The organism is Streptomyces sp. NPDC041784 (assembly GCF_055591025.1).
Genome location: NZ_JBVJAB010000016.1, coordinates 1 through 107,902, shown reverse-complemented (window position 1 = coordinate 107,902; position 107,902 = coordinate 1). Strand labels below are relative to the sequence as shown.

The following is a 107,902-nucleotide window of genomic DNA, read 5'->3' as shown; positions in this document are numbered from 1 at the left end:
CCCCGCCGAACCGCATCCTCATGTACGCGGCGGTGTGGTGCAGGGTGCCGTACAGCGGGTCGGCGACCTCCGGCTCCTCGTGCGCGAGCGCGGTGACGCCCCACAGCGTGCGCCCGGCCATCGTGGCGTGGAAGTCGAGGCCGGGGGTGCGCAGCCAGCCCGACCAGTGGTCGAGATAGCGCTTGGTGGGCGCGGACACCGAGTACCAGTACAGCGGCGACGCGATCACCAGGTCCGTCGCCGCGAGCGTGGCGTCGAGCAGCAGTCCCGCGTTGCCGCCCGTCGGCCGCACATGGTCACTGTCGTGCCGCTGGTCCTCGAACTCGGGCAGCGGATGCTCCGCGAGGCTGATCCACTCCTGCTCCACCCCCTCGGGCAGCTGCTCGGCGGCCCGACGCGCCAGCAGCTCGGTGTTGCCCTCACTGCGGCTGCTGCCGAGCAGGAACAGGAAACGGCGGGTCGGCATGGGTCCCCCAGGCGGTCGGCGTGCGACGACAGTAACCTTCAAACGTGCATCTGCATTATATGCGTGCGCAACAATCTGGGAAGAGGAAAAGGAAGGGAAGGAGAAGAGGGAGGGGAAGAGGGAGGGGACTCACCCCGCCCTCGCCACCGCCAGCAGCAGCGCTTCCCGCCCGTGCGCCGCGACCATCTGGAGCCCCACCGGACACCCGTCCGCCCCGAACCCCGCCGGCAGGCTCACCGCCGGATGCCCGCTCAGATTGAACGCCCAGGTCAGCGCCGTCGAGTACCGGTCACCGGGCCCGTCATGGCCGTGCGCGGCATGCGGGGTGGTGGGCGTCAGCAGCAGGTCGGCCCGGCCGAAGAGCGCCGCCAGCCGCAGATCGTTCACCTCCCGGATCCGCCCGGCCTCCCGGAGATCCGCCCCCGGCGTCCGCACCGCGATCCAGGCGGGCCCGGGGTCCTCCAGCCGCAACGGAGCGTCGAACGACACCAGCCGTACGACCCCGGCCTCGGCGAGCCGTACGGCGGCGGCCCGCGCCAGGGCCAAGGGCTCGGGGTCGGGCCGGGCGAACCCGAGATCGGGGGAGAAGACGGCGAGCGGCGGCGGGAGGGGACCCTCGCCACGCGACTCCGGGACGACCTCCTCGTACGCCTGCCCGCTCATCACACGCCAGTAGGCCTCCGCGTCCCCGGCGCACCGCGCGAGCACGCCCGGCGCCGCCAGTCCTGTCCGGTCAGGGGAGGGCAGCAGGCCGTTCGTCGTCTTCAGGCCGAGGACGCCGCACCAGGCCGCCGGGATCCGGACCGAGCCGGCGCCGTCGCTGCCGGTCGCGAGGGGTACCAGGCCGGCCGCGACGGCCGCCGCGGCGCCGGCCGAGGAGCCGCCCGGGGTGCGGTCGGCGCGCCAGGGGTTGACGGTGCGTCCGTGGGCGCCGAGTCCCCAGGTCTGCCAGGCCGGGCCGGGGCCGGGTACGGCCGTCGCGCCCACGGGGACGCATCCTGCCGCGATCAGTGGCCCCGCCGTACGCGCTCCGTGCCGCCCCTTCACCCCGAGCGGCACACCGGCCAGCGGCAGCGTGTCGCCCGCCGCGACGCGCGCGTCGACCTCGCGGGCCCGCGCCGTCGCCGCCGCCTCCCACACCTCGGAGAAGGCGCACAGGACGGGGTCCACCCGGGCGATCCGTTCGAGCGCCGCACGCACCACGTCCACGGCGCGCAGCTCCCGGCCCCGCACGGCGGCGGCGACAGCCGTCGCTGAGACCGCCCCTGCCCCGATCTCGCTCACCGGCCCCCCAACCCCAACCCCAACCCCAACCCCCGCCCCCGCCCCGGCTTCGCTCACCGCCCCCGTCCGGTCAGGCGGGACAGGGCCGTCGTCTCGCGGGGTGGGGTGCCGGCCAGGTCGCCCAGGCGCCAGTCCGGTACCCAGGGGACGCGGTACACGTCGATCACCGACTCGATGAGCCGGATCCGCTGGGCGAGCGGGCGCGGCAGCCGGCCCGGCGCGTCGGCGACCAGGACCACCGCGTCCAGGTCGAGCCCGTGCGGAGCCTCCCCGCGCCGGAAGACCTCCAGGGCCCGCAGCACCGATTCCAGGCCGGTCGCATGGGTCCGGGCGACCAGCAGGACGGACGGCGGGTCACCCGGGGCGGGCCAGTCACGTCCGCAGTCCTGGCCGCCGTAGACCGCGGCGAGCGTGGAGGCGCCGGCGCCGCCGTGCGTGGCGAGCCAGGAGAAGCGGCGCGGGGTGGCGAGGGGCGCGAGCGGACCGGGCTCCGGCTCCGGCTCCGGCACGGCCACCGGCCCGCGGATCCAGATCTCCGGCCCCCGCGGCCCGTCCGTCGTCGCCATGGCTCGTCCCCCTCCTCGCCGTCGCCGCCCCTACGGGACGTCCCTGAACCCGCCGCCCCCGGAAGTGCCGCCCGGAAGCCGGGCGTGGATCCTTGGAACGAGGCTGTGACGTCGTGGTGACGTGCGCACCGGGGGCAAGCGGAGAGACTCAACATTACGTGTACGCGTACACGCACCTGGACGACGTGAGGAACCGATGTACGGACTCAGCCGCGAGAAGAAGCGGGACCAGCGGGACCAGCGGGACCAGCGGGAACAGCGGGAACAGCGGGAAGTGCGGGAACAGAAGGCCGCCGGACGGCCGCCCGCAGTGGCCGTACCGCTCGACGTCCATGTCCGCGCGGACGGCCCGGCGACGATCGGCGGCGTACCGGTCGTGGCGGCCGACGGCGAGGAGATCCAGCACGCCGTCCTGAGCCATCTGCACCGCATCGCCCTCGCCACCGGGCATCCGGTCCTCGTCACGGTCCACGACGAACGCATCGGGTACGTCGTCCCCCTGCGGGTGGACCCGGACGGCGCCAGCCACTTCACGGCCGAGCCCCTGCGCACCGCGGCCCCGTCGGCGCTCCGCGCGACCTGGCCCGCACCGCCGGCGACACCGGGCACCGAGCCCTCCATGTCCCCGGCGGCCCCGCCGCCCACCGCCGAACTGCCCTCCGAGCCCCGCCGGGACCGGCCCACGCACCAACTGCGCCAGGTGTCCCCGGCCCCCGGCACGGTCGCGGCCCCGACGGGCGTCTTCGGCCCGCCCCCGACGGGTGTCTTCGGTCCGCCCCCGGCGATGGACGCCGAGCCGGCGCCCGAGACCGCCCGGCCGATCCCGGCCCCCGAGGCCGCCCGGCCCGTCCCGGCCCCCAAGGCCGCCCCGCTCGTCCCGGTGGACACCGACCCCCAGGACGACCCCGACCCCGACCCCAAGCCCACCCCGGCGCGCGGCTTCGACGCCGTGGCCGAGGCCGTGCTCGGGGAGGACCCCCGCACCCTCCCGGGCAGCGGCGCGCCCGCGCTCCTGGGCGAGCCGATCGCGCAGATCAACGCGGCCGTACGGGCGGGCCGCACGGACACGGCGGCCGCGCTCGCGGAACGGACGGTGACCGAGGCCTCGGGCACACTGGGGCCGGAGCACCCCGAGGTGCTCCGGCTCCGTGAACTCACCGCCTACATCGCCTATCTGGCGGGCGATCCGCTGCGCTCCTTCCACCTCTCCCTCGACCTGGCCCGGATCCGCCGCGGCGCCCGGGACGGCGAGGCCGCGTACGGCAACGTCCAGAGCGCGGCGACGGCCTGGCGCGCCGTACGCGACCCCTTCCAGGGCCTGAACCTGGGCACCGAACTCATCGGCCTGTGGACGGAGCTGACCACCGAGGACGGCCCGGCCGCCGACGACCTCGAGGAACTGGAGACGGCCCGCGCCCGCATGCTCCGCCTGGCCGAACGGGCCCGGAAGGCGGGCGCGTAGCTGCCCTCGCCCACCCTCCCGGTCAGGACGACAGCGTCCACACCGCGTACGCCAGCGCGTCCCCGTTGCGGTCCAGGGCCGTGTCGTTGATGTTGGACGTGGTGTCGCACGACGAGTGGTAGCAGCGGTCGAAGGCCGTGGCCGTACCGCCCCACTTGGTGACCTGGGCCGCGGTCTTGACCCGGCTGGCGCCGGTGAACAGGCCGCCGACCGGGACGCCCGCGCTCTTGAACGGAGCGTGGTCGGAACGGCCGTCGCCCTCGGTCTCGATCTCGGTGGGGACGCCGATCCCCGCGAAGTAGTCCTTGAAGGTCTTCTCGATCGCCGGGTTGTCGTCGTACACGAAGTAGCCGGGGTTCGGGGAGCCGATCATGTCGAAGTTGAGGTAGCCGCTGATGCGCGCGCGGTTCGCCGACGACAGGTTGTTGACGTAGTACCGGGATCCGACCAGACCCAGTTCCTCCGCGCCCCACCAGGCGAACCGCAGATGCTTGGTGGGCTGGTAGTTGGTCCGCGCGACCGTGAGCGCCGCCTCCAGGACGGCCGACGAGCCGGAGCCGTTGTCGTTGATGCCGGCGCCCGAGGTGACGCTGTCGAGATGGGACCCGGCCATGATCACCTGGTTGGTGTCGCCGCCGGGCCAGTCGGCGATCAGGTTGTAGCCGGTACGGCCGCCCGAGGTGAACGACTGCACGGTGGTGGTGAAGCCTACGGCGTCCAGCTTGCCCTTCACGTAGTTGAGCGAGGCCGTGTAGCCGGCCCGGCCGTGCGCTCTGTTGCCGCCGTTGGCCGTGGCGATGGACTGGAGCTGGGCCAGATGCGCCTTGACGTTGGCGACGGGCAGATCGGGCGCGGCGGCGACCGCCGCACGCTCGGGGCCGGCCGCGCCGGCTATGGATCCGGTGGCCAGCAGCGTGACGGTGGCGACGGCGACGGACGCCATCGCCCGCCCGGAGACGGAGAGCTTCATGGTGGGGGGCTCCGAATTCCAGCGGGACGCCTGAGGGCGGGGTGGCCCACAGGCAGTCCACAGTGAATGGGGTGTCTGGATGGTGAAGCCGTGGCCAACACTCCGTCAAGAGCGCCATCCGGACAGGGAGTTCACATTCCGGAGCCCTTACACAGCGCTTGCGCACCTCAGTGCACGCAGAACTCGTTCCCCTCGGGGTCCGCCATCACCACCCACTCCCCGGAGGGCTCCTTCACCTCGCGCAGCACGCTCGCCCCGAGCGCCGTCAGCCGCTCCACCTCACCGGCCCGCCGCCCCTCACCCGGATGCAGATCCAGATGCAGCCGGTTCTTCCCGGTCTTCGCCTCCGGCACCCGCTGGAACAACACCCGCCGCCCCAGCCCGGTCCCGCTGTCGGTGTCGTACGGATCCTCCGGATGGCGTACGGCGATCAGGTCCCGGAAGGCCGGGCGGCCGTGGAACTCCAGCGTCGCCGCGCCCGGCAGCGCGCCGAGTTCCAGCAGCCGCTCGATGAGCGCGCTGTTGTCCTCGACCTCGTAGTGCAGCGCGGCACCCCAGAAATCGGCCTGCGTGTGCGGGTCGGCGGCGTCGATCACGAGCTTCCAGTGCACGGGCGCGGGGGTGGGGCCGGGGGTGGGTGTGGATGCGGGTGTCTGTGTCATGCGGCCCACTCAACCAGCCCGTCCGGCTTTCAGGCGTCTACCGGAACGTCAGAACGTCAGAACGTCAGGCGTCCACCGGAGCGGGCGCCGCCTTGGACGCGCCCGGCACCTCGAGGGACTGCTTCGCCCTCCGCGCGGAGCGCCACGCGTCCCCCGTGAGCAGCACCAGCGCCAGCCACACCAGCCCGAACCCGGCCCACCGCTCCGCCGGCATCTCCTCGCCGAAGTAGACGACACCGAGAAGGAACTGGAACACCGGCGCGAGGTACTGGAGCAGCCCCAGCGTGGACAGCGGCACGCGGATCGCGGCGGCGCCGAAGCAGACCAGGGGCAGCGCGGTGACCAGGCCGGTGGAGGCGAGCAGGGCCGCGTGACCGGCACCCTCGGTCGCGAAGGTGGAGTCGCCCTGCCCGGACAGCCACACCAGATAGGCGAGCGCGGGCAGGAACTGGACCGCGGTCTCGGCGGTCAGCGACTCGACCCCGCCGAGGTTGACCTTCTTCTTCACCAGCCCGTACACCGCGAAGGAGAAGGCGAGACAGAGGGAGATCCACGGCGGCCGCCCGTAGCCGATGGTCAGCACCAGCACCGCGGCGAGGCCGACGCCGACCGCCGCCCACTGCACCGGCCGCAGCCGTTCCTTCAGCAGCAGCACGCCCATCGCGATGGTGACCAGCGGGTTGATGAAGTACCCGAGCGAGGCCTCGACGACATGCCCGCTGTTCACGGCCCAGATGTAGACGCCCCAGTTCACGGTGATCACGGCCGCGGCGATCACGACCAGACCGAGCCGGCGCGGCTGGCGCAGCAGCTCCCCGGCCCAGGCCCAGCGCCGTACGAGGAGCAGCGCGGCGGCGACGAAGGCGAGGGACCACACCATGCGGTGGGCGAGGATCTCCACCGAGCCGGCGGGCTTGAGCAGCGGCCAGAACAGCGGGACGAGCCCCCACATCCCGTATGCCGCGAAGCCGTTCAGCAGACCTGTGCGGCCCTCACTCGTCGACGACCCGGCCACGGGCTCCTCCTTCTCGTGTCCCTGTGCGCGTGCGGGTGTCACCGTGCCCACCGTGTTCACCGCGTCCATCGCGTCCATCGCGTCCATCGCGTCCACGAAGGTAACGCCGAGCGCCCCCGCCTGTCATGCCCGTATCGCTATACGGTCATGACAGGCGGGGGTCGGTCGCCCAAGGGCCTCTGGGGGAGAGGTCAGCCCTTGAGTGCCGCCGTGATCGCCTCGGCCAGCGGGGTGGTCGGGCGGCCCGCCAGCCGGGACAGGTCGCCGCCGGGGACGACCAGCTCGCCCTTCTCGATCGACGCGTCCACGCCGGCGAAGACCGCGGCGAGCGGCTCGGGCAGCCCGGCGCCGGTCAGGATGCCGACGAGCACCTCGGTGGGCACGGCGTTGTAGGCGATCTCCTTGCCGGTCTGCCGGCTCAGCTCGGCCGCGTACTCCGCGAAGCTCCACGCCTCGTCGCCGCCCAGCTCGTACGTCTTGTTCTCGTGGCCCTCGCCCGTCAGCACGGCGACGGCGGCGGCCGCGTAGTCGGCGCGGGAGGCGGACGAGACCCGGCCCTCACCGGCGGCGGCGACCACCGCGTTGTGCTCCAGCACCGGGGCGAGCTGCTCGGTGTAGTTCTCGTGGTACCAGCCGTTGCGCAGCAGGGCGTACGGCACGCCGGAGGCGGTCAGCGCCCGCTCGGTGGCGCGGTGGTCGTCGGCCAGGGCGGCGGTCAGCGAGCCCGGCGCGCTGGTGTACGCCAGCAGCGCCACACCGGCCGCCTTCGCCGCGTCTATGACGACCTGGTGCTGCTGCGGGCGGCCCTTGTCGAACTCGTTGCCCGAGATCAGCAGCACCTTGTCGCCGGCCGCGAACAGGCTGTCGAAGGTCTCGGGGGTGTTGTAGTCGGCGACCGCGAGGGTGACGCCGCGGGCGGCGAGGTCGGCGGCCTTGGCCTCGTCGCGTACGACGGCCGTGATCTGGTCCGCCGGGATCTTCTCCAGCAGCTGCTCCACGACGTGGCGGCCGAGGTGTCCGGTGGCTCCGGTGACGACGATGCTCATGGTTCAGAACTCCAGGTGGGGGTGTGCGGGACTGGCGCTAACCCTAGGAGGAGCGCTAACTGAACGAAAGTACCCACTTTGAAGTAAGGTACGGACATGGCAGTAAGTACCCCCGTGCCCTTCGTCCGCGCGGCCGAGGCCATGTGCCCCTACCGCCTGGTCCTGGAGCACGTCACCAGCCGCTGGGGCGTCCTCGTCCTGATCCACCTGCTCGACCGGCCGCACCGCTTCGGCGAACTGCGCCGGGCGATCGGCCAGGTCAGCGAGAAGATGCTGACCCAGACCCTCCAGACCCTGGAGCGCGACGGCCTGGTCCACCGCGACGCCCAGCCGGTCATCCCGCCCCGCGTCGACTACTCCCTCACCGACCTCGGCCGCGAGGCGGCGGAGCAGGTGCGGAGCCTGGCTTCCTGGACGCGCGACCGCATGGACGCCGTCGAGAAGGCCCGCACGGCCTACGACGAGGCCCGGGAGTCGTCGTCCCGGGCCTCGTAGGTCTTCCTGGCTCGTCGCTTGGGATGTTGCTCGGCTCGTCGCTTCGGTTGTCGCTCGGGCTGTCGCTCGGCTCGTCGCTCGGGCTGTGGCTCCGGTTGTCCCTCTCCCGGGGTCAGCCGACGACCGTCCAGGTGTCTCCGCCGGCCAGCAGCGCCGCCAGGTCGCCCTTGCCGTGCTGCTCGATCGCCGTGTCGAGCTGGTCGGCCATCTGCGTGTCGTAGACCGGCCGCTCGACGGAGCGGAACACCCCGATCGGCGTGTTGTGCAGGGTGTCCGGGTCGGCCAGCCGGGAGAGCGCGAAGGCGGTGGTCGGGGACGCCGAGCGCGCGTCGTGGACCAGGATCGCCCCCTCGTTCTCCGGGGTCACCGCGACGACCCTGAGATCCCCGGTGGCCGCATCCCGCACCACACCCTTGGACCCCTCGGAGCCGAACCGGATCGGCTGCCCGTGCTCCAGCCGGATCACCGCCTCCTCGGCCGTCTCCCGGTCCTTGAGGGCCTCGAAGGCGCCGTCGTTGAAGATGTTGCAGTTCTGGTAGATCTCCACCAGCGCCGTACCCGGATGGGCCGAGGCCTGCCGCAGCACCTCCGTCAGATGCCTGCGGTCGGAGTCGACGGTCCGCGCGACGAAGGACGCCTCCGCGCCCAGCGCCAGGGACACCGGGTTGAAGGGCGCGTCCAGCGACCCCATCGGCGTCGACTTGGTGATCTTCCCGACCTCGGAGGTGGGGGAGTACTGCCCCTTGGTCAGCCCGTAGATCCGGTTGTTGAACAGCAGGATCTTCAGGTTCACATTGCGCCGCAGGGCGTGGATCAGATGGTTCCCGCCGATGGACAGCGCGTCACCGTCACCCGTGACCACCCACACGCTCAGGTCCCGCCGGGAGGTAGCGAGACCCGTCGCGATCGCGGGCGCCCGCCCGTGGATGGAGTGCATCCCGTACGTGTTCATGTAGTACGGGAAGCGTGAGGAGCAGCCGATGCCCGAGACGAACACGATGTTCTCCCGGGCCAGCCCCAGCTCCGGCATGAAGCCCTGGACGGCCGCCAGGATCGCGTAGTCACCGCAGCCGGGGCACCAGCGCACCTCCTGGTCGGACTTGAACTCCTTCATGGACTGCTTGCCCTCGGCCTTGGGAACCAGCTGGAGCAGCGCGTTCGCATCAGTCATCGATGGCCTCCTTCAGCGCCGCGGCGAGCTGCTCCGCCTTGAACGGCATGCCGTTGACCTGGTTGTACGAGTGCGCGTCGACCAGGTACTTCGCCCGGACGAGGGTGGCGAGCTGGCCGAGGTTCATCTCCGGGACGACGACCTTGTCGTACGCCTTCAGCACCGCGCCCAGATTGCCGGGGAACGGGTTCAGGTGCCGCAGATGCGCCTGCGCGACGGCCTCCCCGGCCGCCCGCAGCCGCCGTACGGCCGCCGTGATGGGCCCGTAGGTGGAACCCCAGCCCAGAACCAGGGTCCGGGCCCCGTCCGGGTCGTCGACCGTCAGGTCCGGGACGTCGATGCCGTCGATCTTGGCCTGGCGGATGCGGACCATGAAGTCGTGGTTGGCCGGGGCATAGGAGATGTTGCCCGTCCCGTCCTCCTTCTCGATCCCGCCGATCCGGTGTTCGAGCCCGGGTGTGCCCGGCACCGCCCACGGCCGGGCGAGGGTCTGCGGGTCGCGCTGGTACGGCCAGAAGACCTCGGTGCCGTCGTCCAGGGTGTGGTTGGGCCCCTGCGCGAACTGCACGGTCAGGTCCGGCAGCTCCTCCAGCTCCGGGATCCGCCACGGCTCGGAGCCGTTGGCCAGGTAGCCGTCGGACAGCAGCATCACCGGCGTGCGGTAGGTGAGCGCGATCCGGGCCGCCTCCAGCGCCGCGTCGAAACAGTCCCCCGGCGTGCACGGCGCCACGATCGGCACCGGGGCCTCGCCGTTGCGGCCGAACATCGCCTGGAGCAGATCCGCCTGCTCGGTCTTGGTCGGCAGCCCGGTGGACGGCCCGCCGCGCTGGATGTCCACGACCAGCAGCGGCAGCTCCAGCGAGACGGCGAGCCCGATGGTCTCCGACTTCAGCGCCACCCCGGGACCGGAGGTCGTGGTGACGGCCAGCGACCCTCCGAAAGCGGCCCCCAGCGCGGCGCCGATCCCCGCGATCTCGTCCTCCGCCTGGAAGGTCCGCACACCGAAATTCTTGTGTCTGCTCAGCTCGTGCAGGATGTCCGAGGCCGGGGTGATCGGGTACGAGCCCAGGAACAGCGGCAGATCCGCCTGGCGGGAGGCGGTGATCAGCCCGTAGGCGAGGGCCAGGTTCCCGGAGATGTTCCGGTAGGTCCCGACCGGGAAGGCCTTGGCGGCCGGGGCGACCTCGTAGCTGACGGCGAAGTCCTCGGTGGTCTCGCCGAAGTTCCACCCGGCGCGGAAGGCGGCCAGGTTCGCCTCGGCGATCTCCGGTTTCTTCGCGAACTTCGACCGCAGGAACTTCTCCGTGCCCTCGGTGGGCCGGTGGTACATCCATGACAAGAGGCCGAGCGCGAACATGTTCTTGCTGCGCTCGGCCTCCTTACGGGTGAGGTCGAATTCCTTGAGAGCCTCGACGGTCAGGGTGGTCAGGGGGACCGGGTGGAGCTGGTAACCGTCGAGGGACCCGTCCTCCAGCGGCGAGGCCGCGTACCCCACTTTCTGCATCGCCCGTTTGGTGAACTCGTCCGTGTTGACGATGATCTCCGCACCGCGCGGCACATCCCCGATGTTCGCCTTCAGGGCGGCCGGGTTCATCGCGACCAGCACATTGGGCGCATCACCCGGAGTGAGGATGTCGTGGTCGGCGAAGTGCAGCTGGAACGAGGAGACGCCGGGCAGGGTGCCGGCGGGCGCACGGATCTCGGCGGGGAAGTTCGGCAGAGTGGACAGATCGTTGCCGAACGACGCCGTCTCCGAGGTGAAACGGTCACCGGTGAGCTGCATACCGTCACCCGAGTCGCCCGCGAACCTGATGATCACCCGGTCGAGACGGCGTACGTCCTTCGTCCCGGCCGGTTTGCGCTGTTCTCCCACGACGGTCCCGTCGGCCTGATCGGCCTGTTCCGCTGCGCTGCTGACCTGACTGGTCACTGAACTGGACCTCCCTCGAGGTGGCTGTCCCGGAGGGGTCTTGCGAAGACCCTCCCTGGATCAACCCTACGTCTGTCAGGGTCGCCTTCCCTTGGCCATTCGCATGACAAATCACTGCCCCGGCACGGCCCGGCACCCCGACTTGTCATGATTTACCGCCCTGAGGTGTTGCCCTGGTAGACGCACCGCCGCGACCCCCCGGTTCTCCCGGCCCGGCCGCCGCGGTGCACACCCGTCAAGAATTCAGGTAGGTGAGGACCGCGAGGACACGACGGTGATCCCCGTCGCTCGGCGACAGCCCGAGCTTCAGGAAAATGTTGCTCACATGCTTCTCGACGGCCCCGTCGCTCACGACCAGCTGCTTCGCGATCGCGGAGTTGGTCCGCCCCTCGGCCATCAGCCCCAGCACCTCCCGCTCCCGCGGGGTGAGCCCGGCGAGCACGTCCTGTTTCCGGCTGCGCCCGAGCAACTGCGCGACGACCTCCGGATCGAGCGCGGTGCCCCCGGACGCCACCCGCACCACGGCGTCCACGAACTCCCGCACCTCGGCCACCCGGTCCTTCAGCAGATACCCCACCCCGCGACTGGAACCGGCCAGAAGTTCGGTGGCGTACCTTTCCTCCACGTACTGCGACAGCACCAGCACCCCGAGCCCCGGATGCGCCCTGCGCAGCTGTACGGCGGCCCGCACCCCCTCGTCGGTGTGCGTGGGCGGCATCCGCACATCGGCGACGACGACGTCCGGCAGCGCGTCTTCCTCATGCAACTCGGTAATGGTCTTGACCAACGCCTCGGCGTCCCCCACCCCCGCGACGACGTCATGCCCCCGGTCGGTCAGCAACCGGGTCAGCCCCTCCCGCAACAACACCGAATCCTCGGCGATGACCACCCGCACCCTGTCCTCCACGATCCTCGGCCCCCCAGCCGCCGTCCACCCGTTCATCGATCCAGTCCAGCATTCCAGCATCCACCCCATCTGCACCTGGGAACAGCGACAGGAACGGCGACAGGAAGCCCACGAGGAGGGGAGAAGGGGGCGGTACCCGGCCAGGTGGGGGGTGTTTCCGGCCGTTGCGGTGGGGACTGGGACCGGGGTACGGCTGGGGCGGGACCGGGGCCAGGGCTGCGGCTGGGGCGGGGCCAGGGCTGCGGCTGGGGCGGGGCCAGGGCTGCGGCTCGGGCGGGAGAGGGGGCGGGGAGGAGACCTGCGGCGACGGCAGGGGTGACTCCGCCCCTCTCCCACCCCACCCCAGCCGGGTTCAGGGGCGCAGCCCCTGGTGGGGTCGAAGGGGCGGAGCCCCTGGGGGATGGGACGGGTAGGGGCGGCGGGGGCGAGAAACACCCCCCGGCCCCCTCACGCCCGCGACCCCCGCCAAGGCAGCTCCGCCGTCACCCTCGTAGGCCCCCCGACCGGCGAATCCACCACCAGAATCCCGTCCACCGCGTCCAACCGCCCCGCAAGCCCGGCCAACCCCGACCCGCCGGAGGCATCCGCACCGCCCACCCCGTCGTCCACCACCTGCAACATCAACCGTTCCTCCACCCGCCACACGTCCACCGACGCCGACCGCGCCCCACTGTGCTTGCTCACGTTCTGCAGCAACTCCGACACCGTGAAATACGCGATCCCCTCGATCGCCGGCGCCGGCCGATCCACCAGGTCCACCTCCACCTGCACCGGCACGGTGCACCGCGAGGCCACCGACGACAGCGCCGCGTCCAGCCCCCGATCCGTCAGCACCGCCGGATGGATCCCTCGCGCCAGATCCCGCAGCTCCTGGAGCGCCGTCTTCACCTCACCGTGCGCCGAGTCCACCATCCGCGCCGCTTCCCGCGGATCCTCCCGCAGCTTCTCCTTCGCCAGCCCCAGATCCATCGCCAGTGCCACCAGCCGCGCCTGCGCCCCGTCGTGCAGATCGCGCTCGATCCGCCGCAGATCGGCCGCGGCCGTGTCGACGACCACCCCCCGGTCCGACTCCAGCTCCACCACCCGCGACGCCAGCCGCGACGGCCCCAGCAGCCCGTGCACCAGCAGCCGGTCCACCGTCGTCAGCGCCCGCACGATCCACGGCGTCGCCATCGTCACCAGCAGCCCCACCAACGCCGTCACGGTGATCTCGAACGGGTTGTCCAGATACACCTGGTGCTGCTCGTCCCCGTACAGCTGCAACCCGCCCTGCCCGCCGTACATCGGGAACAGCCAGAACCACAGCGGATACGTCAGCATCGTCCAGCCGAGCGCCCACACCGTCAGGGTGACGCAGAACGAGAACACCGCCCACGGAAACTGCACCAGCACGAACAACGCGTGCCGCCACGACGTCCCGCTCTTGAGCATGGCGCCCATCCACGCCATCGCCCCGCCCCGGTTCCCGGGCACCCGCACCGGCTCGGGGTCGGCCACCTCCAGACCCAGCAGCCCCCGGGCCCGTGCCCGCTCCAGCGCCCCGAACCCCCGGCACATCGCCAGCCCCGCCGCCAGCACCGGAATCCCGAGGAAGGTCATGGTGAGACCGACCCCCGTCGACAGCGTGCTGACCGTGAGGACGAACAGCACGACACTGACCGGAAAGCCGATCAGCACATACAGAAGCTCACGCCAGTGCCGCCCCGTGAACGGCTCCCGCAACGCGGTCGGCACCCGGTGCGGCCGCTCCCCGGCGTCCGTTCCCGGGTGCCCGTACCCCGGCCCGTAATTCCCGTACTGCGTGGCCATCCGCGTCGTCCGTTCTACTCGTCCGCTCATCGCGCAGCTCTTGGCTCGTACCTCCCACCCTCCTCGCCCCCGCCCTCCCGCACCATGAAGGCCGTCGGCGTCTCGAACGGGGGGTTTTCCCTACCCCCACCGCACCGCCCACCGCACCGCACGGTGCACCGCCCACCGCACCGCACGGTGCACCGCCCACCGCACCGCACGGTGCACCCCACCCCGCTCCGGTCCGCTCACACGCCTCCGTCGCCGCCCCCGCTCACCGTCACCGCCGCTCCCGCCAGGGCAACTCCGCCGTCACCGTCGTAGGCCCCCCGACCGGCGAGTCCACGACGAACAGCCCGTCGACGGCGCCCAGCCGCTCCGCCAGCCCCCGCATCCCCGAGCCGCCGTCCAGCCGCGCCCCGCCCCGGCCGTCGTCTCGGACCTGGATCAGCAGCCGGTCCTCCGTCCGCCACACGTCCACCGACGCCGACCGCGCCCCACTGTGCTTGCTGATGTTCTGCAGCAGCTCGGAGACGGTGAAGTAGGCGATGCCCTCGATCGCCGCCGCCGGTCTGGACTCCAGGTCCGCGGTCACCTGCACGGGCACCGTGCACCGCGAGGCCACCGACGACAGCGCCGCGTCCAGCCCCCGGTCCGTCAGCACCGCCGGATGGATCCCGCGGGCCAGATCCCGCAGCTCCTGAAGCGCCAGCTTCACCTCGCCGTGCGCCTCCTCCACCATCGCCGAGGCCGCGTCCGGATCCTCCAGCAGCTTCTCCTTCGCCAGCCCCAGCCCCATCGCCAGATTCACCAGCCGGGCCTGCGCCCCGTCGTGCAGATCCCGCTCGATCCGCCGCAGATCGGCCGCGGCCGTGTCGACGACCACCCCCCGGTCCGACTCCAGCTCCGCGATCCGCCGCTCCAGTTCGTCCGACGGCGACAGCAGCGCCCGCACCATCGCCCGGTCCGCGTTGGTCAGCCCCCGCGCCAGATACGGCAGCACCGGCCACAGCACGAACAACGAGGTCAGGGCCACCGTGAAGGTGACGATGCCCCAGGGCAGCCGAATGACGTCGTACAGCACGGTCCGCCAGGCCACCGGATCCTTCAGCGCCAGCCACATCCGCGCCACGAGTCCGCCCGCCCGGCGGCCCGGCAGCGGGCTCGGCTCGTCGATCCGCAGCCCGAGCAGCCGCCGCGCCCGCCCCCGCTCGAACCGCCCGATCAGCCGCGTCCCCGCCAGCCCGAGCGCGAGCAGCGGCAACCCGACGACGGTGAAGCTCATCGCGACCCCGCTGACCACCACCGTCATCACGTACGTGAAGCCGACCAGCGCCACCGGCAGGTTCGCCAGCAGATGCGCGATCTCCTTCCACGTCCACGCGTCGTAGGCGAAACGGGCCGGCGGCGGACGGTCGTCGTCGTACGCCGCGCCACGGCGGCGGGCCACGGCCTCACGGGCGACGGCCTCACGGGAGTCGGCTCCAGGGGAGTCGGCTCCATGGGGGTCAGGGCCGCCGGCCGGGCGGGAGGCGCGGGAAGCAGAGGAGGCAGAGGAGGTACGGGAGGCAGGGGAGGCAGGGGAGACGGAGGTGCCGACCCGGCTGGAGGCGGCGGGCTGAGATGCGGTCATACGAGCTAGCCTGCCGCGCCGCGGACCACCGCGCCATGAGGTTCCCCGCCTCCGTAGCCTGGGGAAAACCCCCCTCGGCAGATCCAGGCGTGACGGGCTGCTTACCGTCCCTTTATCAGGGCCTAGACTCCGTGCGTACAGATCGTCGAAGACGCCGAAGATGTCGAAGTGGCCGAAGAGGCCGGAGCGGCCACGGCCGCGGGGGCCGAGGTCAGGGAGCGAGGGACGGACGTGCGGGAACCGACCGTCGAAGTCGCGGCGGACTACTTCGAGTCCTATTCGGTCGTCGGACTGCTCGCCGTCGTCGGCGTGCTCTTCGTCGCCGTGGCCTTCGGCGCGGGACGCCTCCTGCGCCCGGTGGTCCCCACCCCCGAGAAGCTCCTGACGTACGAGTGCGGCGTCGACCCCGTCGGCGAGGGCTGGGCCCACACCCAGGTCCGCTACTACGTCTACGCCTTCCTCTACGTCATCTTCGCCGTCGACTCGATCTTCCTGTTCCCCTGGGCGACGGTCTTCGCCGCCCCTGGCTACGGCGCCACCACCCTCGTGGAGATGTTCATCTTCCTGGGCTTCCTCGCCGTCGGCCTGCTGTACGCGTACAAGAAGGGGGTCCTGGAATGGACGTGACCCCGCCCACCCCCGAGCCGGTGCTGCTGCCCGAGCCGATGCGGCTCGGTGCCCTCGCCCGCCTCGCGCCCGAGCCCATGAAGGTGGTCCTGAACTGGGGCCGCCGCTACTCGCTCTGGGTCTTCAACTTCGGCCTCGCCTGCTGCGCGATCGAGTTCATCGCCGCGTCGATGGCCCGCCACGACTTCATCCGCCTCGGCGTCATCCCCTTCGCGCCCGGCCCCCGCCAGGCCGACCTGATGGTCGTCTCCGGCACGGTCACGGACAAGATGGCCCCGGCCGTGAAGCGCCTCTACGAGCAGATGCCCGAGCCGAAGTACGTCATCTCGTTCGGCGCGTGCAGCAACTGCGGTGGCCCGTACTGGGACTCCTACTCGGTGACCAAGGGCGTCGACCAGATCATCCCCGTCGACGTCTACGTCCCCGGCTGCCCGCCCCGCCCCGAGGCCCTGCTCCAGGGCATCCTCAAGCTCCAGGAGAAGATCGCCCGCGAGTCCCTCGGCGAGCGCTACGGCACCTCCCGCCCCTCGCCCGCGGCCCTCCAGAGCGACCTGGTGAAGCCCCCCGCGGTGTCTCCCTCGCCTTCGACCTCCTCATCCTCATCCTCGTCCTCGTCCTCGTCCTCGTCCTCGGAGGAGGGCCGATGACCACGATCGGCTGGCTCCCCGCCCCCGCCGACGAACTCTTCGGCCCGGATGCCACGGCCGAGGAGTCCTACGACGTCCTCACCGTCGACGTCCCCCCGGCGTCCTGGACCACCGCCCTCCGCGTCGCCCGCGACGACCTGTCCTGCACCTACTTCGACTGGCTGAGCGCGGTCGACGAACCCGGCACCGGCTTCCGCGTCTCCGCGCACGTCGTCGCCCTCGCCCCGGTCCGCCGCCTCCTCGTCCGTACGACCGTCCCGCACGAGGCGCCGGTCCTCGCCTCCGCCGTCGACGTCTACGCCGGCGCCGCCTGGCACGAACGCGAGACGCACGAGATGTTCGGCGTCAGCTTCGAGGGCCACCCCGCCCTGGACCACCTCCTCCTCCCCGAGAACTTCGAGGGCCACCCCCTCCGCAAGGACTTCGTCCTCGCGGCCCGCGTCGCCAAGGCCTGGCCCGGCGCGAAGGAACCGGGAGAGTCCGAGCACGGCGGCCCCAAGCGACGCCAGATGCTTCCCCCCGGCGTCCCCGACCCCAACGAATGGGGCCCCCTGAAGGGCCAGCTCCCCCCGGCCCCCGCCCGACCCACCCGCGCCGCGACCGCCCGCACCCCGGGCGACCGCCCCGCCCGCGCCACAGGCGACCGCCCGCCCCGCCGCACCCGCACGGCCGCCGAGGGCTCAGCAAGCCAGGCAGCCCCGACACCGGCACCGGGGTCGGAAACACAAGCAACGACACCGGCACCGGGCCCGGAAGCAGCCGCACCGCAGGCTCCCGCAGGCCCGCGCCGCGCCCGCACCGCGAGCGGCGGCTCGGCCTCCCAGCGGACGTCCGAGGTGACGGCGGAGGGGGCGGCGTCCGGGGAGACGGCGGAAGGGACGGCGAAGGGGACGGCCGAGGGCCCGGAGGCTCCCGAGGCGACCCCGCAGCCCCCGGTCGGCCCGCGCCGCGCCCGCACCGCCTCCCAGGGCTCGGCCTCGCAACGCGCCCAGCCGGCCACCCCCGCCCGCCCCTCCACGGCCCCCCGCAGCTCGGACGCCCCCTGGCACCACGCCCGCCCTGCCTTCGACGAACCGAACCGTCGGCCCAAGACCGACCAGGACCCCAGCCCCGACCAGACACCAGAGCCCGAACAGCCGGAAGCGAAGCGGCTCCCGCAGCCGCAGCCGCAGCCGCAGTCGGAGACGGAGCTTCAGCCGGAGGCGAAGCGGCAGCCCGAACCGGAGGCGGAGCCGCGGCCGGACCCCCAGTCGACGCCGGAGCCGAAGCGGCAACCGGAGCCGGAGCCGAAGCGGCCCCCGCACCCGGAGTCGCAGCCGCAGCCACACCCGGAGTCGCAGTCGCACCCGGAGTCCGAGCCGGAGCCGCAGCAGAGCCCGCCCACGCCGAACGCGGACAACGAGCCGTCACCCACCAACGACGCCTCCACCTCCGCGTCCGCCCCCGCTCCAGCGTCGGCCCCAGCCCCGGCCCCCGCGCCCGACACCGACCCCCCGACCGAACCGCCCACCCCTGAACCCCCCACCCCCGAAACCCCTCCAGGAGGCCCGCGATGAACGACGCGCTCGACGTCGTGCTGCGTCTCCTCGTCGTCTTCGTCGTCTTCCTCACCTTCCCCCTGATCGTCGGTCAGACCGAGCACAAGGTGATGGCCCACATGCAGGGCCGCCTCGGCCCGATGTACGCCGGCGGCTTCCACGGCTGGGCCCAGCTCATCGCGGACGGCGTGAAGTTCGCGCAGAAGGAGGACATCGTCCCCGCCGGCGCGGACCGGCGTATCTTCCAGCTCGCCCCCGCCGTCGCCCTCCTGCCGTACCTCCTCGTTCTCCTCGCCATCCCCATCGGCCCGGGCGAGGGCGCGGTCGGCCAGGTCCTGGACGCGGGTGTGTTCTTCGTGCTCGCCGTGATGGGCGTGGGCGTCCTCGGCTCCCTCATGGCCGGCTGGGCCAGTGCCAACAAGTTCTCCCTCCTCGGCGGCCTGCGCACCGCCGCCCAGCTCCTCGCCTACGAACTCCCGATGCTGCTCACCGCCGCCTCCGTGGCGATGGCGGCCGGCACGGTCTCCCTCCCCGGCATCGTGGACGCCTTCGAGTGGTGGTGGCTGCCCTGGCAGATCGTCGGCGCGATCGTCTTCTTCGTCGCCGGCCTCGCCGAACTCCAGCGCCCCCCGTTCGACATGCCCGTCGCCGACTCGGAGATCATCTTCGGCGCGTACACCGAGTACACCGGTCTGCGCTTCGCTCTGTTCCTCCTCGCCGAGTACGCCGGAATCGTCGTCCTGTGCGGCCTGACCACCATCCTCTTCCTGGGCGGCTGGCACGGCCCCTGGGGCGCGGACGGGCTGGGCTGGGTCTGGACCCTGCTCAAGACCGCCGTGCTCGCCTTCGTCGTGATCTGGCTCCGTGTGACCTACCCCCGGCTGCGCGAGGACCAGCTCCAGAAGCTCTCCTGGACGCTCCTCGTCCCCCTTTCTCTCGCTCAGATCGCCCTCACCGGCGTCGTCAAGGTGGTGATCCCGTAGCTATGGCCCCCTTTCCCGGCAGCGGCCTCGCCAAGGGCCTGGCCGTCACCCTGCGCACGATGACGAGGAAGACCGTCACCGAGCAGTACCCGGACACGCAGCCCGAACTCCCGCCCCGTACCCGCGGCGTGATCGGCCTGTTCGAGGAGAACTGCACGGTCTGCATGCTCTGCGCCCGCGAGTGCCCCGACTGGTGCATCTACATCGACTCCCACAAGGAGACGGTCCCGCCCGCCGCCCCGGGCGGCCGCGAGCGCAGCCGCAACGTCCTCGACCGCTTCGCCATCGACTTCTCCCTGTGCATGTACTGCGGTATCTGCATCGAGGTCTGTCCTTTCGACGCCCTGTTCTGGTCCCCGGAGTTCGAGTACGCCGAGACCGACATCCGTGACCTCACCCACGAGCGGGACAAGCTCCGCGAGTGGATGTGGACCGTGCCGGCCCCGCCCGCCCTCGACCCCGCCGCCGAGGAGCCGAAGGAGATCGCGGCCGCCCGCAAGACGGCGGAGAAGCTGGCCGCGGCCCAGGCCGAGCCCACCCCGGCCGAGCCCACCGACCCCCGGGGAGGAGATTCGTGACCCTCGCCTCCGCAGCCGCGACGGTACCCCTGGCCGCCGACCCGCACGGCTTCCTCTCCCCGACCGGCGTCGAGGTCGCCTTCCTCCTCGTCGGCCTCGCCACCCTCGGCGCCGCCCTGGTCACCGTCACCACCCGGCAGCTGGTGCACGCCGCCCTGTGGCTGGTGGTCACCCTCGGCGGCCTCGCCGTCGAGTACCTCCTGCTCACCGCCGAGTTCATCGCCTGGGTGCAGGTCCTCATCTATGTGGGTTCCGTAGTCGTCCTCCTTCTCTTCGGTCTGATGCTCACCAAGGCCCCCATCGGCCGCTCCCCGGACGCGGACTCCGGGAACCGCTGGGCCGCCCTCACGGTCGCCGTCGCCGCGGCCGCCGCCCTGGTCTGGGTGGTCGTCGACGCCTTCCGCGCCACCTGGATCGACCTGGACGGGCCGGCCGCCGGCTCCACCGAGGTCACCGGCGCGAGCCTCTTCCAGAACTGGGTCCTCCCCTTCGAGGCCCTCTCCGTCCTTCTCCTCGCCGCACTGGTCGGCGCGATCGTCCTGTCCCGCAAGGCGAAGGCGGAGTGGAGCTCTCCCCCTGTGAACTCCCGAGATGTCACCGAGGGTTCCCGACCGGTGACAGAAAGTTCGGTGGGTTCCGGGCCCGGTCCGGACGTCCGCCAGCAGCCGGACGAGCAGGAAGGCGCCCGCTGATGCACCTCGCCTACCCCGCCGTCCTCGCCGCCCTCCTCTTCTGCGTCGGTCTGTACGGCGTCCTCGCCCGCCGCAACGCGATCCTGGTCCTGATGTCGGTCGAGCTGATGCTCAACGCCGTCAACCTCAACCTGGTCGCCTTCGACGTCTGGCTCAGCCGGGCCGCCGAGGAGACCCTGCACTCCGGCCAGGCCCTCACCCTCTTCACCATCGCCATCGCCGCTGCCGAGATCGGCATCGGCCTGGCGATCGTCCTCGCCGTGTACCGCAACCGCGGCACCTCGGACATCGACAGGCTCCGCGACACCGCCGAGGGCCACGAGAGCCCCACGGCCGACGGCCACGACAGCGACGCCCCCACCGCCGACGGGACCGAGAAGGCTGAGGCCACCGCGTGACCACGACCACCCTCGCCGTCCTCGTCCCTCTCCTTCCGTTCCTGGGAGCTGCCGCCGGACTGCTCCTCGGCCGCACCGCCCCCGGCTTCGTCCGCCCGCTCGCCGTCCTGCCGATCCTCACCTCCCTCGTCCTGGCCGCCGTCGTCGCCGTACGCCAGGGCGGTGACGCGGCCGTCGACGCGGCCACCGAACTCACCCCCACCGGCTCGGTCCCGATCGAACTGGCCCTGCACATCGACGGCTTCGCCGCCCTGGTCTCTGTGCTGGTCTGCCTGGTCGCCGCCTGTGTGCAGATCTACTCGACCGGCTACCTCCGCGAGGACCCCCGCTACCCCTCCTACGCCGCGCTCGTCTCCCTCTTCACCTCCGCGATGCTCCTCGTCGTCTACACCGGCGACCTGATCGTGCTGCTGGTCGGCTGGGAAGTCATGGGCATCTGCTCCTACTTCCTCGTCGGTCACTACTGGGAGACCCCGGAGGCCCGCGCCGCCTCCATCAAGGCCTTCCTCGTCACCAAGCTCGGCGACGTCCCCTTCCTCCTCGGCCTGTTCGCGCTCGCCACCGACGCCGGCTCCTTCCGCATCACGAAGGTCCTCGACACCGTCGTGCACGGCGGACTCGACCACCCGACGACCGTCGCCCTGCTGCTCCTGGCGGGCGTGGCCGGCAAGTCGGCGCAGTTCCCGCTGCACACCTGGCTCCCCGACGCGATGGCAGGCCCGACGCCCGTCTCCGCGCTGATCCACGCCGCGACGATGGTCGCCGCCGGTGTCTACTTCGTCGCCCGTCTCCTCCCGGTGTTCGAGGCCTCCCAGGCCGCGATGGTCGTCCTCGCCGTGATGGCCGCCGTCACGATGGTCGGTTCCGGCATCGCCGCGCTCGCCCAGGACGACATCAAGCGTGTCCTCGCCTACTCGACGATCGGCCAGCTCGGCTACATGACCGGCGCCCTCGCCGTCGGCGACCGCGGTGCCGCCGTCTTCCACCTCCTCTCGCACGGTGCCTTCAAGGGCCTGCTGTTCCTCGCGGCCGGCGTGATCATCCACGCCGTCGGCACCAACTCGCTGGCCGCCATGTCCCGCATGAGCCATCTGCGCGAGCGCGTCCCCGACGCCTTCTGGACGATGACCGTGGCACTCCTCGCGCTCGCCGCGATCCCGCCGTTCAGCGGCTTCTTCTCCAAGGAGTCCGTCCTCGGCGCCGCCGAGCACGTGACCGCAGGCCACACCGAGCACGCCCCCGGCGCAGCGGGCTGGCTGATCCTCGTCGCGGGCCTGATCACCGCCCCCCTCACGGCCGCCTACGCGACCCGTCTGTGGCTGTTGGCCTTCCGCGGCCGGGGCGCCGAGGCCCCCGACCACGGCCGCCAGCCGCTGTCCATGACCGTCGTGCTGTGGGTGCTCGCCGTCCCGTCCCTCGCGCTCGGCGGGCTCGCCTACCGCACGCTCCCCGACTGGTTCGACGGCAACGACCTCGCACCCACCCTCACCACCTCCGTGATCGGCACCGGCGTGGCCCTGGCCGGCGGACTCGTCACCTACGCCGCCTGGCGCCACCTCACCGCGCTCGCCGCCGTCGCCCCGATCGGCGCGGTCGCCGCCCACCCTGAGGGCGACGCTGCCCAGGTCGAGGCCGACGCGATCGCCAGCCACGCGCCCGCCTACGGAGACGTGGCCTCCGCCCCCGACCCGGCCGACCCCGGACGGCTGCTGCTCGGCCCGCTGCACCGCCACGCGGCCGTCGGCTTCCACGTCGACGCCGTGTACCGGGCGCTGTTCGTCCGCCCGGTCCAGGCCGGAGCGAGCCTCGTGCGGTTCCTCGACCGGGAGGTCGTCGACACCTACGTACGCGGCGCGGGCACCCTGCCCCGCTGGCTCGGCATCGCCGTACGGCGGGCCCAGACCGGCAACGTCCAGACCTATGTGAGCGCGCTGCTCGCCGGCACCGTCGTCCTGGCGGTCGCCGCCCTTCTCGTCGCCTCGGGAGCGTGAGCAGGCGTGATCGATATCAACGAATCCGTGATGCAGTTCCTTCTGGCGTTCGTCGTCGTCGGCCCGCTCCTGGGCGCCGCCGCCGCTCTGCTGCCCGCCCCGCCCGGACTGAAGGGGAAGTCACCCGAGCAGGCCGTACTCCGCCACGGCGTCACGGTGACCGGCGTGATCCTCATGGCCGCGATCGTCCTCGCGCTCGGCTTCGACCACGACCAGCCGTCGAAGATGCAGGCCAGCACGGACATCAGCTGGATCCCCGCACTCGACGTGCGCATCCACCTCGGCATCGACGGCATCTCCCTCCCCCTGGTGCTCCTGACCGCGCTGCTGACCTTCCTGTGCGCGCTCTACTCGTACTTCAAAATGCCCGCGGGCCCGACCCCGAAGGCCTTCGTCGCTCTGCTGCTCGTCCTCGAGTCCGGCACCCTCGCGACCTTCGCCGTCCTCGACCTGCTGCTGTTCTTCCTCGCCTTCGAGATGGTCCTCATCCCGATGTACTTCCTCATCGCCCGCTGGGGCGGCGAGGGCCGGACCCAGGCGGCGATGAAGTTCATCCTGTTCACGCTGCTCGGGTCCGTGGTCATGCTGCTCGGCCTGCTCCTGATCGGAATCAAGGCGGGCACGTTCGACATGGTGGCACTCGCCACTGACAACGGCCGGTCGCTGACCACATCCGTGCAGGTCATCGCCGTTCTGACGATCGGGCTGGGGCTCGCCGTCAAGACCCCGATGTGGCCTCTGCACAGCTGGCTCCCGGACGCCCACACCGCCGCCCCGACCGTCGGCTCGGTCCTGCTGGCCGGCGTCCTCCTCAAGATGGGTACGTACGGGTTCGTCCGGATTCTTCTTCCGATCGCCCCCGAGGGCTTCCACACCTTCGCGCCCTACCTCGCCGCCTTCGCCGTCGTCGGGATCATCTACGGATCCCTGGCCTGCCTGGCCCTGGCCAAGCAGGGCGCGAAGGGCGACCTCAAGCGCCTGATCGCCTACTCCTCCGTCGGGCACATGGGCTTCGTCCTGCTCGGCATCGCCTCCACCACCCCGACCGGCGTCAACGGCGCCCTGTTCGCCAACATCGCCCACGGCCTCATCACCGGCCTCCTCTTCTTCCTGGTCGGAGCCCTGAAGGACCGCACGGGCACCACCGACCTCGACGCCCTCGCCGAACAGACCGGCGCCGCCCTGTACGGCAAGGCGCCCCGCCTCGGCGGCCTGCTCGCCTTCGCCGCCGTCGCCTCGCTCGGGCTGCCGGGCCTGGCCGGCTTCTGGGGCGAGATGCTCGCGATGTTCGGCGCGTTCGACCCCGCCGACGACCTCAGCCGCCCCGCCTTCCTCACCTTCACGGCGATCGCCGCGTTCGGCACGCTCCTCACGGCCGCCTACCTGCTCGTCGTGGTCCGCCGCGTCTGCATGGGCAGCCTCCCGCAGGACGCCCCGAGGCTCACCGACGTCCAGACGTACGAGTTCGCGGCCTGGACCCCGCTCGTCGCCCTCACCGTCTTCGCCGGCCTGTGGCCCAAGGCCCTTCTCGGCCTGACCGACCCGGCCGTGCAGCAGCTCCTCGCAGGAGGCACCCGATGAGCTCCCTGGCCCAGCCCCTCGCCGAGTCGCTGGTCCAGTCCGTCGACTGGCTCGCGATCGCCCCGCCGACCCTCGCGGCCGTCGTCGCCCTGGTCGTCCTCGTCGCCGACCTGTTCGTGAGCGAGGCGAGGAAGCCGCTCCTCGGCTGGCTCTCGGTCACGGGCCTCGCCGCCTCCACGGCCCTCCTGCTGCCCCTCCTGGACGGCGACCGCTCCACGTTCTGCCTGACCGGCGACCCGAGCGCGTGCAGCTACACCGCCGACCGCTTCACCCTCGTCATCCAGTTCCTCGTCCTCGGGGGAGCGCTCCTGGCGGCCCTCCTGTCGGTCACCGCGCTGAAGGACGCCCGCGGCAGACTCCCCGAAGGGGAGTTCTGGTTCCTGCTGCTCTCGTCCGCCGCCGGCGCCGCCCTGCTGCCCGCCTCGCGCGACCTCGCCACCCTGGTCGTCGCCCTGGAGGTCGCCTCCCTGCCCGCGTTCGCCCTCGTCGGCATCCGGCACGGCGACCGCAGGTCCTCCGAAGCGGCCCTGAAGTTCTTCCTGTCCTCCGTCACCGCGACCGCCGTCAGCCTGATGGGCATCAGCTTCGTCTACGCGACCACGGGCACCCTCTACCTCACCCAGATCGCCGACCGCATCCAGCACGTCGACGGCCGACTGGACACCCTTGCCCAGACCGGCGTGGTCCTCACCCTGGTCGGCTTCGCCTTCAAGACCGCCGCCGTGCCCTTCCACTTCTGGGTCCCGGACACCTACATCGGTGCCCCACTGCCCGTCGCCGCCTACCTGTCGGTCGTCGGCAAGGCGGTCGGCTTCACCGGCCTCATCCTCGTCACGGTCGTGGGCCTCCCGTCCTACGCCGACGTCTGGGGCCCCGCCCTGGCCGCCCTGGCCGCCCTCACCATGACCGTCGGCAACGTCGGCGCCCTCCGCCAGCAGGCCACACGCGCGTACAGCGCCGTCCGCCTGCTCGCCTGGTCCTCGGTCGGACAGGCCGGCTACCTCCTCGTCCCGATCGCCGCCGCCGCGTACTCCGACGACGCCGAACACGCCGTCGGCTCCACCGTCGCGTACGCCCTCATGTACGGCGCCGTGAACCTGGGCGCCTTCGCGGTGGCCGCCCTGGTGGGCCGTACGAGCCCGCAGAACCGCCTCACGGACTACCGGGGCCTCTACGCCAGGAACCCCCTCTCCGCGCTGCTCCTGGCGTTCTTCCTGCTCTGCCTCGCCGGACTGCCGCCGGGCATCATCGGCCTCTTCGCCAAGGTCACCGTCTTCTCGGCGGCCGTCGACGCGGGCCTGGGCTGGCTCGCGGTCGTCATGGCCGTCAACGTGGTGATCGCGCTCTACTACTACCTCCAGTGGACGGCCCTGCTCTTCCGTGCCCCCGAGGGCGAACCCGTGGAGCACCGCGTCCCCGCGCCCCTCACCGCCGCGATCACCCTCACCGCGGTCCTCGGCATCGTCCTCTCCGGAGCACCCCAGCTGGTCCTGCGCTTCACCGACGCCGGCCTCTTCTGAGCCCGCACGTCGCCCGCCGGTTCGCCCGAACGTTCGCCTGCACACCGCCCACACGCGCGCGTACGCCCTCGCCGTCACCCGGACGGCCCATACCCCGGCCCGCCTGCACAAGGGAACTAGTCACCTCCGCCTGGCGTTGACCAGTACGGGAGGGTCCACTGGCGTGACACCACGACACCAGGGCCACCGGAGAACAGCACAAGATCCGCAAGCAAAGGGTTCCCCTGCTGCACGACTTGGAGGGCGTACCGTGCACCGCCGGCACAACGGGCTCAGGACCGCAGTACTCCTCGGGGGACTGTCGGCACTCATCATCGTCATCGGCAGCTTCTTCGGCCGTACGGGGCTCGTGGTCGCGGTAGTGATCGCCCTCGGCACGAACGCGTACGCGTACTGGAACAGCGACAAGCTGGCACTGCGCGCGATGCGGGCCCGTCCGGTCAGCGAGTTCGAAGCCCCGGCCCTCTACCGGATGGTCCGCGACCTCTCCAACCAGGCCCGCCAGCCCATGCCCCGCCTCTACATCTCCCCGACCGAGGCACCCAACGCCTTCGCCACCGGCCGCAACCCGCGCAACGCCGCCGTGTGCTGCACCGAGGGCATCCTGCGCATCCTCGACGAGCGCGAACTGCGCGGTGTCATCGGCCACGAACTCAGTCACGTCTACAACCGGGACATCCTCATCTCCTCGGTCGCGGGCGCCCTCGCCTCCGTGATCATGTTCCTGGTCAACTTCGCCTGGCTGATCCCGATCGGCCGCTCCGACGACGATGACGGCCCCGGCATCCTGGGCTTCCTCCTGATCATGATCCTGGGCCCCCTCGCGGCCTCCCTCATCCAGCTCGCCATCAGCCGCTCCCGCGAGTACGAGGCGGACGCCTCCGGCGCCCAGCTCACCGGCGATCCGCTCGCCCTCGCCAGCGCGCTGCGCAAGCTGGAGGCGGGCACCAAGCAGCTCCCGCTGCCCCCCGAGCCCCGCATCGAGACCGCGAGCCACATGATGATCGCGAACCCCTTCCGCCCCGGTCAGGGATTCTCCAGGATGTTCTCCACACATCCGCCGATGGCGGAACGCATCGCCCGGCTAGAGAAATTGGCAGGTCGCCCCCAGTGAAGACCATCCTGAACGTCATCTGGCTCGTCCTGAGCGGTTTCTGGCTGTTCCTCGGCTACCTCCTCGCGGGCGTCATCCTCTGCATCACGATCATCGGCATCCCCTTCGGCATCGATCTTCTGCGTTCAGCATCGCGCTCGGGTCGACTCGCCCTTCGATGACCATCGAGGGCAGTAGCCGGATCTCGGGGAGGGGGACCTGTTCCATGTCCGCCAGGGCAGCGTTCACGCGGCTCCAGGTGCCGTCGGACGTCCAGGCGTTGAAGTGCTTCGAGGCTTGAATCGTGGCACCGGTTTCCTTGAGCACGTTGGGCCATGACTTGCCGGTGCGCGCCTTGTAGAAGATCGCGTCTACGGAACGGCGGACAGTGCCCCCGCGCCCCTTCGGGAGTAGGGGAGCGATCATTGCCCACTCCTCGTCGGAGAGCGCAGCAGCGCGGACGGCGAGGCCAGCGGTGGCGTACCAGGCCCGCACAGTGCAGGGGACACCGCCGCGCCGGTCGTCGGGCACCGGGCCGGTGATGGTGACCTTCAGTTCCAGCATGGACAAGATGGCCGCTTGCTGCTCAGGAGCCATGTCCGGGAACGACTTCTTCGCCATGCTCGCCAGGGCGATGAGGTCGCGAGCGCGCTGATCGGACTCCTCCATCTCCGCCAGCCATTCGGCCGCTTCGTCGCGAAGATTCTGGAGCTGTTGAAGTTCGTCGTTCAGCACTGTCGTAGCCGCCTCGATGGCGTCCGAAGACTTGCTCTGCTTTGCGGCCGCGACGATGACGGCCGCCATCGACGCATTCATGCCCTCGATCTGCTGGTCAAGGTCGGCGATTCGGTCGACCAGGGCAGTCGTGTCCCCTTCCGCCATGCCGATCCACTCGGCAGCCAGTTCTTGGAGCTTTTCGCTGTTGCTCGCGATCTCGGTGACGCGCTTCCAGACGTGCTTCTCAAGTGCGTCTGCGTCGATGCGGGAGCAGCCGCAAGACTCTTGGCTGGGATCGTCGGGCGCATTGCCCGCGCACCTGTAGAACCGAGCCACCTCCCGGTCTGCCGTATAGCCGAAGCCCGAGTGCGTTTTGCCGCAGACGCTGACGACCCGACCGCTGAGCGGGTAGATCCAGCGTTGGCCGCTGCTGAGCTTCGCTGTTTCGGCGACCTTCCGTCGTAGCTCTGCGCTCTGTTCCTCGGTCAGGATCCGAGGCAATTCGATCCTGACGGAGTCGCCCCAGATGGGGGCGCCGTTTTCGTCCCTGTTGGCATGCTTGCCACGGAAGACGAGTACGGCATCGAGTACGGGCGCTGACATGATGCGATCTCGGAGGTTGTCGCGCGTCCATGTCTTGCCGGAACGTGCTGTGATCCCTTCACTGATCAGGCGAATGGTGACCTTGCGGAGGTTGAGCCCCTCGCCGACCACCAGGCCATAGACACGCTTGATGACCTTCGCCTCTTCCGCATCGATCACCAGGTACGAGCCAGGAGTCCCCTTGTTGGCGATGCGGTAGCCGTACGGAGCACGCCCACCGACGTGTGCGGCCGGCGTCAGCTCCGCCTTTTCCTGCAAGCCGCCCTGAGTACGGTCGCGGATCGTCTCCCATTCGGTCTCGGCGTAGTCGGCGTCCCGGCGCATCTTCTTGCGCCCCTCGGTGGTGGTGTTGTCGTAGTCGTCCGCGACGACGGCGACGAAGACGCCGATGTCTTCCAGGGCCCAGACCCAGCGCCAGAACGCACGGCCCTTGCGTCCGATCACACGGCCGTCCGGCACGACCACGATGTCGAAGGGGCGTGGAGTCTGCTGGGCGTCGTCCATGAGCCGCTTCAGATCGCCACGGTCAGCAGCTTCCAGGGAGCCCGAGACGCCCTCGTCCTTGTACGTGCCGACGTGAGTCCACTGCTTGAGTGCGATGTGTCGAGTGGTCTTGCGGCTTTGCCGAGCTACGCCGTAGCCCTTCTTCTGCTCTTCGGTCGAGACACGGAGGTAGTCGACCGCACGCAGAGTACGTGTGCCGACTGCGCGAGCAGCGGTCTCGATGGATGAAGACAGGGGTGTGCTTACATTGGACACGTCGACTCCTAGTCAGTCGGCTAGCCCCGGGGCGGTGCCAGCCGCTGCCGGGGCGTTTGTCTGAACTTCCAAGGTGGCGCGGGTGTCTGACAGCCCGTCGGGTTTCGGGACCTTCCTTCGTCGACGTGCTTGCGGCCCGAACAGAATGCGCAGGAGTAACGCACGTTCGGCAGGAGACAGCGTCTTGTCCGGGAGCCATACGGCCTGGGTGTCAGCCATCAGATCCACCCCCGTTGCTGTGCTGCCTCCCGGCTCAACTCTCGGTTGATGGCGAGGTCTTCGAAGACCCCAGCGGCAATCAGTGCGCCGCCGGGGGAGTGGCCGGAGCCGGCAATAGCGCCAGCGGGAATCCGTGGTCGAGCCTGATGGCTTGGAGCGGCCGACGTGATCGGCGCGTTCGGCCCGCAGCGCTGCATAGGTGGTGGAGTAGGCGCGGGATTTGGTGAGGATGTGGCCTCGGTGACCGAGGGTGTGAGTCCAACTCCGGAGACGGAGCGTGCCGTACTCAGGTAGGTCACCGAGGAGCCAACAGGTCCGCATGAGAGTGCGCACGTGCTCACTGACGGATGCCGCCTCGATTTCCTCCCAGGTAGTGATTTGGTGATCTGTCCCGGCGCCCGTGTCACTTGCCCCCTTGGTCACGTACTTGGCCACGTACGCGGCAACGGCGTCGTCATCAGGACTGTCGCCGTGGGCAAGTAGAGGGCGGATGTCGATCTGGCCGCCCCACCTGAGAGCACTCTCGCCGACGGCGGGACTGTGGGGGGTGCGGACCAGGACCCGCCCGGCGGAGGCCCGGACAGCATCGGTCAGCCGCTCAGTGGTGCCCCAGGTCGGAGGTTCGTCGGCCGGTCCATTCGAGCCGTCGAGGCGGACAACGGCGTGGACGTGCACGGCCGCCCGTCTCTGATACTCGGCGACACGGGCGAAGGGCAGTCGCGCGTGCTTCGCGAAGTGGGACGCACGAGGCCGGCGGAGGAGGCGAGGCGTCGGCGGACGTCGATGACGAACCGGTCCCATAGCTTGCTGGCGTGCGCGTGCCACAGGACATGGCCCGTGTAGTCGTAGCAGTCCAGGCACAGGGGTTGGCCGATCGGGGGAGCGTCCGGGGCGTGGATTGCGCCGCAGCCGAGGGGACGCCCGTGTTCGCACGTGACGCCGTCCCGGCGGGGTCGACAACGTTCCCCGGCACGGTGGACCGGGCCGAAGGAGGAGGCGGTGAGGGCGAAATGACGACCGCTCGGCTGATTTCGCCCTCTCCATCGCCTGTGCGGCATTAGCTGCCGCTGGTAACCACGCCGACGCAATGGGGAAAGCGCGCTCGATTACCAATGCGAGCATGCGAGACTATTGCCTAGACTTGATGGCCGTATGTCACGCTAAGCCTAGTGACTATGAACTCGCCATAACGGTTATGGATTTGATTGAGGATTCACGGCAAAGGGGTTATGCCACAGAAAACGTGGCGGGAATAATGGCCCGTTCGGGCGATTATTAGCAGGCGATATTGTTGATGAGCGCATTGCCGGTTCCCGCCGGAGGGGCTAGTCGGCACAGTGAAACTCTCTGCGCGATTGCTGTGGCGCTTCTCCAGGCTGGTGATCACGATCGGGCTTTGGAGATGGCTCAGAGGGCCACTTCTATTGCGCATGCGGGAACTGATAGAGAGACGCAAGTTTCCCAACTGTGCGTTTTGGCGGATGCCTTGAGTGACGCCGATGAGCTTCGTGCCGCCAGGGAGCTGGTGAACGAGGTGCTGGCTGGGGGTGACAACGAGAACGGCTCTTTGCCCTTTCATGTCGCTGCTAGCGTTTCCCGTGTTCTCGCCAGAGCAGGCGATTTTGAGCGTGCCGTCGACCTGGCGCGTAACGTAGGGCAGTTTTGGGACAGGTCGAGTGCTTTGATTTCGGTCGCCGACGCGCTGGCGTCACAGGGGCATTACCGGCGCGCATGGGACATCTTGGAAGAGATGATTGCCCTGTGTGATGGGCACAACAACTACAGGCTGCGAATGAGCATTATTGCGGCGATTGCTGAGGTCGCAGCTAAGATGGGCGATCCGAAGCGTGCTACGAGTCTGGTTGAAGATGTTACCGCTACTGCTCGAGCAGGAGAGTTGAGGGAGGAGGAAGCTTTCGGCCTCGCGTGTGCGGCTGAAAGCTTCTTGCAGCTGAATGATAGAGGTACAGCCGCCGATCTGGCTCCTGGAGGCGAGCAACCTAGCGTCCAACTTTTCGCAGGTGGAAGCGAAAGAAGAGATCTGGGATTTCGCTGCTCGTTCCCTCGCTCGCGCCGAAAAATATGAAGATGCGTTTCGCCTGTCTCTTAGCATTGAAGATCTTGAGGTCCGGGCCGAACTAATGCTTTTCGTTATCGGGCACGCTGCTCAGGGTGGTGAAATTGATACCGCCATCAGTCTGACTGGCGAAATGATTCATCCTCACCTGAAGTCGCTTGCGTGGGTGGCTGTTTGTGCAGCCCAAAAAGATCTTCCGGGTGCCCGCTTGAATCTTATGCAGGCGTTGCGTACCGGTACTTGGCGAGAAGCGGTCTCACTCATGGGGGACGCGGGATCACGGTATCTCGTGATTCTCGCCAATCTGCTGCTGTGTGACATTAGGCAAACCTAGATCAATGTCGCACCCGCTGGTGTCTCGCACTCACTAGCGGCCAAACGCTTGCTCTGTGGGAACCACGTCGCGGCCAAGTGGCATGAGTGAAATCGGGATGAGCTTGAGATTGGCCCAGCCGAACGGGATCCCGATGATCGACAGGAAGAGCGGGACGCTCGTGACCAAGTGGGCCAGAGCCAGCCACCACCCCGCGAAGATCACCCAGATCACGTTCCCGATGACCGACCCGGCTCCGGCGCCCGACCGCTCCACGGTGGTGCGGCCGAACGGCCAGAGGACGAAGCCGGCGATGCGCAGCGACGCGATGCCGAACGGGATGGTGATGATCAAGACGAAGCAGATCAGCGCGGCGATGAAGTAGCCGATCGCCATCCAGATGCCGCAGAAGATGAGCCAGATGATGTTCAGCAGCAGGTTGAACAGCTTCATGATCGACACCTCTCCAGGTGGGTCCGCCCGTACTGTCCTGCTACTACCAGTATCAGCAGGTCACGCGTTAAGGCGGAACCGGAGCGCCCTTGTAGCGTGATCGGGAACGTACGGAGACGATCCCGTTCGGCATCGCGGCATTCCGGATCGGCCTCTACGCCCTCTGGCCGTTCGGCTACACGACCGTCGAGCGCCGTGACGCGGGTGCCCCCTCCTGCCTCGGCAACGTGCTCTGGCTGGTGCTGGCCGGCTGGTGGCTGGCCATCGGCCACAACGTCACCGGCCTCGCCCTGTGCATCACGATCATCGGCATTCCGTTCGGCATCGCGAACTTCAAGCTGATCCCGGTCTCGCTGTTCCCGCTGGGCCGCGAGATCGTGCCCACGGACCAGCCGTTCGCCGGGCGCTGACGAGCCGCTGACGAGCCACTGCGGACCGCGGGCCCGCCTCGCAGGGGTTCCCCGGATTTCCACAATCGGCCGGTTGTCCACAGGACGCCCCGATTGTCAGTGGCGGCGTGCACCATGAACGCATGACCGAGAACGAGCAGTTGCTGGCAAGGGTGGCGGCCAAGGCGGCCACCACCCGGCCATGGGGGTGGACTTCACTCCCCGACCCCATGGACGCGGCCACCCTGGCCCGCGCCGAGGCAGCCCTCGGCTTCCGCCTGCCCCCGCTCCTCGCCGACCTCTACCTGCGGACAGGGGACGGCGGATTCGGCCCGGAGTACGGCCTGCTGCCCCTGCTCGACAGCCCGCCCGCCGGTGAACCCTCCGCCGTCACCCAATACCTCGCCCAGCGCAAGAGCGGCCTGGAGGACCCCGAGTGGCCCTGGCCCGAGGGCGTCCTGCCGATATCCCACTGGGGCTGCGGGATGTACGCGTGCGTGGACTGCCGCTCCCCGCAGGCGCCGGTCCTGCTCTTCGAACCCAACCCCGGCGACCCCGACCAGGCCTGGTTCGTCGACGCCCCCAGCCTCACGGACTGGCTGCACGCCTGGCTCGACGGCACGGGCTGGTATGACGTCCCGGACGAAGGGCTGGACATGCCCCCGTGGACGGAGTTCCGGATACGTGCGACGGCGGAAGGGACGACGGCTTAGCCGGGGAGGAGCGCGCCCCGAACGCCCCCTGCCCGCCGAGCATCCAGGGCACCGCCGCAGTCACGGACGCGTGCACGGGCCAGTGGCTACAGGCCACCGCCACGGGCCACCGCCACGGTGAGCCCGCCGTCGGCCGCCCGCCCACCGCCCGACGCCCGACGTACACCCACACAGCGCACCGCACGCGCAGCCGCACCCCGCCCGTGCGTTACAGGCGTCACCGGCGTCACGCGCTTCCGCGCTGTCCCCCCGCCCACCGTCGCACCCCGTACGCGAGCACCCCCACCGCCAGCACACCCGCCCCCACGACCACCGACGTCACCGGCAGTGCGAACGCCAGCACCATGCACCCCACCAGGCCCACCGCCGGCAGCACGCGTGCCGTCGGGGCCGGATGCAGGGTCCAGGCCGAGGCGTTGGCCACCGCGTAGTACGCCAGCACACCGAAGGAGGAGAAGCCGATCGCGCCCCGTACGTCCACTGTGGCGGCGAGGACCGCGACCACCGCGCCCACGACCAGTTCGGCCCGGTGCGGTACCTGGAAACGCGGATGCACGGCCGCCAGGGCGCCGGGCAGATGGTGGTCCCGGGCCATGGCCAGTGTCGTGCGCGAGACGCCCAGGATGAGGGCGAGCAGCGAGCCCAGCGCGGCCACGGCGGCCCCGGCCCGTACCACCGGAACCAGCCCCGGCACCCCCGCCGCCCGCACCGCGTCCGCCAGCGGCGCGGTGGCCCGCCCCAGGGTGTCCGCCCCCAGCACGGAAAGGACGGCGACCGCCACACACGCGTACACGGCCAGCGTGATGCCCAGAGCCAGGGGGATCGCGCGCGGGATGGTGCGCGCGGGATCGCGTACCTCCTCGCCGAGGGTCGCGATGCGCGCGTATCCGGCGAACGCGAAGAACAGCAGACCGGCCGCCTGGAGCACCCCGCCGACACCCCCGGAGGCCCCGATGTCCAGCCGCCCGGCGTCGGACGCCCCGGACCCCAGGCACACCACGACCACGGAAGCGAGGACCGCCAGGACCACCGCCACGATCCCCCGCGTCAGCCAGGCCGACTTCTGGACGCCGCCGTAGTTCACCGCGGTCAGCGCCACCACGGCCGCGACCGCCACCGCGTGCGCCTGTGCGGGCCAGACGTACGCCCCCACCGTCAGCGCCATCGCCGCACAGGAGGCCGTCTTGCCGACCACGAACGACCAGCCGGCCAGGTAGCCCCAGAACGCCCCCAGGCGCTCGCGTCCGTACACATAGGTGCCGCCCGAGGCCGGATAGCGGGCGGCGAGGCGCGCCGACGACATGGCGTTGCAATAGGCGACCAACGCGGCGAGGGCGAGTCCGAGCAGCAGCCCGGAACCGGCCGCGGCCGCGGCGGGAGCCAGGGCGGCGAAGACGCCTGCCCCGATCATCGAGCCGAGCCCGATGACCACGGCGTCACCGACGCCCAGGGTCCGTCGGAGCTGGGTGGAGGATACGGGCGGTGTCATGTGCCGCACCCTACTGACCGGGGGAACCGCGGGGTGCCGTCGTGACGTCGTGCACATCAACTCGGCACGAACCCGCGTGCGAGGCAGGACGGGGGGCGTGGGGCCGGGAAGTGAGCACTGCCCGTCCGGAGCGAGCAAGATCACAGTTCTCGGACAGTGAGGGCACAGCACGGAAGGGCAGGTTCAGGACATGGGCATCATCAGCTGGATCATCCTGGGGCTGTTGGCCGGAGTCATCGCCAAGGTCCTGCTGCCGGGGCGTGACCCGGGCGGCTTCATCGGAACGACCGTCATCGGCATCGCGGGCGCGTTCATCGGCGGCTGGATCTCGGCCCGCTGGCTGGACCACCCCATCGCCAAGGACTTCTACGACGGCGCCACCTGGGCCGCCGCGATCGGCGGCTCGCTGGTGCTGCTGATCGCCTACCGGATCCTGTTCGGCAACTCACGCGACTAGCGCGAAGGGCTCCGCCACTCGGGCGACTCGCGCGCCCCTGACGCGGCCCACGTACGAGAAGGGTGGGCACCGCCGGGTTCCGGCCCGGGTACCCACCCTTCCTCGCCACCGGGAGTGCGTGGCCAGTGGCCGACTACCGGTAGTTCACGAACTGGAGCGCGAAGTCGAAGTCCTGGCCCTTCAGCAGGGCGATGACGGCCTGGAGGTCGTCACGGCTCTTGGAGCTGACGCGCAGTTCGTCCCCCTGCACCTGGGCCTTCACGCCCTTGGGGCCCTCGTCGCGGATGAGCTTCGCGACCTTCTTCGCGTTGTCCTGGGAGATGCCTTCCTTGATCTCCGCGAAGAGCTTGTACTCCTTGCCGGAGAGCTGGGGCTCGCCCGCGTCCAGGGCCTTCAGCGAGATCCCGCGCTTGATCAGCTTCGACTGGAAGACGTCGAGGACGGCGTTCACCCGGTCCTCGGAGTTCGCCTCCATCAGGATCTTTTCACCGGACCACGAGATCGAGGCGCCCACGCCCTTGAAGTCGTAGCGCTGCGAGATCTCCTTGGCGGCCTGGTTGAGGGCGTTGTCGACCTCCTGCCGCTCGACCTTCGAGACGATGTCGAAACTGGAGTCGGCCATGTCCTGTGGCTCCTTGTATCGGGGTGTCGGGGTGCGTGTCGGCGTACGTGGGGTTGCCGCCGAGCCCGGCGTGGTCCCGGGTCGCATCCGGACAAGCCTAGCCACCCGCGGTCCTCCCGGTGCAGATCAATCAGGTGGCGAAGCACCCCTCGGTATCGGGTATTGTTTACGTCGTTGCCAGAGAGCACCGCCGAAAAGCGGTTCGAACGGCGGCAAACCCCGGCGGTGTGCCCGAGCGGCCAAAGGGAGCAGACTGTAAATCTGCCGGCTCAGCCTTCCCAGGTTCGAATCCTGGCGCCGCCACGCTGAGAGCGAAGGGCCCGTGACCTGCTAACGCAGCAGGTCACGGGCCCTTCGTCGTATGTCCTCCCGTTTCCCTTTCACTGCTCCGCTGGAGGCTCCTCCGCGGCTTCCGCGGCTTCTTCGGCCTCTGGGGACTTCGCCTCGCGCTTCACGTCGGCCTCCACTTCGTTGCGTGCCTTGCCCTCCGCCTTGGAGTAGTCCGTCACCGCGGCCTGGACGTCGCGGGCGAGATCGCGCCACGCGCGCCAGGCGGTCTCGTACGTGTCGGTCTGGGTCTCCGACCAAGGGGTGTCGGTGGGCGCGCCGTAGTCGTCCCGCAGTTGAAGCACCCTCACGTGTGCCTCGTCGGCCGCGCGCTGCTTCTGCACGAGTTCGTCGAAGGTATGTGCCACATTTCGGATGCTAGGGAGGCGGGGGCGGTTCCGCGCGGCGAGCGGGGCGTGCGTCGCGCGAGGGTACCCGGGTGGCCCACTGGGGCACACTGGCCCCATGTCCAGCCGTCGCAGAACCTGTCCCGAGTGCCGTCGAGAGATCGCCGTCGTCGCCGGACGGTTCGCCCGGCACGACCCGCCCGGGGCGCGGGAGAGCGGAGAGCTGATCTCCTGTCCCGGCTCGCGCCGCACGGCGCAACTGGGCGCCGCCCAGCCCTCGTTGGACGGTTATGTGATGCCGGAGTTCCCGGGCCAGTTGCCCCTGTTCTAGGTACCTGCGCCCGCCCGTGCTCAGTTGCCCGCCACCGACTTCACCGCCACCGACACCGGCACCGGGCCGCCGATGAGTTCGAGGGTCAGGCCGGCCGTCGCCGGGGAGTCCAGGAGTTCCACCAGGACCGCGGCCACGTCCGCGCGGGAGACGGGCCCACGGCCCGTGTGGGCCTCCAGGCGGACCAGGCCGGTGCCGGGTTCGTCGGTGAGCGCGCCGGGGCGCAGGATCGTCCAGTCGAGGGACTTCTGCCGCGTGACGTGGGCGTCCGCCTCGCCCTTGGCGCGCAGATAGACGTCGAAGACCTCGCGCCCCTCGTGCTTCGCGTTCGCGCCCATCGACGACACCACCAGGAACCGCCGTACGCCGGCCAGGACCGCCGCGTCCGCGAACAGCACCGCCGCGCCCTTGTCGACGGTGTTCTTGCGGGCCGTACCGCTGCCCGGGCCCGCGCCCGCCGCGAACACCGCGGCGTCCGCGCCGCGCAGCCGCTCGGCGATCGCCTCGACCGACGCCGACTCCAGGTCCAGGACGACCGGTTCGGCCCCCGCCGCCCGCAGGTCGTCGGCCTGTTCGGCCTTGCGGATGATTCCCGCCACCTCGTCCCCGCGCGCGGCGAGCCTACGCTCCAGCAGCAGCGCGATCTGACCATGACCACCAGCGATGACAATGCGCATGCTTCCGACCGTACGCCCGGGCGGCCCCGTCCGCCCCGCAACTCCGCCCCACGCCGCCGCACCACTTCTCCAAGGCCACCCCTCCAAGGCCACCCCTCCAAGGCCACCCCTCCAAGGCCACCCCTACGAGGCCACCCCTACGACAGCTCCCCCCGCCCCTGCCGGGGCAGTCCCAACTCCGCGGTCGCCGCCGAGGTGGAGTACTCGCGCACCGCGCTCGTCCGTGCCACCACGCGCCCCCGGTGGATCACGATGCGGCTGTACGCCAGCGAGAGCGCGGCGGAGAGCCGGTCGCCGCGGACCGCCAGCAGGTCGGCAGGGAAGCCCGCCTCAACCCGGACCTCGGGCAGCGCCAGCACCGCCCGCGCGGACGCGCTCACGGCGTCGTAGGCGTCCTCGGGGCGCAGGCCGTGGCGGGAGGCGAGCAGGTAGGCGGCCTCGAGCGGGTCGCCCCGGCCGACGGGGTTGGAGATGTCCCGCAGCGTGCCGCTGCCGGCCGCCACTCTGACGCCGGCCGCGCGCAGCAGTCGTACGGGCGCTGTGCCGCGCTCCTCCACGCCCCCGCAGCCGCCCTGGGGCAGGCACACCACGCTGACACCGGCGGCGGCCAGCTGGTCGGCGGTGCGGCCGGCGGCCTCGGCGGGGAGGCGGTCGAGGCCGCCGCAGGGGCTCAGGGTGACGCCGGGGCGCAGGCCGCCCGCCATGGCGGCGAGCCGGGCGAGCCGGGCCGGCTCGGCGGCGTCGGTGTGCAGGTCGACGGGGCAGCCGTGTTCGGAGGCGACTTCGAGGACGGCCTCCACGTACCCCGTGGGATCCGGGTCCAGGTCCGGGCAGCCGCCCACCACGGAGGCGCCCATCTTCACCGCGTCGCGCAGTATCGCGAGGCCGTCCGCCCCGGCCACCCCGGTCAGCATCCGGGGCACCGCCACCGCGGACAGCTCCGCGAGCCCGTGCAGCGAGCGCCTGGCCCGCAGGACGGCGGTGAGCGCGCCGAGGCCCTGGACGTCGCCCACCCGCACATGGGCGCGCAACGCGGTCGCGCCGTGGCCGAGTTGCAGCAGCGCGGCCTCGGTGGCACGGCGCTGGACGTCCTGCGGGGCGTACGAGACGGGGCCGTCGGAGTCGGCCGACAGGGCGGTGTCGGCGTGGGCGTGCGGCTCGGCGGGGGCGGGGAGCAGCAGATAGCCGCTGAGATCGACGCGGGTGCCGGGGGAGCGGGCCGGGCCGGGGGCCAGGCTGCCGACCGTGCCGACCGCCTCGATACGACCGCGGCTCAGCCGTACGTCCACGGTCCGGCCGTCCGTCAGTCGCGCCCCGCACAGCAGCAGGGCGGCCGGGTCCGGCGTACCTCCCGGGGCACCGGACGAGGACGACCAGGGGGACGGCTGCGGCTGGCTGTCGGGCATCGCGCTCCAGGAGGATCGGGCACTGCGCGGGGGGACGCAAGATCACACAGAGTGAGTCGAGCCTAGGGCGGGGGCCCGGCGCTGTTGGGGAGGAGCGCAATAGTCGTACCGGTGTGGTCCGGCGGGCGGGAGGGGCTCGCGGGAGCGGCGGGAGACCGGGGAAACGGCCGCCCGGGCGGCCGCGGAGGGCCCCCGGAAACGGATTTGGGTGAACGGCTGCGGACCGTGTAATGTCTTCATCGCTCGCCCCAATAGCTCAGTCGGCAGAGCGTCTCCATGGTAAGGAGAAGGTCTACGGTTCGATTCCGTATTGGGGCTCTGGTGGGTGAGGTTCCCGTCGTGAGGCGGGACCTGATCCCATCAAAGCGGTGTAGCTCAGTCGGTAGAGCAAGCGGCTCATAATCGCTGTGTCACCGGTTCAAGTCCGGTCACCGCTACTGACAGTAGCCGATTGTGGGGTCGGTCCTTCGATCGGCTACTCTTTCTTGCGTTATATGTCCCATCCGTTCGTCAAGGAGCACTCACGTGGCTGCCACCGACGTCCGCCCGAAGATCACGCTGGCCTGCGTGGAGTGCAAGGAGCGGAACTACATCACCAAGAAGAACCGGCGTAACAACCCGGACCGACTGGAGATGAAGAAGCACTGCCCGCGTTGCAACGCGCACACCGCGCACCGCGAAACGCGATAAATCAGGCTCGTATGCGAGGCCGTCCCCGAGTGATCGGGGGCGGCCTCGCGTCGTTGAGCGACCCGTACCGGTCAGTAGAGCAAGCAGGAGGTGCCGAGCCCATGGCGCTCGACCAGTCCTTCGTGGGGCGGAGCTACCCGCCCACCGACCCCTATGAGGTAGGTCGGGAGAAGATCCGCGAGTTCGCGGAGGCCGTGGGGGAGACCAACCCGGTGTACACCGACCCGGAGGCCGCCAAGGCGCTCGGGTACGCCGATGTGATCGCGCCGCCGACCTTTGTGTTCTCGATCACCTTCAAGGCCGCGGGGCAGGTCGTCCAGGACCCGCAGCTGGGCCTCGACTACAGCCGGGTGGTGCACGGCGACCAGAAGTTCGCCTACCGGCGTCCGGTGCGCGCCGGTGACCGGCTCACGGTCACCTCGACCATCGAGGGGATCAAGTCCCTGGCGGGCAACGACGTCCTGGACATCCGTGGCGAGGTGCACGACGAGGCCGGCGAGCACGTCGTGACCGCCTGGACCAAGCTCGTGGCCCGCGCGGCCGAGGAGGCGTGAGAAACCGATGACGGCCAGGATCGCTTACGCCGATGTCGAGGTCGGCACCGAGCTGCCGGCGCAGACCTTCCCGGTGACCCGCGCCACTCTCGTGCAGTACGCGGGCGCCTCCGGGGACTTCAACCCCATCCACTGGAACGAGCGGTTCGCCAAGGAGGTGGGCCTGCCGGACGTCATCGCGCACGGCATGTTCACCATGGCCGAGGCGATCCGTGTGGTCACCGACTGGACGGGCGACCCGGGCGCGGTCGTCGACTACGGCGTCCGCTTCACCAAGCCCGTCGTGGTCCCGAACGACGACCAGGGTGCCGTGATCGAGGTCACCGCCAAGGTGGGCGCCAAGCTCGAGGACAACACCGTGCGGGTCGACCTGACGGTGACCTGCGGCGGGCTGAAGGTGCTCGGGATGTCCCGGGCGGTCGTGCGGCTGGCCTGAGACGGCGGGAGTGCGCCGCGGGATCATGACGCGGTGCGGTGCTGTTGAGTGCAGTGCGGTAAGGGGCGTGCTCCATGGTGGGGCGCCCCTTACGCGTGTCCGGCCCCCTGCCTGCGACAACGGGTGAGGGGGAGGGGGCGTTCCCGAGGAGCCCCGATGAAGCCTTGACCTAGTTAGTGATTGAGTACTAACTTAGTCGCATGGCCAGGATGAGCGCAGAAGAGCGGCGCGAGAGCGTCATCCGCGCGGCGACGAGCGAGTTCGCGCGGGGCGGCTATCACGGTACGTCCACCGAGGCGATCGCCAAGCGGGTGGGCGTTTCGCAGCCGTATCTCTTCCGGCTCTTCCCGGGCAAGAAGGCGATCTTCCTCGCTGCTTCCACGCGCTGCATGGACGACACGGTCCGTACGTTCGAGGAGGCCGGCAAGGGGCTGACCGGCGAAGAGGCCCTGCACGCCATGGCGAACGCGTACACCCAGATGATCGCGGAACAGCCCGAGCGGCTGATGATGCAGATGCAGACGTACGTCGCGGTGGCCGCGGCGGAGGCGGAGGGCGACCACGCCTTCGGCGAGGCCGTGCGGGCCGGGTGGATGCGGCTGTGGGACACCGTCCATCTGCCGCTCGGCGCCGACGCGAACGGGACGACTCAGTTCCTGGCGTACGGCATGCTCATCAACTGCCTGGTGGCCATGGGGTTCGCGCCCGAACACCGAGTGTGGGAAGGGATGTATCCGTCGGCTCGGCTGAAGGGCCGACTGGAGAAGTAGGCGGTCGGGAAGCGCGGGGTTTCGGCGCATTTCCATGACCGCGGAAGTTAGTAATCGATTACTAATCGAAGAAGCCGAAGATCGACCAACCGCTGGGGGAGCGATGTCACAGCAGAAAGCACGTCCGACCGAACGCCGCGGGGGAGCCGTCTGGGCTCTCGTCATCACCGGCGCCGCCGGGTTCATGGCGTCCCTCGACAACCTGGTCGTCACCACCGCCCTGCCCTCGATCCGCGAGGATCTCGGCGGGGCGCTGGACGACCTCGAATGGACGGTGAGCGCGTACACCCTCACCTTCGCCGTCCTGCTGATGTTCGGCGCGGCGCTCGGTGACCGCTTCGGCCGGCGGCGGATGTTCCTCGCCGGGCTCACCGTCTTCACCGGTGCCTCCGCCGCCGCGGCCATGGCGCCCGGCATCGACTCCCTCATCGCCGCCCGCGCGGTCCAGGGCGTCGGCGCGGCGATCATGATGCCGCTGACGCTCACCCTCCTCACGGCCGCCGTGCCCGCCGCCAAGCGCGGGATGGCGTACGGGATCTGGGGGGCCGTCAACGGGCTCGCGGTGGCCTCCGGGCCGCTCATCGGCGGCAGCCTCACCGAACATGTGTCCTGGCACTGGATCTTCTGGCTGAACGTTCCGCTGGGCCTCGCCCTGCTGCCGCTCGCCCGGCTGCGGCTCGCCGAGTCGCACGGCACCGGCGCGCCCCTCGACATCCCCGGCACACTGCTCGCCAGCGGCGGTCTCTTCGGGATCGTCTACGGCCTGGTGCGCGGGCCGGCCGACGGCTGGACCAGCCCCCTCGTGCTGACCGGGCTGTTCGCGGGCAGCGCGCTGCTCGTCGCCTTCGTGCTGCACGGCGTCCGCGCGGCCAACCCCATGCTGCCGATGCGGCTGTTCCGCTCACGGGCCTTCGCCGGGATCAACGCGGCCAGCCTGCTCATGTTCCTCGGCATGTTCGGGTCGATCTTCCTGCTCAGCCAGTACATGCAGGGCGTCCTCGGCTACTCGCCCACCGAGGCGGGGCTGCGGATGCTGCCGTGGACCGGCATGCCGATGCTCGTCGCACCGATCGCCGGGATCCTCTCCGACCGGATCGGCGGGCGGCCGGTCGTCGCCACCGGGCTCTTCCTCCAGGCCGCCGGACTCGCCTGGATGGCCGCCGTCGCGACCGTCGACGTCTCCTACGCCGTCCAGCTTCCCGGGCTGATCGTCAGCGGAATCGGCATGGCCCTGTTCTTCGCCCCCGCGTCCAACCTGGTGATGTCCAGCGTCCGCGCCCAGGAACAGGGGATCGCCTCCGGGGCGAACAACGCGCTGCGCGAGGTCGGCGGCGCCCTCGGCATCGCCGTCATGGCGTCGATCTTCTCCGCGCAGGGCGGCTACGAGTCCGGGCAGGCGTTCGTGGACGGGCTGCGGCCCGCCCTGGTCACCGGTGCGGCCGTCGTGACCCTGGCCGCCATCGCGGCGCTGCTGATCCCCACGGCACGGCGCGAGGGTCGGGACGGGGCCTCCGAGGAGACCGGCGCGCGGGCCGAGGCCGGGGCCGACCGGGTCCTGGCGGGCGCCGACCGCTGAGCACGGCAGGAGATCGAGAGAAGGGCACACGCGTGTGGGGCCCCGCCGACGCCGGCGGGGCCCCACACGCGTGGAGGGCCGCGCGGGCCGCGCCGGACGGGGCTGTCGGTGGGGTCTCGTAGGCTTGGGCGCGTGCTGGAACTTCACGACGCCCCGCTCGCCCCGCTGACCACCTTCCGGCTGGGCGGCCCCGCCACCCGGCTGGTGACCGCGACCACCGACGCCGAGGTGATCGCCGCCGTGCGCGAGGCCGACGCCGCCGGTACGCCGCTGCTGCTGATCGGCGGCGGCTCGAACCTCGTCATCGGCGACAAGGGCTTCGACGGCACCGCCCTGCGCATCGCCACCCGCGGCTTCGAACTGACCGGCAACCGGCTGGAGCTGGCCGCCGGCGAGGTGTGGACCGACGCCGTCGCCCGCACCGTCGAGGCCGGGCTGGCCGGTGTCGAGTGCCTCGCCGGCATCCCCGGCTCGGCCGGCGCGACCCCGATCCAGAACGTGGGGGCGTACGGCCAGGAGGTCTCCTCGACCATCACCGAGGTGATCGCCTACGACCGCCGCGCGGGCGAGACGGTCACGCTCACCAACGCCGAGTGCGCCTTCTCCTACCGCCACAGCCGCTTCAAGGCCGACCCCGAGCGGTACGTCGTCCTGCGCGTCCGCTTCGAGCTGGAGGACGCGGACGGGCTGTCGGCGCCGCTGAAGTACGCCGAGACGGCCCGCGCGCTGGGCGTGACGGCAGGCGACCGCGTGCCGCTCACCGCCGCCCGCCAGACCGTGCTGAAGCTGCGCGCCGGGAAGGGCATGGTGCTGGACGCCGAGGACCACGACACCTGGTCGGCCGGCTCGTTCTTCACCAACCCGATCCTCACCGACGCCGGCTTCGCGGTGTTCCACGCGCGCGTGCGGGAGCGGCTGGGCGACGGCGTGGAGCCGCCCTCCTACCCGGCGGGCGACGGGCACACCAAGACCTCCGCGGCCTGGCTGATCGACAAGGCGGGCTTCACCAAGGGCTACGGCAGCGGGCCCGCGCGGATCTCCACCAAGCACACCCTCGCCCTCACCAACCGGGGCGAGGCCACGACCGAGGACCTGCTCGCGCTGGCCCGGGAGGTCGTGGCCGGGGTCCACGAGGCGTTCGGGATCACGCTGGTCAACGAGCCCGTGATGGTGGGCGCCGGGCTGTAGGGCGGGCGGCGCGGCCCGGCTACGCCGCCAGCCAGTCGTCCACGCCCGCCAGCAGCTTCGCCTTCATGTCCGGCGGCGCCGCCGACCCCCGGATCGACTGGCGGGCCAGTTCGGCCAGTTCCGCGTCCGTGAAGCCGTGGTGCCGGCGGGCGATCTCGTACTGTGCCGCCAGCCGGGAGCCGAACAGCAGCGGGTCGTCGGCGCCCAGCGCCATCGGGACCGCGGCCTCGAACAGAGTGCGCAGGGGTACGTCACCGGGCTTCTCGTAGACGCCGAGGGCCACGTTCGACGCCGGGCACACCTCGCAGGTCACGCCCCGCTCGGCCAGCCGCTTCAGCAGCCGGGGATCCTCCGCCGCCCGCACGCCGTGCCCCACCCGGGTCGCGTGCAGGTCGTCCAGGCAGTCGCGCACGGAGAACGGGCCGGTCAGCTCACCGCCGTGCGGCGCGGCCAGCAGCCCGCCGTCCCGGGCGATGGCGAAGGCCCGGTCGAAGTCCCGCGCCATGCCCCGCCGTTCGTCGTTCGACAGCCCGAAACCGACCACACCCCGGTCCGCGTACCGCACCGCCAGCCGGGCCAGCGTCCGGGCGTCCAGCGGATGCTTCATGCGGTTCGCCGCCACCAGCACACGGATCCCGAGCCCGGTATCCCGCGAGGCCGTCTCCACGGCGTCCAGGATGATCTCCAGCGCCGGGATCAGCCCGCCCAGCAGGGGCGCGTACGACGTCGGGTCGACCTGGATCTCCAGCCACCCGGAGCCGTCCCTGATGTCCTCCTCCGCGGCCTCCCGCACCAGCCGCTGTATGTCCTCGGGCTGCCGCAGACAGGACCGCGCCGCGTCGTACAGCCGCTGGAAGCGGAACCAGCCGCGCTCGTCCGTGGCCCGCAGTCTCGGCGGCTCCCCGCTGGTCAGCGCGTCGGTCAGCGCCTCGGGCAGGCGCACCCCGTACTTGTCGGCCAGCTCCAGCACGGTCGCGGGCCGCATCGACCCGGTGAAGTGCAGGTGCAGATGGGCCTTCGGCAGCTCAGAGACATCACGTACACGCTCCATTCAGCGATCCTGCCGTACCCGGGTGTCGTCCCGGTAGCCGATTCCCCGAACGTGGTCTTGCTCGCACAAAGCAGCGGGGACCTGATCCCGCATTCGGGATCAGGTCCCCGTAAGGGAGACGGACGTCAGTCCCTGGCCTCCGCCAGCAGCTTCTGGATCCGGCTCACGCCCTCGACGAGATCCTCGTCACCCAGGGCGTACGACAGCCGCAGGTAGCCCGGCGTACCGAAGGCCTCGCCCGGGACGACCGCGACCTCGGCCTCGTCCAGGATCAGCTCGGCCAGCTCGGTGCTGTTCTGCGGGCGCCTGCCGCGGATCTCCTTGCCGAGCAGCCCCTTCACCGACGGGTACGCGTAGAACGCGCCCTCGGGCTCCGGGCAGAGCACGCCGTCGATCTCGTTGAGCATCCGCACGATCGTCCGGCGGCGGCGGTCGAAGGCCTCGCGCATCTTCTCCACGGCCGCCAGGTCACCGGAGACGGCGGCCAGCGCGGCGACCTGGGCCACGTTGGAGACGTTGGAGGTGGCGTGCGACTGGAGGTTCGTCGCGGCCTTCACGACGTCCTTCGGGCCGATGATCCACCCGACCCGCCAGCCGGTCATCGCGTACGTCTTGGCGACCCCGTTGACGACCACGCACTTGTCGCGCAGCTCGGGCAGGATCGCCGGCAGCGAGGTGAACGTCGCGTCGCCGTAGACGAGGTGCTCGTAGATCTCGTCCGTCATCACCCACAGGCCGTGCTCCACGGCCCAGCGGCCGATCGCCTCGGCCTCCGCGGCGCTGTAGACCGCGCCGGTCGGGTTGGACGGGGAGACGAACAGCACGACCTTCGTGTTCTCGGTGCGCGCCGCCTCCAGCTGCTCGACCGAGACCCGGTAGCCGGTGGTCTCGTCGGCCACGACCTCCACCGGCACACCGCCGGCGAGACGGATCGACTCCGGGTACGTCGTCCAGTACGGCGCCGGGACGATGACCTCGTCGCCCGGGTCGAGGATCGCGGCGAAGGCGTTGTAGATCGCCTGCTTGCCGCCGTTGGTGACCAGGATCTGCGCCGGGTCGACCTCGTAGCCGGAGTCGCGCAGCGTCTTCGCGGCGATCGCGACCTTCAGCTCGGGCAGACCGCCGGCCGGCGTGTACCGGTGGTACTTCGGGTTCTTGCAGGCCTCGACGGCCGCCTCGACGATGTAGTCCGGGGTCGGGAAGTCGGGCTCGCCGGCGCCGAAGCCGATCACCGGACGCCCGGCGGCCTTCAGGGCCTTGGCCTTGGCGTCCACGGCGAGGGTGGCGGACTCGGAGATCGCGCCGACTCGGGCGGAGACCCGGCGCTCGGTGGGAGGGGTTGCAGCGCTCATGCGCCCCATGTTTTCAGACAGGAAACGGGCCCGGCACACGGGTTTCACCCACTGGGCAACCGACAGAACACCAGACGGAATCCGATCAAGACCATTTTCCGTTCGACGGGGCGCCCCGGACCACGTACACTCATCCGTCGTTGGCCTTCAACAACCGTGCCACCGCCGGTGCACACCGAGCACCCGGTCGGATGCGGTAAGTTGGGGAACGCACAAAGGGTCGTAGCTCAATTGGTAGAGCACTGGTCTCCAAAACCAGCGGTTGGGGGTTCAAGTCCCTCCGGCCCTGCTACACACACCTTCGCCAGGATGTGTACGCATGTACGTACAGCAATGCACCGCCGTGCGGCTCAGACCGGGCGCGGCACGGCCACGACCCGGGAACAGGTGAGGACGAATGGCGGATGCCGTGGGCTCCATCGACACGCCTGATGCCCAGGACGAGTTGCCTGAGGCCAGGAAGAAGGGCCGCAAGGGCGGCAAGCGCGCCAAGAAGGGCCCGCTGAAGCGTCTGGCCCTCTTCTACCGCCAGATCGTCGCGGAGCTCCGCAAGGTCGTCTGGCCCACGCGAGGCCAGTTGACCACGTACACGACCGTGGTGATCGTCTTCGTGGTCATCATGATCGGCCTGGTGACCGTGATTGACTATGGACTCAGCCACGCCGCCAAGTACGTCTTCGGCTGAGCCAAGAGCGAAGGGCGCCGGGTGATCGGCGCCCCTTTCGCGTGTTCCACCCCCATGTATCCAGGAAGAAGCAGCCACCGTGTCTGACCAGAACCTGAACGACGCCATCGAGCCCGACGACGTCGAAGACGAGCTCGACATCGTCGAGGGCGCTGACGAGGACCTGGACGAGTTCGAGGCTGCCGACGCCGAGGCGGGCGAGCCCGCGGAGGAAGCCGCTCTCCACGTCGAGGACGACGAGGACGAGGACACCGAGGACGCGGACGACACCGAGGCCGTCGAGGCCGAGGACGACACCGAGGCCGAGGAAGAAGAGCCGGCCGAGCCCGTCGACCCCGTCGCCGCCCTGCGCGAGGAACTGCGCACCCTCCCCGGCGAGTGGTACGTGATCCACACCTACGCCGGCTACGAGAACCGCGTGAAGACCAACCTGGAGCAGCGCGCCGTCTCGCTGAACGTCGAGGACTACATCTTCCAGGCCGAGGTGCCGCAGGAAGAGGTCGTCCAGATCAAGAACGGCGACCGCAAGACGATCCGCCAGAACAAGCTCCCCGGCTACGTTCTCGTCCGTATGGACCTGACGAACGAGTCCTGGGGCGTCGTCCGCAACACCCCCGGCGTCACCGGCTTCGTGGGCAACGCCTACGACCCGTACCCGCTGACCCTGGACGAGATCGTCAAGATGCTCGCCCCGGAGGCCGAGGAGAAGGCCGCCCGCGAGGCCGCCGAGGCCGAGGGCAAGCCCGCTCCGCAGCGCAAGGTCGAGGTCCAGGTGCTGGACTTCGAGGTCGGCGACTCGGTCACCGTCACCGACGGCCCGTTCGCCACGCTCCAGGCCACGATCAACGAGATCAACGCCGACTCGAAGAAGGTCAAGGGCCTCGTCGAGATCTTCGGCCGCGAGACCCCGGTCGAGCTGAGCTTCGACCAGATCCAGAAGAACTAGCTCCTTCTGGAACACCCGCCTCCGACCAGGTCAGACAGGCTGCTGGAAGCCGGTCTGACCTGCTCGGTTTTTGGCCGCACACCTATACCCGTTATCGTTGTGCGGTATGCCTGCGTCCGGGTTGCCCCCGAACGCGGGCAGGACCCGAACCGAAAGGACCCGGAGAGCTATGCCTCCCAAGAAGAAGAAGGTCACGGGGCTCATCAAGCTCCAGATCAACGCCGGTGCGGCGAACCCGGCCCCGCCGGTCGGCCCCGCGCTCGGCCAGCACGGCGTCAACATCATGGAGTTCTGCAAGGCCTACAACGCCGCGACCGAGTCGCAGCGTGGCTGGGTCATCCCGGTGGAGATCACGGTCTACGAGGACCGCTCCTTCACCTTCGTGACCAAGACGCCGCCGGCCGCGAAGATGATCCTCAAGGCCGCGGGTGTGGAGAAGGGCTCCGGCGAGCCGCACAAGACCAAGGTCGCCAAGATCACCCAGGCGCAGGTCCGCGAGATCGCCACGACCAAGCTGCCCGACCTCAACGCCAACGACCTGGACGCCGCGTCGAAGATCATCGCCGGCACCGCCCGTTCCATGGGCATCACGGTCGAGGGCTGACCTCCACCCCCCGTACCAAGCAGAAGTGTGGAAGGGCCTGCTCGGCCCGGACCACGACTCCTCAGAATCACCAGGAGCAGTAGTGAGCAAGCGCAGCAAGTCCCTCCGCGCTGCGGACGCCAAGATCGACCGGGAGAAGCTCTACGCCCCGCTCGAGGCCGTCCGTCTCGCCAAGGAGACCTCCACGAGCAAGTTCGACGGCACCGTCGAGATCGCCTTCCGCCTGGGTGTCGACCCGCGCAAGGCCGACCAGATGGTCCGTGGCACCGTGAACCTGCCGCACGGCACCGGCAAGACCGCCCGGGTCCTGGTCTTCGCGACCGGTGACCGTGCTGCTGCCGCGGAGGCCGCTGGCGCCGACATCGTCGGCTCCGACGAACTGATCGACGAGGTCGCGAAGGGCCGTCTGGACTTCGACGCCGTCGTCGCCACCCCGGACCTCATGGGCAAGGTCGGCCGCCTCGGCCGCGTGCTCGGTCCCCGTGGCCTGATGCCGAACCCGAAGACCGGCACCGTCACCCCCGACGTGGCCAAGGCCGTCACCGAGATCAAGGGTGGCAAGATCGAGTTCCGTGTCGACAAGCACGCGAACCTGCACTTCATCATCGGCAAGACGTCCTTCGAGGACGACAAGCTGGTGGAGAACTACGGCGCGGCCCTGGACGAGATCCTCCGTCTGAAGCCGTCCGCCGCCAAGGGGCGCTACATCAAGAAGGCCGCGATCAGCACCACGATCGGCCCCGGCATCCTGATCGACCCGAACCGCACCCGCAACCTCCTCGTCGAGGAGGACCCGGCCGCGGTCTGAGCCTGACAGCTCACAGCAGTCGACGACGAGCCCCGCAACCTTTCGAGGTGCGGGGCTCGTCCCTGTTTGTCGTACGGCCTCTTTTGCCGCACGGGTGTCAGTGCCGTGCGTTAGCGTGCGAACACAGGATTCCTTGGGGGTGGAGCGAATGCAGAGCACGACCATGCGCCGTGCGGGCCTCTCGATCGCGGCGGTGACCCTGCTGACCGCGGTGGCGGCCTGTAGCTCGGGTGGCGGCGGTTCGGAAGGATCGGGGGACTCCGGCGGTTCCGGCAAGGACGGAACCCCACGGTTCTCACCCGTCGCCGCCCTGCTCAGTGCGGAGAAGTCCACGGACGACGCGGACTCCGCGAAGGTCGAGTCCACCACGACCATGGGCTCGGTGATGTCCATGACCGCCGACGGCGCGCTCGGCTGGGGCGACGGCCTCACCGGCAGACTCACCATCACCTACACCGGCGGCACCATGGCCGAGACGATGCGGCAGACCGGCAGCACCTCGATGGAGGCCCGCTACCTGCCCGACGCCTACTACGCCAAGATGGGCGACGCCTTCGCCGCGCAGGCGGGCGGCAAGCACTGGATCAAGTACGCGTACGACGACCTGGAGACCCTCGGAGGCGGCTCCGGCGCGTATCTGAAGGACCAGATGCAGAACACCACCCCGAACCAGTCGGTGAAGCTCCTGCTGGCCTCCGGGGACGTGCGCAAGGTCGGCGAGGAGAGGGTCCGCGGCCAGCAGACCACGCACTACTCGGGCACGGTGGACGTGGCCGACCTCGCCTCGCAGAACTCCAACCTCAGCCAGCGCCAGCTCGACGACCTGAAGAAGCAGCTGGAGCAGGCCGGCGTCAGCACCGAGACCGTCGACATCTGGGTCAACGACCAGGATCTGCTGGTCAAGAAGGTCGAGAAGGGCGAGACCACGGCCGGCGACTTCACCCAGACCGCGTACTACAGCGACTACGGCACCGAGGTGAGCGTCGACGAACCCCCGGCGAGCGACACCGCGGACTTCGCGGAGCTGGTGAAGCAGCAGGGCCTCGGCACCTCGTAGAGCGTCACGGAGCGGGCTTCGCGGGGCGGGCTGCACGCGGGCTTCACGGAGCAATATTCACGGGACCTCACCAGCCTCACTGGGATACCTTCACGGTCTTGCTGTGTATCGACCGTGTGTTCTCTGTATGTGTGTTCTGGGGGAAGTTGGATGAGGTCTTCCGTGGGTGTCCTCGGGCTGTCCGCACTGCTCGTCGCCGGCTGTGGCGCGGCGGGCGGTTCGGACGGCGGGAGCGACTCGGCCGCCGGGGCCGCGGCCGCGGTCGCCCGGGCTGCGGAGCAGGCGGAGCGGACCGTGTCGCTGCGCTACACCATGACCGGCCGGACACCGGAGGAGGGGCGGGTCGAGGCCGAGGCCGCGATGAGCACCGAGCCGGCGGCCATGAGCCTGAAGTCGACCGTGCTCAGCGGGCCCGACCAGGGTTCGGGCGAGTTCCGCCTGGTCGACGGAGTGCTGTACATGGGCTCCGACGAGGCCAACGAGGACGGCAAGCACTGGATCAAGATGGGGGCGCCGGGCACCTCCGACACCCCGAGCGGTGTCAAGGTCGACAGCAGCGCGGCCGGGGACCGGCTCCGCGACAACCCCTCCCACGAGAGCGGCTTCCTCACGGCGGCCGACGATCTGAAGAAGGCCGGCACCGAGACCGTCGACGGCGTGCGCACCACCCACTACACGGGCACCGCCACCCTCGACGAGATCCGCGCCTCCTACGAGGACGAGACGAAGAAGGCCCGCCAGCGGACCGAGAAGAGCCTCGCCCAGTACGAGAAGCTGGGCGTCGACGAGCTGACCCTGGACCTGTGGACCGACACCGAGGACCACACCCGCAAGATGCGCGTCCAGGGCTTCGGCCGCCACGGCGAGCTGGACCTCACCTTCCACTTCACCGACTTCGGCAAGCCGGTCACCGTCAAGGCGCCGCCCGCCTCGGACACCTTCGACATGGGCGAGGCGATGCGCAAGGCCCGGGAGGACTGAGCCCCGTACGGGCGGATTTGCTTGACGCCGTACACCTCCCGTACTCTCCTAAAGAAGCCAAAGACCGCTGGTCGTTGCCGTGCTCTCGCAAGAGAGTGCGGTGGCCGAAGGATCCGCTGATATGCGGACGACCCGCGCAGGTGACTGTGGAAGTGCTCCCGGACCGGAATCCGCACCGGATCCCGTTCGGTCGAGCTACGCCCCGTGCGCCTGCGCCGGGGCGTTTCGTTTGTCCCAGCCCCTTCTGAGCGGTCCTCATCACCCGGAAGGAGGCCGACGCTCTATGGCAAGGCCCGACAAGGCTGCCGCGGTAGCCGAGCTGACGGAGCAGTTCCGCAGCTCGAACGCCGCCGTGCTGACCGAGTACCGGGGTCTCACCGTGGCGCAGCTCAAGACGCTGCGTCGTTCGCTCGGTGAGAACGCCCAGTACGCCGTGGTGAAGAACACGCTGACCAAGATTGCGGCCAACGAGGCCGGGATCACCTCGCTCGACGACCTGTTCAACGGTCCGACGGCGGTCGCCTTCGTCACCGGTGACCCGGTGGAGTCGGCGAAGGGTCTTCGTGACTTCGCCAAGGACAACCCCAACCTCGTCATCAAGGGCGGTGTCCTTGACGGCAAGGCGCTGTCCGCCGACGAGATCAAGAAGCTTGCGGACCTCGAGTCCCGCGAGGTTCTGCTCTCCAAGCTGGCGGGTGCTTTCAAGGGCAAGCAGACTCAGGCTGCGCAGCTCTTCCAGGCGCTCCCGTCGAAGGTCGTCCGCACTGTGGACGCCCTTCGCGCCAAGCTGGACGAGCAGGGCGGTGCCGAGTAACTCGGCTCGCGAAATGACCGCCGCCTGAGGCAGCCCGCCTGAGGCGAGGGTCACAGCGGGCCGAACGTACGCCCGCCAGACATGTACATCCGGCACCAGCCGAATTAGTGGAAGGATCGCCCACCATGGCGAAGCTCAGCCAGGAAGACCTGCTCGCGCAGTTCGACGAGATGACCCTCATCGAGCTCTCCGAGTTCGTGAAGGCGTTCGAGGAGCGTTTCGACGTCACCGCCGCCGCTGCCGTCGCCGTCGCGGGCCCGGCCGGTCCGGCCGCCGCTGCCCCGGCCGAGGAGGAGAAGGACGAGTTCGACGTCATCCTCACCGGTGCCGGCGACAAGAAGATCCAGGTCATCAAGGTCGTGCGTGAGCTGACCTCCCTGGGTCTGAAGGAGGCCAAGGACCTCGTGGACGGCGCCCCGAAGCCCGTTCTCGAGAAGGTCGCCAAGGAGGCCGCGGAGAAGGCCGCCGAGTCCCTCAAGGGCGCCGGCGCCTCCGTCGAGGTCAAGTAACACCTGGCGGTCGGCGACGACCGCACGCAAAGGCTGAAACAGTCCCCTCGGGGCTGTAACGCCGGAGCACCGAAGAGCGATCATCCATCCGGGTGGTCGCTCTTCGTCGTTCCCGGGAGCGCGGCCACGGTTGCCTTGAACCCGTGTGAGCGGGGGGTATGGTGATCTTCGTCGTGTCTCCCGAGCACCCCGGTTCGGCAAGGGGGGCCTTGACGAACCGCACGCAGCGCGCAATTCTCAGGACGCGTCGTCACAAGGATCCGAATCCGAGGCATGGATCGACGACGAAGAGGGCAGTATCACCGTGCGTTGAGGGCAATCAGACCGAGGGCGTTGAGAACAACGAGGGTCTCGAAAAACCCGCACTGGACATCAGTGTGCCAAGTGGCTACACTGACCCTTTGCGCTGCCTGTTAGCTGTCCCCTGCCCGTCACCAGGGGCATGCCCTCACTTGAGCACTGACGATCAGAGTGTCCCTCACCTGGGATTTCTGTCTCTGTGCGCCGGAGAGGGACCGGTACGCGCGTAGTGAGTCCGAGCCCTCGGAAGGACCCCCTCTTGGCCGCCTCGCGCAACGCCTCGACCGCGAATACGAACAACGGCGCCAGCACCGCCCCGCTGCGCATCTCTTTTGCAAAGATCAAGGAGCCTCTCGAGGTTCCGAACCTGCTCGCGCTGCAGACCGAGAGCTTTGACTGGCTGCTCGGCAACACGGCCTGGCAGAGTCGGGTCGAGGAGGCTCTCGAGAACGGTCAGGACGTCCCCACCAAGTCCGGCCTCGAGGAGATCTTCGAGGAGATCTCCCCGATCGAGGACTTCTCCGGGTCGATGTCGCTGACCTTCCGCGACCACCGTTTCGAGCCGCCGAAGAACAGCATCGACGAGTGCAAGGACCGCGACTTCACGTACGCGGCCCCGCTCTTCGTGACGGCCGAGTTCACCAACAACGAGACCGGCGAGATCAAGTCCCAGACGGTCTTCATGGGCGACTTCCCGCTCATGACCAACAAGGGCACGTTCGTCATCAACGGCACCGAGCGTGTCGTGGTGTCGCAGCTGGTCCGTTCGCCGGGCGTCTACTTCGACTCCTCGATCGACAAGACGTCCGACAAGGACATCTTCTCGGCCAAGATCATCCCGTCCCGGGGTGCCTGGCTGGAGATGGAGATCGACAAGCGCGACATGGTCGGTGTCCGCATCGACCGCAAGCGCAAGCAGTCGGTGACCGTCCTCCTGAAGGCGCTCGGCTGGACGACCGAGCAGATCCTCGAGGAGTTCGGCGAGTACGAGTCCATGCGCGCCACCCTGGAGAAGGACCACACCCAGGGCCAGGACGACGCGCTGCTCGACATCTACCGCAAGCTCCGTCCGGGCGAGCCCCCCACGCGTGAGGCCGCGCAGACGCTGCTCGAGAACCTCTACTTCAACCCGAAGCGCTACGACCTCGCCAAGGTCGGCCGCTACAAGGTCAACAAGAAGCTGGCCGCGGACGCGCCGCTGGACGCCGGTGTCCTGACCGTCGAGGACGTCATCGCGACGATCAAGTACCTCGTCAAGCTGCACGCCGGCGAGACCGAGACGGTCGGCGACAGCGGTCAGACGATCGTCGTCGAGACCGACGACATCGACCACTTCGGCAACCGTCGTCTGCGCAGCGTCGGCGAGCTCATCCAGAACCAGGTCCGTACGGGTCTGGCTCGTATGGAGCGCGTCGTCCGTGAGCGCATGACGACCCAGGACGTCGAGGCGATCACGCCGCAGACCCTGATCAACATCCGGCCGGTCGTCGCCTCCATCAAGGAGTTCTTCGGCACCAGCCAGCTGTCGCAGTTCATGGACCAGAACAACCCGCTGTCGGGTCTCACCCACAAGCGCCGTCTGTCGGCTCTTGGCCCGGGTGGTCTCTCCCGTGAGCGGGCCGGCTTCGAGGTCCGCGACGTGCACCCCTCGCACTACGGCCGCATGTGCCCGATCGAGACGCCCGAAGGCCCGAACATCGGTCTGATCGGCTCGCTCGCCTCCTACGGCCGCGTCAACGCGTTCGGTTTCGTCGAGACCCCGTACCGCAAGGTCGTCGACGGCCAGGTCACCGACGAGGTCGACTACCTGACGGCCGACGAGGAGGACCGCTACGTCATCGCGCAGGCCAACGCCACGCTGAACGACGAGATGCAGTTCACCGAGGCCCGCGTCCTGGTCCGCCGTCGTGGCGGCGAGGTCGACTACGTCGCCGGTGACGACGTGGACTACATGGACGTCTCGCCGCGCCAGATGGTGTCGGTCGCGACCGCCATGATCCCGTTCCTCGAGCACGACGACGCCAACCGTGCCCTCATGGGCGCGAACATGATGCGTCAGGCGGTGCCGCTCATCAAGAGCGAGTCCCCGCTCGTCGGCACCGGCATGGAGTACCGCTCCGCCGTCGACGCCGGCGACGTGGTCAAGGCCGAGAAGGCGGGTGTCGTCCAGGAGGTCTCCGCGGACTACATCACCACCGCCAACGACGACGGCACGTACATCACGTACCGCCTGGCCAAGTTCGCCCGCTCCAACCAGGGCACCTCGGTCAACCAGAAGGTCATCGTCAACGAGGGCGACCGGATCATCGACGGCCAGGTCCTGGCCGACGGTCCGGCCACCGAGAACGGCGAGATGGCGCTGGGCAAGAACCTGCTCGTGGCGTTCATGCCGTGGGAGGGTCACAACTACGAGGACGCGATCATCCTGTCGCAGCGCCTCGTGCAGGACGACGTCCTCTCCTCGATCCACATCGAGGAGCACGAGGTCGACGCCCGTGACACCAAGCTCGGCCCCGAGGAGATCACCCGGGACATCCCGAACGTCTCCGAGGAGGTCCTCGCCGACCTCGACGAGCGCGGCATCATCCGGATCGGTGCCGAGGTCGTCGCCGGTGACATCCTCGTCGGCAAGGTCACGCCCAAGGGTGAGACCGAGCTGACGCCGGAGGAGCGCCTGCTGCGCGCCATCTTCGGTGAGAAGGCCCGTGAGGTCCGTGACACCTCGCTGAAGGTCCCGCACGGCGAGATCGGCAAGGTCATCGGCGTCCGCGTCTTCGACCGCGAAGAGGGCGACGAGCTGCCGCCGGGCGTGAACCAGCTGGTCCGCGTCTACGTCGCGCAGAAGCGCAAGATCACCGACGGTGACAAGCTCGCCGGCCGGCACGGCAACAAGGGTGTCATCTCCAAGATCCTGCCCATCGAGGACATGCCGTTCCTCGAGGACGGGACCCCGGTCGACATCATCCTCAACCCGCTCGGTGTGCCGTCCCGAATGAACCCGGGACAGGTTCTGGAGATCCACCTCGGCTGGCTCGCCAGCCGCGGCTGGGACGTCTCCGGTCTCGCCGAGGAGTGGGCGCAGCGTCTGCAGGTCATTGGTGCCGACCAGGTCGCCCCGGGTACCAACGTCGCCACCCCGGTCTTCGACGGCGCCCGTGAGGACGAGCTGGCGGGTCTGCTCCAGCACACCATCCCCAACCGCGACGGCGAGCGCATGGTGCTCCCGTCCGGCAAGGCGCGGCTGTTCGACGGCCGTAGCGGTGAGCCGTTCCCGGACCCGATCTCGGTCGGCTACATGTACATCCTGAAGCTGCACCACCTGGTCGACGACAAGCTGCACGCCCGCTCGACCGGTCCGTACTCGATGATCACCCAGCAGCCGCTGGGTGGTAAGGCGCAGTTCGGTGGCCAGCGCTTCGGTGAGATGGAGGTGTGGGCGCTGGAGGCGTACGGCGCCGCGTACGCCCTCCAGGAACTGCTGACCATCAAGTCCGACGACGTCACCGGCCGCGTGAAGGTCTACGAGGCCATCGTCAAGGGCGAGAACATCCCCGAGCCCGGCATCCCCGAGTCCTTCAAGGTGCTCATCAAGGAGATGCAGTCTCTCTGCCTGAACGTGGAGGTGCTGTCCAGCGACGGTATGTCCATCGAGATGCGTGACACCGACGAGGACGTCTTCCGCGCTGCGGAGGAGCTCGGCATCGACCTGTCCCGGCGCGAGCCGAGCAGCGTCGAAGAGGTCTGACGGGAGTTCGGCAGGCCTTGAGCGATCAAGGCCTGCCGGCCCCGGGACCCCCGTTTCAGACCCCAAGACTTACAACCCTGAGAGGGATTGACGCATAGTGCTCGACGTCAACTTCTTCGACGAGCTCCGGATCGGTCTGGCTACCGCTGACGACATCCGTCAGTGGAGCCACGGCGAGGTCAAGAAGCCCGAGACCATCAACTACCGCACGCTCAAGCCCGAAAAGGACGGACTCTTCTGCGAGAAGATCTTCGGTCCGACCCGGGACTGGGAGTGCTACTGCGGCAAGTACAAGCGTGTCCGCTTCAAGGGCATCATCTGTGAGCGCTGTGGCGTCGAGGTGACCCGCGCCAAGGTGCGCCGTGAGCGGATGGGCCACATCGAACTGGCCGCCCCCGTCACGCACATCTGGTACTTCAAGGGCGTCCCCAGCCGGCTGGGCTACCTGCTCGACCTGGCTCCCAAGGACCTCGAGAAGGTCATCTACTTCGCGGCGTACATGATCACGTACGTCGACGAGGAGCGCCGTACGCGTGACCTGCCCTCCCTGGAGGCGCATGTCTCCGTCGAGCGGCAGCAGGTGGAGAACCGCCGGGACGCCGACCTGGAGGCCCGCGCCAAGAAGCTCGAGACCGACCTGGCCGAGCTGGAGGCCGAGGGCGCCAAGGCCGACGTGCGCCGCAAGGTGCGCGAAGGCGCCGAGCGCGAGATGAAGCAGCTGCGCGACCGCTCGCAGCGCGAGATCGACCGGCTCGACGAGGTGTGGACCCGCTTCAAGAACCTCAAGGTCCAGGACCTCGAGGGCGACGAGCTGCTCTACCGCGAGCTGCGCGACCGCTTCGGCACGTACTTCGACGGTTCGATGGGTGCCGCGGCGCTGCAGAAGCGCCTGGAGTCCTTCGACCTCGACGAGGAGGCCGAGAAGCTCCGCGAGATCATCCGTACCGGCAAGGGCCAGAAGAAGACCCGTGCGCTCAAGCGCCTGAAGGTCGTCTCCGCGTTCCTGCAGACCAGCAACAGCCCCAAGGGCATGGTGCTGGACTGCGTGCCGGTCATCCCGCCGGACCTTCGCCCGATGGTGCAGCTGGACGGTGGCCGCTTCGCGACCTCCGACCTGAACGACCTGTACCGCCGTGTGATCAACCGCAACAACCGCCTGAAGCGGCTTCTCGACCTCGGCGCGCCCGAGATCATCGTGAACAACGAGAAGCGCATGCTCCAGGAGGCCGTGGACGCGCTGTTCGACAACGGCCGTCGTGGCCGTCCGGTCACCGGTCCCGGTAACCGCCCGCTGAAGTCCCTCAGCGACATGCTGAAGGGCAAGCAGGGTCGATTCCGTCAGAACCTGCTCGGCAAGCGTGTGGACTACTCCGCGCGTTCCGTGATCGTCGTCGGTCCGCAGCTGAAGCTGCACCAGTGCGGTCTGCCGAAGGCGATGGCGCTGGAGCTGTTCAAGCCGTTCGTCATGAAGCGGCTCGTGGACCTCAACCACGCGCAGAACATCAAGAGCGCCAAGCGCATGGTGGAGCGCGGCCGCACCGTCGTGTACGACGTCCTCGAAGAGGTCATCGCCGAGCACCCGGTGCTGCTGAACCGTGCGCCCACCCTGCACCGCCTCGGCATCCAGGCCTTCGAGCCGCAGCTGGTCGAGGGCAAGGCCATCCAGATCCACCCGCTCGTCTGCACCGCGTTCAACGCGGACTTCGACGGTGACCAGATGGCCGTGCACCTGCCGCTGTCCGCGGAGGCGCAGGCCGAGGCCCGCATCCTGATGCTGTCCTCGAACAACATCCTCAAGCCCGCCGACGGCCGTCCGGTGACGATGCCGACCCAGGACATGGTCCTCGGTCTGTTCTTCCTCACCACCGACGGCGAGCTGCGTGACACCAAGGGCGAGGGCCGTGCGTTCGGCTCCACGGCCGAGGCGATCATGGCGTTCGACGCCGGTGAGCTGGCGCTGCAGTCGGCGATCGACATCCGCTTCCCGGTGGGCACCATCCCGCCGCGCGGCTGGACCCCGCCGGCGCGCGAGGAGGGCGAGCCCGAGTGGCAGCAGGGTGACAGCTTCCGGCTGAAGACCACGCTGGGCCGTGCGCTCTTCAACGAGCTGCTGCCCGAGGACTACCCGTTCGTCGACTACTCGGTGGGCAAGAAGCAGCTCGGCGAGATCGTCAACGACCTGGCGGAGCGCTACCCCAAGGTCATCGTGGCGGCGACGCTCGACAACCTGAAGTCGGCGGGCTTCTACTGGGGCACCCGTTCCGGTGTCACCGTGGCCATCTCCGACGTCGTCGTTCCCGAGGCGAAGAAGCAGATCGTCGCGGGCTACGAGGCGCAGGACGAGAAGGTCCAGAAGCAGTACGAGCGCGGTCTGATCACCAAGGAAGAGCGCACTCAGGAGCTCATCGCGATCTGGACCAAGGCGACCAACGAGGTCGCCGAGGCGATGAACGAGAACTTCCCCAAGACGAACCCCATCTTCATGATGGTTGACTCGGGTGCCCGAGGAAACATGATGCAGATGCGGCAGATCGCCGGTATGCGTGGTCTGGTGTCGAACGCGAAGAACGAGACCATCCCGCGTCCGATCAAGGCGTCCTTCCGTGAGGGCCTGTCCGTGCTGGAGTACTTCATCTCCACGCACGGTGCCCGTAAGGGTCTGGCGGACACCGCCCTGCGTACCGCCGACTCGGGTTACCTGACCCGTCGTCTGGTGGACGTCTCGCAGGACGTCATCATCCGCGAGGAGGACTGCGGCACCGAGCGAGGCCTCAAGCTGGCCATCGCCGAGCGCGACGAGGCCGGTGTGCTGCGCAAGGCCGGCAACGCCGAGACGTCCGTGTACGCGCGCTGCCTCGCCGAGGACATCGTGGTGGACGGCAAGGTGCTCGCCCCGGCGGGCGTCGACCTCGGTGACGTCCTCATCGACGTGCTGGTCGGCGCCGGTGTCGAGGAGGTCAAGACCCGCTCGGTCCTGACCTGCGAGTCCCAGGTCGGCACCTGCGCCATGTGCTACGGCCGTTCGCTGGCCACCGGCAAGCTGGTCGACATCGGTGAGGCGGTCGGCATCATCGCCGCCCAGTCCATCGGTGAGCCCGGTACCCAGCTGACGATGCGTACCTTCCACACCGGTGGTGTGGCCGGTGACGACATCACCCAGGGTCTGCCCCGTGTCGTCGAGCTCTTCGAGGCTCGTACGCCCAAGGGTGTCGCCCCGATCTCCGAGGCCCAGGGCCGCGTGCGGATCGAGGAGACCGAGAAGACCAAGAAGATCGTCATCACGCCGGACGACGGCAGCGACGAGACGGCGTTCCCGATCTCGAAGCGCGCCCGACTCCTGGTCAGCGAGGGCGAGCACGTCGAGGTGGGCCAGAAGCTCACCGTGGGTGCCACCAACCCGCACGACGTGCTGCGCATCCTGGGCCAGCGTGCCGTCCAGGTCCACCTGGTCGGCGAGGTCCAGAGGGTCTACAACTCGCAGGGTGTGTCGATCCACGACAAGCACATCGAGATCATCATCCGGCAGATGCTGCGCCGTGTGACGATCATCGAGTCCGGCGACGCCGAGCTGCTGCCCGGCGAGCTGGTCGAGCGCTCGAAGTTCGAGGTCGAGAACCGTCGTGTGGTCCAGGAGGGCGGTCACCCGGCCTCCGGTCGTCCGCAGCTCATGGGTATCACCAAGGCCTCGCTGGCCACGGAGTCCTGGCTGTCGGCGGCGTCCTTCCAGGAGACGACCAGGGTCCTCACGGACGCGGCGATCAACGCCAAGTCCGACTCCCTGATCGGCCTCAAGGAGAACGTCATCATCGGTAAGCTCATCCCGGCCGGTACGGGTCTGTCCCGCTACCGCAACATCCGGGTCGAGCCGACCGAGGAGGCCAAGGCCGCGATGTACTCGGCCGTCGGCTACGACGACATCGACTACTCGCCGTTCGGCACGGGCTCCGGCCAGGCCGTTCCGCTGGAGGACTACGACTACGGTCCGTACAACCAGTGAGTAGCTGAAACACGTTGAAGGGCGGGTCACCCACTCGGGTGACCCGCCCTTCGGCGTTCCTAGCGGCCCGTCAGCTCCCACACCGTGACGGCCATGGTCGCCACCGCGGCGAGGGCGCCGATGCTGGCGATGGGCCAGCGCGAGCGCTCCAGGGCGTCCAGGCGCTGTTCGTGGTCGGCGAGCTGCCGGTCGGTCTGGTCACTGCGCTGGACCAGCAGCGCGAGCGAGCCGTCGACCCGGGCGAACCCGGCCTCGACGGTGCCGCGCAGCCGTTCCAGCTCCACGGCGACGGCGGTCGGGTCGGAGAGCGGGTGGGGTTCGTTCACGTATCCCTCCCGTCCGTGCCCCGGTCGACGAGGGAGAGCAGGGCGGCGTCACCGTTCGCCGGCGCGTCCGTGCGCAGCCAGCCGGGCAGCAGTGCCTGTACGGCGGGCAGGGCCATCACCCGGGTGACGGCGGCGGCGACGGCCAGTGCCCCGGCGGCCCAGGGCAGGGTGTCCGGGATGCCGGCGGCGTCGACGACCGTCGGCAGCAGGACGCACAGGCCGACAGCGGTCTGGAGAACGGTGCGGAGGGTCCGCTTGGCGGCCTCTGACATGGGGAGCCTCGATTCTGGGGAGCGGCCTCAGGAGCTGTACGGGACCTTCAGGGCCGCCCAGGACGTGGCGCCGGGCCAGCCGTCGGCGGCGGCGCCGGTGTAGCCGAGCTTGCGCTGCCACTTGGCGTAGGAGAGCCGGTCGGCCTCGGTCCACTGCGGGCCGGGGCCGGAGGTGTAGGCGGAGCAGCCGACGGCGGCCAGGCGCTTGCCCATCGCGGTGACGATCGCCGACTTCGGCTTCTTCCGGAACCACTCGGCGCCGGGGAAGGGCTGGTGGGCCGGCTTGGCCGAGCCGGAGCCGGAGGAGCCCGAGCCCGACCCGGAGCCGGTGGCCTTGCCGAGCCGGGACGTGACCCGGGCCCGGAAGTCGGCCATCGCGAAGCCGCGCGGGTCGATCTTGGTGTTCGTCCACTCCTTGTGGCCGATGACGGAGTGGGCGCTCCAGCCGTGCGCCCGGCACAGCGCGGCGGAGGCCCGGACCATGGCCTCCAGCTGGACCTCGGGCCAGGGGTCTTTGCCGTTTCCGAGGTTGACGCACTCGAAGCCGTAGAAGTGGACGTTGCCGTCCGTGTCGTTCTCGTTCGGGGCGGGCAGCGGCTTCTCGGCGACGACGGCCTTCAGGACGTCGCCGTCGCCGCGGCCGGCGTGGTTGGTGCGGCCGTTGCCGACGAGGTGGACCGTGCCGTCCTTGGCGATCACGCCGTGGCAGAGCGGGCCGGGGAGGGCGGAGTGGCCGTTGAAGCAGAGGTTCACGCTGGTGCTGGTGCCCGAGGTGACGGTGTGGTGGATGATCACGCCGTTGACCGGGCCCCAACTGCCCTTGTGGTTGCGGTTGTTGGAGCGCCAGCCGGCGTGTTCGACGACGGTGACGCCTTCGGCCTTCAGAGCGGCCACGAGGGCGTCGGCGGAGAGGGGGTTGGCCATGGGCGGTGCCTCCCTGGGTGGTTCCGGGCATGAGAAAACCCCGGCCGTGAGGGCGCGGGGCGTGGTGTGTGCGGGTGAGGAGCGGGGGTCAGGCGGCGCTCTCACCGGTGTCCGCGGCGCTGTCCGTGCCGGTGTCCGTACCGCTGCCGGTGCCGCCGTCCGACGTCCATCGGGCGCAGAGGGCCGCGTACGCCGCCGTGTTGGCCTCGAAGTCGGCCAGGGCCGCGGCGACGGCCCGCTGGACGGCCGTCCGGTCGGGGGCGACCGGGTCGGTGCCGACGGGCTGCACGGTGACGCGGCCGTAGCCGCGCAGGGTGGCGCCCTCGTCGCCGGCCTCGGTGAACTGGGCGGTGACGCTGACCGGCGGGTACTGGCCGGTGAGCGGGTCGGGGGCGATGATCGTGCTGAGGCTGGTGTCGGAGACGTTGACGTGGACCGTGTGGCCGTTCTCGGCGACGGTGGCGCGGCCGGCGAAGTCGATCGCGACGCCCCAGGGCTGGGTGATGTCGATGTCCATGAGGGGTGTGCCTCTTCCGTGGGGGCTTACGAGGTCTGCAGGCCGTGCACGATCCGCGGTACGGCGTAGACCGTGCCGGAGGCGCTGGTCACCCGGGCCTGGATCTCGATCTTGAACAGCTGGCTGAAGTGGGCGTTGAAGTCGCTGACCACGGCCCCGGTGAAGTCGAACGCGGTGGGGGCGGTGACGGTGGTGCCCCACTTCACGTCGTTGACCAGGACCTGGATCTCGCCGGTGGCGCCGGAGCTGACCGCGGTCGAGAGGTACATGCGCATCCGTGGCTGCCACAGCGGGTTCCAGCAGCGGGCGATCGTCGACCAGTCGGTGGAGGTGGTCTGCGGCCAGCGCTCCTTGGCGGTGTCGGCCGGCGGCACCAGGGGCAGCCACGGGCGGGCCAGGCCACCGGTGTCGATGTCGTCGGAGAAGATCTCCCGGCCGTTGGGGTCGTAGATCCGCAGGGGCTGCTGGGACGTGCTGGTGCCGTCCCCGTTGTACATGCTCAGGGCGAACTTGCCGGTCTGGCGGCGGATCGCGAGGCCGAACTCCGACCCGCTCCACTTGCCGACCCGGAACACCTCGACGCCTCCGGCGCCCGTCGCCTCGTCCTTCGGTGACCGGACGGAGACGTAACCCCCGCCGCCCGAGCCCTTGTTGAGCGGGGGCAGGCTGTTGACGGCGGTGGAGAGCTGCTGGATGCGGCGTTCCATCTGGGTCAGCCGGTCGATGATGTCTTCGGGGAGCTGGGGCATCAGACCTCCTCCAGGTAGAGCTCGGCGGTGTCCGGGCGGCCGCGCTGGGCGGGGCTGGCCTTGACGCCGATGATCCGGTAGCGGGCGTCGAGACCCTCGGTCCACCATTCGTCGGTGATCCGGAGGCGGACGGTCCGGCCGAGCAGGGCGGGTGGGACCAGGTCGTCCAGGCGGATGGTGATCTCGGGGATCACCACCGCCGCGGTGGCCGAGGCCAGTTCGGCCCTGGCCAGCGAGTCGAGGGTCGCCTTGACGGCGACCTCGGTGTGGTCGGAGGACAGATCGATCCGGGGGTATCCGGCGTCGATCAGCGGCTGGGCGGTCTGGATGTCGGAGCACTGCGGCAGGGACTCCGCCGCCTGGTTGTCGTTGACCGACGCCCCGCGGGCCCGTGCGGTGGTGCCGCCGCGGGTCGCGTCGCGCGGGAAGGAGTACGACAGGATCTTGCCCGGCCGGTCCAGCATCAGATCGGTCGTCCCGATCTTGATCGTCGGGCTGCCCAGGCGCAGCCGGCGCACGCGCGCCCCGGTGCTGGGGTCGCGGTAGACGGAGATGTGGTGCTCGAAGCCCTTGTCGACGGCGGCCAGGGCGTCCAGGGCCTCCAGGTAGACGGTCTCGTCCGTGTCGCGGTAGGTGAGGTCGCGGATCTGCCCGGAACTCTCGGTCCCGTAGGTGACGCCGATGTCGCCGCCGTCCACCGGCGGCGGGACATTCTCGGCGAGCGGGGTGACCGTCCCGGTCTGGAGGTGGCGCCACAGCTTGCGCGCCACCTCCAGCTGGTCCTCGTCGTCGAACGACAGGTTCTGGCGGATCCGGCGCCGGCCCGCGTACGACTCGAAGGTGGCCGCCTGGATGCCCAGGCTGAGCACGCCCCGGTCGTCGCTCTGGAGGGTGGCGGTCCAGACGATGCCGCCCCACCACAGGTCGTTGCCGCGCTGGAGGTAGACCGAGGTGCGGCCCTCCTCGATACGGCGGACCCGGGCGGCCATCGCGGCGTCGGGCACCGGGACGGTGCCGGAGAGGGAGCCGGCCTTGCCGATGTAGTCGTCGACGGTGACGTCCCGCAGGGGCAGGATGTCGATGGTGGCGTCGGTGCGCAGGTCGCAGAAGATCGCGCGGTAGGGAGTGTTCGTGGTCATGCGGCGGTCAGCTCCTTTGCCGGGTCGTGGTCACAGCACGAAGCACGCGGAGATCTTCAGGGTGTTGCCGACCTGGATCACACCGCTGGTCGCCCAGGTGAGCAGGTGGACCGAGCCGTCGGCGCCGAGCAGTGCCGAACCGTCGGCGTATCCGTCGGTCGCGACCGCGTAGGTGCTGACGGCGGGCCGCCAGCCGGCGGGCAGGGTGGCGATCGGCTCGTCGCCGACATTGCCCGGGTTGGTGGTGCCGGCGGCGGCCGAGGTGAGGGCGCTGGTGGTCCGGGCGAGCGTGACGGTGAACGAGCAGACCCCGCGCGTGCGACGGGCGCTGTACGACGACAGCGACCAGTTGCCCGTGGCGGCGGCCCCCGTGGTGGTGGTCTCCACGACGAGCGGCGGCTGGTAGTCCGCCCACGCGGAGCCGGTCCAGCGCTGGAGGGTGCCGTTGAGGTCGCGGTACTGGCCGGGGTAGGCGCCGATCGAGGTGTCGGTGGTCACCGGGAGGATCCCGCCGACGCCGACCGTGGCGGTACGGCGGCCGGTGAGCGCCGTGCTCCAGGGGATGGCGTTGGTGCTGCTCGCGTTCTTCGGCACGGCGACCTCGTACAGCGGGATCGACAGGGCCGGTGTGGCGGGCACGGTCGGGGTGGCCGCCGGGGTGCCCTCGACGATCTCGACGACGGCCTCGGTGCGGCCCGAGCCGTCGTAGGGGTGGTCGTAGACGCGCAGGACGACCAGGTCGATCCGGTTGTACAGGGCGTCGCCGTCGGCGAAGGTGAGCGTCTGGGCCTGGGCGAGGGCGACCGGGTACGCGCCCTGGACGTCGGTGCCCTGGACGACGGCCCGGCCCGGGTGGACGGTGGCGGACATGGTGCCGGCGACGCCCTCGACGGTGAATCCGGAGATCCGCCACTGGCCGTCGGCGGAGCCCGGCAGGACGCCGGAGCGGGTGGCGACCGGCGAGGTCGGGGTGAGCGCGCCGAGCGAGACGAGCCGCGTGTCCTCGCGGGACTGGCCGTCCGGGGAGAGCCATCCGGAACGTACGGGCATGGTCGACTCCTTTCGGGAGGGGGGCGGGTCAGGAACTCGGGTCGACGCGGATGAAGAGGTTGTCGAACTCGCAGGTGACCGCGGCGTTGCTGGAGCGGTGGAGCGCGGTCACCGTGTACTCGGCGCCGGCGACCAGCCCGTAGATCCGGAACAGGGTGGAGACGGAACTGGCGACCGCTCCGCCGTGGACCGCGGCGTACTCGTCGCTCGCGGCGATGATCACGGTGCCGCTCCGGGTGAGCTGCGCGGTCATGAACGCGGTGGCGGTGGTGCTCTCCTTGGTCACCATCCTGGCGCCGAAGCTGAGCAGGACGGCGCCCGTCGGCGGGGCGGTGAAGGTGAGCGTCAGCGCCGAGACGGCCGTGTCGGTGAGGGCGGCCGTGTAGGTCGTCGACGCGGTGGTGCCCGCGTCGAGGGAGCCGGTGTACGCCGGCGGTGCCACCGCCGACTGCCACGCGGAGCCGTTCCAGCGCTGGAGGACACCGCTCGCGGAGTCGCGGTACTGGCCGGTGTAGCTGCCGGTGGTCAGGGTGCCGGCGGGGGCGATGCCGCCGAGGCCCTTCGGGTACGGCACCCAGGCCGTGCCGTCCCAGCGCTGCAGCGTGCCGTTGATGTCCCGGTAGTGGCCGGGGTAGCCGCCGGGGGCGGTGTCGTCGGAGCGGGTCGGCAGGATGCCGCCGATCGCGACGGTGGTCGGGCGCAGGTCGACGCGCGCGGTGTCCCAGGCGATGCCGTTCGCGCCGGCGTTGGTGTTCGCGGCGACGGTGACGGAGAACAGGACCAGGGAGGTGTCCGGGGCGGTGGGCGCGACCGGGACGGCGGCCGCGGTGCCCTTGACGATCTCGACGACGGCCTCGGAGCGGCCGGAGCTGTCGTAGGCGTGGTCGTAGACGCGTACGACGACCAGGTCGATCCGGGTGTACTGCGGGTCGCCGTCGGCGAAGGTGAGCGGCACCGGTTCGGTGACGGCCACCGGGTAGACGCCACGGGCGACCGTCGACTGGATCACCGCCCGGCCCACGCCGACGGTGGCGGTCATGCCGCCGACGGTGCCGTTCAGCCACAGGCCGGTGACCCGGTAGAGGCCGTTGTCGGAGCCGGGCAGGACGCCGGAGCGGCCCTTGATGTCGGTGACCGGGGTGAGCGCCCCGATCTGGGTGACCCGGGTGTCCTCCCGGGTCTGGCCGTCCGGGGACAGCCAGGCGGAACGTGCGTTCATGGCGGGTCCTTCGGGAGGCGCGGATCAGAGGGTGGCGGCTTCGTAGGTGCCGTGGACGGAGAGGATGTCCCCCACGGCCCAGGTGAACGGCAGCGCCTTGTCCCAGGCGCCGGTGCTGGTCTTGAGGGTGTCGCGCAGGGAGCGGACGACGCCTCCGTTGGCCGTCGCGAGCAGCCCGGTGCCCTGGTAGTGGAGGACGGCGGAGGCGTCGTAGGCCTCGGCGCTCAGGACCCGGCCGTCCAGCTTCCAGTCGGGGGTGGAGACCGGTGCGACCGGCAGCGAGAAGGTCCAGTCGGGGTCGGTGGCCGTCGCCGACAGGTTGGTCGTCGAACCGATCCTGAGATAGATCCGGACGTGCACGAGCGTGCCCGTCTTCACGTACGAACCGGCCAGCAGGCCGTTGCCGATCGTCGGCGCGGTGCCGTTCTCGACGCGCCACACCGGTGTGTAGTCGGTCCAGGTGGGGGCCGGCTGGTACGACACCCAGCCCGAACCGTTCCAGCGCTGGAGCCGGCCGTCGGAGGAGTCGCGGTACTGGCCGGTGTAGCTGGCCGTGGTGACCGCGCCGGCCGGGGCGATCCCGCCCAGCGCGCTCGGGTACGACACCCAGGCCGAGCCGTCCCAGCGCTGGAGGGCGCCGCCGGAGTCCCGGTACTGGCCCGGGTAGGCGCCGCCGCCGGTGTCGCCGTACACCGGGAGGATGCCGCCGAGCGCGACGACGGGCGTGCGCAGGTCGGTCACGTCGGTGTTCCAGCTGATCCCGCCGTTGCCGGAGCTGCGGCCGCGCGGGACCAGCACCCGGTAGACCGGCAGCGCGATGGCCGGGAGGACGGGCGGGACCGGGGTGGCGGCCGGTTCGCCCTTGACGATCTCGACGGCGGCCTTGGTGAAGCCGGTGTTGTCGTACAGGCGGTCGTAGATCCGCAGGACGACCACGTCGATCCGGTCGTACGAGGCGTCGCCGTCGGCGAAGGTGAGGGCCAGCTGCTCGGCCAGCGCGACCGGGTAGGCGCCCTGGTTGCTGTCGGCCTGGATGACGGCCCGGCCCTCGTGGACGGTGGCGGTCATGGTGCCGGCGCCGCCCTCCATCCAGAAGCCGGACATCCGGTACTGCCCGTCGTAGGAGCCGGGCAGGATGCCGGAGCGGACCTCCAGGGGGTTGGCGGGGGTGGTCGCGCCGATCTGGGTGAGTCGGGTGTCCTCGCGGGTCTGGCCGGTCTCGGCCACCCATGAGCTGCGCAGGTTCATCTGCTGGTCTCCTGTGATCTCCGGAGGGGGAACGGAAGGTGAGGGGGCGTCAGGACCTGAGCCACTCGGCGGTGAGGTTCGAGGAGTAGCCGGAGCCGCCGAGGGCGGTGACTGTGGTGCCCGAGTTCTGCAGTCCGAACAGCGCGAGCTTGTCGCCGGCCGCCAGCTTGAGCAGGCAGCTGCCGCCGACACTGGTGGCCAGCGGACCGGCCCCGATCAGCCAGGTGGCCCGCGAGACCCCGGCGCCGTTGAGATGCAGGCGCGCGCCGCGCGAGCCGGTGGTGGACTCCGAGAACCAGCTCACGCCGAGGGACACCCGCCACCAGCCGGACCGGGGCACGCTGTAGGTGTTCGACCCGGTCCAGCCGGCCGCGTCGTCCACATCGGTGGAGTTCAGGGTGATCTGCGTCCAGGTGCCGCTGGCCACGGACTGCGGGGTGGTCTGTGAGACGCTGAGCAGGAGGGTGGTGCGTCCCTCCGCGTACTGCCAGGCGCTGCCGTTCCAGCGCTGGAGCAGCCCGGCGGCGTCCTCCCGGTACTGGCCGGCGTAGCTGCCGGTGACGAGCAGGGGAGCGGACGGGGCGATCCCGCCGACGGACCTCGGGTACGGCAGCCAGGCGGCGCCGTCCCAGCGCTGGAGCACACCGGACTCCTCGCGGTACTGGCCGGCGTACGCGCCGCTGAAGCCGCCGGCGGGGACGATCCCGCCGAGGGCGACCGTCGGATAGCGCAGGTTCGTGACCGCCGAGGCCCAGTCCACGCCGCCGGTGCCGGCCGACACCCCCTTGGGCACCAGGATCCGGTAGAGCGGCAGCGCGCTGCCGTCGGGCGTGTTCGGCACCACCGGCGTGGCCGCGGGGGTGCCCTGGACCAGACGGACCTTGGCCGCGGCCTGCGCGGTGCCGTCGTAGACACCGTCCTGGACGGCCAGTTCGACGAGGTCGATCCGGTCGTACTGGGCGTCGCCGTCGGGCACGGTCAGGGTCTCCGGCTCGGTCACCGCGACCGGGTAGGCGCCCTGGTTGTTCCGGCCGCCCTGGACGAAGGCGCGGCCGGTGCCGATCGTGAAGGTCATGCCCCCGGTGGCCCCGGAGAGCGCGAAGCCGCCGGGGACGATGCCGCCGCGGGCCTTGAGCGGGACGTTCTCGGCGGCGTTGGCGTTGACGGTGAGCAGACCGGACAGGGTGAGGCGGGTGTCCTCGCGGGTCTGGCCGTTCTCGGTGAGCCAGGCGGTTCGTACGGTCATGTGATCACCACTCCGCCGCGCGCCAGCGGACCGACATCCGGGCGCCGGTGTCGTAGGTGTCGGGCCGGAAGGCCAGTTGGGCGCGGCCGGGGGCGAAGGCGAACAGTTCCTCGGGGCTGCTGTCCGCGGCCGCGGCGTGGCGGCGGGAGGCGGTGCCGTTGAGGGTGACCGTGCCGGCCGCCGTGTCCACCACCAGCTCGTCGCCGGTCGCGAGACCGATCTCGTAGCGCAGCCGCTGGGCCGAGGTCCGGTCGGTCACCGTCGGGTTGGTGCACGGGCCGGTGAAGGTGATCACCGGGTGGGTGGGCGCGGAGCCGTCGTTGTCGGCGTTGACGTCACCCGTGGAGGCCGCCTGGCCCCAGTACAGCGGCCAGGTCAGCGGCCAGGTCAGACCGCTCTCCGGCTGCGGTGCGCCGGTGACCGCGGTCTGCTCGGTGACCGCGTAGCGGCGCGGGTCGGTGGCGTACCACTGCACGGACGCCCGGGAGACGCCCTGGGTGGTGTACGTGCGGTCGGCGGCCAGCACGCGCTGGCTGACCCGGGCCCGCACGGCCAGCGTCTCGCCGTGCAGCCGCACCGCCAGCCAGCGCTCCTGGTCGCCGAGGAGCAGGGCCTGGCGCAGGGCACGCGTGGTGGCGAGGGAGGAGGCCGTGGCGCCCTGCGGCGGTACGGTCCACACCGTGCCGCCGACCTTGCGGGGCTTGGCGTAGCGGGCGCCCGGCCAGGCGCCGTGCGCGGTGGGGTGGTCGGCGTCGGAGGAGTCGTACTCCGGCAGGTCCTCCCAGCCGCTGAGGCCCCCGCGGTCGATCTCGTACGGGGTGCCGGGGCCCATCAGCAGTCCGGCCCACTGCATCTGCCCGTCGCGGGTGATGAGTGAGCCGGGTGGCACGTCGTCGGTGTATGCGGTTGCGGTCGTCTCGGCCATGTCGGCCGTCACCTCGCTCTCGGGATCAGGTGCAGGCATGGGCGGCGGCGAGGAAGAGCAGGTCCTCGGCGGTGCCCCGGGCGCCGGCGCCGCGGTTCTCGTGGAACTCCTTGATGTGGTGGCGCTGCTGGGGCGCGGACCGTCGCCGTTGCCGGGCGCGGACGCGCCGGCGCTCCAGCTCGGTCAGCGGCAGCACGCGGCCCGCGCGGGGAGAGGCGCCGGGGACCGCGACACCGCCCTCGGCGAGCATCGGGATGCGGTCCAGGTCCACGCCGAACTTCTTGCCGAGGAGGCTGAAGCTGAGGCCGTTGAGCTTGTCGATGACCCAGTTGGCGAAGGCGATGAGCCCCTGGATCGGGCCCTTCACCACCCCGGCGAAGGTCTGCGCGCCGGTGGTGACGAACTGGCCCAGCGCGTTCAGGGTGCGGGAGGTGGCCTCCTTGACCCGGGTGAACATCCGGGGGATGTCCTTGGTGATCCAGTCGAGCGCCGGCTCGACCGCGTCCTTGAACCCCCGCCAGATCGACGACACCTTGCCGCTGAGCGCCCGGGTGTCCCCGGTGGTCAGCGCCTTCAGCACGGCGAATCCGGTACCGACGAGGGTGCCGATGGCGGTCAGTGCGCCGGTGATCACGCCGAGGTAGCCGGTGACGTACGTGTTCACCGCGCTCGCGATGGCCTTGAGCAGCGGGGTCATGGCGGTCAGACAGCCCTCGACGTACTTCAGTACGAGCGTGGCGAGCTGCTCCATCAGCCGTTGCCCGGTCTCGGAGTTCATCGCGAGATCGAGCAGCCAGCCGGCGACCGGGAGGAGCAGGCCGGTGACGAAGCCGATGGGGTTGGCCCGGGTGAGGGCGTTGACGATCAGCATCACACCGGCGCCGATCGTCATGGCGGTGCCGAAGGCGCCCATGAGGTCGCCGAGGATACCGGCGGCCGCGATGAGACCGCCGACCAGGGCGAGAACCCCGCCGGTTGCGGACAGGAGTCTGCCGGAGGCCCTGGTGGCGGCCCTGGCCTTGGCGCCGAGTGACTTCACCGCGGTGGCCGTCGTGGTGGCGGCCCGTCCCGCCTTGGCCACCGCGCGGGCGGCGGCGTCGGCGCTCGCCTTGGTCCGGCGTACGGCGGTGCCGGCCTGGTCGGTGGCGGAGCGGACGCCGTCGGTGCCCGTGGCGGCTCTCTTGACGCTCCCGGTGAGGGAGCGCAGGGCGTCTCCGCCCTGTTCGACGCGGGACCGGAAGGAGGCGAGGGCCGAGGCGACGCCCCTGAACAGGTCGGCGGGCCCGCCCGCCGTCGTCGCGCCGGCACTCATCCGCGTGCCTTCGCCAGGAACATCAGGGCGTCGGCGGTCCGCTGCGGGCTGCTGGTCTCGGCCGCGTGGTAGTGCTCGATGTGCAGCGCGCCGCCGGCCCCGGCGGATCCGGCGTACGCCCGGCCCTCGGAGGCCGCCCGGCGCAGCAGCCGGTCCAGCTTGCTCAGCGGCAGGACGGCCTCCGCCTCACCGGCCTCGGCGAGGATCGCCGGGACACCGCCGGAGCGGGGCATGACGACACCACCGGTGGCCAGCATGGGGATCCTGGGCAGGCTGACGCCGAAGGTCTTGCCGCCGACGCCCGGCACCCAGCCCGGGATGGAGACCTTGATGCCGTTCAGGGCGCCGATGGCCCGGTTGATGATGCCGATGACCGCGTTGATCGGGCCCTTCACGGCGCTCTTGATGCCGTCGAAGGCGCGGCTCGCGATGCCCTTGAGGCCGCCCCAGATGCTGGACAGCTTGTCCTTGACGGCCCGGAAGGCGTTCGGGATCGCGGACTTGACCCAGTTGACGACGGGCGAGATGACGGCCTTGATGCCCTTCCAGACGCCGGAGACGACCGTCTTGATCGCGTTCAGCGCGGTGCTGATGACCTTCTTCCAGATGGCGACGTAGGTCTTGATGACGGTGGCGACGGCCTTGACGACCTTGGAGATCGCCGTCTTGATGCCGTTCCAGACCGACTTGATGAGTTTGGCGGCGTTCTTCATGATCGGCCCGATGGCCTTCATGACGCTGCTGATCACGGACTTGATGACACCGAAGGCCGTCTTGAGGACCTTCTGCATGGTCTTCGACTTGGTCGCCATCTCGACGACCTTCTCGATCAGCGGCATGAGCAGGTCCATGAGCATGCCGAAGAAGTTGCCCTTCATCGACTTGTTCATCTTGTCCTGGCCCTTGGCCGCCTTGCTCGCCCCGGACTCGTACTTCCCGAGGTTCTTGCCGGCGGTGGAACCGGTCTTGCCGGCCTTGGCCATGGCCTTTTCGGCCTGGTCCGAGGAGGTTTTGAGGTCTTTCAGTTCCTTTTCGGCGTCCTGGGCCGAACTCTTCAGCCGCTTCAGTTCACCGGAGCCGGAACCTGCCTTGCTCTTGAGGGAGTCGACGGCTCGGCCTGCTCCGTCGGCCTGGGTCTTGAAACCCTTGAGGGTCGACGACGTGTTCTGCAATGAGCGGGAAAGGGACATGGATACGTAACTCCCTGGTGTCGACGGTCAGATGAAGGACCGGGAGGGCGTCAGAGGGCACGCACCAGGGCCTGGACGCGGAGTTCGAGCCGCCGGATGTCGGCTTCCGTCCCGGAGAGGTTCCCGAGGGACATGGAACGCGTCGCGCTGTCGCGGTCGCGTGCGTCGGTCCGCGTGTTCCTGGCCCTGCGCTGGAGCTCGTCGACGCGCCTGTTGGTGGCACTGACTCTGCGGTGCGCGTCGTTGGCCCTGTTCTGCAGATGACCCGCGGCGGTGTCGAGGCGGCCGAGCCGGGTCTCGATCCGGACGAGCCGCCGCTCGGCGTCGCCCTCGGGGTTGTTCCACCCGCGCCGGTCCTGCAGCCTGCCGATGGCCTCATTGACCCGGTCGACCCACCGCGGGGTGAAGAACGGCTTGAATTCGATCTTGAAGAGGCTCCAGGAGAATTCGACGGCGATGAGCGACGCGGCGATCACGTTGACGGCCGCGTTGAGGCCGTTGATCTCCTCCTTGGCGATGTTCCATTCCGACTTCTGGCCGGCGCCCGCCGTGGGCTGGTACCAGTCGGGGTCGTCGAAGACCTTGCCGTTCTTCTCCTTCTCCTCCTTGTCCTGGGCGGCCTGCAACTGATTCTCGAAGTCGCTCGTCGACAGCTTTTTCCCGATGTCCGAGGTCAGGGTGTCGATCTGCTTCTGCTGGTCGGACTGTGTCTTCTTGAGCTGGGCGATCTGCTCGGCTGGTGTGGTCACGGACTTCTCCTCGATTCGATTCCGGACAGGGCCCGCGAACCCCCCGAACTCGGCGGCCGGTCAGGCGGGTTGTGGAATGCTGTGGGGTGAACGCCGCCGTCCCGCAGAGGTCCGGAAAGAGGTAGTCATGGCCCGTCGGTCCGAGCCGGCCCCGCTTCCGTCGATCACGCTTCGCGGATACGGCGACAGCATGTGGCTGGAGGCCAGGGCGGTTCTGCTGGACCAGAAGGGGTCACGTCGGCGGATACCGATCGCGGCGGTCGAGGGAGCCCGGGTGACGGGTCGCGGCGGCCGGTCGGTCGAGGTGACGCTGTGGGCCGGTGACGGTGTGCCGGGCCCGGTGTTCGTGGTGGAGGGCCGGGACGCCGAATCCGCCGGCCGGCTGGTCGAGGTGATCAACGGGGCGCGGCCGGAGACGGGACCGCCGCAGGGTGGGGCGCCCTTGGTCGAAGTGCTGTCGGTGGGGCCCGCGGAGGCCCGGCGCGGGAACAGGCGCAACCGCGCCGTGGAATTCGCCGTTCTCGCGGTCTACCTCGGCGGTATCGCCGGGCTGGCTCTGGCGGGACGTCCGTTCCGGGCGTTGCTGTGGGCGACGGGGGTGCTGCCGCTCCTCCTCGGCCTCCTCGTCGTGGGTCCCGCGGTCGTGGCGGCGCGTCGGCGGTGGCCGCTGAGCAGGCGGGGCGTCACGGTCGTGGCGGTGTTCCACAAGGAGCACGGACGGCGGAGGTTCTTCCGGTACACCGACCTCGAGGGCGGCGCGCACGAGATCCGGGCCGACTACGCGGCGCGGGGGATCGGCGGCGATCCGCAGCGCATCGAGGTCGTCTACGACCCGGAGGACCCCGATCGGGCGGTCTGCTCGCTGGCGGTGCCGACCCTGGTCTTCAGGACGGCCGGGGTCGTTCTCCTCGGGGTTCCGCTCGTGCTGCTCGGGCTCACCATGACGGTGGTCCAAGCGGTGAGTCTTCTCTTCTGACGATCCGGTGCCCTCGGTCGCCGGCCGCCGCGCGCCCGCCGGAACTCCGGGCGAGGCCCCTACGGCCGGCGCGGCCGGGCGGCCCGCCGGGCCTCCGTCAGGGCGTCCGACCAGCCGGCGGCGTAGGCGCGGGACTCCCGGGCGAGCAGTTCTTCGTACACCCGGTCGAGCAGCGCCTCGCGGTCGGGGGCCGTGGTGTGCAGGAGGTGAGCGAGGCGGGTGTAGGTGTCGATCGGCTGCTTCGGGGAGTTGCTCGTGCCAGTCGCCATGTCGGGCCTGCTTTCCGGTCTGTCCGCTGGTCTGTGGTGCAGCTGACGCTCCTGGGGTGTTCGAAGCGCCTGTTCACGTCTGTTCGAACTAGTGTACGAGTAGTCCCGTGGTTCCGTTCCGTGTTTGGCGAGGACTCTCCGTGGTTCCGCGGTCCGGACCTGCGGCGATGCAGGGTGCGCTGAAAGCTCCGCCAGGTTCGTGGAGTAGGATCCGGCCGTTCTCCCGTCGGTCAGGGATCGGCAAACTGCCGGGCCCCGTAAGTGATCTGAGGGCCCGCCAGACGACGGTGGACGGCGGCGGGGCAGCCGTCCTTCGCGCGGGGGGCGTGAAGGGACAGGGGACGAGAGCAAGGCCAACGGGGTGGACGGCGACACGAACAATGCGCGAAATGATCATGTGACCGACTGGCTGGAACAGTCCTCCGATCTTCCACATCTCATCGCCCGAGTCTCCGAACTCGTTCTCCGTCTGGGCTACGACCCGCAGGACCTCGTGACCCTGCCGCGGGGCGAACTCGACCGCCGCGAACTGGCCGCGTACAGCGCCGGCTGGGCCGATGTCGTCGCCGAGCAGCTCCCGGCGATCCGGCGCGCCTACGAGGAGCGGATCACCGCCGCCTACCTCCAGGGCCAGGAGGACGCCCGCACCGGCCACCGGCCGCGCCGGGCCCGCCGGGCCGAGGGCGACACGGGGGGTGAGGTCATCCAGCTGCCGTACGTCCAGCTGCTGCGGCCTCCTTCCGAGGTGACGCGGGTAGAGGCGCGCGGGGAGCGGGAGCGGTCCGTGGCGGACGGCTCACCGGTACCGGTGAGCCCGCCCCAGCAGGCGGGGCGCGGTGGCGTCGCCCAGTCGTCCCCGGCCCGACGGGACGGCGACGGCGACCGGGCCGGCGGCTACGAGGCCGGTGGCAACGAGTCCCGTGGCAACGAGTCCCGTGGGCAGGAGTCCGGCGGCAACAGGTCCGGTGGGAACGAGGCCGTGGGCAACGAGTTCGGCGGCAACGGGTCCGGCGGCAACGAAACCGGTGGCAACGGGTCCGGTGGCTCGGCCGGCGACCCCTCGGGGGACTTCCTTCTCTCCGCCCGCGAGGTGCGGGAGAAACGGTCGGCGCCCACGGAACGGCGTCCGGTGGTCCGCCGCAACGGCCGCCCCAGCGTGCCGCCGCTGAACCGGCCCGGCGACGCGGGGGGCGCCGGACGGGAACGGGGACGCCGTACGGACGCGGCGGAGCGTTCCGCGCCGGACCCGGCCGAACCGCCGTCCGGGACCGGCGGCGACGAACGCCGCCGGCTCTCGGACAAGGCCCGCGCCCTCGCCGAGGACCTGGAGGGCCGGGCAGGCGGACGACGGCGGGACGAGTAGGGCGTGGCGGACGGGCTCACGGGCCCACGGGCGGTCGGGCGGACGTGCCCCGAGCCCGGGGTGTCCGGCCGCACGCTCCGCTCCGCCTCAGGCGAAGAACCGGGCCAGTTCCACCGCGGACGGTGACTGGTCCTCGCCCCGGTCTCCCCGTGGGGATGGTGTGGAGGCGCCGGTGCCGGCCTCCGCCGAATCCGCCGACTCCTCCGGTACGTCGCCCGGACGCGGTACCGGTACCGGGGGTTCCGGCTGGTCGCCGTCCTCGGCGGTGTTGACGCAGGCGAACATCCAGTTCGCCGCCGCCAGATGGTCCACCGTGGCGGCCAGCAGATGGTCCGTCACCGACCACTCGGCCGCCTCGCCGTACAGGTCCCGGTTGAGGGCACTGTCGCGCGGCAGATGCTTGACGAGCACCGAGAGCCGCCGCGCGGAGAGCCGGTCCCGGTGCCAGTCGAGCAGGTCGATGCCGTAGTAGCGGAGCAGATCCGCTTCGAGTGCCTCGGCGTGTTCGTCGACGAACGCGACGAGGCTCAGTCTTCCCCCAGGCCGAGCCCGGTCTCCTTGCCGTAGGCCTCCAGGATGGCGGCGATGTCCTGCATGGTGACCTCGTGGCGCTCGAAGCGCGCGAACTGCTCCTCGCCCATGAGCAGCCCGAGCAGCCCGTCCACGTCGTTGTCGTCGAGCCGGCGCAGCGCCTTCGCGGTGGCGCGGGTCAGCTCCGTGGGCAGGGTGAAGCTCTCGTCGTCCAGCTCGAACGACCAGGTGCGGCCGAGCGCTTCCAGGCGCTGGGCGCGGGCGGCGTTGACATCGAAACGGGCCATGGTGACGGGTACTCCTCGGGTCCGTGAAGCCTTGAGGTGGGGTGGTGGTGCGGGTCCGGGGTGGGGTGAGCGGGGGTGTGCTCACCCCACCCCGGCGGGTCAGGACGCGGCGTACGCGGCGTCCTTCATCACGAAGCTGGCCAGCGCCGAGCCGTCGGCGGAGGCCATCGCCGTGTAGGTGATGCCGAGCTGGGCCGGCGACTTGCGGGCCAGCTTGATGTCGTCCGCCGCGGTGACCTGGCCGCGCGGGATGCCGAAGCGGTAGGTCACGGCAGTGCCGTCGCTCGCGCGGACGTCGGTGAACTCCAGGCCGAGGGCGCGCACGTCGGCGAACGGGCGGTCCGCGATGTCGTACTTGTAGACGCCCGTCGAGCCGGTGACGGCCTCGACCGCGCCGCCGCCCATGAAGAACGGCAGCGTGTCCTCGTTGAACTGGAGCAGCGAGAACTTCAGCGTGAGGTCGCGGTCCGAGTAGACGAAGTGGACCGGGCTGACCGCCTGCCACACGTCGACCGGCTCCAGCTTGTCCTTCTTGCTGAAGGTGACGCCGTCGCCGGAGGTGAACCCGAGGTTCTTCCAGCCGGTGGCCCAGTCGGTGGACGGGTCGGTGGAGAAGGTCGTCGGCACCTTGGTGTCGGCGGTGGCGACGTAGAGACGGCCGACTCCGGCGATGCGGATCTCGGAGGTGTTCGTTCCTGCCATGGGTGGGTCTCCTTGTAGAGGGGTGTGGAGGGGTGGTGATGCCGTTCCCGGGACTTCCGGGTACGGCGAAGGCCCCGCCGGTTCGCGCGGAGGCGAGGTGGCGGGGCCTTCGGTCTGTGGGGCGGCGACGCGGGACACGCGGCCGCGGGGGGGGGCGTCAGTAGACGTCCAGGAACACCTTCAGCACGACGACGTAGCGGTTGGCCGCGCTGTAGAGGTAGTCGGGCAGCCAGCGCGGGCCGTCCTGCTCCTCCACCTCGGTGATGAGGTTGGTGCCGTAGCGGTTGCCGGCCGCGGCCATCAGGGCGCGGCGGGCGGAGTTGGCCAGGACGTGCGCGGCCTGCTTGGTCGGGCCGTACACCTCCAGCTCGATCAGCGGCTGGTCGACGTGGAGTTCGCCGATCCAGGCGCCGCCGCGCCGGTTGACGAGCACGGCGGCGGTGGTGCCGTTGAAGTCCGGGGGCGGATCGACCGTGACGAGCGCCGTGGAGAGCGCCGAGTCGGCCTCCAGGATGTCGACGACCAGGGCCTCGACGTCCGGGAAGGCACTCGGTGGGGTGGGTGTGGTCATGCCGGGTCACCTCGCCGGGAAGCGGGAAGAAGGAAGGGCCGCCGGGCGGGCGCCGCGCGGGGGCGGGGAGGGGAGGCGCGCGGCGCCTCGGCCCGGCGTACGGCGGTGGGTACGGCCCGCGTGGGGGCCGCGGGCACAGCTCCGCCGCTGCACCAACTGTGACAGAGGAGCGTGCGCGCACGCAACTAAAACGGGGAGGTAGTTGCGGCGAGGGATCCCTGGAGGGGCGCGCGGGGCATGAAACCGCAGGTGGGGGAGGTGGGGGGTGAGGGGAGCGAGGGGGGGGGAGGTGTGGGGGAGGTGTGGGGGAGGTGGGGCGCGCGGGGGACGCATATGTGTGGCGTGGTGCGAGGTGCGTGCCGCGTCATGCAGCAGGTGCAGCAGGTGCAGCAGGTGCAGCAGGTGCAGCAGGTGGAGCAGGTGGAGCAGGTGGAGCAGGTGGAGCAGGTGCAGCAGGTGGAGCAGGTGGAGCAGGTTCCGTCGAGCGGAGCCCCCGTCGGCCCACGGGTGCCCGTCGATAGGAACGGCCGGTGGAACGGGTCAGTCGCCCGCGGACGCCGAACCCGCCGACTCCACCAGCACCCGCCCGTCCCCACGACCCGCGACCGGGGCCTGGGTCTGGACGTGCGCCTGCCCCTGCCCCGGGGTCTGCGTCTCGTTCGGCAGGAACTGCTCCACCACCCTGACGAACATCTCGCGCCGGTCGGCGGGCACGCCGAGCAGGTCGGCGACCTCCTCCAGCGTGGGGCGGCGGCCGAACTCCGCGCTGGGCGCGGGCGCGGCCAGGTAGTCGTGGGGGTCGGCGAGTTCCTCGGCCGTCAGCCGGCCGGAGCGGATGAGCATGTCGCGGACCGGAACGCCGAGCACGCGCGCCAGTCGGCGCGTGGTCTCGAGGTCCGGCATGCTCTGCCGCTGGAGCAGGCGGGTGACGGCGGCGCGGTGCACGCCCGCCTCGTCCGCGATACGCGACTTTCCGCCGCCGCGTGGGCTGTCGATGTCGTAGCCGCGGTCGCGCATGAGGTCTTCGACCCACGCGGCGAACGCGTCCAGATCCTGGGTGTTCATCTCTGCTCGCTTCCTTGGGGGTGGCACGAGTTTAGCTTGCTTGCGCGCGCAGAATTACGTGCTCTCGTGCAAGCAATGAGGAAAATTTGGGCGGTTCATGGAGGTTCGGGGGTGTGGGGTGGAGGAGGGGTATTCGAAATTCGTTGCGAGCGCGCACGCAATCTGTAAGGCTGGTGGGCGTTCACTTCGCACGGCCCGTTCACGGCCGTCTTCCGAACCGACAGGGGGGTTCCATGTCGATGCCCGAAACCGGTCCCTGCCCACCGGATCGCCTCTGGCAGTCCACCGCCGCCTGCGCAGGTCTCTCCCCGAAGGTCGTCTTCTCCAAGAAGGCCAAGGAGGCCGCCCCCGCGCTGCGGGCCTGCGCCGACTGCCCCGTGCGCCGCGCCTGCGAGGAGATCGTGGCCCCGGCCGAGAACTGGTTCGACGGCGTCTGCGGCGGCCGCCTCTGGCGCTCCGGCCGCCCGGTCCCCGTACCCGCGCACCTCCTGCCCCCGGCCTTGGCCGCGCTCGTCGCCCACCTCCCGGCCCCCGCCGGAGGCCCGCGTGACTGAGGACCGCACCACGGAGCACCGCACCACCCAGGACCGCACCACCAAAGACCGCACCACGGAGGACCACGTCACCGAGGACCGCACCACCGCGCACGCCGCCCTCTGGATCACCACCCTGCTCCAGCAGTTCCCGGAGCTGGCCACCGAACTCGCCCCGGGCCGCACCGCCCCGGCACACCGCCCCTCCGCACCCCCGCCCCCCGACGACCTCGCCGACCGGCTGCGCGAGGAGCGGGAGGAGGCGCTGCTTCTTCAGCGGCGCGGGCTCACCGCCCCCGGCCACAGCGCGGCCCCCCTGCGCCTGCACGTCTCCGACGCCATCCGGGACATCACCGACGGAGTGATCGAACTGGAGGAGGCCGTCCGCGACCGGCTCGGCCTGCCCCGTGCGCGCCGCGCTCCCGTGCCCGAGCGGCTGCGCCGTATCGCCGGGCTCCTCGACGGCATCGCTGCCGACCCCGTGCTGGCCGCGCACGTGCGCGACGAGACCCGGCGCATGGCCCGCCGCTGCGCCCGCGCGCTGGGCGACACCGAGACCGTCGTACGGATCTCCGGGCGCTGCCCCTGGTGCGACTCGGTCTCGCTGCGGGCCTTCCCGGACCGCGGCGCCGTCCTCTGCGTCAACCCGGCCTGCCGCTGCTCCGACCGGCACTGCGGCTGCCACGACGACCCGGCCTACCGGCACACCTGGGACGAGGGGGAGTGGGCGCGCGCATGAGCCACCCGGACCGACCGACGCTGATCCCGGGTCCGCTCGCCGCCCAGGAGGCCGGCGTCGCCTCCGCCACCATCCGCAAGTGGGTCCAGCTGGGCCGGCTGAGGCCGGCCGGCAAGGCGGGCCGGGCCCAGCTCTTCCGCCTGGAGGACGTCTTCGCCGCCGAACGCGCCGCCCGCGGCACGCGACGCGAACCCCGCCGGGCCGGACGGTGAGCTACGGAATTCCCAGCTCGAAGATCACGTAGTGCGCGTACCAGCCCGAGGCCAGTGCCGCCGTCGTGAAGAACACCGCGAGGCTCGGCCACTTCAGCCGGCTCAGCGCCGCCGCCGGGGCCAGCAGCAGGGGGAACGCGGGGAGCAGATAGCGGCCGGTGTTGCCGAACATCTGCTGCGTCCCCAGCACGGTCACGATCGACGCCAGCGTGTACGCGACCAGCACCAGCGGTGGCCTCTTGCGCAGCATCAGCGCGATCAGGAAGGGCAGCGCCAGCACGATCTGCACGGCTATCAGGTCCGGGGTGGAGAAGGCGAACAGGTAGTCGCCGTGGCCGACCGCGATGTTGCCCAGGACGTCGAGCGTGTACGCGCCGTAGTCGAAGTAGTGCGCCCAGCCCTCGCGCTGGAGCGTGAAGTACGCGGTGAGGTCGCCCATGCTCAGGCCGACCCAGGTGATGTAGGTGAGCAGGCCGAGCGGCGCGGCGACCATCGCGTACACCGGACCGGCGACCCCGTGCTCGCGCCTGCTCTCCTTGCGGGCCAGCGTCACGATCGCGGCGAGCCCCACGGCCCCGATGAGCGCGGCGGACGTCGGCCGGTTGAGCCCTGCCAGGAAGGCGAGCAGCCCCGCCGCCACCCAGCGGCGCTGCATCACGCAGTAGCAGCACCAGGAGGCGATGGCCACGAAGACCGACTCCGAGTAGACCGCCCACTCCACGCCCGCCCCGGGCACCACCGCCCACAGCCCGGCCGCGATCGTCCCGGCCCGCACCCCCGCGAGCGTCGAGACGACGGCGTAGATGCCGGCGGCGGCCACGAAGGACGCCAGCACCGACACCAGGATCCCGGAGCCGAACAGCCCCAGCCCGGTGATCTCCGACACGCCCCGGATCAGCCCGGGATAGAGCGGGAAGAACGCGACCGAGTCCTGCTTGACCGTGAACAGGCCGCCGGGGTTCAGCGGTTGCAGCGGCTTGGGGTCGTACCCCTTCTCCGCGACCTGGAGGTACCACCAGCCGTCCCAGGTGGCGAGGACGTCCCACCAGTGCGCGCCGCCGCCGAAGCGCGGCTGCTTCTTCTGGTAGTCGTCGGCCCACTCCAGCAGCCAGGCGAAGACGGACAGCCCCACGAGCTTCGTCACGCCGTAGAGGAGCAGCGGGGCGCGGTACGGTCGTAGACCGTCCGGCAGCGCGAGACGGCGGAACGCCGGGGGCCGCTGCTTCCGCCCACCGGGCCGGTCGGGCTCGTCGGGCGTGGCGGAGTCCGTCGCCGCGTCGCTGCGGGCCGTGCTCATGACTGGAGTCCCCCTAGGGCCTGCCCTCGGACGGCCGGCCGGTCCGTGAGCACGGAGCCGAACCGCTGCCCGGATGGTCGTGAAGTGTGGTCATAAGATCGCAACAGAGTCGCACATGTGCGCCACAGGTTGGGGGAGGACGGGTGCCCGAAGCGCCGAACACCGCGGCGGCGGCGACCGTCTTGTCGGTCGTCATACCCATGTACAACGAGGAAGAGGTTCTTCCGGCGCTGGTCACCAGATTGCGCCCGGTCCTCGCGGACCTCGCGGTGGGCTACGAGGTGATCGCCGTCGACGACGGCAGCACCGACCGCACCGGGGAACTGCTCGCCGCCTTCCGGCTGGGCTGGCCCGAATTGCGGATCATCGGCCTGCGCCGCAACTCCGGCCACCAGGCCGCCCTCACCGCCGGCCTGGACCGCTCCCTCGGCGCCTACGTCGTCAGTATCGACGCCGACCTCCAGGACCCGCCCGAGAAGATCCCGGAGATGCTGGCGCTGGCCCGCAAGGGAGAGCTGGACATCGTCTACGGCATCCGGGCCGACCGGGCCAGCGACACCGGGTTCAAGCGGTGGACGGCCGGTCTGTACTACCGGCTGGTGCGCCGGCTGGCCGGGCCGTCCGTGCCCGCCCAGGCCGGTGACTTCCGGCTGCTCAGCCGGGCCGCCGTGGACGCGCTCAAGGCGCTGCCGGACCAGCAGCGGGTCTACCGGCTCCTTGTGCCCTGGCTCGGCTTCCCCAGCGGCGAGGTGACGTACGAACGCGCCCCGCGCCCGGCCGGCCAGAGCAAGTACCCCCTCGGCCGGATGATCCGGCTCGCCGTCGACAGCGTCACCGGGTTCTCCGCGGCGCCCCTGCGGATGGCGACCTGGCTGGGCGGCTTCGCCTTCCTGGTCTGTCTGGGGCTGATGGTCTACACGCTGAGCGCCCATGCCTTCGACCACACCGTCCCCGGTTGGACCTCCCTGTTCACGGGTGTCCTCTTCATCGGCGCGGTCCAGTTGGTCTGCGTGGGCCTGCTCGGCGAATACGTCGGCCGCATCTATACAGCCGTACAGAACCGGCCCACGTATTTTGTGGGCCATGACACAGCTGCCGAGCGGTCCGGGGGGCCGACAGCCCCCGTATCACACGGGCGGTCGGGTCCGCCGACGTAACCGTGGTGTGTCGGGCGCACTGCCCTTGTTTTGACCGGAGTGATTGCGCTGGGTACGCTCAGACCTTGTGCCTGGGGTGTGCCCTGGCCCTCGTGCGTGCCTTCCCACCGCACCGGGGCCGTGTGCGGCCACCGTAATCTGCGCCTCTTTCTGCCTCGCGGCAGGAGTCCGCGGGATTCGACACACCCGACCGCGTGGGTCGGCGAAGTTCCAGGTTAGCTGTACAAATCGGCACACAGAAACCGGAGAAGTAGTGCCTACGATCCAGCAGCTGGTCCGTAAGGGCCGGCAGGACAAGGTCGAGAAGAACAAGACGCCCGCACTCGAGGGTTCCCCTCAGCGTCGTGGCGTCTGCACGCGTGTGTTCACGACCACCCCGAAGAAGCCGAACTCGGCCCTGCGTAAGGTCGCGCGTGTGCGTCTGACCAGCGGCATCGAGGTCACTGCTTACATTCCGGGTGAGGGACACAACCTGCAGGAGCACTCCATCGTGCTCGTGCGCGGCGGCCGTGTGAAGGACCTGCCGGGTGTTCGCTACAAGATCATCCGCGGCTCCCTCGACACCCAGGGTGTCAAGAACCGCAAGCAGGCCCGCAGCCGCTACGGCGCCAAGAAGGAGAAGTAAGAAATGCCTCGTAAGGGCCCTGCCCCGAAGCGCCCGGTCATCATCGACCCGGTCTACGGTTCTCCTCTTGTCACGTCGCTCATCAACAAGGTGCTGCTGAACGGCAAGCGCTCCACCGCCGAGCGCATCGTCTACGGCGCCATGGAGGGCCTGCGCGAGAAGACCGGCAACGACCCGGTCATCACGCTGAAGCGCGCTCTCGAGAACATCAAGCCGACCATCGAGGTCAAGTCCCGCCGTGTCGGTGGCGCGACCTACCAGGTTCCGGTCGAGGTCAAGCCCGGCCGTGCCAGCACGCTCGCGCTGCGCTGGCTCGTCGGTTACTCCCGCGCCCGTCGCGAGAAGACCATGACCGAGCGCCTGCTCAACGAGCTTCTCGACGCGTCCAACGGCCTCGGTGCCGCTGTGAAGAAGCGCGAGGACACGCACAAGATGGCCGAGTCCAACAAGGCCTTCGCGCACTACCGCTGGTAGTCGCTACCCACATCGAGACCGAGAGAAGACTGAAGCCTTATGGCTACCACTTCACTTGACCTGGCCAAGGTCCGCAACATTGGGATCATGGCCCACATCGACGCGGGCAAGACGACCACCACCGAGCGGATCCTGTTCTACACCGGTGTGTCTTACAAGATCGGTGAGGTCCACGACGGCGCTGCCACCATGGACTGGATGGAGCAGGAGCAGGAGCGTGGCATCACGATCACGTCCGCTGCCACCACCTGTCACTGGCCGCTGGCCGACGTCGATCACACCATCAACATCATCGACACCCCGGGTCACGTCGACTTCACCGTCGAGGTGGAGCGTTCCCTGCGTGTGCTCGACGGTGCCGTGACGGTGTTCGACGGCGTGGCCGGCGTCGAGCCCCAGTCCGAGACGGTGTGGCGTCAGGCGGACCGCTACGGCGTCCCGCGTATCTGCTTCGTGAACAAGCTCGACCGCACGGGCGCGGAGTTCCACCGCTGCGTCGACATGATCAGCGACCGCCTGGGCGCGCAGCCGCTCGTCATGCAGCTGCCGATCGGTGCCGAGGCCGACTTCAAGGGTGTCGTCGACCTCGTCACCATGAAGGCGTTCGTCTGGTCCGCCGAGGCGACCAAGGGCGAGATGTACGACATCGTCGACATCCCGGACACCCACACCGAGGCTGCCGAGGAGTACCGCGGCAAGCTCATCGAGGCCGTGGCCGAGAACGACGAAGAGATCATGGAGCTGTACCTGGAGGGCGAAGAGCCTTCCGTGGAGCAGCTGTACGCCGCGATCCGTCGCATCACCATCGCGTCCGGCAAGTCCAAGGACACCACGGTCACCCCGGTGTTCTGCGGTACCGCGTTCAAGAACAAGGGTGTCCAGCCCCTGCTCGACGCGGTCGTGCGCTACCTCCCCTCCCCGCTCGACGTCGAGGCCATCGAGGGCCACGCCGTCAACAACGCGGAGGAGATCGTCAAGCGCAAGCCGTCCGAGGACGAGCCGCTGTCGGCCCTCGCCTTCAAGATCATGAGCGACCCGCACCTCGGCAAGCTCACCTTCGTCCGGGTCTACTCGGGCCGCCTGGAGTCCGGCACCGCCGTGCTGAACTCCGTCAAGGGCAAGAAGGAGCGCATCGGCAAGATCTACCGCATGCACGCGAACAAGCGTGAGGAGATCGACGCGGTGGGCGCCGGCGACATCGTCGCCGTCATGGGCCTGAAGCAGACCACCACCGGTGAGACGCTGTGCGACGACAAGGCCCCGGTCATCCTGGAGTCCATGGACTTCCCGGCGCCGGTCATCCAGGTCGCCATCGAGCCCAAGTCCAAGGGCGACCAGGAGAAGCTGGGCATCGCGATCCAGCGCCTGGCCGAGGAGGACCCGTCCTTCCAGGTCCACTCGGACGAGGAGACCGGTCAGACCATCATCGGTGGTATGGGCGAGCTGCACCTCGAGGTGCTGGTCGACCGTATGCGCCGTGAGTTCAAGGTCGAGGCCAACGTCGGCAAGCCGCAGGTCGCCTACCGCGAGACCATCCGCAAGGCGGTCGACCGGGTCGACTACACGCACAAGAAGCAGACTGGTGGTACCGGCCAGTTCGCCAAGGTGCAGATCGCGATCGAGCCGATCGAGGGCGGCGACGCCTCGTACGAGTTCGTGAACAAGGTCACCGGTGGCCGTATCCCGAAGGAGTACATCCCTTCGGTGGACGCCGGTGCGCAGGAGGCCATGCAGTTCGGCATCCTCGCGGGCTACGAGATGACGGGCGTCCGCGTCACGCTTCTCGACGGTGGCTACCACGAGGTCGACTCCTCCGAGCTCGCGTTCAAGATCGCCGGTTCGCAGGCCTTCAAGGAGGCCGCGCGCAAGGCCAGCCCCGTGCTGCTCGAGCCGATGATGGCCGTCGAGGTCACCACGCCCGAGGACTACATGGGTGAGGTCATCGGCGACATCAACTCCCGCCGTGGTCAGATCCAGGCCATGGAGGAGCGGGCCGGTGCCCGCGTCGTCAAGGGCCTGGTGCCCCTGTCGGAGATGTTCGGCTACGTCGGCGACCTCCGCAGCAAGACGTCGGGTCGCGCAAGCTACTCGATGCAGTTCGACTCCTACGCCGAGGTTCCGCGGAACGTCGCCGAGGAGATCATCGCGAAGGCCAAGGGCGAGTAACGCACCGCGTTTAACGCACTGCGTGCACACGCTTTAGGCTTGACCTCGGAGCCTCACGGGTCGTTCCTCCGCATTCGTGGCGGAACGACCCCGGGCCCGGGACTTAACAGCAAAGATCACCTGGCGCCGACGATCCAAGGCGTACAGAACCACTCCACAGGAGGACCCCAGTGGCGAAGGCGAAGTTCGAGCGGACTAAGCCGCACGTCAACATCGGCACCATCGGTCACATCGACCACGGTAAGACGACCCTCACGGCCGCCATTACCAAGGTGCTGCACGACGCGTACCCGGACCTGAACGAGGCCACCGCGTTCGACAACATCGACAAGGCGCCCGAGGAGCGTCAGCGCGGTATCACCATCTCCATCGCGCACGTCGAGTACCAGACGGAGACCCGTCACTACGCCCACGTCGACTGCCCGGGTCACGCGGACTACATCAAGAACATGATCACCGGTGCCGCGCAGATGGACGGCGCGATCCTCGTGGTCGCCGCCACCGACGGCCCGATGCCGCAGACCAAGGAGCACGTGCTCCTGGCCCGCCAGGTCGGCGTTCCGTACATCGTCGTCGCCCTGAACAAGGCCGACATGGTGGACGACGAGGAGATCCTGGAGCTCGTCGAGCTCGAGGTCCGTGAGCTCCTCTCCGAGTACGAGTTCCCGGGCGACGACCTGCCGGTCGTCCGCGTCTCCGCGCTGAAGGCGCTCGAGGGCGACGCCGAGTGGACCGAGTCCGTCCTCAACCTGATGAAGGCTGTCGACGAGTCGATCCCGGAGCCCGAGCGCGACGTCGACAAGCCGTTCCTGATGCCGATCGAGGACGTCTTCACGATCACCGGTCGCGGTACGGTCGTCACCGGCCGTATCGAGCGTGGTGTCCTGAAGGTCAACGAGACCGTCGACATCATCGGCATCAAGACCGAGAAGACCACCACCACGGTCACCGGTATCGAGATGTTCCGCAAGCTGCTCGACGAGGGCCAGGCCGGTGAGAACGTCGGTCTGCTGCTCCGCGGCATCAAGCGCGAGGACGTCGAGCGCGGCCAGGTCATCATCAAGCCGGGTTCGGTCACGCCGCACACCGACTTCGAGGCCCAGGCCTACATCCTGTCCAAGGACGAGGGTGGCCGCCACACGCCGTTCTTCAACAACTACCGTCCGCAGTTCTACTTCCGTACGACGGACGTGACGGGCGTTGTGACCCTCCCCGAGGGCACCGAGATGGTGATGCCGGGTGACAACACCGAGATGAAGGTGGAGCTCATCCAGCCCATCGCCATGGAAGAGGGCCTGAAGTTCGCCATCCGTGAGGGTGGCCGGACGGTCGGCGCCGGCCAGGTCATCAAGATCACGAAGTGATCTTGCGCCTGCCGGTGGCTACAGCCTGAGCTGAAGCACCTGAAGGGGCCCGTACGACTCCGGTCGTACGGGCCCTTTCGCGTGCCGGTCGGAGACGGGCCGGACTCGGTCGGACCGGGGTCAGATACGGGCGAGGATCTGCCGTACGGGGTGTCCGAGGACATCCCCGATCCGGGCCAACTCCCCTTCGCCGAAGGGCTCCCGGTTCGGATTCCACACGGCGATCTCGAACCGGGCGTACCCGCACGGCCGGTCGTACTCCAGCGCGTCCAGCGTGGTGTCCGCCCCGCAGCAGGGCGCCTTGACGGCGAGCGTGGCGAACCCGTCCTCGCCGTGGGCCTCCAGGAGGTCGTCGTACCACGCGGAGTCGATGGTGTCCCCGCACCGCGGGCACCCGATCCGCACCAGGTCGTCCCCGCAGTCGACGGCCATGACGGTGTCGTACCAGTCGACGTCGGCCTCCCCGTCGAACCCGCCGCCCTCCTCCACCAGTCGGTCCACCAGCTCGGCGGCCCGCAGGCCGGCGGACTGCTCGGGTCTCCAGTGCGGGTCGGTGGGGATGACGGACAGGACGGTGTCGCTCATGGGTTCGCTCGCAGGGTGTGTCGGTGCCGCGATAGGGACATGGGCATGATGATCTCGCCGCCCCGGTGTCAAGTGAAGCGGCGGCGAACGGGGTCGGGCGGTTCGGGGAGCGTTGCGGCAACTTCGGGACATGGGCGTGCGGAATGTCCCTTGGCGTTCCCTGTGAGGTGGTTGTGGCGGACGTAGTCTCACGAGGATGACTGGCCTGGCCCTCCCCCCGCTCGCCGTACAGCAGGAGCACCGTCCCGTCGCCCCCGACCGGCGGCGGGAACGTCCCCGCCTGTACGCCGTCGACGGCATCCGCCTGCTCGCGGCGCTGATGGTCGCGGTCCACCACTACGCCGGCACCCGGCGGGTGAACCAGCCGGACAATCTGATCTGGGACCGCCCGGTCTCGGACATCATGCCGTCGGTGTTCCACGTCGCCGCCTACGGCTGGATCGGCGTCGAGATCTTCTTCGTGATCAGCGGCTTCGTGATCTGCATGTCCTGCTGGGGCCGGACGCCCCGCCAGTTCTTCGTGTCACGGGTGATCCGCCTCTACCCGGCGTACTGGTTCGCGGTGCTCTTCACCACGGCCGCGCTGGTCGCGATCCCGGGCGTGTGGGGGCGGCTGCGGCTGCGGGACGTCCTGCTCAACCTGACGATGCTTCAGTCGGGCCAGGGCGTGCAGAACGTCGACGGCGTGTACTGGACCCTCTGGGCGGAACTGCGCTTCTACCTGCTGTTCCTGATCGTCGTCCGGATGGGGCTGACGTACCGCCGGGTCGTGGCGTTCTGCTGTGTGTGGGGCGCGGCGACGATGCTGGCGCCGGCGGCGGACCTCCCGCTGCTGGGGCTGTTCGCCGACCCGGAGTCGTCCTGGTACTTCATCGCGGGCCTGGCGCTGTACCTGATGCACCGCTTCGGCCCGGACCTGCTCCTCTGGGGCATCCTCGGCATGACCTGGCTGATGGGCCAGAAGGAGCTGGGCCAGCGGATCGACGAGGTCGAGCACGTGGGCAGCTGGCGCGGCGCGGTGCTGATCTTCACCGTGTTCCTGCTGGTCATGGTCGCCGTCGCGCTCGGCTGCACGGACCGGATCCGCTGGCGGTGGCTGGTGACGGCGGGCAGCCTGACGTATCCGCTGTACCTGATGCACTACGCGGCCGGTACGGCTGTGATCAGCCGCCTGCGCGACGACATGGACGCGCGGCTGCTGGTGGCCCTGGTGCTGGCCGGGTTCCTGCTGCTGAGCTGGCTGGTGCACCGGTTCGTGGAGCGGCCGGTGGCGGGGAAGGTGAAGCGCGGGCTGGAGACGGCCTTCGCACGGATACGCACGAACCCCTGACGCCGGCGGCGGCTTTCCGAACGGGACCGTCCCTTCGACCTCGTACGCCGCGGGGGAACCGTATGCGTACCCCGCGCGTCGGCTACTCACGTTGCACCGTCGACAGGGGAGCAGGAAACAGCCGTGGGGCGTCTGAGGGACAAGATCACCGGGACCAGGTACCCCGAGGCGGGTGCCGTGCCGTTGCCGACCCTGGAGCTGCGTGCCGCGCTGCTCGCGCTCGACGGGACCGGCGTGCCGTTCCGCGTCCGCCACGCCCTGCCCGTGGAGAAGGCCGACCTCGTGGCGGAGTGGCAGGTGCCGGAGATGCGGACGAGGCTCAGGACACGGATGCGGTTCGTGCCGGGGGAGCGGGTGGTGCGGGTGCTGGAGGAGCGGTGGGAGCCCGCGTCCGAGGGCTCCGGGCTCCAGTACGGCCGGGGACCCGCCCTCTCGGTGTCCAGGCAGTGGCGGTACGAGAAGGGCCCCGACGGACGGCGGCGGAAGGTCGAGACGTTCCGCTTCGACTCCCGGGACATGCGGAACCCCCTGGTCGCCACGGTCCTCGGCGCGGGCTGGACCTGGCGCGGGGTGCTGCTCAGGTGGTGAGGGCCCCGGTTCACTCCACCCAGCGCGGGCCGGACTGACTGGTGAGCCGGCGGTGGAGGTCCCGGGTGAGGGACAGCGGGGGCGCGGGGATCCCCGCGGCGTCGCACAGGTCGTGGATCCGCAGCGGGGACCGCGCGAACGCCTGCCGCAGCAGGTCGGCGGTGAGGTCGGGCTCGGTGCGCGCCAGGTGCCGTACCAGCAGCACCCGGTTGCGGCGGAAGGCGGGAAGCCCGGTCCCCCACAGCATGCTCGAGGCGGTGTGGGGCGCGCGGCGGGCGAACCCCGCGTAGGCGGGCACCAGGCGGTCCAGGTCCGGGGCGGCGCGGAACAGCTCCTTCATGAGCCGGGCGTAGTCGGTTCCCGCGCTCACGGTCAACAGCGAGCCGGTGTCGCGGACGGAACGCCAGCCGAATCCGGTGAAGTTGGCCGCGAACCCGCCGCTCTCGCGTTCCCGGGCCGCCCAGGCGCGCAGGCGGCTCACGCCCGGCCCGGGCTGCGGGACGCTCTCCCACCACTCCCGCAGGGCCTCGGGGGCGTCGGCGTGACGGGCGACGGCGTCCGGATCCGGCTCGTGCGGCCGGTCGGCCGACGTCGGCGCCACGGAACGGGCCCGGTTGCGGACGATGCAGGTGTCTCCGGCCATGGCGCTGTTGGTCTGCTCCGGCACCGGCTTCGCGCGGGCGGCGAGGCTCTGGCGCAGCCGCTTGTACACGTCGGCCATGGGCAGCAGGGGCGGGCCGTCCTCGACGCCCTGCTCCAGGACCGAGATCAGCTCCCCGGTGAAGACCGGGTACGGCTCGTCCGGCGGGGCCAGTGCCTTTCTGGTGCCCGAGGTGGCGGTGAGCACGAAGACGCCCTCGATGTCGGTGTTGTCGCTGATCCTGCCGTCCGCGGCCATCGCGTGCGCGCGCCCGCTCCAGCAGCAGTCCAGGATCACCACCTTCCGCCGGGCCTCGGCCTTCAGCACGACCGCGCGGAGGTCGTCGTAGCGCACGGCGCGGTCCAGCCGGTCCGGCGTGGTGTGCGGGAGCGCGAGGTACAGCTCCCCGGCGAGGGTCAGCAGACCGTGACCGGCGAAGTACAGCAGGAGGGTGTCGTCGGCCGCCGCCGCGGCCGCGTGCAGGGCGTCGAACACCTCGGTGCGCGACGGCTGGCTCAGCGTGGCGCAGCGGGCCGGCGGCAGCCCCCACACCGCCGGGTCGACGAGGAGGGAGGCCAGGCGCCGCAGGCCCGGTTCGACGGTGGGAAGGTCCTCGGTGCCGGGATCCGTGTAGCCGTGCACACCGATGAGCACGGCGCGGGAGCGGGCCGGGTCGGAGAGTCTGGTCATCGGTCGCGGCGCCCGGTCACCGGTCGGACGCGCCGGCCGCCGAGTCCGCTTCGCTCAGGGCCGCCAGCACGCGCGAGGCCGTCTCCTCGCTGCCGTCGGCGATGCGTACGACCGTGCCGTCGCGCTCGATCTCGATCGCCACGGGAGCGGCGTCCCGGCGGCTGGAGCGCCAGGCCATGACGGACACCGTGAGGGAAGCCGAGCTGAAGGCGGAGGACAGGACGATGTTGAGGACGTCGAGCGCCGTACCGCTCATCGTCCCTGATCCCGAGCCCGACCCCGAACCCGCAGCCGCACCGCCCAGGGTGACGCGCGCCCCGTCCGCCCCCCGGGTCTCGGCGCGGAGCCACTCGTACAGCGACAGGAGTTCCAGGGGGTCGCCCTCGCCGTCGTGCAGCAGGCTGACCGTCAACCGCATGATGCCCCCCTCGTGACGCCTCCGGACCCTCTGCGCCCTGAGCATTCCCGGCGGGGCACGGCCGGAACGCGGTTTTCCCGGACATCGGGACACGGCATCGATACGTGCGCTAGAAGCCGGCTGCCCGTCCGCCCCGAGCCGGGTTTGACCTTCGTCACTCCCGGGGTATTCTCTCCGGCTCGATTGGCGGACCCCCTGCCCCGTATGGCAGACTAGCGGGGTTGCTCGGTCGAGTGTTGATGCTGTGCGCCTCCCGCCGGGAGGACCGGAAGCGAGTCCCACAGTACTCGTCGCCCTAACTGCCATACGGCAGCGCTGGGGCGGACGTACGGGAATCTTTCGGGAAGTGCGGTGCGGCACCGGCCAGGCGCCCGGTGGGCCTTTCGCTCCCGGCTTGCGGTTCCGGTAGGGCCGTGTGCATTCCCGCAGGGATGTTCGAACAAGGGACATTTTTGTCAGTGGGAGCGCGACACGCCCGACCGCGTGGGTCGGACAAGAGGGACAGGGAGCACCAGGCTCCGGAGCGTACGAAGAGACAGGACTACTGAGTAGCCATGGCGGGACAGAAGATCCGCATCCGGCTCAAGGCCTACGACCACGAGGTCATCGACTCCTCGGCGAAGAAGATCGTCGAGACGGTGACGCGTACTGGTGCGTCGGTCGCGGGCCCGGTGCCGCTGCCCACTGAGAAGAACGTGTACTGCGTCATCAAGTCGCCGCACAAGTACAAGGACTCGCGCGAGCACTTCGAGATGCGCACGCACAAGCGCCTGATCGACATCCTCGACCCCACGCCCAAGACCGTTGACTCTCTGATGCGACTCGACCTGCCGGCCGGTGTCGACATCGAGATCAAGCTCTGAGGGTCGGTGAGCTGAGAATGACCAAGCAGATCAAGGGCATCCTGGGCGAGAAGCTCGGCATGACGCAGGTGTGGGACGAGAACAACCGTGTTGTTCCGGTCACCGTCGTCAAGGCCGGCCCCAACGTCGTGACCCAGGTTCGTACGAACGACACCGACGGCTACGAGTCGGTCCAGATCGCCTTCGGCGAGATCGACCCGCGCAAGGTGAACAAGCCCCTCAAGGGTCACTTCGCCAAGGCCGACGTCACCCCCCGTCGCCACCTCGTCGAGATCCGCACCGCGGACGCCTCCGAGTACACGCTGGGCCAGGAGATCACCGCTGAGGTGTTCGAGGCCGGCATCAAGGTCGACGTGACCGGCAAGAGCAAGGGCAAGGGCTTCGCCGGTGTCATGAAGCGTCACAACTTCAAGGGCCTCGGCGCCGGTCACGGCACCCAGCGCAAGCACCGCTCCCCCGGCTCCATCGGTGGCTGCGCCACCCCGGGCCGTGTGTTCAAGGGCCTCCGTATGGCGGGTCGCATGGGCAACGAGCGGGTCACCACCCAGAACCTGACCGTCCACGCCGTTGACGCGGAGAAGGGTCTGCTGCTCATCAAGGGCGCTGTCCCCGGTCCGAACGGCGGCCTCGTCCTGGTCCGCACCGCGGCCAAGGGGGCCTGAGGTAACCGATGAGCACTGTTGACATCCTTTCGCCTGCCGGCGAGAAGACCGGTAGCGTCGAACTCCCCGCGGAGATCTTCGGCGTGGAGAAGGTCAGCATCCCGCTGATCCACCAGGTCGTCGTCGCGCAGAACGCGGCTGCCCGCCAGGGCACGCACAAGACGAAGACCCGTGGCGAGGTCCGTGGTGGTGGCAAGAAGCCTTACCGCCAGAAGGGCACCGGCCGCGCCCGTCAGGGCTCGACCCGCGCGCCGCAGTTCGCCGGTGGTGGCGTCGTGCACGGTCCCGTGCCGCGCGACTACTCGCAGCGGACCCCGAAGAAGATGAAGGCTGCCGCCCTGCGTCACGCCCTCACCGACCGGGCCCGCCACAACCGCATCCACGTCGTCACCGGCGTGGTCGACGGCGACATCTCCACGAAGGCCGCGAAGACGCTGTTCGGCAAGATCAGCGAGCGCAAGAACCTGCTGCTCGTCGTCGAGCGCAGCGACGAGGCCGCGTGGCTGTCCGCCCGCAACCTGCCCCAGGTGCACATCCTGGAGCCGGGCCAGCTGAACACGTACGACGTGATCGTCTCGGACGACGTGGTCTTCACCCAGGCCGCTCTCGAGTCCTTCGTCGCCGGCCCGAAGGCCAACGACACCGAAGGGAGTGACGCCTGATGGCTACGCGTCACCCGAGCATTGCCTCCAAGGCGGCCAAGGCCGCGAAGGCCGCGCGCGTCGCCAAGGCGCGCCGCCACGAGGCCGAGGGCAAGAACACCGTCGTCACCGCGCCCAGCAAGGCGTACACGGACCCCCGTGACGTGCTGCTGAAGCCGGTCGTGTCGGAGAAGAGCTACGCGCTCCTCGACGAGAACAAGTACACGTTCATCGTCGACCCGAACGCCAACAAGACCCAGATCAAGCAGGCCGTCCAGGCGGTCTTCTCGGTCAAGGTCACCGGGGTCAACACGATCAACCGCCAGGGCAAGCGCAAGCGGACCCGCACGGGCTTCGGCCAGCGCGCTTCGACCAAGCGCGCGATCGTGACCCTCGCTGAGGGCGACCGTATCGACATCTTCGGCGGTCCGACCGCGTAAGCGGGTCGGATCGTCCGATATCGGACGAGGACTGAGAAATGGGAATCCGCAAGTACAAGCCGACTACGCCGGGCCGCCGTGGCTCCAGCGTCGCCGACTTCGTCGAGGTCACGCGGTCCACGCCGGAGAAGTCGCTGGTCCGTCCCCTGCACAGCAAGGGCGGCCGTAACAATTCCGGTCGTGTGACCGTTCGCCACCAGGGTGGCGGACACAAGCGCGCCTACCGCGTGATCGACTTCCGTCGTCACGACAAGGACGGCGTGCCGGCGAAGGTCGCGCACATCGAGTACGACCCCAACCGCACCGCGCGCATCGCGCTGCTGCACTACGCGGACGGCGAGAAGCGCTACATCCTCGCCCCGCGCAACCTGCAGCAGGGTGACCGCGTCGAGAACGGTCCCGGGGCCGACATCAAGCCGGGCAACAACCTGGCGCTCCGCAACATCCCGGTCGGTACCACGATCCACGCGATCGAGATCCGTCCCGGTGGCGGCGCCAAGTTCGCCCGCTCCGCCGGTGCCTCCGTGCAGCTGCTCGCGAAGGAGGGCACGATGGCCCACCTCCGCATGCCCTCCGGTGAGATCCGCCTGGTCGACCAGCGCTGCCGCGCCACGGTCGGCGAGGTCGGCAACGCCGAGCAGAGCAACATCAACTGGGGCAAGGCCGGCCGTAAGCGCTGGCTGGGCGTGCGCCCGACCGTCCGTGGTGTCGCGATGAACCCGGTCGACCACCCGCACGGTGGTGGTGAGGGCAAGACCTCCGGTGGTCGCCACCCGGTCTCCCCGTGGGGTCAGAAGGAGGGTCGTACTCGTTCGCCGAAGAAGGCTTCGAACAAGTACATCGTCCGCCGCCGCAAGACGAACAAGAAGCGCTAGGAGCGGGTTTAGATGCCGCGCAGTCTCAAGAAGGGACCCTTCGTCGACGGCCACCTCGTAAAGAAGGTGGACGCCCAGAACGAAGCCGGTACCAAGAACGTCATCAAGACCTGGTCCCGTCGCTCGATGATCATCCCCAGCATGCTGGGCCACACGATCGCGGTGCACAACGGCAAGACCCACATTCCGGTGTTTGTCACCGAGTCGATGGTCGGCCACAAGCTCGGCGAGTTCTCGCCGACGCGCACCTTCCGGGGTCACGTCAAGGACGACCGGAAGTCGAAGCGCCGCTAACAGCGGGGTGGAATGACCATGACAGACACTGGAAGGACAACCATGGAAGCCAGGGCCCAGGCGCGGTACATCCGCGTCACGCCCATGAAGGCCCGCCGCGTGGTGGACCTTATCCGTGGCATGGACGCCACGGAGGCTCAGGCGGTCCTGCGTTTCGCCCCGCAGGCCGCGAGCGTGCCGGTCGGCAAGGTGCTGGACAGCGCCATCGCCAACGCCGCGCACAACTACGACCACACCGATGTCGACAGCCTCTTCATCTCCGAGGCCTACGTCGATGAGGGCCCGACCCTGAAGCGGTTCCGTCCGCGTGCCCAGGGCCGTGCCTACCGGATCCGCAAGCGGACCAGCCACATCACCGTGGTCGTCAGCAGCAAGGAAGGAACCCGGTAATGGGCCAGAAGGTTAACCCGCATGGGTTCCGGCTCGGCATCACCACCGACTTCAAGTCCCGGTGGTACGCCGACAAGTCGTACAAGGAATACGTCAAGGAAGACGTCGCCATCCGTCGGATGATGACGTCCGGCATGGAGCGCGCCGGCATCTCGAAGGTGGAGATCGAGCGCACCCGTGACCGTGTCCGCGTCGACATCCACACCGCGCGTCCGGGCATCGTCATCGGCCGCCGTGGCGCCGAGGCCGACCGTATCCGCGGCGACCTGGAGAAGCTGACCAAGAAGCAGGTCCAGCTCAACATCCTCGAGGTCAAGAACCCGGAGACGGACGCTCAGCTGGTGGCCCAGGCCGTCGCCGAGCAGCTCTCCTCCCGCGTCTCCTTCCGCCGCGCCATGCGTAAGAGCATGCAGTCGGCGATGAAGGCCGGCGCCAAGGGCATCAAGATCCAGTGCGGTGGCCGCCTCGGCGGCGCCGAGATGTCCCGCTCGGAGTTCTACCGCGAGGGCCGTGTGCCCCTGCACACGCTCCGCGCGAACGTGGACTACGGCTTCTTCGAGGCCAAGACGACCTTCGGCCGCATCGGTGTGAAGGTCTGGATCTACAAGGGCGACGTCAAGAACATCGCCGAGGTCCGCGCCGAGAACGCCGCTGCCCGCGCCGGCAACCGCCCGGCCCGTGGTGGCGCTGACCGTCCCGCCGGCCGTGGTGGCCGCGGTGGCGAGCGTGGCGGTCGCGGTCGTAAGCCGCAGCAGGCTCCCGCTGCCGAGGCCCCCAAGGCCGACGCTCCGGCTGCCGCTCCGGCTGAGAGCACCGGAACGGAGGCCTGACCGACATGCTGATCCCCCGTAGGGTCAAGCACCGCAAGCAGCACCACCCGAAGCGTCGCGGTGAGGCCAAGGGCGGTACGACGGTCGCGTTCGGCGAGTACGGCATCCAGGCCCTCACGCCGGCGTACGTGACCAACCGCCAGATCGAGGCGGCTCGTATCGCGATGACCCGCCACATCAAGCGTGGCGGCAAGGTCTGGATCAACATCTACCCGGACCGCCCGCTGACGAAGAAGCCTGCCGAGACCCGCATGGGTTCCGGTAAGGGTTCTCCGGAGTGGTGGATCGCGAACGTGCACCCGGGCCGGGTCATGTTCGAGCTGTCCTACCCCAACGAGAAGATCGCCCGTGAGGCCCTCACTCGCGCAGCCCACAAGCTGCCGATGAAGTGCCGGATCGTCAAGCGCGAGGCAGGTGAAGCGTGATGTCGGCCGGTACCAAGGCGTCCGAGCTGCGCGAACTGGGTGACGAGGAGCTTCTCGCGAAGCTCCGCGAAGCCAAGGAAGAGCTGTTCAACCTCCGCTTCCAGGCGGCGACGGGTCAGCTCGAGAACCACGGTCGGCTGAAGGCCGTCCGTAAGGACATCGCGCGGATCTACACCCTGATGCGTGAGCGCGAGCTGGGCATCGAGACGGTGGAGAGCGCCTGATGAGCGAGAGCAACGTGACTGAGAACACCGAGGCGCGCGGTTTCCGCAAGACCCGTGAGGGTCTCGTCGTCAGCGACAAGATGGACAAGACCGTCGTCGTCGCCGTCGAGGACCGCGTCAAGCACGCGCTGTACGGCAAGGTCATCCGCCGTACGAACAAGCTCAAGGCGCACGACGAGCAGAACGCCGCGGGTGTCGGCGACCGCGTCCTCCTCATGGAGACCCGGCCGCTGTCCTCGACGAAGCGCTGGCGCGTCGTCGAGATCCTCGAGAAGGCCAAGTAATTCCTGCGGGCAAACCCGCAGGTCAGTTCCGCCAGGCTCGGGGCGGGGTCCACGTAACGTGTGACCCCGCCCCGGGAACCGGCAGACAAACAGGAGATAGACGTGATCCAGCAGGAGTCGCGACTGCGCGTCGCCGACAACACTGGTGCGAAGGAAATCCTTTGCATCCGTGTGCTCGGTGGCTCCGGTCGCCGCTACGCGGGCATCGGTGACGTCATCGTCGCCACCGTCAAGGACGCGATCCCCGGTGGCAACGTGAAGAAGGGTGACGTCGTCAAGGCGGTCATCGTTCGCACCGTCAAGGAGCGCCGCCGTCCGGACGGCTCGTACATCCGCTTCGACGAGAACGCCGCTGTCATTCTGAAGAACGACGGCGACCCTCGCGGCACCCGCATCTTCGGCCCGGTCGGGCGCGAGCTGCGCGAGAAGAAGTTCATGAAGATCATCTCGCTGGCTCCGGAGGTGCTGTAAGCATGAAGATCAAGAAGGGCGACCTGGTCCAGGTCATCACCGGTAAGGACAAGGGCAAGCAGGGCAAGGTCATCGCGGCCTTCCCCCGCGAGGACCGCGTCCTGGTCGAGGGTGTCAACCGGGTCAAGAAGCACACCAAGGCCGGCCCGACCGCCAAGGGTTCGCAGGCCGGCGGCATCGTCACCACCGAGGCGCCGATCCACGTCTCCAACGTCCAGCTGGTCGTGGAGAAGGATGGCAACAAGGTCGTCACGCGTGTCGGCTACCGCTTCGACGACGAGGGCAACAAGATCCGCGTTGCCAAGCGGACGGGTGAGGACATCTGATGGCTACCACCACCACTCCGCGTCTCAAGACGAAGTACCGCGAGGAGATCGCGGGCAAGCTGCGTGAAGAGTTCCAGTACGAGAACGTCATGCAGATCCCCGGCCTCGTCAAGATCGTGGTCAACATGGGTGTGGGCGACGCCGCCCGCGACTCCAAGCTGATCGAGGGCGCCATCCGCGACCTCACCACGATCACCGGTCAGAAGCCGGCCGTCACCAAGGCCCGCAAGTCCATCGCGCAGTTCAAGCTGCGTGAGGGTCAGCCGATCGGTGCCCACGTCACGCTCCGTGGCGACCGCATGTGGGAGTTCCTGGACCGCACCCTGTCGCTCGCGCTCCCGCGCATCCGCGACTTCCGTGGTCTGTCCCCCAAGCAGTTCGACGGCCGTGGCAACTACACCTTCGGTCTCACGGAGCAGGTCATGTTCCACGAGATCGACCAGGACAAGATCGACCGTGTCCGGGGTATGGACATCACCGTGGTCACCACGGCGACCAACGACGCTGAGGGCCGCGCGCTCCTTCGTCACCTCGGCTTCCCGTTCAAGGAGGCGTGAGCGAGATGGCGAAGAAGGCTCTCATCGCGAAGGCTGCTCGCAAGCCCAAGTTCGGCGTGCGCGCGTACACCCGCTGCCAGCGCTGCGGTCGTCCGCACTCCGTCTACCGCAAGTTCGGCCTCTGCCGCGTGTGCCTTCGTGAGATGGCTCACCGTGGCGAGCTGCCGGGCGTGACCAAGAGCTCCTGGTAAACCCCCTAATCAGGGGTTCCAGAGGCTCTCGGTAAGCAATGGGCGTGTCAGGTGCCCACCCCTTCATGGCTTAGGCTAGGAGGGTTGGGCGCCTGACGGTCGCCCGTACGACTTACTACGCCGTAGGTCCACCGCGCCGCACCCGTCCCGTCTCGGATCGGGGAGAGGGATGGCGCACCAGGAAACCCCGGCGAGAGAGGCCACAGGCCAATTCATGACCATGACTGATCCGATCGCAGACATGCTGACGCGTCTGCGGAACGCGAACTCGGCGTACCACGACTCTGTGACGATGCCGGCGTCCAAGATCAAGTCGCACATCGCGGAGATCCTCCAGCAGGAGGGCTTCATCACGGGCTGGAAGATCGAGGACGCTGAGGTCGGCAAGAACCTCACCCTCGAGCTGAAGTTCGGCCCGAACCGTGAGCGCTCCATCGCGGGCATCAAGCGGATCTCCAAGCCCGGTCTCCGGGTCTACGCGAAGTCCACCTCCCTGCCCAAGGTGCTGGGCGGCCTCGGCGTGGCGATCATCTCCACGTCGCACGGTCTCCTCACCGACAAGCAGGCCGGCAAGAAGGGCGTAGGCGGAGAAGTTCTCGCCTACGTCTGGTAACGGAAGGGAACGGAGGAAACAGCTATGTCGCGCATTGGCAAGCTCCCTATCACGGTTCCCGCCGGCGTGGACGTCACCATCGACGGCCAGACGGTTTCGGTCAAGGGCCCCAAGGGCTCGCTGACCCACACCGTCGTTGCGCCGATCGAGATCGCCAAGGGTGAGGACGGCGTTCTGAACGTCACCCGCCCCAACGACGAGCGTCAGAGCAAGGCCCTGCACGGCCTGTCCCGCACGCTGGTGGCGAACATGATCACCGGCGTGACCCAGGGTTACGTGAAGAAGCTCGAGATCAGTGGTGTCGGTTACCGCGTGACCGCGAAGGGCTCGAACCTCGAGTTCGCGCTCGGCTACAGCCACCCCATCACGGTCGAGGCGCCCGAAGGCATCACCTTCAAGGTGGAGAACCCCACGCGGTTCTCGGTCGAGGGCATCGACAAGCAGAAGGTCGGCGAGGTTGCGGCCAACATCCGCAAGCTGCGCAAGCCCGACCCGTACAAGGCCAAGGGTGTCAAGTACGAGGGCGAAGTCATCCGCCGCAAGGTCGGAAAGGCGGGTAAGTAACCCATGGCATACGGGCAGAAGATCCTCAAGGGCGACGCCTACAAGCGCGCCGCGATCAAGCGCCGCCACATCCGGATCCGCAAGCGGATCTCCGGTACGTCGGAGCGTCCCCGTCTGGTCGTGACCCGCTCCAACCGCCACATCGTGGCGCAGGTGATCGACGACCTCAAGGGTCACACCCTGGCTTCGGCGTCCACGCTGGACACCTCGATCCGCGGTGGCGAGGGCGACAAGTCCTCGCAGGCCAAGCAGGTCGGCGCCCTGGTCGCCGAGCGTGCCAAGGCCGCCGGTGTCGAGGCTGTCGTGTTCGACCGTGGTGGTAACCAGTACGCCGGGCGCATCGCCGCCCTGGCGGACGCCGCCCGCGAGGCCGGGCTCAAGTTCTGAGCCGCTTGTAGCTAGCGGAAAGAGAGAGGTAATCCAATGGCTGGACCCCAGCGCCGCGGTGGCGGTGCCGGTGGCGGCGAGCGGCGGGACCGGAAGGGCCGTGACGGCGGCGCAGCTGCCGCCGAGAAGACCGCGTACGTTGAGCGCGTTGTCGCGATCAACCGCGTCGCCAAGGTTGTGAAGGGTGGTCGTCGCTTCAGCTTCACCGCGCTGGTCGTGGTGGGCGATGGTGACGGCACCGTGGGTGTCGGTTACGGCAAGGCCAAGGAGGTGCCGGCCGCCATCGCCAAGGGTGTGGAGGAGGCCAAGAAGCACTTCTTCAAGGTCCCCCGTATCCAGGGCACCATCCCGCACCCCATCCAGGGTGAGAAGGCTGCCGGCGTCGTGCTGCTCAAGCCCGCGTCCCCCGGTACCGGCGTTATCGCCGGTGGCCCGGTGCGCGCCGTGCTCGAGTGCGCCGGAATCCACGACGTGCTGTCGAAGTCGCTCGGCTCCGACAACGCGATCAACATCGTGCACGCGACCGTGGAGGCCCTGAAGGGCCTGCAGCGTCCCGAGGAGATCGCGGCCCGCCGCGGTCTGCCGCTCGAGGACGTCGCCCCCGCGGCCCTGCTTCGTGCGCGTGCCGGGGCTGGTGCGTAATGGCACAGCTCAAGATCACGCAGACGAAGTCGTACATCGGCAGCAAGCAGAACCACCGCGACACCCTGCGTTCGCTCGGGCTCAAGCGCCTGAACGACGTGGTCGTCAAGGAGGACCGCCCCGAGTTCCGCGGAATGGTGCACACCGTCCGCCACCTCGTGACGGTCGAGGAGGTCGACTGATCATGGCGGAAAGCAACCCGCTCAAGATCCACAACCTCCGTCCCGCCCCGGGCGCCAAGACCGCCAAGACCCGTGTCGGTCGTGGTGAGGCGTCGAAGGGTAAGACGGCCGGTCGTGGTACCAAGGGCACGAAGGCCCGCTACCAGGTTCCGGAGCGCTTCGAGGGTGGCCAGATGCCCCTCCACATGCGTCTTCCGAAGCTGAAGGGCTTCAAGAACCCGTTCAAGACCGAGTTCCAGGTCGTGAACCTCGACAAGCTGGCCGCGCTGTACCCGGAGGGTGGCGAGGTCACCGTCGAGGGGCTCGTCGCCAAGGGTGCCGTTCGCAAGAACAGCCTCGTCAAGGTCCTCGGCCAGGGCGAGATCTCCGTGGCGCTGCAGGTGACGGTCGACGCCGTCTCCGGCTCCGCCAAGGAGAAGATCACCGCCGCCGGCGGTACCGTCACCGAGCTCGTCTGAACACATCAGGCGTCTCGATGACTTGAGCGATCCCGACCGGGGATACCCCACAAATGGGGTATCCCCGGTTGGTCGTTCCTAGGGCAGCCGTGTCGCGGGTAAGGTGACCTGCACTGCCCACTTTTCACAAGGTTCCCTCAAGAGGGCACCTTGAGCGGCAGTCGGCCGTTACTCATGTCGTTGTCGTTAGTCGTTGTTCTTATTGGACCTTCAAGACCGTCACCCTTGACGCAGATGCGCGGGGGTCGCAGGAGGCACCGTGCTCACCGCGTTCGCCCGGGCGTTCAAGACGCCCGACCTGCGCAAGAAGCTGCTCTTCACGCTCGCCATCATCGTGGTCTACCGGGTCGGTACGCACATCCCGATCCCCGGTGTCGACTACACGTCCGTTCAGCGCTGTGTCGACGAGGCGTCCGGCAACCAGGGCCTCTTCGGTCTGGTGAACATGTTCAGCGGCGGCGCGCTGCTGCAGATCACCGTCTTCGCGCTGGGGATCATGCCGTACATCACGGCGAGCATCATCCTTCAGCTGCTGACCGTGGTCATCCCGCGTCTGGAAGCCCTGAAGAAGGAGGGCCAGGCCGGCACGGCGAAGATCACGCAGTACACCCGTTACCTCACGGTCGCGCTGGCCATCCTCCAGGGCACCGGCCTGGTGGCCACCGCCCGCAGCGGCGCCCTGTTCTCCGGCTGCACGGTGGCCGGCCAGATCGTCCCGGACCGGGCCATCTTCACCACCATCGTCATGGTCGTCACCATGACCGCCGGTACGGCCATGGTCATGTGGCTCGGTGAGCTGATCACCGACCGTGGCATCGGCAACGGTATGTCGATCCTGATGTTCATCTCGATCGCCGCCACCTTCCCGTCCGCGCTGTGGGCCATCAAGAAGCAGGGCACCCTGGCGGACGGCTGGATCGAGTTCGGCACGGTCATCCTGGTCGGCCTGGTCATGGTCGCCCTGGTGGTCTTCGTCGAGCAGGCCCAGCGGCGGATCCCCGTGCAGTACGCGAAGCGCATGATCGGCCGCCGGTCCTACGGCGGTACCTCGACGTACATCCCGCTCAAGGTGAACCAGGCCGGTGTGATCCCGGTCATCTTCGCCTCGTCGCTCCTCTACATCCCGGCTCTGGTCGCCCAGTTCTCCAGCGGGACCTCCGGCTGGAAGACCTGGATCGAACAGACGCTGACCCAGGGCAACCACCCGATCTACATCTCCCTGTACTTCCTGCTGATCGTGTTCTTCGCCTTCTTCTACGTGGCTATCTCGTTCAACCCCGAGGAAGTCGCCGACAACATGAAGAAGTATGGTGGCTTCATCCCGGGCATCCGGGCTGGCCGACCGACCGCTGAGTACCTGTCCTACGTACTCAACCGGATCACCTGGCCGGGTTCGCTGTATCTGGGTCTGATCGCTCTCGTACCGACGATGGCGTTGGTTGGTTTCGGGGCAAACCAGAACTTCCCGTTCGGCGGGACGAGCATCCTGATCATCGTGGGTGTGGGTCTCGAGACGGTGAAGCAGATTGAGAGCCAGCTCCAGCAGCGCAATTACGAAGGGTTCCTCCGCTGATGCGAATCGTCCTCGTCGGGCCGCCAGGCGCCGGAAAGGGTACGCAGGCCACTCGCCTGGCCGAGACACTGCGCGTGCCGCACATCTCCACGGGTGACCTGTTCCGCGCCAACATCAGCCGGCAGACGGAGCTCGGGAAACTCGCGAAGTCCTACATGGACAAGGGCGAGCTGGTGCCGGACGAGGTCACCATCGCCATGGCCAAGGACCGCATGGAGCAGCCGGACGCCGAGCGCGGCTTCCTGCTGGACGGTTTCCCGCGCAATGTCTCGCAGGCGGAGGCGCTGGACGAGCTGCTCACCACCGAGGCCATCAAGCTGGACGCGGTGCTCGACCTGGAGGCCCCCGAGGAGGAGGTCGTCAAGCGGATCGCCGGTCGGCGCATCTGCCGTAACGACTCGTCCCACGTCTTCCACGTGTCGTACAAGAAGCCGGCCCGCGAGGGCGTCTGTGACGTCTGCGGCGGCGAGCTGTACCAGCGGGACGACGACTCCGAGGAGACCGTGCGCACGCGGCTCGAGGTCTACCACACGCAGACCGAGCCGATCATCGATTACTACAAGGCCCAGGGCCTGGTCGTGACGATCGATTCCATGGGTCCCGTGGAAGAGGTCACCGGCCGTGCGCTGGCCGCGTTGAAGCGCGAGGGCGACGACCAGTAGCCGTCGTCCCTGTACGGCCGTGGAGTCCCCCGGGACACCACGGCCGTACTGTTGTGTACGTAGTACGTACGCGACGCATCGAGTACCCATCGACCTGAGTGACGGAGAGCGCAGGCCCCCCATGGTGCAGATCAAGAGCCCCGAGCAGATCGCCAGGATGCGTGCGGCGGGGCTGGTCGTCGCCGCCATCCACGCCGCGACGCGCGAAGCCGCGGTGCCGGGGGCGACCACGAAGGACCTGGACGAGGTCGCGCGCAAGGTCCTCGCGGAGCACGGCGCGAAGTCGAACTTCCTCGGGTACGGGGGTTTCCCCGCGACCATCTGCACCTCGGTGAACGACGTGGTGGTCCACGGCATCCCGTCCGACGACGTCGTCCTCAGGGACGGCGACATCATCTCCATCGACTGCGGCGCGATCGTGGACGGCTGGCACGGGGACGCGGCCTACACGGCCTTCGTGGGCTCCGGTCACGCTCCGGAGCTGGTCGAGCTGTCCCGGGTGACGGAAGAGTCGATGTGGGCGGGCATCGCGGCCATGAAGCTGGGCAACCGGCTGGTGGACGTCTCCCGGGCCATCGAGACGTACATCCGCCGCCAGCCGAAGCCGGGCGGCGGACGGTACGGGATCATCGAGGACTACGGCGGCCATGGCATCGGCACCGAGATGCACATGGACCCGCACCTGCTGAACTACGTCGACCGCCGTCGCGGCAAGGGCCCCAAGCTGGTCCCGGGCTTCTGCCTGGCCATCGAGCCGATGGTCTCCCTGGGCACTCCGCGCACGGAGGTCCTGGAGGACGACTGGACCGTCATCACGACGGACGGCACCTGGTCCTCCCACTGGGAGCACTCCGTCGCCCTGACGGAGGAAGGCCCCCTGGTCCTGACGTCCCCGGACGGCGGCCGCGCGAAGCTGGCCGAGCACGGGGTCACGGCGGCGCCGGATCCGCTGGCCTAGTCGTGCGCATGATGATCTGCCCGGTGGGGCAGACTACTCGATTCGTGTTTCTGGATGCGCTGACGTAGACTGACTCGTCGGCTCCCGTGCACCCGCATGTCCGCATGCGCCCCTAAGGGAAAAGTGGGGGAGTCGATCAAGGTAGTCGATTCGAAGGGCGAAGCGTGGCCAAGAAGCAAGGTGCCATCGAGATCGAGGGCACTGTCGTCGAGTCTCTTCCGAACGCCATGTTCAAGGTCGAGCTCCAGAACGGCCACCAGGTCCTGGCACACATCAGCGGCAAGATGCGCATGCACTACATCCGCATCCTCCCTGACGACCGGGTCGTGGTGGAGTTGTCTCCGTACGACCTGACGCGTGGCCGGATCGTCTACCGGTACAAGTAGATCTTGCCCATGCCTCGTGCGCTGTTCGGTGCGCGGGGTGGCCGGCAACTGACCCGGAGAACCTCACATCCCATGAAGGTCAAGCCGAGCGTCAAGAAGATCTGCGACAAGTGCAGGGTGATCCGCCGTCACGGTCGGGTCATGATCATTTGCGACAACCCGCGCCACAAGCAGCGCCAGGGCTGATCGCACACAGATCACACCCTCTGCATCGATTCGCAGAGACTTCGCGCGACGCGAGCAAAATACGTTCATACGCAGGACCCAGGCGGGGTTTTTTCTTGCCTGACACCCCCGGTTCGGAGGCCGGGGACCCAGTTCGTACCTGGTACGGCGGCTGGGGTCCGGTCCTGCGGAAGACCTCCGAAGATCACCAGGAGCCATTGAATGGCACGCGTTTCCGGTGTTGACATCCCGCGCGACAAGCGCGTGGAGGTCGCCCTCACCTACGTGTTCGGCATCGGCCGGACCCTTTCGCAGGAGACGCTGGCTGCGACCGGCGTCGACCCGAACACCCGCGTTCGCGACCTCTCCGAGGAGCAGCTCGTCGCGATCCGCGAGTACGTGGACAACAACATCAAGACCGAGGGTGACCTCCGTCGCGAGGTCCAGGCCGACATCCGCCGCAAGGTCGAGATCGGCTGCTACCAGGGTCTGCGCCACCGCCGTGGCCTGCCCGTCCGCGGTCAGCGCACCAGCACCAACGCCCGCACCCGCAAGGGCCCGCGTCGCGCCATCGCCGGCAAGAAGAAGCCGGGCAAGAAGTAGTCCGCAGCGGACTCGCCGTCCAGCGGTCTTCGCTGTAGGACCGACCACCTCCCGTAGGAGTAATAGATGCCCCCCAAGGGTCGTCAGGGCGCTGCCAAGAAGGTGCGCCGCAAGGAAAAGAAGAACGTCGCGCACGGCCAGGCGCACATCAAGAGCACGTTCAACAACACGATCGTGTCCATCACGGACCCGGCCGGCAACGTGATCTCCTGGGCCTCCGCCGGTCACGTCGGCTTCAAGGGCTCCCGCAAGTCCACGCCGTTCGCCGCGCAGATGGCCGCCGAGTCGGCCGCCCGTCGCGCGCAGGAGCACGGCATGCGCAAGGTCGACGTGTTCGTCAAGGGCCCGGGCGCCGGTCGTGAGACCGCCATCCGTTCGCTCCAGGCCACGGGCCTCGAGGTCGGCTCCATCCAGGACGTCACCCCGACCCCGCACAACGGCTGCCGTCCGCCGAAGCGTCGTCGCGTCTGACGCGTCGCCCTTCGCGGCCTGTGGTTCCGGGCGGTACGGCTCCTTCGGGTCGTGCCGCCCGTACCCTTGCAGTACCCGCACTTTTCACCGGGTGCGGTTTCCGTCGGGTGTCAAATAGCGGGCGCCCACGAAAGAAGGATCTGATCCACACATGCTGATCGCTCAGCGTCCCTCGTTGACCGAAGAGGTCGTCGACGAGTTCCGCTCCCGGTTCGTCATCGAGCCGCTGGAGCCGGGCTTCGGCTACACCCTCGGCAACTCCCTCCGCCGTACCCTCCTCTCCTCGATCCCGGGTGCGGCGGTCACGTCCAT

119 protein-coding genes, 4 tRNA genes and 3 pseudogenes (1 of these 126 cut by a window edge) are annotated in these 107,902 nt (G+C 69.6%); 80 read left to right on the top strand and 46 right to left on the bottom strand.

Annotated features, from left to right (window positions below):
• The 3 genes from ACZ6D7_RS30765 to ACZ6D7_RS30755 all read right to left on the bottom strand — a co-directional run.
• Positions 1–466, bottom strand: the 5' portion of a protein-coding gene (locus ACZ6D7_RS30765; RefSeq protein WP_469497686.1) for a flavodoxin family protein. 149 nt of this gene lie to the left of the window's left edge; 466 of the gene's 615 nt are visible here — the first part of the coding sequence; its start codon is at positions 464–466; the stop codon falls past the left edge of the window.
• 129 nt (positions 467–595) lie between these two features.
• Positions 596–1,750: an amidase family protein gene (locus ACZ6D7_RS30760; RefSeq protein ID WP_469497683.1), complete on the bottom strand. Its 1,155-nt coding sequence runs from the start codon at positions 1,748–1,750 to the stop codon at positions 596–598.
• Between the two features lie 53 nt (positions 1,751–1,803).
• Positions 1,804–2,316, bottom strand: coding sequence for a DUF6668 family protein (locus tag ACZ6D7_RS30755; RefSeq protein WP_469497682.1), 513 nt, complete (start codon positions 2,314–2,316; stop codon positions 1,804–1,806).
• Positions 2,317–2,512: 196 nt separating this feature from the next.
• Here ACZ6D7_RS30755 and ACZ6D7_RS30750 point away from each other — a divergent pair, with 196 nt between their 5' ends.
• Entirely contained in the window at positions 2,513–3,778 is a 1,266-nt protein-coding gene (locus ACZ6D7_RS30750) for a tetratricopeptide repeat protein (RefSeq protein WP_469497681.1), read from the top strand.
• Positions 3,779–3,800: 22 nt separating this feature from the next.
• On the opposite strand, the gene ACZ6D7_RS30745 is transcribed toward ACZ6D7_RS30750, so the two are convergent.
• From ACZ6D7_RS30745 to ACZ6D7_RS30730, 4 genes are all read right to left on the bottom strand, one after another.
• A complete protein-coding gene (locus tag ACZ6D7_RS30745) occupies positions 3,801–4,748 on the bottom strand; it encodes a M28 family metallopeptidase (protein WP_469497678.1) in 948 nt (315 codons plus the stop codon).
• A gap of 167 nt (positions 4,749–4,915) precedes the next feature.
• Complete coding sequence (locus ACZ6D7_RS30740) at positions 4,916–5,410, bottom strand: VOC family protein (protein ID WP_469497675.1); 495 nt, start codon at positions 5,408–5,410, stop codon at positions 4,916–4,918.
• Positions 5,411–5,474: 64 nt separating this feature from the next.
• Positions 5,475–6,425: an EamA family transporter RarD gene (gene rarD, locus ACZ6D7_RS30735; RefSeq protein ID WP_469497985.1), complete on the bottom strand. Its 951-nt coding sequence runs from the start codon at positions 6,423–6,425 to the stop codon at positions 5,475–5,477.
• A 191-nt stretch (positions 6,426–6,616) separates the two neighbouring features.
• Positions 6,617–7,471 carry an SDR family oxidoreductase gene (locus tag ACZ6D7_RS30730; protein WP_469497673.1) on the bottom strand — a complete coding sequence of 285 codons (855 nt, stop codon included), beginning with the start codon at positions 7,469–7,471 and terminating at the stop codon, positions 6,617–6,619.
• A gap of 96 nt (positions 7,472–7,567) precedes the next feature.
• On the opposite strand from ACZ6D7_RS30730, the gene ACZ6D7_RS30725 reads away from it, so the two are divergent.
• A complete protein-coding gene (locus tag ACZ6D7_RS30725; RefSeq protein ID WP_469497670.1) occupies positions 7,568–7,966 on the top strand; it encodes a winged helix-turn-helix transcriptional regulator in 399 nt (132 codons plus the stop codon).
• Positions 7,967–8,078: 112 nt separating this feature from the next.
• On the opposite strand, the gene ACZ6D7_RS30720 is transcribed toward ACZ6D7_RS30725, so the two are convergent.
• The 5 genes from ACZ6D7_RS30720 to ACZ6D7_RS30700 all read right to left on the bottom strand — a co-directional run bounded on the left by ACZ6D7_RS30720 (position 8,079) and on the right by ACZ6D7_RS30700 (position 15,395).
• A complete protein-coding gene (locus ACZ6D7_RS30720; protein WP_469497667.1) occupies positions 8,079–9,137 on the bottom strand; it encodes a 2-oxoacid:ferredoxin oxidoreductase subunit beta in 1,059 nt (352 codons plus the stop codon).
• Positions 9,130–11,067, bottom strand: coding sequence for a 2-oxoacid:acceptor oxidoreductase subunit alpha (locus ACZ6D7_RS30715; RefSeq protein WP_469497664.1), 1,938 nt, complete (start codon positions 11,065–11,067; stop codon positions 9,130–9,132). Before ACZ6D7_RS30715 ends, ACZ6D7_RS30720 begins: the two co-directional genes overlap by 8 nt.
• A 235-nt stretch (positions 11,068–11,302) precedes the next feature.
• On the bottom strand, positions 11,303–11,974 hold the full coding sequence (locus ACZ6D7_RS30710) for a LuxR C-terminal-related transcriptional regulator (RefSeq protein WP_469497982.1): 672 nt from the start codon (positions 11,972–11,974) through the stop codon (positions 11,303–11,305).
• Positions 11,975–12,421: 447 nt separating this feature from the next.
• Positions 12,422–13,783: a sensor histidine kinase gene (locus tag ACZ6D7_RS30705; protein WP_469497980.1), complete on the bottom strand. Its 1,362-nt coding sequence runs from the start codon at positions 13,781–13,783 to the stop codon at positions 12,422–12,424.
• A 259-nt stretch (positions 13,784–14,042) separates the two neighbouring features.
• Positions 14,043–15,395, bottom strand: a complete 1,353-nt coding sequence (locus tag ACZ6D7_RS30700; RefSeq protein ID WP_469497661.1) for a sensor histidine kinase — start codon at positions 15,393–15,395, stop codon at positions 14,043–14,045.
• A gap of 231 nt (positions 15,396–15,626) precedes the next feature.
• Here ACZ6D7_RS30700 and ACZ6D7_RS30695 point away from each other — a divergent pair, with 231 nt between their 5' ends.
• From ACZ6D7_RS30695 to ACZ6D7_RS30640, 12 genes and pseudogenes are all read left to right on the top strand, one after another.
• Positions 15,627–16,022 carry an NADH-quinone oxidoreductase subunit A gene (locus ACZ6D7_RS30695; protein WP_469497977.1) on the top strand — a complete coding sequence of 132 codons (396 nt, stop codon included), beginning with the start codon at positions 15,627–15,629 and terminating at the stop codon, positions 16,020–16,022.
• Positions 16,013–16,669 carry an NADH-quinone oxidoreductase subunit B gene (locus tag ACZ6D7_RS30690; RefSeq protein ID WP_469497659.1) on the top strand — a complete coding sequence of 219 codons (657 nt, stop codon included), beginning with the start codon at positions 16,013–16,015 and terminating at the stop codon, positions 16,667–16,669. The genes ACZ6D7_RS30695 and ACZ6D7_RS30690 overlap by 10 nt, the downstream gene beginning before the upstream one ends.
• Positions 16,666–18,225, top strand: a complete 1,560-nt coding sequence (locus ACZ6D7_RS30685; RefSeq protein WP_469497657.1) for an NADH-quinone oxidoreductase subunit C — start codon at positions 16,666–16,668, stop codon at positions 18,223–18,225. Before ACZ6D7_RS30690 ends, ACZ6D7_RS30685 begins: the two co-directional genes overlap by 4 nt.
• Positions 18,222–19,190: a complex I subunit 1/NuoH family protein gene (locus ACZ6D7_RS30680; RefSeq protein WP_469497655.1), complete on the top strand. Its 969-nt coding sequence runs from the start codon at positions 18,222–18,224 to the stop codon at positions 19,188–19,190. The genes ACZ6D7_RS30685 and ACZ6D7_RS30680 overlap by 4 nt, the downstream gene beginning before the upstream one ends.
• Before the next feature lie 2 nt (positions 19,191–19,192).
• Positions 19,193–19,768 (top strand): NuoI/complex I 23 kDa subunit family protein, encoded by a 576-nt coding sequence (locus ACZ6D7_RS30675; protein WP_469497652.1) that lies wholly within the window; start codon positions 19,193–19,195, stop codon positions 19,766–19,768.
• The gene (locus ACZ6D7_RS30670) at positions 19,765–20,460 is read left to right on the top strand and encodes an NADH-quinone oxidoreductase subunit J family protein (RefSeq protein ID WP_469497649.1); all 696 of its coding nucleotides are present in this window, start codon (positions 19,765–19,767) and stop codon (positions 20,458–20,460) included. The genes ACZ6D7_RS30675 and ACZ6D7_RS30670 overlap by 4 nt, the downstream gene beginning before the upstream one ends.
• Positions 20,460–20,858, top strand: a complete 399-nt coding sequence (nuoK, locus tag ACZ6D7_RS30665; protein ID WP_469497647.1) for an NADH-quinone oxidoreductase subunit NuoK — start codon at positions 20,460–20,462, stop codon at positions 20,856–20,858. Before ACZ6D7_RS30670 ends, nuoK begins: the two co-directional genes overlap by 1 nt.
• Positions 20,855–22,849 carry an NADH-quinone oxidoreductase subunit 5 family protein gene (locus ACZ6D7_RS30660; protein ID WP_469497644.1) on the top strand — a complete coding sequence of 665 codons (1,995 nt, stop codon included), beginning with the start codon at positions 20,855–20,857 and terminating at the stop codon, positions 22,847–22,849. Before nuoK ends, ACZ6D7_RS30660 begins: the two co-directional genes overlap by 4 nt.
• Before the next feature lie 6 nt (positions 22,850–22,855).
• A complete protein-coding gene (locus ACZ6D7_RS30655) occupies positions 22,856–24,430 on the top strand; it encodes a complex I subunit 4 family protein (protein ID WP_469497640.1) in 1,575 nt (524 codons plus the stop codon).
• Positions 24,427–25,950, top strand: a complete 1,524-nt coding sequence (locus ACZ6D7_RS30650; RefSeq protein WP_469497633.1) for an NADH-quinone oxidoreductase subunit N — start codon at positions 24,427–24,429, stop codon at positions 25,948–25,950. The genes ACZ6D7_RS30655 and ACZ6D7_RS30650 overlap by 4 nt, the downstream gene beginning before the upstream one ends.
• 250 nt (positions 25,951–26,200) lie before the next feature.
• Positions 26,201–27,064 carry a zinc metalloprotease HtpX gene (gene htpX / locus ACZ6D7_RS30645; protein ID WP_469497631.1) on the top strand — a complete coding sequence of 288 codons (864 nt, stop codon included), beginning with the start codon at positions 26,201–26,203 and terminating at the stop codon, positions 27,062–27,064.
• Positions 27,061–27,189, top strand: a pseudogene (locus ACZ6D7_RS30640) (YccF domain-containing protein); the annotation flags it as partial. The gene htpX and the pseudogene ACZ6D7_RS30640, both read left to right, overlap by 4 nt.
• On the opposite strand, the gene ACZ6D7_RS30635 reads toward ACZ6D7_RS30640, so the two are convergent.
• Positions 27,155–29,122 (bottom strand): recombinase family protein, encoded by a 1,968-nt coding sequence (locus ACZ6D7_RS30635; RefSeq protein WP_469497629.1) that lies wholly within the window; start codon positions 29,120–29,122, stop codon positions 27,155–27,157. The pseudogene ACZ6D7_RS30640 and the gene ACZ6D7_RS30635 overlap by 35 nt on opposite strands.
• A 12-nt stretch (positions 29,123–29,134) precedes the next feature.
• Positions 29,135–30,399, bottom strand: a pseudogene (locus ACZ6D7_RS30630) (replication initiator).
• A gap of 963 nt (positions 30,400–31,362) precedes the next feature.
• Between ACZ6D7_RS30630 and ACZ6D7_RS30625 the strand changes: the two are divergent.
• Positions 31,363–31,752, top strand: a complete 390-nt coding sequence (locus tag ACZ6D7_RS30625) for a hypothetical protein (RefSeq protein ID WP_469497626.1) — start codon at positions 31,363–31,365, stop codon at positions 31,750–31,752.
• Positions 31,753–31,785: 33 nt separating this feature from the next.
• Here ACZ6D7_RS30625 and ACZ6D7_RS30620 read toward each other — a convergent pair whose 3' ends face one another.
• Positions 31,786–32,184: a YccF domain-containing protein gene (locus tag ACZ6D7_RS30620; RefSeq protein ID WP_469497625.1), complete on the bottom strand. Its 399-nt coding sequence runs from the start codon at positions 32,182–32,184 to the stop codon at positions 31,786–31,788.
• Positions 32,185–32,303: 119 nt separating this feature from the next.
• On the opposite strand from ACZ6D7_RS30620, the gene ACZ6D7_RS30615 reads away from it, so the two are divergent.
• The gene (locus ACZ6D7_RS30615; RefSeq protein ID WP_469497974.1) at positions 32,304–32,594 is read left to right on the top strand and encodes a YccF domain-containing protein; all 291 of its coding nucleotides are present in this window, start codon (positions 32,304–32,306) and stop codon (positions 32,592–32,594) included.
• Between the two features lie 122 nt (positions 32,595–32,716).
• Positions 32,717–33,286 (top strand): SMI1/KNR4 family protein, encoded by a 570-nt coding sequence (locus tag ACZ6D7_RS30610; protein ID WP_469497623.1) that lies wholly within the window; start codon positions 32,717–32,719, stop codon positions 33,284–33,286.
• A 226-nt stretch (positions 33,287–33,512) separates the two neighbouring features.
• Here ACZ6D7_RS30610 and ACZ6D7_RS30605 read toward each other — a convergent pair whose 3' ends face one another.
• Entirely contained in the window at positions 33,513–34,775 is a 1,263-nt protein-coding gene (locus ACZ6D7_RS30605; RefSeq protein WP_469497620.1) for an APC family permease, read from the bottom strand.
• Positions 34,776–34,965: 190 nt separating this feature from the next.
• Here ACZ6D7_RS30605 and ACZ6D7_RS30600 point away from each other — a divergent pair, with 190 nt between their 5' ends.
• Positions 34,966–35,232, top strand: coding sequence for a GlsB/YeaQ/YmgE family stress response membrane protein (locus ACZ6D7_RS30600; protein ID WP_469497617.1), 267 nt, complete (start codon positions 34,966–34,968; stop codon positions 35,230–35,232).
• Positions 35,233–35,365: 133 nt separating this feature from the next.
• Here ACZ6D7_RS30600 and ACZ6D7_RS30595 read toward each other — a convergent pair whose 3' ends face one another.
• Entirely contained in the window at positions 35,366–35,854 is a 489-nt protein-coding gene (locus tag ACZ6D7_RS30595) for a YajQ family cyclic di-GMP-binding protein (RefSeq protein ID WP_352347812.1), read from the bottom strand.
• Positions 35,855–36,075: 221 nt separating this feature from the next.
• On the opposite strand from ACZ6D7_RS30595, the gene ACZ6D7_RS30590 reads away from it, so the two are divergent.
• A tRNA-Tyr gene (locus ACZ6D7_RS30590) sits at positions 36,076–36,157 on the top strand.
• Between the two features lie 77 nt (positions 36,158–36,234).
• Here the strand turns inward: ACZ6D7_RS30590 and ACZ6D7_RS30585 are convergent.
• Positions 36,235–36,549 (bottom strand): hypothetical protein, encoded by a 315-nt coding sequence (locus ACZ6D7_RS30585; protein WP_469497614.1) that lies wholly within the window; start codon positions 36,547–36,549, stop codon positions 36,235–36,237.
• 97 nt (positions 36,550–36,646) lie between these two features.
• Here ACZ6D7_RS30585 and ACZ6D7_RS30580 point away from each other — a divergent pair, with 97 nt between their 5' ends.
• Positions 36,647–36,859: a hypothetical protein gene (locus ACZ6D7_RS30580; protein ID WP_469497611.1), complete on the top strand. Its 213-nt coding sequence runs from the start codon at positions 36,647–36,649 to the stop codon at positions 36,857–36,859.
• A gap of 20 nt (positions 36,860–36,879) precedes the next feature.
• Here the strand turns inward: ACZ6D7_RS30580 and ACZ6D7_RS30575 are convergent, their stop codons facing one another.
• On the bottom strand, positions 36,880–37,536 hold the full coding sequence (locus ACZ6D7_RS30575; RefSeq protein WP_469497608.1) for an SDR family oxidoreductase: 657 nt from the start codon (positions 37,534–37,536) through the stop codon (positions 36,880–36,882).
• 137 nt (positions 37,537–37,673) lie between these two features.
• Complete coding sequence (locus ACZ6D7_RS30570) at positions 37,674–38,942, bottom strand: amidohydrolase family protein (RefSeq protein ID WP_469497606.1); 1,269 nt, start codon at positions 38,940–38,942, stop codon at positions 37,674–37,676.
• A 245-nt stretch (positions 38,943–39,187) separates the two neighbouring features.
• Between ACZ6D7_RS30570 and ACZ6D7_RS30565 the strand changes: the two genes are divergently transcribed.
• The 8 genes from ACZ6D7_RS30565 (at position 39,188) to ACZ6D7_RS30530 (ending at position 44,156) form a co-directional block, all read left to right on the top strand.
• Positions 39,188–39,260: transfer RNA gene (locus ACZ6D7_RS30565), tRNA-Thr, on the top strand.
• 46 nt (positions 39,261–39,306) lie between these two features.
• A tRNA-Met gene (locus tag ACZ6D7_RS30560) sits at positions 39,307–39,379 on the top strand.
• An 88-nt stretch (positions 39,380–39,467) separates the two neighbouring features.
• The gene (rpmG, locus tag ACZ6D7_RS30555) at positions 39,468–39,632 is read left to right on the top strand and encodes a 50S ribosomal protein L33 (protein WP_003948671.1); all 165 of its coding nucleotides are present in this window, start codon (positions 39,468–39,470) and stop codon (positions 39,630–39,632) included.
• 101 nt (positions 39,633–39,733) lie between these two features.
• Positions 39,734–40,186 carry an FAS1-like dehydratase domain-containing protein gene (locus ACZ6D7_RS30550; protein WP_469497603.1) on the top strand — a complete coding sequence of 151 codons (453 nt, stop codon included), beginning with the start codon at positions 39,734–39,736 and terminating at the stop codon, positions 40,184–40,186.
• Positions 40,187–40,193: 7 nt separating this feature from the next.
• Positions 40,194–40,622 (top strand): MaoC family dehydratase, encoded by a 429-nt coding sequence (locus tag ACZ6D7_RS30545; RefSeq protein WP_469497600.1) that lies wholly within the window; start codon positions 40,194–40,196, stop codon positions 40,620–40,622.
• A gap of 200 nt (positions 40,623–40,822) precedes the next feature.
• Positions 40,823–41,392 carry a TetR/AcrR family transcriptional regulator gene (locus tag ACZ6D7_RS30540; RefSeq protein ID WP_469497597.1) on the top strand — a complete coding sequence of 190 codons (570 nt, stop codon included), beginning with the start codon at positions 40,823–40,825 and terminating at the stop codon, positions 41,390–41,392.
• A 103-nt stretch (positions 41,393–41,495) separates the two neighbouring features.
• Positions 41,496–42,968, top strand: a complete 1,473-nt coding sequence (locus ACZ6D7_RS30535; protein WP_469497594.1) for an MFS transporter — start codon at positions 41,496–41,498, stop codon at positions 42,966–42,968.
• Between the two features lie 132 nt (positions 42,969–43,100).
• Positions 43,101–44,156, top strand: a complete 1,056-nt coding sequence (locus tag ACZ6D7_RS30530) for a UDP-N-acetylmuramate dehydrogenase (protein ID WP_469497591.1) — start codon at positions 43,101–43,103, stop codon at positions 44,154–44,156.
• Positions 44,157–44,175: 19 nt separating this feature from the next.
• On the opposite strand, the gene ACZ6D7_RS30525 is transcribed toward ACZ6D7_RS30530, so the two are convergent.
• Both ACZ6D7_RS30525 and ACZ6D7_RS30520 read right to left on the bottom strand, forming a co-directional pair.
• Positions 44,176–45,207 (bottom strand): adenosine deaminase, encoded by a 1,032-nt coding sequence (locus ACZ6D7_RS30525; RefSeq protein WP_469497589.1) that lies wholly within the window; start codon positions 45,205–45,207, stop codon positions 44,176–44,178.
• A 125-nt stretch (positions 45,208–45,332) separates the two neighbouring features.
• The gene (locus ACZ6D7_RS30520) at positions 45,333–46,559 is read right to left on the bottom strand and encodes a pyridoxal phosphate-dependent aminotransferase (protein WP_469497586.1); all 1,227 of its coding nucleotides are present in this window, start codon (positions 46,557–46,559) and stop codon (positions 45,333–45,335) included.
• A 216-nt stretch (positions 46,560–46,775) separates the two neighbouring features.
• On the opposite strand from ACZ6D7_RS30520, the gene ACZ6D7_RS30515 reads away from it, so the two are divergent.
• The 11 genes from ACZ6D7_RS30515 to ACZ6D7_RS30465 all read left to right on the top strand — a co-directional run bounded on the left by ACZ6D7_RS30515 (position 46,776) and on the right by ACZ6D7_RS30465 (position 61,005).
• Positions 46,776–46,848 (top strand) — tRNA-Trp (locus tag ACZ6D7_RS30515).
• Between the two features lie 108 nt (positions 46,849–46,956).
• On the top strand, positions 46,957–47,244 hold the full coding sequence (secE, locus tag ACZ6D7_RS30510; RefSeq protein WP_469497583.1) for a preprotein translocase subunit SecE: 288 nt from the start codon (positions 46,957–46,959) through the stop codon (positions 47,242–47,244).
• A gap of 79 nt (positions 47,245–47,323) precedes the next feature.
• Positions 47,324–48,190, top strand: a complete 867-nt coding sequence (gene nusG / locus ACZ6D7_RS30505) for a transcription termination/antitermination protein NusG (RefSeq protein WP_469497580.1) — start codon at positions 47,324–47,326, stop codon at positions 48,188–48,190.
• 169 nt (positions 48,191–48,359) lie between these two features.
• Complete coding sequence (gene rplK / locus ACZ6D7_RS30500; protein WP_019072313.1) at positions 48,360–48,794, top strand: 50S ribosomal protein L11; 435 nt, start codon at positions 48,360–48,362, stop codon at positions 48,792–48,794.
• A gap of 82 nt (positions 48,795–48,876) precedes the next feature.
• Complete coding sequence (gene rplA, locus ACZ6D7_RS30495) at positions 48,877–49,602, top strand: 50S ribosomal protein L1 (RefSeq protein WP_469497577.1); 726 nt, start codon at positions 48,877–48,879, stop codon at positions 49,600–49,602.
• Positions 49,603–49,750: 148 nt separating this feature from the next.
• Positions 49,751–50,659, top strand: coding sequence for an SCO4651 family lipoprotein (locus ACZ6D7_RS30490; RefSeq protein WP_469497574.1), 909 nt, complete (start codon positions 49,751–49,753; stop codon positions 50,657–50,659).
• Positions 50,660–50,809: 150 nt separating this feature from the next.
• Complete coding sequence (locus ACZ6D7_RS30485; protein ID WP_469497571.1) at positions 50,810–51,640, top strand: SCO4651 family lipoprotein; 831 nt, start codon at positions 50,810–50,812, stop codon at positions 51,638–51,640.
• A gap of 283 nt (positions 51,641–51,923) precedes the next feature.
• On the top strand, positions 51,924–52,454 hold the full coding sequence (gene rplJ / locus ACZ6D7_RS30480) for a 50S ribosomal protein L10 (protein ID WP_469497569.1): 531 nt from the start codon (positions 51,924–51,926) through the stop codon (positions 52,452–52,454).
• 125 nt (positions 52,455–52,579) lie between these two features.
• Positions 52,580–52,963, top strand: coding sequence for a 50S ribosomal protein L7/L12 (gene rplL, locus ACZ6D7_RS30475; protein WP_469497566.1), 384 nt, complete (start codon positions 52,580–52,582; stop codon positions 52,961–52,963).
• Positions 52,964–53,522: 559 nt separating this feature from the next.
• Positions 53,523–57,008 carry a DNA-directed RNA polymerase subunit beta gene (gene rpoB / locus ACZ6D7_RS30470; protein WP_469497564.1) on the top strand — a complete coding sequence of 1,162 codons (3,486 nt, stop codon included), beginning with the start codon at positions 53,523–53,525 and terminating at the stop codon, positions 57,006–57,008.
• Between the two features lie 97 nt (positions 57,009–57,105).
• Entirely contained in the window at positions 57,106–61,005 is a 3,900-nt protein-coding gene (locus tag ACZ6D7_RS30465; protein WP_469497562.1) for a DNA-directed RNA polymerase subunit beta', read from the top strand.
• A 59-nt stretch (positions 61,006–61,064) separates the two neighbouring features.
• Here the strand turns inward: ACZ6D7_RS30465 and ACZ6D7_RS30460 are convergent, their stop codons facing one another.
• The 14 genes from ACZ6D7_RS30460 to ACZ6D7_RS30395 form a co-directional block, all read right to left on the bottom strand.
• Positions 61,065–61,331 carry a hypothetical protein gene (locus tag ACZ6D7_RS30460; RefSeq protein ID WP_469497559.1) on the bottom strand — a complete coding sequence of 89 codons (267 nt, stop codon included), beginning with the start codon at positions 61,329–61,331 and terminating at the stop codon, positions 61,065–61,067.
• On the bottom strand, positions 61,328–61,603 hold the full coding sequence (locus tag ACZ6D7_RS30455; RefSeq protein WP_469497556.1) for a hypothetical protein: 276 nt from the start codon (positions 61,601–61,603) through the stop codon (positions 61,328–61,330). The genes ACZ6D7_RS30460 and ACZ6D7_RS30455 overlap by 4 nt, the downstream gene beginning before the upstream one ends.
• A 27-nt stretch (positions 61,604–61,630) precedes the next feature.
• Positions 61,631–62,527: a peptidoglycan-binding protein gene (locus tag ACZ6D7_RS30450; protein WP_469497553.1), complete on the bottom strand. Its 897-nt coding sequence runs from the start codon at positions 62,525–62,527 to the stop codon at positions 61,631–61,633.
• An 88-nt stretch (positions 62,528–62,615) separates the two neighbouring features.
• A complete protein-coding gene (locus tag ACZ6D7_RS30445; RefSeq protein WP_469497550.1) occupies positions 62,616–63,044 on the bottom strand; it encodes an ATP-binding protein in 429 nt (142 codons plus the stop codon).
• Positions 63,045–63,070: 26 nt separating this feature from the next.
• The gene (locus tag ACZ6D7_RS30440; protein ID WP_469497547.1) at positions 63,071–63,793 is read right to left on the bottom strand and encodes a hypothetical protein; all 723 of its coding nucleotides are present in this window, start codon (positions 63,791–63,793) and stop codon (positions 63,071–63,073) included.
• Positions 63,793–64,932: a hypothetical protein gene (locus ACZ6D7_RS30435; protein ID WP_469497546.1), complete on the bottom strand. Its 1,140-nt coding sequence runs from the start codon at positions 64,930–64,932 to the stop codon at positions 63,793–63,795. The genes ACZ6D7_RS30440 and ACZ6D7_RS30435 overlap by 1 nt, the downstream gene beginning before the upstream one ends.
• A 30-nt stretch (positions 64,933–64,962) precedes the next feature.
• Positions 64,963–65,982 carry a hypothetical protein gene (locus tag ACZ6D7_RS30430; protein WP_469497543.1) on the bottom strand — a complete coding sequence of 340 codons (1,020 nt, stop codon included), beginning with the start codon at positions 65,980–65,982 and terminating at the stop codon, positions 64,963–64,965.
• Between the two features lie 28 nt (positions 65,983–66,010).
• Entirely contained in the window at positions 66,011–67,201 is a 1,191-nt protein-coding gene (locus tag ACZ6D7_RS30425) for a hypothetical protein (RefSeq protein WP_469497540.1), read from the bottom strand.
• 24 nt (positions 67,202–67,225) lie between these two features.
• The gene (locus ACZ6D7_RS30420) at positions 67,226–68,449 is read right to left on the bottom strand and encodes a hypothetical protein (RefSeq protein ID WP_469497537.1); all 1,224 of its coding nucleotides are present in this window, start codon (positions 68,447–68,449) and stop codon (positions 67,226–67,228) included.
• A 49-nt stretch (positions 68,450–68,498) separates the two neighbouring features.
• Entirely contained in the window at positions 68,499–69,695 is a 1,197-nt protein-coding gene (locus ACZ6D7_RS30415) for a hypothetical protein (protein ID WP_469497534.1), read from the bottom strand.
• Positions 69,696–69,699: 4 nt separating this feature from the next.
• A complete protein-coding gene (locus ACZ6D7_RS30410; RefSeq protein WP_469497531.1) occupies positions 69,700–70,620 on the bottom strand; it encodes a phage distal tail protein in 921 nt (306 codons plus the stop codon).
• A 25-nt stretch (positions 70,621–70,645) separates the two neighbouring features.
• Entirely contained in the window at positions 70,646–71,932 is a 1,287-nt protein-coding gene (locus ACZ6D7_RS30405; protein ID WP_469497529.1) for a phage tail family protein, read from the bottom strand.
• Positions 71,929–73,122, bottom strand: coding sequence for a phage tail protein (locus ACZ6D7_RS30400; RefSeq protein WP_469497526.1), 1,194 nt, complete (start codon positions 73,120–73,122; stop codon positions 71,929–71,931). Before ACZ6D7_RS30400 ends, ACZ6D7_RS30405 begins: the two co-directional genes overlap by 4 nt.
• Positions 73,123–73,172: 50 nt before the next feature.
• On the bottom strand, positions 73,173–73,871 hold the full coding sequence (locus ACZ6D7_RS30395) for a hypothetical protein (protein WP_469497523.1): 699 nt from the start codon (positions 73,869–73,871) through the stop codon (positions 73,173–73,175).
• 127 nt (positions 73,872–73,998) lie between these two features.
• On the opposite strand from ACZ6D7_RS30395, the gene ACZ6D7_RS30390 reads away from it, so the two are divergent.
• Positions 73,999–74,847, top strand: coding sequence for a hypothetical protein (locus tag ACZ6D7_RS30390; protein ID WP_469497520.1), 849 nt, complete (start codon positions 73,999–74,001; stop codon positions 74,845–74,847).
• Positions 74,848–74,906: 59 nt separating this feature from the next.
• On the opposite strand, the gene ACZ6D7_RS30385 is transcribed toward ACZ6D7_RS30390, so the two are convergent.
• The gene (locus tag ACZ6D7_RS30385; protein WP_469497518.1) at positions 74,907–75,116 is read right to left on the bottom strand and encodes a hypothetical protein; all 210 of its coding nucleotides are present in this window, start codon (positions 75,114–75,116) and stop codon (positions 74,907–74,909) included.
• 397 nt (positions 75,117–75,513) lie between these two features.
• Between ACZ6D7_RS30385 and ACZ6D7_RS30380 the strand changes: the two genes are divergently transcribed.
• Positions 75,514–76,479: a hypothetical protein gene (locus ACZ6D7_RS30380; protein ID WP_469497515.1), complete on the top strand. Its 966-nt coding sequence runs from the start codon at positions 75,514–75,516 to the stop codon at positions 76,477–76,479.
• Between the two features lie 87 nt (positions 76,480–76,566).
• On the opposite strand, the gene ACZ6D7_RS30375 is transcribed toward ACZ6D7_RS30380, so the two are convergent.
• From ACZ6D7_RS30375 to ACZ6D7_RS30355, 5 genes are all read right to left on the bottom strand, one after another.
• Positions 76,567–76,941, bottom strand: a complete 375-nt coding sequence (locus ACZ6D7_RS30375; RefSeq protein ID WP_469497971.1) for a hypothetical protein — start codon at positions 76,939–76,941, stop codon at positions 76,567–76,569.
• A 65-nt stretch (positions 76,942–77,006) separates the two neighbouring features.
• Entirely contained in the window at positions 77,007–77,297 is a 291-nt protein-coding gene (locus ACZ6D7_RS30370) for a hypothetical protein (protein ID WP_469497512.1), read from the bottom strand.
• A 99-nt stretch (positions 77,298–77,396) separates the two neighbouring features.
• Positions 77,397–77,999: a phage tail tube protein gene (locus ACZ6D7_RS30365; RefSeq protein WP_469497510.1), complete on the bottom strand. Its 603-nt coding sequence runs from the start codon at positions 77,997–77,999 to the stop codon at positions 77,397–77,399.
• Positions 78,000–78,156: 157 nt separating this feature from the next.
• A complete protein-coding gene (locus ACZ6D7_RS30360) occupies positions 78,157–78,570 on the bottom strand; it encodes a hypothetical protein (protein ID WP_469497507.1) in 414 nt (137 codons plus the stop codon).
• 540 nt (positions 78,571–79,110) lie between these two features.
• Complete coding sequence (locus tag ACZ6D7_RS30355) at positions 79,111–79,635, bottom strand: helix-turn-helix domain-containing protein (protein WP_469497504.1); 525 nt, start codon at positions 79,633–79,635, stop codon at positions 79,111–79,113.
• A gap of 233 nt (positions 79,636–79,868) precedes the next feature.
• Between ACZ6D7_RS30355 and ACZ6D7_RS30350 the strand changes: the two genes are divergently transcribed.
• The 3 genes from ACZ6D7_RS30350 (at position 79,869) to ACZ6D7_RS30340 (ending at position 81,119) form a co-directional block, all read left to right on the top strand.
• A complete protein-coding gene (locus ACZ6D7_RS30350) occupies positions 79,869–80,189 on the top strand; it encodes a WhiB family transcriptional regulator (RefSeq protein WP_469497501.1) in 321 nt (106 codons plus the stop codon).
• Between the two features lie 106 nt (positions 80,190–80,295).
• A complete protein-coding gene (locus tag ACZ6D7_RS30345) occupies positions 80,296–80,907 on the top strand; it encodes a hypothetical protein (protein WP_469497967.1) in 612 nt (203 codons plus the stop codon).
• Positions 80,904–81,119 (top strand): MerR family transcriptional regulator, encoded by a 216-nt coding sequence (locus tag ACZ6D7_RS30340; RefSeq protein ID WP_469497498.1) that lies wholly within the window; start codon positions 80,904–80,906, stop codon positions 81,117–81,119. Before ACZ6D7_RS30345 ends, ACZ6D7_RS30340 begins: the two co-directional genes overlap by 4 nt.
• Position 81,120: 1 nt before the next feature.
• Here the strand turns inward: ACZ6D7_RS30340 and ACZ6D7_RS30335 are convergent, their stop codons facing one another.
• Positions 81,121–82,416, bottom strand: a complete 1,296-nt coding sequence (locus ACZ6D7_RS30335) for a hypothetical protein (protein WP_469497496.1) — start codon at positions 82,414–82,416, stop codon at positions 81,121–81,123.
• Between the two features lie 143 nt (positions 82,417–82,559).
• On the opposite strand from ACZ6D7_RS30335, the gene ACZ6D7_RS30330 reads away from it, so the two are divergent.
• From ACZ6D7_RS30330 to tuf, 5 genes are all read left to right on the top strand, one after another.
• Positions 82,560–83,573, top strand: a complete 1,014-nt coding sequence (locus ACZ6D7_RS30330; RefSeq protein WP_469497493.1) for a glycosyltransferase family 2 protein — start codon at positions 82,560–82,562, stop codon at positions 83,571–83,573.
• Positions 83,574–83,826: 253 nt separating this feature from the next.
• Entirely contained in the window at positions 83,827–84,198 is a 372-nt protein-coding gene (gene rpsL / locus ACZ6D7_RS30325; RefSeq protein ID WP_003948652.1) for a 30S ribosomal protein S12, read from the top strand.
• Positions 84,199–84,201: 3 nt separating this feature from the next.
• A complete protein-coding gene (rpsG, locus tag ACZ6D7_RS30320) occupies positions 84,202–84,672 on the top strand; it encodes a 30S ribosomal protein S7 (RefSeq protein ID WP_030788318.1) in 471 nt (156 codons plus the stop codon).
• A gap of 39 nt (positions 84,673–84,711) precedes the next feature.
• Positions 84,712–86,838, top strand: a complete 2,127-nt coding sequence (gene fusA / locus ACZ6D7_RS30315; protein WP_266371380.1) for an elongation factor G — start codon at positions 84,712–84,714, stop codon at positions 86,836–86,838.
• A gap of 170 nt (positions 86,839–87,008) precedes the next feature.
• Entirely contained in the window at positions 87,009–88,202 is a 1,194-nt protein-coding gene (gene tuf / locus ACZ6D7_RS30310) for an elongation factor Tu (protein WP_469497488.1), read from the top strand.
• Between the two features lie 120 nt (positions 88,203–88,322).
• Here tuf and ACZ6D7_RS30305 read toward each other — a convergent pair whose 3' ends face one another.
• Positions 88,323–88,787, bottom strand: coding sequence for a hypothetical protein (locus tag ACZ6D7_RS30305; protein WP_469497485.1), 465 nt, complete (start codon positions 88,785–88,787; stop codon positions 88,323–88,325).
• Between the two features lie 196 nt (positions 88,788–88,983).
• Between ACZ6D7_RS30305 and ACZ6D7_RS30300 the strand changes: the two genes are divergently transcribed.
• Together ACZ6D7_RS30300 and ACZ6D7_RS30295 are read left to right on the top strand one after the other, a co-directional pair.
• Positions 88,984–90,117 carry an acyltransferase family protein gene (locus ACZ6D7_RS30300; RefSeq protein ID WP_469497482.1) on the top strand — a complete coding sequence of 378 codons (1,134 nt, stop codon included), beginning with the start codon at positions 88,984–88,986 and terminating at the stop codon, positions 90,115–90,117.
• A 123-nt stretch (positions 90,118–90,240) separates the two neighbouring features.
• Complete coding sequence (locus ACZ6D7_RS30295; RefSeq protein WP_469497479.1) at positions 90,241–90,705, top strand: hypothetical protein; 465 nt, start codon at positions 90,241–90,243, stop codon at positions 90,703–90,705.
• Positions 90,706–90,715: 10 nt separating this feature from the next.
• Here ACZ6D7_RS30295 and ACZ6D7_RS30290 read toward each other — a convergent pair whose 3' ends face one another.
• Both ACZ6D7_RS30290 and ACZ6D7_RS30285 read right to left on the bottom strand, forming a co-directional pair.
• Entirely contained in the window at positions 90,716–92,035 is a 1,320-nt protein-coding gene (locus ACZ6D7_RS30290; protein ID WP_469497476.1) for a caspase family protein, read from the bottom strand.
• A 16-nt stretch (positions 92,036–92,051) separates the two neighbouring features.
• On the bottom strand, positions 92,052–92,453 hold the full coding sequence (locus tag ACZ6D7_RS30285; RefSeq protein ID WP_469497472.1) for an effector-associated constant component EACC1: 402 nt from the start codon (positions 92,451–92,453) through the stop codon (positions 92,052–92,054).
• 554 nt (positions 92,454–93,007) lie between these two features.
• Between ACZ6D7_RS30285 and rpsJ the strand changes: the two genes are divergently transcribed.
• From rpsJ to ACZ6D7_RS30140, 29 genes and pseudogenes are all read left to right on the top strand, one after another.
• Complete coding sequence (gene rpsJ / locus ACZ6D7_RS30280; protein WP_003948644.1) at positions 93,008–93,316, top strand: 30S ribosomal protein S10; 309 nt, start codon at positions 93,008–93,010, stop codon at positions 93,314–93,316.
• A gap of 17 nt (positions 93,317–93,333) precedes the next feature.
• Positions 93,334–93,978: a 50S ribosomal protein L3 gene (rplC, locus tag ACZ6D7_RS30275; protein WP_469497469.1), complete on the top strand. Its 645-nt coding sequence runs from the start codon at positions 93,334–93,336 to the stop codon at positions 93,976–93,978.
• 8 nt (positions 93,979–93,986) lie between these two features.
• Complete coding sequence (gene rplD / locus ACZ6D7_RS30270; RefSeq protein ID WP_388399691.1) at positions 93,987–94,640, top strand: 50S ribosomal protein L4; 654 nt, start codon at positions 93,987–93,989, stop codon at positions 94,638–94,640.
• Positions 94,640–95,059, top strand: coding sequence for a 50S ribosomal protein L23 (gene rplW, locus ACZ6D7_RS30265; protein ID WP_469497466.1), 420 nt, complete (start codon positions 94,640–94,642; stop codon positions 95,057–95,059). Before rplD ends, rplW begins: the two co-directional genes overlap by 1 nt.
• Positions 95,060–95,097: 38 nt before the next feature.
• Positions 95,098–95,934 (top strand): 50S ribosomal protein L2, encoded by an 837-nt coding sequence (rplB, locus tag ACZ6D7_RS30260; RefSeq protein ID WP_097285858.1) that lies wholly within the window; start codon positions 95,098–95,100, stop codon positions 95,932–95,934.
• Positions 95,935–95,946: 12 nt separating this feature from the next.
• Positions 95,947–96,228: a 30S ribosomal protein S19 gene (rpsS, locus tag ACZ6D7_RS30255; protein WP_030788278.1), complete on the top strand. Its 282-nt coding sequence runs from the start codon at positions 95,947–95,949 to the stop codon at positions 96,226–96,228.
• A 42-nt stretch (positions 96,229–96,270) separates the two neighbouring features.
• Positions 96,271–96,618: a 50S ribosomal protein L22 gene (gene rplV, locus ACZ6D7_RS30250; RefSeq protein WP_006130776.1), complete on the top strand. Its 348-nt coding sequence runs from the start codon at positions 96,271–96,273 to the stop codon at positions 96,616–96,618.
• Positions 96,618–97,448, top strand: a complete 831-nt coding sequence (gene rpsC / locus ACZ6D7_RS30245) for a 30S ribosomal protein S3 (protein ID WP_469497461.1) — start codon at positions 96,618–96,620, stop codon at positions 97,446–97,448. Before rplV ends, rpsC begins: the two co-directional genes overlap by 1 nt.
• Positions 97,449–97,453: 5 nt before the next feature.
• Entirely contained in the window at positions 97,454–97,873 is a 420-nt protein-coding gene (gene rplP / locus ACZ6D7_RS30240) for a 50S ribosomal protein L16 (protein ID WP_030788270.1), read from the top strand.
• A complete protein-coding gene (rpmC, locus tag ACZ6D7_RS30235) occupies positions 97,873–98,097 on the top strand; it encodes a 50S ribosomal protein L29 (protein ID WP_003998824.1) in 225 nt (74 codons plus the stop codon). The genes rplP and rpmC overlap by 1 nt, the downstream gene beginning before the upstream one ends.
• Positions 98,097–98,381 (top strand): 30S ribosomal protein S17, encoded by a 285-nt coding sequence (rpsQ, locus tag ACZ6D7_RS30230; RefSeq protein ID WP_469497458.1) that lies wholly within the window; start codon positions 98,097–98,099, stop codon positions 98,379–98,381. The genes rpmC and rpsQ overlap by 1 nt, the downstream gene beginning before the upstream one ends.
• A gap of 102 nt (positions 98,382–98,483) precedes the next feature.
• Positions 98,484–98,852, top strand: a complete 369-nt coding sequence (gene rplN, locus ACZ6D7_RS30225; RefSeq protein WP_003998823.1) for a 50S ribosomal protein L14 — start codon at positions 98,484–98,486, stop codon at positions 98,850–98,852.
• Between the two features lie 2 nt (positions 98,853–98,854).
• Positions 98,855–99,178: a 50S ribosomal protein L24 gene (gene rplX, locus ACZ6D7_RS30220; protein ID WP_030039760.1), complete on the top strand. Its 324-nt coding sequence runs from the start codon at positions 98,855–98,857 to the stop codon at positions 99,176–99,178.
• Complete coding sequence (rplE, locus tag ACZ6D7_RS30215; RefSeq protein ID WP_451526990.1) at positions 99,178–99,735, top strand: 50S ribosomal protein L5; 558 nt, start codon at positions 99,178–99,180, stop codon at positions 99,733–99,735. Before rplX ends, rplE begins: the two co-directional genes overlap by 1 nt.
• Before the next feature lie 5 nt (positions 99,736–99,740).
• Positions 99,741–99,926 carry a type Z 30S ribosomal protein S14 gene (locus tag ACZ6D7_RS30210; RefSeq protein ID WP_003956452.1) on the top strand — a complete coding sequence of 62 codons (186 nt, stop codon included), beginning with the start codon at positions 99,741–99,743 and terminating at the stop codon, positions 99,924–99,926.
• A 214-nt stretch (positions 99,927–100,140) separates the two neighbouring features.
• Positions 100,141–100,539, top strand: coding sequence for a 30S ribosomal protein S8 (rpsH, locus tag ACZ6D7_RS30205; protein ID WP_073491923.1), 399 nt, complete (start codon positions 100,141–100,143; stop codon positions 100,537–100,539).
• Between the two features lie 24 nt (positions 100,540–100,563).
• On the top strand, positions 100,564–101,103 hold the full coding sequence (rplF, locus tag ACZ6D7_RS30200; RefSeq protein ID WP_384155889.1) for a 50S ribosomal protein L6: 540 nt from the start codon (positions 100,564–100,566) through the stop codon (positions 101,101–101,103).
• A 3-nt stretch (positions 101,104–101,106) separates the two neighbouring features.
• A complete protein-coding gene (rplR, locus tag ACZ6D7_RS30195; protein WP_469497453.1) occupies positions 101,107–101,490 on the top strand; it encodes a 50S ribosomal protein L18 in 384 nt (127 codons plus the stop codon).
• 36 nt (positions 101,491–101,526) lie between these two features.
• Positions 101,527–102,132, top strand: a complete 606-nt coding sequence (rpsE, locus tag ACZ6D7_RS30190) for a 30S ribosomal protein S5 (RefSeq protein WP_009190144.1) — start codon at positions 101,527–101,529, stop codon at positions 102,130–102,132.
• Complete coding sequence (gene rpmD / locus ACZ6D7_RS30185) at positions 102,132–102,314, top strand: 50S ribosomal protein L30 (protein WP_030788246.1); 183 nt, start codon at positions 102,132–102,134, stop codon at positions 102,312–102,314. Before rpsE ends, rpmD begins: the two co-directional genes overlap by 1 nt.
• 2 nt (positions 102,315–102,316) lie before the next feature.
• The gene (gene rplO, locus ACZ6D7_RS30180) at positions 102,317–102,772 is read left to right on the top strand and encodes a 50S ribosomal protein L15 (protein ID WP_327184613.1); all 456 of its coding nucleotides are present in this window, start codon (positions 102,317–102,319) and stop codon (positions 102,770–102,772) included.
• Between the two features lie 259 nt (positions 102,773–103,031).
• Complete coding sequence (gene secY, locus ACZ6D7_RS30175) at positions 103,032–104,345, top strand: preprotein translocase subunit SecY (RefSeq protein ID WP_469497446.1); 1,314 nt, start codon at positions 103,032–103,034, stop codon at positions 104,343–104,345.
• The gene (locus ACZ6D7_RS30170) at positions 104,345–105,007 is read left to right on the top strand and encodes an adenylate kinase (protein ID WP_469497443.1); all 663 of its coding nucleotides are present in this window, start codon (positions 104,345–104,347) and stop codon (positions 105,005–105,007) included. The genes secY and ACZ6D7_RS30170 overlap by 1 nt, the downstream gene beginning before the upstream one ends.
• Before the next feature lie 121 nt (positions 105,008–105,128).
• A complete protein-coding gene (gene map / locus ACZ6D7_RS30165) occupies positions 105,129–105,965 on the top strand; it encodes a type I methionyl aminopeptidase (protein ID WP_469497437.1) in 837 nt (278 codons plus the stop codon).
• A gap of 164 nt (positions 105,966–106,129) precedes the next feature.
• The gene (gene infA, locus ACZ6D7_RS30160) at positions 106,130–106,351 is read left to right on the top strand and encodes a translation initiation factor IF-1 (protein ID WP_003948620.1); all 222 of its coding nucleotides are present in this window, start codon (positions 106,130–106,132) and stop codon (positions 106,349–106,351) included.
• A gap of 72 nt (positions 106,352–106,423) precedes the next feature.
• Positions 106,424–106,537 (top strand): 50S ribosomal protein L36, encoded by a 114-nt coding sequence (gene rpmJ / locus ACZ6D7_RS30155; protein ID WP_003948619.1) that lies wholly within the window; start codon positions 106,424–106,426, stop codon positions 106,535–106,537.
• A gap of 201 nt (positions 106,538–106,738) precedes the next feature.
• Positions 106,739–107,119: a 30S ribosomal protein S13 gene (gene rpsM / locus ACZ6D7_RS30150; protein ID WP_336539795.1), complete on the top strand. Its 381-nt coding sequence runs from the start codon at positions 106,739–106,741 to the stop codon at positions 107,117–107,119.
• Between the two features lie 66 nt (positions 107,120–107,185).
• Positions 107,186–107,590 (top strand): 30S ribosomal protein S11, encoded by a 405-nt coding sequence (gene rpsK / locus ACZ6D7_RS30145; protein WP_010354218.1) that lies wholly within the window; start codon positions 107,186–107,188, stop codon positions 107,588–107,590.
• Between the two features lie 151 nt (positions 107,591–107,741).
• Positions 107,742–107,902, top strand: a pseudogene (locus ACZ6D7_RS30140) (DNA-directed RNA polymerase subunit alpha); the annotation flags it as partial.

What these genes read in the sequence shown, in the direction of transcription:
- ACZ6D7_RS30755 (WP_469497682.1), bottom strand. Translation starts at nt 2,316, where the DNA reads ATGGCGACGACGGACGGGCCGCGGGGGCCGGAGATCTGGATCCGCGGG.
- ACZ6D7_RS30750 (WP_469497681.1), top strand. Translation starts at nt 2,513, where the DNA reads ATGTACGGACTCAGCCGCGAGAAGAAGCGGGACCAGCGGGACCAGCGG.
- ACZ6D7_RS30745 (WP_469497678.1), bottom strand. Translation starts at nt 4,748, where the DNA reads ATGAAGCTCTCCGTCTCCGGGCGGGCGATGGCGTCCGTCGCCGTCGCC.
- ACZ6D7_RS30740 (WP_469497675.1), bottom strand. Translation starts at nt 5,410, where the DNA reads ATGACACAGACACCCGCATCCACACCCACCCCCGGCCCCACCCCCGCG.
- ACZ6D7_RS30730 (WP_469497673.1), bottom strand. Translation starts at nt 7,471, where the DNA reads ATGAGCATCGTCGTCACCGGAGCCACCGGACACCTCGGCCGCCACGTC.
- ACZ6D7_RS30725 (WP_469497670.1), top strand. Translation starts at nt 7,568, where the DNA reads ATGGCAGTAAGTACCCCCGTGCCCTTCGTCCGCGCGGCCGAGGCCATG.
- ACZ6D7_RS30720 (WP_469497667.1), bottom strand. Translation starts at nt 9,137, where the DNA reads ATGACTGATGCGAACGCGCTGCTCCAGCTGGTTCCCAAGGCCGAGGGC.
- ACZ6D7_RS30705 (WP_469497980.1), bottom strand. Translation starts at nt 13,783, where the DNA reads ATGGCCACGCAGTACGGGAATTACGGGCCGGGGTACGGGCACCCGGGA.
- ACZ6D7_RS30700 (WP_469497661.1), bottom strand. Translation starts at nt 15,395, where the DNA reads ATGACCGCATCTCAGCCCGCCGCCTCCAGCCGGGTCGGCACCTCCGTC.
- ACZ6D7_RS30690 (WP_469497659.1), top strand. Translation starts at nt 16,013, where the DNA reads ATGGACGTGACCCCGCCCACCCCCGAGCCGGTGCTGCTGCCCGAGCCG.
- ACZ6D7_RS30685 (WP_469497657.1), top strand. Translation starts at nt 16,666, where the DNA reads ATGACCACGATCGGCTGGCTCCCCGCCCCCGCCGACGAACTCTTCGGC.
- ACZ6D7_RS30680 (WP_469497655.1), top strand. Translation starts at nt 18,222, where the DNA reads ATGAACGACGCGCTCGACGTCGTGCTGCGTCTCCTCGTCGTCTTCGTC.
- ACZ6D7_RS30675 (WP_469497652.1), top strand. Translation starts at nt 19,193, where the DNA reads ATGGCCCCCTTTCCCGGCAGCGGCCTCGCCAAGGGCCTGGCCGTCACC.
- nuoK (WP_469497647.1), top strand. Translation starts at nt 20,460, where the DNA reads ATGCACCTCGCCTACCCCGCCGTCCTCGCCGCCCTCCTCTTCTGCGTC.
- ACZ6D7_RS30650 (WP_469497633.1), top strand. Translation starts at nt 24,427, where the DNA reads ATGAGCTCCCTGGCCCAGCCCCTCGCCGAGTCGCTGGTCCAGTCCGTC.
- ACZ6D7_RS30620 (WP_469497625.1), bottom strand. Translation starts at nt 32,184, where the DNA reads ATGAAGCTGTTCAACCTGCTGCTGAACATCATCTGGCTCATCTTCTGC.
- ACZ6D7_RS30610 (WP_469497623.1), top strand. Translation starts at nt 32,717, where the DNA reads ATGACCGAGAACGAGCAGTTGCTGGCAAGGGTGGCGGCCAAGGCGGCC.
- ACZ6D7_RS30605 (WP_469497620.1), bottom strand. Translation starts at nt 34,775, where the DNA reads ATGACACCGCCCGTATCCTCCACCCAGCTCCGACGGACCCTGGGCGTC.
- ACZ6D7_RS30600 (WP_469497617.1), top strand. Translation starts at nt 34,966, where the DNA reads ATGGGCATCATCAGCTGGATCATCCTGGGGCTGTTGGCCGGAGTCATC.
- ACZ6D7_RS30595 (WP_352347812.1), bottom strand. Translation starts at nt 35,854, where the DNA reads ATGGCCGACTCCAGTTTCGACATCGTCTCGAAGGTCGAGCGGCAGGAG.
- ACZ6D7_RS30580 (WP_469497611.1), top strand. Translation starts at nt 36,647, where the DNA reads ATGTCCAGCCGTCGCAGAACCTGTCCCGAGTGCCGTCGAGAGATCGCC.
- ACZ6D7_RS30575 (WP_469497608.1), bottom strand. Translation starts at nt 37,536, where the DNA reads ATGCGCATTGTCATCGCTGGTGGTCATGGTCAGATCGCGCTGCTGCTG.
- ACZ6D7_RS30570 (WP_469497606.1), bottom strand. Translation starts at nt 38,942, where the DNA reads ATGCCCGACAGCCAGCCGCAGCCGTCCCCCTGGTCGTCCTCGTCCGGT.
- ACZ6D7_RS30550 (WP_469497603.1), top strand. Translation starts at nt 39,734, where the DNA reads ATGGCGCTCGACCAGTCCTTCGTGGGGCGGAGCTACCCGCCCACCGAC.
- ACZ6D7_RS30545 (WP_469497600.1), top strand. Translation starts at nt 40,194, where the DNA reads ATGACGGCCAGGATCGCTTACGCCGATGTCGAGGTCGGCACCGAGCTG.
- ACZ6D7_RS30540 (WP_469497597.1), top strand. Translation starts at nt 40,823, where the DNA reads ATGGCCAGGATGAGCGCAGAAGAGCGGCGCGAGAGCGTCATCCGCGCG.
- ACZ6D7_RS30535 (WP_469497594.1), top strand. Translation starts at nt 41,496, where the DNA reads ATGTCACAGCAGAAAGCACGTCCGACCGAACGCCGCGGGGGAGCCGTC.
- ACZ6D7_RS30525 (WP_469497589.1), bottom strand. Translation starts at nt 45,207, where the DNA reads ATGGAGCGTGTACGTGATGTCTCTGAGCTGCCGAAGGCCCATCTGCAC.
- ACZ6D7_RS30520 (WP_469497586.1), bottom strand. Translation starts at nt 46,559, where the DNA reads ATGAGCGCTGCAACCCCTCCCACCGAGCGCCGGGTCTCCGCCCGAGTC.
- secE (WP_469497583.1), top strand. Translation starts at nt 46,957, where the DNA reads ATGGCGGATGCCGTGGGCTCCATCGACACGCCTGATGCCCAGGACGAG.
- rplK (WP_019072313.1), top strand. Translation starts at nt 48,360, where the DNA reads ATGCCTCCCAAGAAGAAGAAGGTCACGGGGCTCATCAAGCTCCAGATC.
- ACZ6D7_RS30490 (WP_469497574.1), top strand. Translation starts at nt 49,751, where the DNA reads ATGCAGAGCACGACCATGCGCCGTGCGGGCCTCTCGATCGCGGCGGTG.
- ACZ6D7_RS30485 (WP_469497571.1), top strand. Translation starts at nt 50,810, where the DNA reads ATGAGGTCTTCCGTGGGTGTCCTCGGGCTGTCCGCACTGCTCGTCGCC.
- rplJ (WP_469497569.1), top strand. Translation starts at nt 51,924, where the DNA reads ATGGCAAGGCCCGACAAGGCTGCCGCGGTAGCCGAGCTGACGGAGCAG.
- rplL (WP_469497566.1), top strand. Translation starts at nt 52,580, where the DNA reads ATGGCGAAGCTCAGCCAGGAAGACCTGCTCGCGCAGTTCGACGAGATG.
- ACZ6D7_RS30455 (WP_469497556.1), bottom strand. Translation starts at nt 61,603, where the DNA reads ATGTCAGAGGCCGCCAAGCGGACCCTCCGCACCGTTCTCCAGACCGCT.
- ACZ6D7_RS30450 (WP_469497553.1), bottom strand. Translation starts at nt 62,527, where the DNA reads ATGGCCAACCCCCTCTCCGCCGACGCCCTCGTGGCCGCTCTGAAGGCC.
- ACZ6D7_RS30445 (WP_469497550.1), bottom strand. Translation starts at nt 63,044, where the DNA reads ATGGACATCGACATCACCCAGCCCTGGGGCGTCGCGATCGACTTCGCC.
- ACZ6D7_RS30440 (WP_469497547.1), bottom strand. Translation starts at nt 63,793, where the DNA reads ATGCCCCAGCTCCCCGAAGACATCATCGACCGGCTGACCCAGATGGAA.
- ACZ6D7_RS30435 (WP_469497546.1), bottom strand. Translation starts at nt 64,932, where the DNA reads ATGACCACGAACACTCCCTACCGCGCGATCTTCTGCGACCTGCGCACC.
- ACZ6D7_RS30430 (WP_469497543.1), bottom strand. Translation starts at nt 65,982, where the DNA reads ATGCCCGTACGTTCCGGATGGCTCTCCCCGGACGGCCAGTCCCGCGAG.
- ACZ6D7_RS30425 (WP_469497540.1), bottom strand. Translation starts at nt 67,201, where the DNA reads ATGAACGCACGTTCCGCCTGGCTGTCCCCGGACGGCCAGACCCGGGAG.
- ACZ6D7_RS30420 (WP_469497537.1), bottom strand. Translation starts at nt 68,449, where the DNA reads ATGAACCTGCGCAGCTCATGGGTGGCCGAGACCGGCCAGACCCGCGAG.
- ACZ6D7_RS30415 (WP_469497534.1), bottom strand. Translation starts at nt 69,695, where the DNA reads ATGACCGTACGAACCGCCTGGCTCACCGAGAACGGCCAGACCCGCGAG.
- ACZ6D7_RS30410 (WP_469497531.1), bottom strand. Translation starts at nt 70,620, where the DNA reads ATGGCCGAGACGACCGCAACCGCATACACCGACGACGTGCCACCCGGC.
- ACZ6D7_RS30405 (WP_469497529.1), bottom strand. Translation starts at nt 71,932, where the DNA reads ATGAGTGCCGGCGCGACGACGGCGGGCGGGCCCGCCGACCTGTTCAGG.
- ACZ6D7_RS30400 (WP_469497526.1), bottom strand. Translation starts at nt 73,122, where the DNA reads ATGTCCCTTTCCCGCTCATTGCAGAACACGTCGTCGACCCTCAAGGGT.
- ACZ6D7_RS30390 (WP_469497520.1), top strand. Translation starts at nt 73,999, where the DNA reads ATGGCCCGTCGGTCCGAGCCGGCCCCGCTTCCGTCGATCACGCTTCGC.
- ACZ6D7_RS30385 (WP_469497518.1), bottom strand. Translation starts at nt 75,116, where the DNA reads ATGGCGACTGGCACGAGCAACTCCCCGAAGCAGCCGATCGACACCTAC.
- ACZ6D7_RS30370 (WP_469497512.1), bottom strand. Translation starts at nt 77,297, where the DNA reads ATGGCCCGTTTCGATGTCAACGCCGCCCGCGCCCAGCGCCTGGAAGCG.
- ACZ6D7_RS30365 (WP_469497510.1), bottom strand. Translation starts at nt 77,999, where the DNA reads ATGGCAGGAACGAACACCTCCGAGATCCGCATCGCCGGAGTCGGCCGT.
- ACZ6D7_RS30360 (WP_469497507.1), bottom strand. Translation starts at nt 78,570, where the DNA reads ATGACCACACCCACCCCACCGAGTGCCTTCCCGGACGTCGAGGCCCTG.
- ACZ6D7_RS30355 (WP_469497504.1), bottom strand. Translation starts at nt 79,635, where the DNA reads ATGAACACCCAGGATCTGGACGCGTTCGCCGCGTGGGTCGAAGACCTC.
- ACZ6D7_RS30350 (WP_469497501.1), top strand. Translation starts at nt 79,869, where the DNA reads ATGTCGATGCCCGAAACCGGTCCCTGCCCACCGGATCGCCTCTGGCAG.
- ACZ6D7_RS30340 (WP_469497498.1), top strand. Translation starts at nt 80,904, where the DNA reads ATGAGCCACCCGGACCGACCGACGCTGATCCCGGGTCCGCTCGCCGCC.
- ACZ6D7_RS30335 (WP_469497496.1), bottom strand. Translation starts at nt 82,416, where the DNA reads ATGAGCACGGCCCGCAGCGACGCGGCGACGGACTCCGCCACGCCCGAC.
- rpsG (WP_030788318.1), top strand. Translation starts at nt 84,202, where the DNA reads ATGCCTCGTAAGGGCCCTGCCCCGAAGCGCCCGGTCATCATCGACCCG.
- fusA (WP_266371380.1), top strand. Translation starts at nt 84,712, where the DNA reads ATGGCTACCACTTCACTTGACCTGGCCAAGGTCCGCAACATTGGGATC.
- ACZ6D7_RS30305 (WP_469497485.1), bottom strand. Translation starts at nt 88,787, where the DNA reads ATGAGCGACACCGTCCTGTCCGTCATCCCCACCGACCCGCACTGGAGA.
- ACZ6D7_RS30300 (WP_469497482.1), top strand. Translation starts at nt 88,984, where the DNA reads ATGACTGGCCTGGCCCTCCCCCCGCTCGCCGTACAGCAGGAGCACCGT.
- ACZ6D7_RS30290 (WP_469497476.1), bottom strand. Translation starts at nt 92,035, where the DNA reads ATGACCAGACTCTCCGACCCGGCCCGCTCCCGCGCCGTGCTCATCGGT.
- ACZ6D7_RS30285 (WP_469497472.1), bottom strand. Translation starts at nt 92,453, where the DNA reads ATGCGGTTGACGGTCAGCCTGCTGCACGACGGCGAGGGCGACCCCCTG.
- rpsJ (WP_003948644.1), top strand. Translation starts at nt 93,008, where the DNA reads ATGGCGGGACAGAAGATCCGCATCCGGCTCAAGGCCTACGACCACGAG.
- rplC (WP_469497469.1), top strand. Translation starts at nt 93,334, where the DNA reads ATGACCAAGCAGATCAAGGGCATCCTGGGCGAGAAGCTCGGCATGACG.
- rplD (WP_388399691.1), top strand. Translation starts at nt 93,987, where the DNA reads ATGAGCACTGTTGACATCCTTTCGCCTGCCGGCGAGAAGACCGGTAGC.
- rplW (WP_469497466.1), top strand. Translation starts at nt 94,640, where the DNA reads ATGGCTACGCGTCACCCGAGCATTGCCTCCAAGGCGGCCAAGGCCGCG.
- rplB (WP_097285858.1), top strand. Translation starts at nt 95,098, where the DNA reads ATGGGAATCCGCAAGTACAAGCCGACTACGCCGGGCCGCCGTGGCTCC.
- rpsS (WP_030788278.1), top strand. Translation starts at nt 95,947, where the DNA reads ATGCCGCGCAGTCTCAAGAAGGGACCCTTCGTCGACGGCCACCTCGTA.
- rplV (WP_006130776.1), top strand. Translation starts at nt 96,271, where the DNA reads ATGGAAGCCAGGGCCCAGGCGCGGTACATCCGCGTCACGCCCATGAAG.
- rpsC (WP_469497461.1), top strand. Translation starts at nt 96,618, where the DNA reads ATGGGCCAGAAGGTTAACCCGCATGGGTTCCGGCTCGGCATCACCACC.
- rplP (WP_030788270.1), top strand. Translation starts at nt 97,454, where the DNA reads ATGCTGATCCCCCGTAGGGTCAAGCACCGCAAGCAGCACCACCCGAAG.
- rpmC (WP_003998824.1), top strand. Translation starts at nt 97,873, where the DNA reads ATGTCGGCCGGTACCAAGGCGTCCGAGCTGCGCGAACTGGGTGACGAG.
- rpsQ (WP_469497458.1), top strand. Translation starts at nt 98,097, where the DNA reads ATGAGCGAGAGCAACGTGACTGAGAACACCGAGGCGCGCGGTTTCCGC.
- rplX (WP_030039760.1), top strand. Translation starts at nt 98,855, where the DNA reads ATGAAGATCAAGAAGGGCGACCTGGTCCAGGTCATCACCGGTAAGGAC.
- rplE (WP_451526990.1), top strand. Translation starts at nt 99,178, where the DNA reads ATGGCTACCACCACCACTCCGCGTCTCAAGACGAAGTACCGCGAGGAG.
- ACZ6D7_RS30210 (WP_003956452.1), top strand. Translation starts at nt 99,741, where the DNA reads ATGGCGAAGAAGGCTCTCATCGCGAAGGCTGCTCGCAAGCCCAAGTTC.
- rpsH (WP_073491923.1), top strand. Translation starts at nt 100,141, where the DNA reads ATGACCATGACTGATCCGATCGCAGACATGCTGACGCGTCTGCGGAAC.
- rplF (WP_384155889.1), top strand. Translation starts at nt 100,564, where the DNA reads ATGTCGCGCATTGGCAAGCTCCCTATCACGGTTCCCGCCGGCGTGGAC.
- rplR (WP_469497453.1), top strand. Translation starts at nt 101,107, where the DNA reads ATGGCATACGGGCAGAAGATCCTCAAGGGCGACGCCTACAAGCGCGCC.
- rpsE (WP_009190144.1), top strand. Translation starts at nt 101,527, where the DNA reads ATGGCTGGACCCCAGCGCCGCGGTGGCGGTGCCGGTGGCGGCGAGCGG.
- rpmD (WP_030788246.1), top strand. Translation starts at nt 102,132, where the DNA reads ATGGCACAGCTCAAGATCACGCAGACGAAGTCGTACATCGGCAGCAAG.
- rplO (WP_327184613.1), top strand. Translation starts at nt 102,317, where the DNA reads ATGGCGGAAAGCAACCCGCTCAAGATCCACAACCTCCGTCCCGCCCCG.
- ACZ6D7_RS30170 (WP_469497443.1), top strand. Translation starts at nt 104,345, where the DNA reads ATGCGAATCGTCCTCGTCGGGCCGCCAGGCGCCGGAAAGGGTACGCAG.
- map (WP_469497437.1), top strand. Translation starts at nt 105,129, where the DNA reads ATGGTGCAGATCAAGAGCCCCGAGCAGATCGCCAGGATGCGTGCGGCG.
- rpmJ (WP_003948619.1), top strand. Translation starts at nt 106,424, where the DNA reads ATGAAGGTCAAGCCGAGCGTCAAGAAGATCTGCGACAAGTGCAGGGTG.
- rpsM (WP_336539795.1), top strand. Translation starts at nt 106,739, where the DNA reads ATGGCACGCGTTTCCGGTGTTGACATCCCGCGCGACAAGCGCGTGGAG.
- rpsK (WP_010354218.1), top strand. Translation starts at nt 107,186, where the DNA reads ATGCCCCCCAAGGGTCGTCAGGGCGCTGCCAAGAAGGTGCGCCGCAAG.